At 45.4% G+C, this 115,343-nt stretch carries 84 protein-coding genes and 1 tRNA gene (2 of these 85 running past the window's edge); 28 read left to right on the top strand and 57 right to left on the bottom strand.

Features of this window, described 5'->3' with window-relative positions:
• The 8 genes from GO493_RS11155 to GO493_RS11190 form a co-directional block, all read right to left on the bottom strand.
• A protein-coding gene (locus GO493_RS11155; RefSeq protein WP_157306242.1) for a TolC family protein crosses the window boundary here: on the bottom strand, nt 1–459 show its beginning. The gene continues 843 nt to the left of window position 1, outside the view; 459 of the gene's 1,302 nt are visible here — the first part of the coding sequence; it begins with the start codon at nt 457–459; its stop codon lies off the left edge, out of view.
• A gap of 18 nt (nt 460–477) precedes the next feature.
• The gene (locus GO493_RS11160; protein WP_198315685.1) at nt 478–3,609 is read right to left on the bottom strand and encodes an efflux RND transporter permease subunit; all 3,132 of its coding nucleotides are present in this window, start codon (nt 3,607–3,609) and stop codon (nt 478–480) included.
• 22 nt (nt 3,610–3,631) lie between these two features.
• Nucleotides 3,632–4,672: an efflux RND transporter periplasmic adaptor subunit gene (locus GO493_RS11165; RefSeq protein WP_157306243.1), complete on the bottom strand. Its 1,041-nt coding sequence runs from the start codon at nt 4,670–4,672 to the stop codon at nt 3,632–3,634.
• A gap of 207 nt (nt 4,673–4,879) precedes the next feature.
• Complete coding sequence (locus GO493_RS11170; protein ID WP_157306244.1) at nt 4,880–5,788, bottom strand: helix-turn-helix domain-containing protein; 909 nt, start codon at nt 5,786–5,788, stop codon at nt 4,880–4,882.
• Nucleotides 5,789–5,842: 54 nt separating this feature from the next.
• Nucleotides 5,843–6,985, bottom strand: coding sequence for an L-dopachrome tautomerase-related protein (locus tag GO493_RS11175; RefSeq protein WP_157306245.1), 1,143 nt, complete (start codon nt 6,983–6,985; stop codon nt 5,843–5,845).
• Between the two features lie 24 nt (nt 6,986–7,009).
• Nucleotides 7,010–7,510 (bottom strand): hypothetical protein, encoded by a 501-nt coding sequence (locus GO493_RS11180; RefSeq protein WP_157306246.1) that lies wholly within the window; start codon nt 7,508–7,510, stop codon nt 7,010–7,012.
• Nucleotides 7,511–7,574: 64 nt separating this feature from the next.
• Complete coding sequence (locus tag GO493_RS11185) at nt 7,575–8,390, bottom strand: oxidoreductase (RefSeq protein WP_157306247.1); 816 nt, start codon at nt 8,388–8,390, stop codon at nt 7,575–7,577.
• Nucleotides 8,391–8,890: 500 nt separating this feature from the next.
• Nucleotides 8,891–8,961: transfer RNA gene (locus GO493_RS11190), tRNA-Cys, on the bottom strand.
• An 80-nt stretch (nt 8,962–9,041) separates the two neighbouring features.
• Between GO493_RS11190 and GO493_RS11195 the strand changes: the two genes are divergently transcribed.
• The 4 genes from GO493_RS11195 to GO493_RS11210 all read left to right on the top strand — a co-directional run bounded on the left by GO493_RS11195 (nt 9,042) and on the right by GO493_RS11210 (nt 12,325).
• Nucleotides 9,042–9,917: a nucleoside phosphorylase gene (locus GO493_RS11195; protein ID WP_157306248.1), complete on the top strand. Its 876-nt coding sequence runs from the start codon at nt 9,042–9,044 to the stop codon at nt 9,915–9,917.
• A 209-nt stretch (nt 9,918–10,126) separates the two neighbouring features.
• Nucleotides 10,127–10,912 carry a diaminopimelate epimerase gene (gene dapF, locus GO493_RS11200; RefSeq protein WP_157306249.1) on the top strand — a complete coding sequence of 262 codons (786 nt, stop codon included), beginning with the start codon at nt 10,127–10,129 and terminating at the stop codon, nt 10,910–10,912.
• Nucleotides 10,913–10,939: 27 nt separating this feature from the next.
• Nucleotides 10,940–11,878 (top strand): magnesium transporter CorA family protein, encoded by a 939-nt coding sequence (locus tag GO493_RS11205; protein ID WP_157306250.1) that lies wholly within the window; start codon nt 10,940–10,942, stop codon nt 11,876–11,878.
• A 3-nt stretch (nt 11,879–11,881) separates the two neighbouring features.
• Nucleotides 11,882–12,325, top strand: coding sequence for an NUDIX domain-containing protein (locus GO493_RS11210; RefSeq protein ID WP_157306251.1), 444 nt, complete (start codon nt 11,882–11,884; stop codon nt 12,323–12,325).
• Nucleotides 12,326–12,331: 6 nt separating this feature from the next.
• Here the strand turns inward: GO493_RS11210 and GO493_RS11215 are convergent, their stop codons facing one another.
• From GO493_RS11215 to GO493_RS11225, 3 genes are all read right to left on the bottom strand, one after another.
• Nucleotides 12,332–13,138, bottom strand: a complete 807-nt coding sequence (locus tag GO493_RS11215; protein ID WP_157306252.1) for an acetolactate decarboxylase — start codon at nt 13,136–13,138, stop codon at nt 12,332–12,334.
• Between the two features lie 128 nt (nt 13,139–13,266).
• Complete coding sequence (locus GO493_RS11220) at nt 13,267–14,037, bottom strand: queuosine precursor transporter (RefSeq protein WP_157306253.1); 771 nt, start codon at nt 14,035–14,037, stop codon at nt 13,267–13,269.
• The gene (locus GO493_RS11225) at nt 14,037–14,315 is read right to left on the bottom strand and encodes a hypothetical protein (RefSeq protein WP_157306254.1); all 279 of its coding nucleotides are present in this window, start codon (nt 14,313–14,315) and stop codon (nt 14,037–14,039) included. Before GO493_RS11225 ends, GO493_RS11220 begins: the two co-directional genes overlap by 1 nt.
• A gap of 319 nt (nt 14,316–14,634) precedes the next feature.
• Between GO493_RS11225 and GO493_RS11230 the strand changes: the two genes are divergently transcribed.
• On the top strand, nt 14,635–15,564 hold the full coding sequence (locus GO493_RS11230) for a glycosyltransferase (protein ID WP_157306255.1): 930 nt from the start codon (nt 14,635–14,637) through the stop codon (nt 15,562–15,564).
• Here GO493_RS11230 and GO493_RS11235 read toward each other — a convergent pair.
• Together GO493_RS11235 and GO493_RS11240 are read right to left on the bottom strand one after the other, a co-directional pair.
• On the bottom strand, nt 15,559–16,563 hold the full coding sequence (locus GO493_RS11235; RefSeq protein WP_157306256.1) for a glycosyltransferase family 2 protein: 1,005 nt from the start codon (nt 16,561–16,563) through the stop codon (nt 15,559–15,561). The genes GO493_RS11230 and GO493_RS11235 overlap by 6 nt on opposite strands.
• Before the next feature lie 6 nt (nt 16,564–16,569).
• A complete protein-coding gene (locus GO493_RS11240; RefSeq protein WP_157306257.1) occupies nt 16,570–17,517 on the bottom strand; it encodes a glycosyltransferase family 2 protein in 948 nt (315 codons plus the stop codon).
• Between the two features lie 87 nt (nt 17,518–17,604).
• On the opposite strand from GO493_RS11240, the gene GO493_RS11245 reads away from it, so the two are divergent.
• The gene (locus GO493_RS11245; RefSeq protein ID WP_157306258.1) at nt 17,605–19,101 is read left to right on the top strand and encodes a lipopolysaccharide biosynthesis protein; all 1,497 of its coding nucleotides are present in this window, start codon (nt 17,605–17,607) and stop codon (nt 19,099–19,101) included.
• Here the strand turns inward: GO493_RS11245 and GO493_RS11250 are convergent.
• From GO493_RS11250 to GO493_RS11295, 10 genes are all read right to left on the bottom strand, one after another.
• Entirely contained in the window at nt 19,098–19,991 is an 894-nt protein-coding gene (locus GO493_RS11250) for a glycosyltransferase (RefSeq protein WP_157306259.1), read from the bottom strand. The genes GO493_RS11245 and GO493_RS11250 overlap by 4 nt on opposite strands.
• Nucleotides 19,988–20,752 (bottom strand): FkbM family methyltransferase, encoded by a 765-nt coding sequence (locus GO493_RS11255; protein WP_157306260.1) that lies wholly within the window; start codon nt 20,750–20,752, stop codon nt 19,988–19,990. Before GO493_RS11255 ends, GO493_RS11250 begins: the two co-directional genes overlap by 4 nt.
• A gap of 136 nt (nt 20,753–20,888) precedes the next feature.
• Nucleotides 20,889–21,536: a C40 family peptidase gene (locus GO493_RS11260; RefSeq protein WP_157306261.1), complete on the bottom strand. Its 648-nt coding sequence runs from the start codon at nt 21,534–21,536 to the stop codon at nt 20,889–20,891.
• A 145-nt stretch (nt 21,537–21,681) separates the two neighbouring features.
• Nucleotides 21,682–22,545 carry a glycoside hydrolase family 16 protein gene (locus tag GO493_RS11265; RefSeq protein WP_157306262.1) on the bottom strand — a complete coding sequence of 288 codons (864 nt, stop codon included), beginning with the start codon at nt 22,543–22,545 and terminating at the stop codon, nt 21,682–21,684.
• Entirely contained in the window at nt 22,542–23,627 is a 1,086-nt protein-coding gene (locus GO493_RS11270; RefSeq protein WP_157306263.1) for a DUF5013 domain-containing protein, read from the bottom strand. The genes GO493_RS11265 and GO493_RS11270 overlap by 4 nt, the downstream gene beginning before the upstream one ends.
• A gap of 68 nt (nt 23,628–23,695) precedes the next feature.
• Nucleotides 23,696–25,375: a RagB/SusD family nutrient uptake outer membrane protein gene (locus tag GO493_RS11275; RefSeq protein WP_157306264.1), complete on the bottom strand. Its 1,680-nt coding sequence runs from the start codon at nt 25,373–25,375 to the stop codon at nt 23,696–23,698.
• Nucleotides 25,376–25,392: 17 nt separating this feature from the next.
• Nucleotides 25,393–28,251, bottom strand: coding sequence for a SusC/RagA family TonB-linked outer membrane protein (locus tag GO493_RS11280; protein ID WP_157306265.1), 2,859 nt, complete (start codon nt 28,249–28,251; stop codon nt 25,393–25,395).
• A gap of 12 nt (nt 28,252–28,263) precedes the next feature.
• Nucleotides 28,264–29,952 carry a RagB/SusD family nutrient uptake outer membrane protein gene (locus tag GO493_RS11285; protein WP_157306266.1) on the bottom strand — a complete coding sequence of 563 codons (1,689 nt, stop codon included), beginning with the start codon at nt 29,950–29,952 and terminating at the stop codon, nt 28,264–28,266.
• Between the two features lie 25 nt (nt 29,953–29,977).
• A complete protein-coding gene (locus GO493_RS11290) occupies nt 29,978–33,253 on the bottom strand; it encodes a SusC/RagA family TonB-linked outer membrane protein (RefSeq protein WP_157306267.1) in 3,276 nt (1,091 codons plus the stop codon).
• 452 nt (nt 33,254–33,705) lie between these two features.
• Nucleotides 33,706–34,560 carry a hypothetical protein gene (locus GO493_RS11295; protein WP_157306268.1) on the bottom strand — a complete coding sequence of 285 codons (855 nt, stop codon included), beginning with the start codon at nt 34,558–34,560 and terminating at the stop codon, nt 33,706–33,708.
• An 89-nt stretch (nt 34,561–34,649) separates the two neighbouring features.
• Here GO493_RS11295 and dnaE point away from each other — a divergent pair, with 89 nt between their 5' ends.
• From dnaE to GO493_RS11320, 5 genes are all read left to right on the top strand, one after another.
• Nucleotides 34,650–38,291, top strand: a complete 3,642-nt coding sequence (gene dnaE / locus GO493_RS11300; protein ID WP_157306269.1) for a DNA polymerase III subunit alpha — start codon at nt 34,650–34,652, stop codon at nt 38,289–38,291.
• Nucleotides 38,292–38,510: 219 nt separating this feature from the next.
• Entirely contained in the window at nt 38,511–38,828 is a 318-nt protein-coding gene (gene trxA / locus GO493_RS11305; protein ID WP_157306270.1) for a thioredoxin, read from the top strand.
• Nucleotides 38,829–39,027: 199 nt separating this feature from the next.
• Complete coding sequence (locus GO493_RS11310) at nt 39,028–41,163, top strand: M43 family zinc metalloprotease (protein ID WP_157306271.1); 2,136 nt, start codon at nt 39,028–39,030, stop codon at nt 41,161–41,163.
• A 5-nt stretch (nt 41,164–41,168) separates the two neighbouring features.
• The gene (gene mqnE / locus GO493_RS11315) at nt 41,169–42,350 is read left to right on the top strand and encodes an aminofutalosine synthase MqnE (protein ID WP_157306272.1); all 1,182 of its coding nucleotides are present in this window, start codon (nt 41,169–41,171) and stop codon (nt 42,348–42,350) included.
• Between the two features lie 13 nt (nt 42,351–42,363).
• Nucleotides 42,364–42,888 carry a DUF192 domain-containing protein gene (locus GO493_RS11320; RefSeq protein WP_232538816.1) on the top strand — a complete coding sequence of 175 codons (525 nt, stop codon included), beginning with the start codon at nt 42,364–42,366 and terminating at the stop codon, nt 42,886–42,888.
• A gap of 238 nt (nt 42,889–43,126) precedes the next feature.
• On the opposite strand, the gene GO493_RS11325 is transcribed toward GO493_RS11320, so the two are convergent.
• Entirely contained in the window at nt 43,127–45,406 is a 2,280-nt protein-coding gene (locus tag GO493_RS11325; protein ID WP_157306273.1) for a DUF7133 domain-containing protein, read from the bottom strand.
• 268 nt (nt 45,407–45,674) lie between these two features.
• On the opposite strand from GO493_RS11325, the gene GO493_RS11330 reads away from it, so the two are divergent.
• Nucleotides 45,675–46,937, top strand: a complete 1,263-nt coding sequence (locus GO493_RS11330) for a NupC/NupG family nucleoside CNT transporter (RefSeq protein WP_157306274.1) — start codon at nt 45,675–45,677, stop codon at nt 46,935–46,937.
• Between the two features lie 194 nt (nt 46,938–47,131).
• On the opposite strand, the gene GO493_RS11335 is transcribed toward GO493_RS11330, so the two are convergent.
• Together GO493_RS11335 and smc are read right to left on the bottom strand one after the other, a co-directional pair.
• On the bottom strand, nt 47,132–47,527 hold the full coding sequence (locus GO493_RS11335; RefSeq protein WP_157306275.1) for a DUF4259 domain-containing protein: 396 nt from the start codon (nt 47,525–47,527) through the stop codon (nt 47,132–47,134).
• Between the two features lie 37 nt (nt 47,528–47,564).
• A complete protein-coding gene (gene smc, locus GO493_RS11340; protein WP_317165418.1) occupies nt 47,565–51,095 on the bottom strand; it encodes a chromosome segregation protein SMC in 3,531 nt (1,176 codons plus the stop codon).
• Nucleotides 51,096–51,566: 471 nt separating this feature from the next.
• On the opposite strand from smc, the gene GO493_RS11345 reads away from it, so the two are divergent.
• The gene (locus GO493_RS11345) at nt 51,567–53,861 is read left to right on the top strand and encodes an FUSC family protein (protein ID WP_157306276.1); all 2,295 of its coding nucleotides are present in this window, start codon (nt 51,567–51,569) and stop codon (nt 53,859–53,861) included.
• Between the two features lie 147 nt (nt 53,862–54,008).
• Here GO493_RS11345 and bshC read toward each other — a convergent pair whose 3' ends face one another.
• The 3 genes from bshC to GO493_RS11360 all read right to left on the bottom strand — a co-directional run bounded on the left by bshC (nt 54,009) and on the right by GO493_RS11360 (nt 58,692).
• Nucleotides 54,009–55,604: a bacillithiol biosynthesis cysteine-adding enzyme BshC gene (bshC, locus tag GO493_RS11350; protein ID WP_157306277.1), complete on the bottom strand. Its 1,596-nt coding sequence runs from the start codon at nt 55,602–55,604 to the stop codon at nt 54,009–54,011.
• A 303-nt stretch (nt 55,605–55,907) separates the two neighbouring features.
• Nucleotides 55,908–57,179 carry a glucose-1-phosphate adenylyltransferase gene (locus GO493_RS11355; RefSeq protein WP_157306278.1) on the bottom strand — a complete coding sequence of 424 codons (1,272 nt, stop codon included), beginning with the start codon at nt 57,177–57,179 and terminating at the stop codon, nt 55,908–55,910.
• Between the two features lie 91 nt (nt 57,180–57,270).
• Nucleotides 57,271–58,692: a glycogen synthase gene (locus tag GO493_RS11360; RefSeq protein ID WP_157306279.1), complete on the bottom strand. Its 1,422-nt coding sequence runs from the start codon at nt 58,690–58,692 to the stop codon at nt 57,271–57,273.
• A gap of 274 nt (nt 58,693–58,966) precedes the next feature.
• On the opposite strand from GO493_RS11360, the gene GO493_RS11365 reads away from it, so the two are divergent.
• The 4 genes from GO493_RS11365 to GO493_RS11380 all read left to right on the top strand — a co-directional run bounded on the left by GO493_RS11365 (nt 58,967) and on the right by GO493_RS11380 (nt 64,373).
• Nucleotides 58,967–59,878 (top strand): DUF72 domain-containing protein, encoded by a 912-nt coding sequence (locus GO493_RS11365; protein WP_157306280.1) that lies wholly within the window; start codon nt 58,967–58,969, stop codon nt 59,876–59,878.
• A gap of 150 nt (nt 59,879–60,028) precedes the next feature.
• Nucleotides 60,029–62,959: an FAD-binding and (Fe-S)-binding domain-containing protein gene (locus GO493_RS11370; RefSeq protein ID WP_157306281.1), complete on the top strand. Its 2,931-nt coding sequence runs from the start codon at nt 60,029–60,031 to the stop codon at nt 62,957–62,959.
• A gap of 303 nt (nt 62,960–63,262) precedes the next feature.
• Entirely contained in the window at nt 63,263–63,775 is a 513-nt protein-coding gene (locus GO493_RS11375; RefSeq protein WP_157306282.1) for a hypothetical protein, read from the top strand.
• A gap of 91 nt (nt 63,776–63,866) precedes the next feature.
• Entirely contained in the window at nt 63,867–64,373 is a 507-nt protein-coding gene (locus GO493_RS11380) for a hypothetical protein (protein ID WP_157306283.1), read from the top strand.
• A 67-nt stretch (nt 64,374–64,440) separates the two neighbouring features.
• On the opposite strand, the gene GO493_RS11385 is transcribed toward GO493_RS11380, so the two are convergent.
• Both GO493_RS11385 and GO493_RS11390 read right to left on the bottom strand, forming a co-directional pair.
• A complete protein-coding gene (locus GO493_RS11385; protein WP_157306284.1) occupies nt 64,441–65,313 on the bottom strand; it encodes an inositol oxygenase family protein in 873 nt (290 codons plus the stop codon).
• Nucleotides 65,314–65,392: 79 nt separating this feature from the next.
• The gene (locus GO493_RS11390; RefSeq protein WP_157306285.1) at nt 65,393–67,027 is read right to left on the bottom strand and encodes a sodium/sugar symporter; all 1,635 of its coding nucleotides are present in this window, start codon (nt 67,025–67,027) and stop codon (nt 65,393–65,395) included.
• A gap of 314 nt (nt 67,028–67,341) precedes the next feature.
• Here GO493_RS11390 and GO493_RS11395 point away from each other — a divergent pair, with 314 nt between their 5' ends.
• Nucleotides 67,342–68,373, top strand: a complete 1,032-nt coding sequence (locus GO493_RS11395; RefSeq protein WP_157306286.1) for a hypothetical protein — start codon at nt 67,342–67,344, stop codon at nt 68,371–68,373.
• Nucleotides 68,374–68,429: 56 nt separating this feature from the next.
• On the opposite strand, the gene GO493_RS11400 is transcribed toward GO493_RS11395, so the two are convergent.
• Both GO493_RS11400 and idi read right to left on the bottom strand, forming a co-directional pair.
• On the bottom strand, nt 68,430–69,395 hold the full coding sequence (locus GO493_RS11400) for a (-)-gamma-cadinene synthase (protein WP_157306287.1): 966 nt from the start codon (nt 69,393–69,395) through the stop codon (nt 68,430–68,432).
• Nucleotides 69,396–69,429: 34 nt separating this feature from the next.
• On the bottom strand, nt 69,430–69,948 hold the full coding sequence (gene idi, locus GO493_RS11405; protein WP_157306288.1) for an isopentenyl-diphosphate Delta-isomerase: 519 nt from the start codon (nt 69,946–69,948) through the stop codon (nt 69,430–69,432).
• 490 nt (nt 69,949–70,438) lie between these two features.
• Here idi and GO493_RS11410 point away from each other — a divergent pair, with 490 nt between their 5' ends.
• The 5 genes from GO493_RS11410 (at nt 70,439) to GO493_RS11430 (ending at nt 74,966) form a co-directional block, all read left to right on the top strand.
• A complete protein-coding gene (locus tag GO493_RS11410) occupies nt 70,439–70,918 on the top strand; it encodes a GAF domain-containing protein (RefSeq protein WP_157306289.1) in 480 nt (159 codons plus the stop codon).
• 17 nt (nt 70,919–70,935) lie between these two features.
• The gene (locus GO493_RS11415) at nt 70,936–71,703 is read left to right on the top strand and encodes a tyrosine-protein phosphatase (RefSeq protein ID WP_157306290.1); all 768 of its coding nucleotides are present in this window, start codon (nt 70,936–70,938) and stop codon (nt 71,701–71,703) included.
• 14 nt (nt 71,704–71,717) lie between these two features.
• Nucleotides 71,718–73,016 (top strand): nucleotide sugar dehydrogenase, encoded by a 1,299-nt coding sequence (locus GO493_RS11420; protein ID WP_157306291.1) that lies wholly within the window; start codon nt 71,718–71,720, stop codon nt 73,014–73,016.
• Between the two features lie 272 nt (nt 73,017–73,288).
• Nucleotides 73,289–73,981: a response regulator transcription factor gene (locus GO493_RS11425; protein WP_157306292.1), complete on the top strand. Its 693-nt coding sequence runs from the start codon at nt 73,289–73,291 to the stop codon at nt 73,979–73,981.
• 682 nt (nt 73,982–74,663) lie between these two features.
• Nucleotides 74,664–74,966: an SWIB/MDM2 domain-containing protein gene (locus GO493_RS11430; RefSeq protein WP_157306293.1), complete on the top strand. Its 303-nt coding sequence runs from the start codon at nt 74,664–74,666 to the stop codon at nt 74,964–74,966.
• Between the two features lie 75 nt (nt 74,967–75,041).
• Here the strand turns inward: GO493_RS11430 and GO493_RS11435 are convergent, their stop codons facing one another.
• Nucleotides 75,042–77,150, bottom strand: coding sequence for an ATP-binding protein (locus GO493_RS11435; protein ID WP_157306294.1), 2,109 nt, complete (start codon nt 77,148–77,150; stop codon nt 75,042–75,044).
• Nucleotides 77,151–77,727: 577 nt separating this feature from the next.
• Here GO493_RS11435 and GO493_RS11440 point away from each other — a divergent pair.
• On the top strand, nt 77,728–84,699 hold the full coding sequence (locus tag GO493_RS11440) for a fibronectin type III domain-containing protein (protein ID WP_198315686.1): 6,972 nt from the start codon (nt 77,728–77,730) through the stop codon (nt 84,697–84,699).
• 125 nt (nt 84,700–84,824) lie between these two features.
• On the opposite strand, the gene GO493_RS11445 is transcribed toward GO493_RS11440, so the two are convergent.
• Both GO493_RS11445 and GO493_RS11450 read right to left on the bottom strand, forming a co-directional pair.
• A complete protein-coding gene (locus tag GO493_RS11445) occupies nt 84,825–85,478 on the bottom strand; it encodes an acetyltransferase (protein ID WP_157306296.1) in 654 nt (217 codons plus the stop codon).
• Nucleotides 85,479–85,574: 96 nt separating this feature from the next.
• Nucleotides 85,575–87,149, bottom strand: coding sequence for a T9SS type B sorting domain-containing protein (locus GO493_RS11450; protein WP_157306297.1), 1,575 nt, complete (start codon nt 87,147–87,149; stop codon nt 85,575–85,577).
• A gap of 280 nt (nt 87,150–87,429) precedes the next feature.
• On the opposite strand from GO493_RS11450, the gene GO493_RS11455 reads away from it, so the two are divergent.
• Nucleotides 87,430–88,077 carry a methyltransferase domain-containing protein gene (locus GO493_RS11455; protein ID WP_157306298.1) on the top strand — a complete coding sequence of 216 codons (648 nt, stop codon included), beginning with the start codon at nt 87,430–87,432 and terminating at the stop codon, nt 88,075–88,077.
• Nucleotides 88,078–88,180: 103 nt separating this feature from the next.
• On the opposite strand, the gene GO493_RS11460 is transcribed toward GO493_RS11455, so the two are convergent.
• The 19 genes from GO493_RS11460 to GO493_RS11550 all read right to left on the bottom strand — a co-directional run bounded on the left by GO493_RS11460 (nt 88,181) and on the right by GO493_RS11550 (nt 110,897).
• On the bottom strand, nt 88,181–89,518 hold the full coding sequence (locus tag GO493_RS11460; protein ID WP_157306299.1) for a glycosyl hydrolase family 28-related protein: 1,338 nt from the start codon (nt 89,516–89,518) through the stop codon (nt 88,181–88,183).
• Between the two features lie 99 nt (nt 89,519–89,617).
• On the bottom strand, nt 89,618–90,739 hold the full coding sequence (locus GO493_RS11465) for a DegT/DnrJ/EryC1/StrS family aminotransferase (RefSeq protein ID WP_157306300.1): 1,122 nt from the start codon (nt 90,737–90,739) through the stop codon (nt 89,618–89,620).
• A 28-nt stretch (nt 90,740–90,767) separates the two neighbouring features.
• Entirely contained in the window at nt 90,768–91,388 is a 621-nt protein-coding gene (locus GO493_RS11470) for an acetyltransferase (RefSeq protein WP_157306301.1), read from the bottom strand.
• Between the two features lie 10 nt (nt 91,389–91,398).
• Nucleotides 91,399–91,989 (bottom strand): sugar transferase, encoded by a 591-nt coding sequence (locus tag GO493_RS11475; RefSeq protein ID WP_317165419.1) that lies wholly within the window; start codon nt 91,987–91,989, stop codon nt 91,399–91,401.
• 33 nt (nt 91,990–92,022) lie between these two features.
• Entirely contained in the window at nt 92,023–93,186 is a 1,164-nt protein-coding gene (locus tag GO493_RS11480; protein WP_157306303.1) for a glycosyltransferase family 4 protein, read from the bottom strand.
• 4 nt (nt 93,187–93,190) lie between these two features.
• On the bottom strand, nt 93,191–95,032 hold the full coding sequence (gene asnB / locus GO493_RS11485; RefSeq protein WP_157306304.1) for an asparagine synthase (glutamine-hydrolyzing): 1,842 nt from the start codon (nt 95,030–95,032) through the stop codon (nt 93,191–93,193).
• Entirely contained in the window at nt 95,007–96,137 is a 1,131-nt protein-coding gene (locus GO493_RS31335) for an O-antigen ligase family protein (RefSeq protein ID WP_157306305.1), read from the bottom strand. Before GO493_RS31335 ends, asnB begins: the two co-directional genes overlap by 26 nt.
• Before the next feature lie 80 nt (nt 96,138–96,217).
• The gene (locus tag GO493_RS11495) at nt 96,218–97,540 is read right to left on the bottom strand and encodes a glycosyltransferase family protein (protein ID WP_157306306.1); all 1,323 of its coding nucleotides are present in this window, start codon (nt 97,538–97,540) and stop codon (nt 96,218–96,220) included.
• 6 nt (nt 97,541–97,546) lie between these two features.
• Nucleotides 97,547–98,140, bottom strand: coding sequence for an acyltransferase (locus tag GO493_RS11500; protein ID WP_157306307.1), 594 nt, complete (start codon nt 98,138–98,140; stop codon nt 97,547–97,549).
• 7 nt (nt 98,141–98,147) lie between these two features.
• Nucleotides 98,148–99,413, bottom strand: a complete 1,266-nt coding sequence (locus tag GO493_RS11505) for a lipopolysaccharide biosynthesis protein (protein WP_157306308.1) — start codon at nt 99,411–99,413, stop codon at nt 98,148–98,150.
• Between the two features lie 70 nt (nt 99,414–99,483).
• Nucleotides 99,484–100,539 (bottom strand): Gfo/Idh/MocA family protein, encoded by a 1,056-nt coding sequence (locus GO493_RS11510; RefSeq protein WP_157306309.1) that lies wholly within the window; start codon nt 100,537–100,539, stop codon nt 99,484–99,486.
• 3 nt (nt 100,540–100,542) lie between these two features.
• Nucleotides 100,543–101,121, bottom strand: a complete 579-nt coding sequence (locus tag GO493_RS11515) for an acyltransferase (RefSeq protein WP_157306310.1) — start codon at nt 101,119–101,121, stop codon at nt 100,543–100,545.
• Nucleotide 101,122: 1 nt separating this feature from the next.
• On the bottom strand, nt 101,123–102,250 hold the full coding sequence (locus tag GO493_RS11520; protein ID WP_198315687.1) for a DegT/DnrJ/EryC1/StrS family aminotransferase: 1,128 nt from the start codon (nt 102,248–102,250) through the stop codon (nt 101,123–101,125).
• Nucleotides 102,247–103,233, bottom strand: coding sequence for an SDR family oxidoreductase (locus tag GO493_RS11525; protein WP_157306311.1), 987 nt, complete (start codon nt 103,231–103,233; stop codon nt 102,247–102,249). The genes GO493_RS11520 and GO493_RS11525 overlap by 4 nt, the downstream gene beginning before the upstream one ends.
• 30 nt (nt 103,234–103,263) lie before the next feature.
• Nucleotides 103,264–104,553 (bottom strand): nucleotide sugar dehydrogenase, encoded by a 1,290-nt coding sequence (locus GO493_RS11530; RefSeq protein WP_157306312.1) that lies wholly within the window; start codon nt 104,551–104,553, stop codon nt 103,264–103,266.
• A gap of 33 nt (nt 104,554–104,586) precedes the next feature.
• Nucleotides 104,587–106,989, bottom strand: a complete 2,403-nt coding sequence (locus GO493_RS11535; protein WP_157306313.1) for a GumC family protein — start codon at nt 106,987–106,989, stop codon at nt 104,587–104,589.
• A 15-nt stretch (nt 106,990–107,004) separates the two neighbouring features.
• A complete protein-coding gene (locus tag GO493_RS11540) occupies nt 107,005–107,802 on the bottom strand; it encodes a polysaccharide biosynthesis/export family protein (protein WP_157306314.1) in 798 nt (265 codons plus the stop codon).
• Between the two features lie 107 nt (nt 107,803–107,909).
• Entirely contained in the window at nt 107,910–109,709 is a 1,800-nt protein-coding gene (locus GO493_RS11545; protein WP_232538817.1) for a polysaccharide biosynthesis protein, read from the bottom strand.
• Between the two features lie 915 nt (nt 109,710–110,624).
• Nucleotides 110,625–110,897: a hypothetical protein gene (locus GO493_RS11550; protein WP_157306316.1), complete on the bottom strand. Its 273-nt coding sequence runs from the start codon at nt 110,895–110,897 to the stop codon at nt 110,625–110,627.
• A 241-nt stretch (nt 110,898–111,138) separates the two neighbouring features.
• Here GO493_RS11550 and GO493_RS11555 point away from each other — a divergent pair, with 241 nt between their 5' ends.
• Both GO493_RS11555 and GO493_RS11560 read left to right on the top strand, forming a co-directional pair.
• Nucleotides 111,139–112,155: a GntR family transcriptional regulator gene (locus tag GO493_RS11555; RefSeq protein WP_157306317.1), complete on the top strand. Its 1,017-nt coding sequence runs from the start codon at nt 111,139–111,141 to the stop codon at nt 112,153–112,155.
• Nucleotides 112,156–112,169: 14 nt separating this feature from the next.
• Entirely contained in the window at nt 112,170–113,849 is a 1,680-nt protein-coding gene (locus GO493_RS11560) for an arylsulfatase (RefSeq protein WP_157306318.1), read from the top strand.
• Nucleotides 113,850–113,862: 13 nt separating this feature from the next.
• Here GO493_RS11560 and GO493_RS11565 read toward each other — a convergent pair whose 3' ends face one another.
• Nucleotides 113,863–114,072 carry a hypothetical protein gene (locus tag GO493_RS11565; protein ID WP_157306319.1) on the bottom strand — a complete coding sequence of 70 codons (210 nt, stop codon included), beginning with the start codon at nt 114,070–114,072 and terminating at the stop codon, nt 113,863–113,865.
• 74 nt (nt 114,073–114,146) lie between these two features.
• Here GO493_RS11565 and GO493_RS11570 point away from each other — a divergent pair, with 74 nt between their 5' ends.
• On the top strand, nt 114,147–115,031 hold the full coding sequence (locus GO493_RS11570; protein ID WP_317165420.1) for a right-handed parallel beta-helix repeat-containing protein: 885 nt from the start codon (nt 114,147–114,149) through the stop codon (nt 115,029–115,031).
• Between the two features lie 87 nt (nt 115,032–115,118).
• Here GO493_RS11570 and rhaM read toward each other — a convergent pair whose 3' ends face one another.
• Nucleotides 115,119–115,343: the 3' portion of an L-rhamnose mutarotase gene (rhaM, locus tag GO493_RS11575; RefSeq protein WP_157306320.1), read on the bottom strand. The gene runs 87 nt beyond the window's last position; the window shows 225 of its 312 coding nt (coding positions 88–312); the start codon falls outside the window, past its right edge — the gene reads right to left on this strand; its stop codon occupies nt 115,119–115,121.

A 115,343-nucleotide genomic window follows, 5' to 3' on the forward strand; every position in this document is an offset into this window, starting at 1 on the left:
CTGCTCACGTGCGGAAATCACCTGCCAATAAGCCCTCTCTGTATTGAACAAAACTTCACTGGTTGCCAGCTGCTTCCTCCCCTCCTGTATTTCCAGACCTTTTGCAGCGGCAACCCTTGAAAGTTTTGTTCTGCCACCGGAATAAACTGGTTGTGAAATCCTTAAACCAGGACTAACTCCATATTCCGGAAGAAGTGTATTAACAGGCCGGCCAAAATAGAATGCCATGACAGAACCATCAAGTGTTGGCTTACCACTATCGTCTCTTTGCTTTTTTACTTCCCTGGCAGCATTGACATTCTCCTGAGCCGCTTTTATGTTATTATTATTTTCTTTTGCAATTTTCAGGCACTCATCGAGCGTCAGTATTCTTTGTGATTTCACACTTTTCAGGCCCGTTATTCCGGCAACTGTCAACAAAAGCCACAACCGCATTGCCCGTTTTATTCTGAATTTCATTAGTATCTCTGTTTAATATTATCCTTGAGAAGGCTTATACTGAATATCGTCCTGGTAGTCCGGTTGCTCTGCCTCCTGTTTAATTGGAACAGGTTTAATGAACCGGTAATAAAGAACCGGAACAACAAATAAGGTCATTACCATAGATACAAGTAAGCCTACAGCCAAAACACTGCCCAATGGCGCCCAAAGAGGCGACTTTCCCACTATCATTGGAACAACGCCTATTGCAGCTGCAGATGAAGTGAGAAAGATGGGACGCATTCTTCTTTTCGCAGAAGCCAGCGCTGCTGCTTTGACCGTATATCCATGGTCCCGGATCAGCTCATCTGCATAATCTACCAGGATAATACCATTGCGCACTACAATTCCCATAAGGCTGATGATACCCATAAAAGCGGTAAATCCAAAAGGGTTACCTGTGATCATAAGTCCCAGTATAGCTCCCAGGATACTGAGCGGGAATGTGGACAATACAATCAATACTTTACCGATATTTTTAAATTGGAAAAGTAGTGTCAGAAATATAAGCACCAGGCTGATCATGAGCGATTTAGCCATATTGGGAGAGCTCTCCCCTGCAGACTCTTCTTCTCCCCCATATGAAATGGACATTCCCTCAGGTAATTTCAAGCGGGCTATTTCAGGTTTAATATGAGCCATGATAACCGATGCTTTAGTACCCAGCTGCGCTTCCGAGAGAACTGTCAGAGTGCGTAAACCATTCCGGTGAGCAATCACGCCGGTATGCCACGAAGGCTTCATCTCCGCTACCTGCTTTAAAGGCACTTTTGTATTGAACCTGCTTGTCAGGCAAATATTCTGCAGATCTCCAAAGTTCCTGCGGTTATTCGTGTCCAGACGTAGCAGGATATCAATCGGTCTGTTCCCTTCCCATAAAGTTGAAACAGGATTACCTTTAACTTCAGTGCCAAGTGCCTGAGTAATAGCAGTATTGCTGATCCCAAGACGGGCCGCTTCATCTTCTTTGACTACGGCTCTGACACCGAAGTAATCATCCTGGTAATCTGTCCTGATCCAGTTAGTTCCTTTGGTATGAAATAGTATATTTTCTACCTGCCGGGCAACATGTTTCTGATCTTTCAGATTATCTCCCGTAATCCGTACTTCAACAGGCGCAGGAGTCTGTTTAAGGGACAACTGGCGTATGCGGACATATCCATTGGGAAGAAAGTCATGGAACTTAACCAGGTATTCCTGTACCATTTCTTCTGTTGCCTCATTACTGATCGTATTGATAAAAATCTGGGCGTAATTTTCCCGCGGCGTCTCAGGTGCATAATTAGTATGAAATCTTGGCGAACTCGTGCCAATAAAACTTGCCACCTTTACAATCCGTTTGTCGGTCTGGATGGCTGCTTCTACTTTACGAACGGCTCTTTCTGTCTCCCTGATATCAGTGCCATTTTCCATCCATAACTCGATGTTAAACTGGCTACGTTCTGCCATAGGAAATAATTCCTGGTCCACCTTTGTTCCCAGAAACCCTCCCAGGAATACGGCAAATACACCTGTAGCAAGAGTCGTCTTTGGCCATCTGAAACAGAATTCAACAGCATAGTTATACCAATCCTGCAAACGATCAAGCATATTTCTGCGGAGCGGCCTGTCATTCGCTTTATGCTTTAGTCCCTTTTTCAGGAAGAGATAACAGAGGTAGGGAGTCAACAATACTGCTACAAGAAATGACGCAAATAGTGCCACGGAAACAGCTACTGGCAAAGCCTGGATAAATTCTTTGGTAAGTCCGGTAAGAACAAATGCCAGGGGCAGAAAGGCAAAGATGATAGCGGCGGTAGCAGTAAACACAGGTACCATTAGTTGTGTAGCGGCCTGCCATGCTGCAGTCCAGTTAGGGATTCCCTCATCCAGCTTCTCAATGTAATTGTCCACGATCACAATAGCATCATCTACTACCATTCCTAATACAATGATCATAGCCGCCAGCGTCACCTGGTGAATTTCTATACCAATAATATTGAGCACTGCAAAGGTAACAGCGATAGATACCGGCGCAGCAATAGCTGATATAGATGCGACCCTGAGCGGCAGCAGCAGCATTACTACTATAATGACGGATGCAATAGCTATGGCAAACTCGAACATAAAGTGACTGACACGTTCCCTAACCACTTCCGGCTGATCAACAATTACGTCAACAACAACATCAGCTGGAAGGCTCTTCTTCACTTCTTCAATCTTATGATCAAGTTCTTTGCCGAGTTCCACAATATTTCTTCCCGGCTGCATTTGCACTGTGAGCATCATAACATTCGATTTCCCCACCTTTATATAGCTGCTCAGTTCTTCATAACGACGTTCTATCCTGGCTACATCTTTCAATCTTACTACCCTACCATCAGGAGTACTGTAAACGATCTGTCCGGCGATAGCATTCTCATCTTTAAACCGGCTATCCGCGAAAATGGGAACATTATTGGCTGCCAGTGTAATACTTCCAGTAGGATTGGTAACATTCTGCACCTGCAGTACATTGGCTATCGTAGAAAAATCAAATCCGTACTGACGCATTCTTTCGTCATCAACTGTGATATAGATCTGCTGACGCTGCCCTCCATAACGATTAATCTTTGAAACAGCAGGAAGTGTTTTAATACCATCTTCCAGCTTATCAATATAATTCTCCAGTTCCGCATAGCTTCTTCCTGGTGCACTTACTGTGATCATCTGCGCGATCACATCTCCGAAATCACTATTAACCACCGGGCCTAAGACCCCTTGCGGCAAGGTAGGCCTAAGTGCAGTATTTAAACCATGCTGGAGAGTGCTCCAGAATTTTTTCGGGTCCTTTACATCCTCATTTAATTCCGCTGTAATAACTACCTGCCCATTCCTGGTCTCTGAATGCGTCTTCTCTTTCCTGATCTCTTCGTAACTAAACAGGTATTGCTCTATTTTATCTGTGACCTCCTTTTCTACCTGTAACTCGTCAGCACCAGGATATTGTGCATACACCAGGCCCTGCCTGATGGTGATCCGGGGATCTTCGCTTCGCGGCATGGTTAACAGGGCTATCACTCCAACAATAACCAGTATTACCGTAATGACCAATGTGATCTGGTGATACTTCATCGATGCTTCTACAATATTTATTCTTCTCCTTTCCATTAATATCAGATAGTTTAATTCATTAGGGAATTATTGGAGTAACCAACTGACCGTCGCGCAATTTGTTCTGCCCTTCTATGACCACATTATCATTTTCCCTTACACCATCGATCAATATAACTTCGTTTGATAATAATCCTCCCGTCCTAACTCTTTTACGGATTGCATGATTTGCAGTATCAACGACATATACATAAGGGATATCATTTGCATCCCGTATGATGGATTGGATTGGAACAGAAAGGATTTGCACCATCCCGGTAGTTACCATATCAATAGTACTGATCATACCCGGAAGCATTTTTCCATCAGCATTTGCCAGCCGCACTTTCACAACAAATGTTTTGCTGGCATTATCCGCTTGCGGATTAATGACGGCTATTTTGCCGCTGACACTTCGACCCAGTGCTGGTATTTTCACTTCCACACTATCACCTGTGCCAATTTTCGAAATATCGCCCTCCGGCACAGAGGCTTCCGCGTATACCTGATCAGTTTTAATAATGGAGAAAGCAGTTATTCCAGGGCCGGCTGTAGCACCTTTATCTATTTGTTTTGAAGAAATAATACCAGAGAAGGGAGCGAATAACCTCGTGTCGTTCAGATGCTTTAAAGCCAGGTTCCTGTTGATCTCCGCCTGAGCCTGTGCCACTTTTGCTGTTATATAATCCCGCTCCGGAAGACTTGCACTTTTATGAAGCAGTTCTAACCGGTTAAAATTGTCTTTTGCCTGCTCAAAGCTTGCCTCACTCAACATCAGGTTATTGCGGTATTCTGTTGGCTCAATTTCAGCCAGCATCTGACCAGCAACAACGTGTTGTCCTTCCTGTACATAAACCGCAGCTACCTGTCCGGACACCGGAAAATTGAGCCCTACATTGTTGTCAGCAACAATACTCCCGCTATAAGACAATACTTCAGAGGAGTTCCTTGTCCTGAGCCTCATAGTGCCAACCTTTACAGATTCTTCATTCAACGTTAGTTCCTTATTCCCATTACCACAACCGGGAAAAACCAGAATCATTAGTGCTGCAGACAGCATCCCGATAGGCTTCGTTATCATTTAAGTCTGTTTTATTTGCTTACAAAATTAGATAGGGTAACCTGGCTGGAATAACATAAAACAAGAATTGATAAACACTTTTCCCGGAACTGATGAAAGCATTAAATATGCCTTTGGGAAAACTGAGAAAATAAAAAAAGCAGATCAGGTTATTCCCAATCTACTTTTACTATTCTAATTATATACGGTCTGCCTGAATAAAGCTTCTTAGTTGGCGTTCCTGTATTCTACAGGTGTCATTCCTGTTTTGGACTTGAACAAACGCGAAAAGTATTGAGGGTATTCAAAACCAAGTGATAATGACAGCTCTCTAATTGACCTGGTTGTACTAAGCAGTAAGGTCTTTGCGTCCTCTATCAGGTGATAGTGTATCCTGTCCTGCGCATTCATTCCTGTTTCCTTCTTTAGCAAATCACTCAGATAACCTGGAGACAGGTGTACTTTTTCGGCTAAGTACTTTACCGTAGGTAGTCCTCTTTCTTTTAAAGTCTCTGATTGCAAATATTGTTGTATAAGCTGGTCAATTTGAGAGAGAGTATCTTTATTAGTATTCTTCCTCGTTATAAACTGCCGGCCATAATAACGGGAACAATAGTTTAACAGTAATTCAACGTTCGAGACTATTAATGTCTGGCTATGATTATCTATATTCTCTTCCAGCTCACTTTGTATTTTCAACACACAATCATGTAATACCTCCTTCTCCTTTTCGGATAAATGCAACGCTTCTGAAGTTTCGTAGGAAAAAAATGTGTACTCCTTCATTTTGGCGCCTAAAGAAGTACCCCTGATTAAATCAGGATGGAAAAACAATCCCCAGCCTATCATGTCATCTCTTTTTTCCACTTCATTATCCATTGTCATCACCTGTTTAGGAGCGATACAAACAAGACTGCCTTCCTGAAAATCGTACGTTTGCCTACCATAACGCAATTTGTTCGCACAATAGTTTTTAAACATTATACAATAAAAATCACAACAAATTCTTGTCTCGTCCGGAAGGGACTCGTCCACTTTACTAAAATCGATGACAGCAACCAAAGGATGTTTAACACCACCTTGTTTGACAAATTTATTAATCTCAGATATGCTATGTAGATTGATAATTGGTTTCATATTCACATTTTATTTATTATTTCCACCACTTAACGTTATGAAATTCTGTCCAAATTAATGCTTAAGGCGGTAAATAAAATACGGTCTATGTTTTAAAAGAACTGATCTGTCAGGAGGAGCTGCAAACTCTCCAACATAAGCAGGAATTGCACTATCAGTCAAATAAAGGGAGCTATCCGGGCCTGTGGCTACACCATCCGCCCATAGTATATCTTTCGAGCGAAAGAGGGTAGATGCGGTTCTACTTTTCATATCGAAAGCCATCAATCCCCCATGCTCAACATCTGTTATGATAACATTACCGGATTTGTCTACAGTTATACCATCACTCATTGGCTTTCGCCCCAGGTCCTCGATTTGGTTTGCAACGTCTGAAGCAGTAAGATCGCTATTTAATACAGCAGAAAGTGGAACACGATAAAGTCGTGAATGTGTCATTGAAGCTAGATACACCCAGTTCTGGTCTTCACTGATCTCAATTCCATCAATCCCTACAGCAAAATTTAGTAAGCCCCAGATCAGACGATATGGTTTACCATCAGTGGTTCGCATCAACCAATTCTCCGGCTGCACACTTGCGTCTCCATCTATGGCAACCCTTACATTATGGTTCTCTACTGAATAAACAAGAAGTTTTGAAGAAGTAAAGCGGAAGATACCAGGATTTGGCAGAAGAACATATTTCCCATCGCCTGTAACTCTTATTTCTTCTGCATACTGCGCCACGCCTTCAGGGAACTCATAGAAATGGACTTTCTTCCTGGTAGCCAGATCAAATGCCCATATTCTTGTATGCTTAAAATCGAAAGTTGCTGGCTCGATCAGCCAAAGCCGGTTCTGATTATCAACCGTCATACCAAAACTGCCTTGAAATTCCTTTTGTATTTCCATTGATGGAAATGGATTCACTTTACCATCGGCCCATTCAAAAACGGTAGCAGCAGAAAACCTGTTTGGCCGTATTAATGGATGGTAGTTGAAGTATACATGACCATTTTTTGCTACTGCAATATTACCGGGCGGGTAATCCAGTTTTATCAGTTTTTCGGGCTTTTTCATACCCTCCGCATTATAAGAGCCTACATCCGGGTAATTCCTCCCACCGCCATATCCAATTTTAATAACCACCAATCCTATTACAACAAGAATCAGCAATAAAGCGATTGCTCTGAACAAGTAACGATATACTTTCTTCATAAGTTCAATTTATAGAGTAATCTGTTACTGATTTAATTCCTCCAATATTTTCTGGTAATAAATATCAGCCCTTTCCTGCGAGAAATAATCAACTACTAAGCCTGATAAGGCAAACAAAGCAAGTCCTATTCCCAAACCCTGTAAATTAGGGTTCTTCGACAACCAGAAAAGCAACAGTGTCAGAGGGAAACATACTGAGGCTACAACTTTCGAAATAGTATATCCATATTGAAAAGCTTCTACCCGCTTTTTCTCAGATTGAATGAATGTAGTTTCATCCCGTTGATAATTCTGTTTGTAAATGGTTAATCGTTTCTGATTAGAAATAATCATAGAAATTCCTATCGCAGCATAGATCAGCCCTGTAAACACAAGAGGGAGTAACAACGCTTTAGAGTTTGGGGTAGATCCTGACTTCCAGAATAGAATTCCCCCTAAAATGGTCAATACACCGAAACTGGCAATAAAGTAGGCTTCAAATAGTTCACCTTTAAGCCATGCTGTTGTATGATTGAAAAAGTTCATGTTTAAATTTTTAAATTACTGGGTTGATCCTCTTATTGATACCAGGAAACGCTTTATTCAGGTATCAGGTTTGGCTCATAATGATCCTGTCAAACATTCTGTCACCTAAATAGAGTCTCATCCAGACCATTGGTTTTGCCCAGGCCCCTACTCTGTACCTTGTTTTAGGCTTTTTACCAGCAATAATTTTTGATATGGTATTCGCAATTACTGCAGGTTTTGATCCGCCGCCGCTTGCAGCCATTTTTTGCGTAGACTTCACCAGGCTATTAGTCAGTTTGGCATAGGCCCCCTTACCGGAATACCTCGTAATATTATTCAACATTACATCTGCAAATTCAGTTGCGATAATTCCCGGCTCCAGGATGACTACATTGATATTGAACTGCTTCAGTTCCAGCCGCAGACAATCGCTTAATCCTTCAACGGCATGCTTTGAAGCATGATACCACGCTCCCATAGTAGTATACAATTTGCCACCCATTGAAGAGGTATTTATAATAGTTCCTGAATTTGCACTTCGCATATAGGGAACCACTTTTTGAATTAAAGATGCCATGCCGAAAACATTCACTTCAAACTGGTTCCTGGCTGCATCTAAAGGAACATCCTCTATAGAACCGTATAAGCCAAATCCGGCGTTATTCCAAAGCACATCAATTTTACCTTCCTTTTTGATAATTATATCCAGTACATCCTGAATGTCAGCCTCGTCGGTTACATCCATTTGCATTGGGAAACCGCCCATCTCCTTCAAATCCTGCATTTGGTCAATTCTGCGTGAAACAGTATATACGGTATGCCCTTCCAGAATGAGCTTCTTTGCAGATTCTTTACCCATTCCTGAACTGGCGCCTGTAATTAGTATTACTTTTTTCATTTATATTGGGTATTATAATGTTTGATACAAATGTCGGTTAGATCTTGCGACAGTTGTTAAAACGAATTCGGGATAGTTGTATACTTATTCACTTTTTTATCCAAAAAGCAGTTGGTGCAGTTATCGGAGGGGCATTAAATGACGTCTATAGAATGGAGATATAAAAACCATCGGGAAGAATAGTCATCTTTGTGCCTTTTTCGTGACAAAGAAATAAAGTTTCAAAGCAGTGTTATAAAAGAAGAACTACTAACTTCTTGTTTACATTATTCTATCTCTCTTATTGCGAGTAAAGTTGTTAGCGAGCGAGTAGGATTCGATGATAATTATCACCAGGACTAAACTAACTGCAATCAACAAGTGACTTTTATTTCAACCCCAGGTAAGAAGGTAAATCAGGGTCTGGCGAAGTCAACGTTGCAGAATTGTGAAAATCAATCACTTAGAAGTAAAATGGGGTAAAAACAAATAAGGATTACATTGCTGTAATCCTTACTTTGAGGTCCCGAGCGGATTCGAACCGCTGTAAAAGGTTTTGCAGACCTCTGCCTAGCCACTCGGCCACGGAACCGTTTTTTGTTTCCCACCAATTTTGTGGGATTGCAAAAGTAGTAAATTTTAGATATTTGCCAAATATAATTTGAAATAATCATGAAACGAATAGCAGAATCTGAACTGATATTAAATAGCCGCGGAGCGGTTTACCACCTGGATGTTAGGCCTGAAGAGCTTGCTGATACTGTAATTACCGTAGGCGACCCTGACCGTGTTGGTGAAGTCAGCAAACATTTTGACAAGCTGGAAAGCAGTCATCAGCACCGGGAATTTGTAACCCATACCGGTTATATTGGTCAGAAAAGGCTTACCGTCGTTTCTACAGGGATAGGGACAGATAACATAGATATAGTGCTTAATGAACTGGATGCCCTCGTAAATATCGATTTTAACACCCGTACCGTGAAAGATTCCCTCACCCGGCTGAAGATCATCCGTCTTGGGACTTCCGGCGCGTTACAGGCGGAAGTAGGAGTAGATAGTTTTGTAGTATCTTCCCATGGCCTGGGACTGGATAACCTGCTTCCCTGGTATGAATTTGAAAATACCACACAGGAGAAAGATCTCCTGCAGGCTTTTCATAAACAGGTACAGCTGAAGAACGGCAGCGCCAGCCCTTATCTTATAGCAGCAGGAGAAAGCCTGTCCGCTAAATTCACTACAGGCTTTCATAAAGGTATTACCGTTACCTGCCCGGGGTTTTATGCTCCGCAGGGGCGTGCTTTGAGAGGACCACTCTCCCACCCGGCTTTGATAGATCAGCTGACTGCTTTCCGTGAAGGCAGTGATTATATATCCAATTTTGAAATGGAAACTGCGGGTATTTATGGGTTGAGCCGTGTGCTGGGACATGATGGCTTGTCTATCAGTACAATAGTGGCTAATCGTATACGGCAGGAGTTTTCGAAAGATAGTGGGAAGGCAGTGGATAGCATGATAAGGCAGTCCCTTGCTATAATTGAGAAGCTGTAATTAACGATATTGAAGGAGAATTGCTCAAAAGAAACGCTTTTGCCGAAGGCAAAAGCGTTTCTTTTGAGGGGAGTTTTTTTCAGAAAGAAAATGATACCTCCCGGAGGAAGAGTGCTTTCTTTGAGGGACCTGCGGCCGGCTTTTCCTGGGAGATAGAGGATAATCAGCGAACAGCTGAAAATTCCAATTAATACTTACTTTTGTACATTATGTCAGCATTTCATTTTTACAAATACCAGGGTACCGGGAATGACTTTGTTATCATGGACAACCGGAACGGCGAATACGATCAGCTTACGGAACAACAGGTAAATCGCCTCTGCGACCGCCGCTTTGGCATAGGAGCAGACGGATTAATGCTGCTGAATAAACGCGAAGGCTATGACTTTGCCATGAAATACTATAACGCGGACGGACGTGAAAGCAGTATGTGCGGTAACGGCGGCCGCTGCCTTGTAGCCTTTGCCCGAAAAATGGGGCTCAACCAGGAGAAACTTAACTTCATAGCTATAGATGGCCCCCACGAAGCTACCCTGAAAGGAGACGACTGGGTGAACCTTAAAATGCAGGACGTAGATGGTGTAGAAATGGGCTCCCTCTACTATTACCTCAATACCGGCTCCCCACACTTTGTTAAGTTTGTGGACAATGTACAATCCATGGACGTCTTCAACGAAGGAAGACAGATCCGCTATAATGACCGCTTCGCCAAAGAAGGTACCAACGTTAACTTTGTACAGCCTACCACAGAAGGCATCTTCGTCCGTACCTATGAAAGAGGCGTGGAAGACGAAACCTACTCCTGCGGTACCGGCGTTACCGCCGCTGCACTGATGAGCGCGGGCTCCGAAGAGAAAGAATATGTAGTACCTGTACAGACACTGGGGGGCGCCCTGGAAGTACGTTTCACTAAAACAGGCGAACGCTCCTATAAGAATATCTGGCTCTGCGGACCAGCAACCCTTGTTTTTGAAGGAAATATCACATTGCCATAACTTTAATTATTCTACCTTTGCGGCCGGATGATTCGATATTTCAAAAATATAGACGCTCGGACCGTAGAAGTAAGCACACCTGAAAACGGCGTCTGGGTAAATATTACCCCTCCTCTTAAACAGGAAGAGTTTGAGCTTCTGTCAGAAGAACTGGATATTCCCCTGGACTTCCTGACAGACTCCCTGGATATTGACGAGAAATCCCGCTACGAACTGGAAGACAATGTAAAGCTCATCGTTATCAAGACCCCGACGGAAAACAATTCCATCAATGAAAGCGATGCCTATTACATTACCATTCCTGTCGTAATCATCCTTACCCACAACCAGATACTGACAGTCAACTCTTTCGATAACGCGGCCATCAACCGCTTCCTGGATACTTTCCATAACCGTCACCCGGAGAAAAGGGCTATGATGGTACTTAAGATCTTCGAAAAGGTAACCATGAACTTCCTGAATTACCTGAAAGAGATCAACCAGCGCAGGAATATCCTTGAACAGAAACTGTATGACAGCAACCGGAATGAAGAACTGCTCTACCTCATGCGTATCCAGAAAAGCCTGGTGTATTTCGTGACTGCCCTTCGCAGTAACGAACTGCTGCTCATGAAAATAGAACGTACTAATTTCCTGGGGCTCAACGAAGATGAGAAAGAGTTCCTGCATGACCTGATAGTAGACACTTCACAGGCCCTTGAAATGGCCAATGTCTACACCAACATCCTCAGTGGCACCATGGATGCCTTTGCCAGCATCATCTCCAACAACCTGAACCTGGTGATGAAACGCCTGACATCTATCACCATCGTGCTCACTTTCCCGGTACTTGTTGCCAGTATCTATGGCATGAACGTGGAGATACCCTTTGCCCACTCCCCGCATGCGTTCTACATACCCGTGATATTGTCCATCGTTATCTCCGTGATAATGAGCTGGTATTTCATGAAAAAGAAATGGTTCTGATCAATGTTCAACGTTCGCGTATACGGTATCATGATAAATGAGCAGAAACAGGTGCTCGTAAGTGATGAATATATCCGTGGAGGATATTATACCAAATTTCCCGGCGGAGGCCTGGAATTTGGGGAAGGCACTATTGAATGCGTGATCCGTGAATGGCAGGAAGAACTGAACCAACAGGTGGAAGTAGTGGAACATATCTATACAACAGATTTCTTTCAGATATCGGCCTTCGATAATAAAACGCAGATCATTTCTATATACTATCTTGTAAACCCCCTCTCCCCTTTTACAGCTAAGCTGCTTGACAGACCCTTCAACTTTATTATTCCTGAAGGAGTAACAGAAGTGGAAGGCGCGCGCTGGATAAACTGGGAAGAGTTCTCTGCCGAAGCAGTAACCCTTCCCATAGATAAAGTTGTGGCTGATCTTGTAAAAGCCCGTTATTAAACAGCTTTACTCTTTCTTTCCACCTCTCTCTACACTCTTTATATCTTCTGCCCTGTTCTTTTTAAAGTCAAACTGCCCGTAATCTTTAGTAGCAGGTACCTGTACAGTATAACTGTCCAGTATATCTATTTCAACAGTGATATTTTCAGTTGCCAGGTCTATCATATGTCCGCCGGCATTTTTTTGTGCAGAGAGATAATGAAAATGATATCCTGAAATGTTGGTATTGTCCATAAATGCCGGCAGGCGGTATCCAATCAGATCACCACTACTCTCCTTGTATTCAAAGAATTGCTGCAGGTTCAGCATGTCTGCCAGGGGAGTATGCTGACCTTCCTTAACAGGTGGGAAAGCCCTTGTTTTAAGGTATTTGAACTTCCCGTGAACATGAATAGCATACATACCATTCACATTGGTTAATATACTGTCCAGGAATCGGAAGAATGATGCTTTGTCCATCTCCTTACCGGATGTGATAGTAATATCAGGATGGAAAAAGTTGACCATCGCAAAAGAGGTTAACTGAAGGTCGTTCACTACAGAGGTTTTCCCTGTGTGCTGGGTTTGGTAAGCTTTTCCCTGGAATACAACTAATTCTCCGTCTAATTTATCAGGAGCGCCAAGGCCAAAATCCCCATGCTTTTTGAGGGACCTGTAATTGTAAAAGCCGTCGTAAAGCCCGCCTATTAAGGCGCTGCCTACACCAACGGTGAAGAGGCGGTTGTGAAGCGTATCTGGAGGGGCTGCTTTTGTGGCGCCCGGCAGGATGGTTATCAGCAAGGCGATTATTGCTATGATGTTACGGGTATACATAGTGCTGTTGTTAGTTGTCTAAAGTAAATGATCGTTACAGCGTGGGAAAAATTGCTTAAAAAAATTGCTTTCGCCTTCGGCAAAAGCAATTTTTTTGAGTTCTTTTAAAACGGCCTCCGGCCGGTAGATTAAGCCATTGCAGCTGCTTTCATGCGGGCAGTGGTTTCAGCGCCCAGGTATTTTTCAATGCGTCCTTCTACAAAATAGATCAGTGGTGTCAGGGCTATCGCAACGATGAATTTGTAAGTATAGTTCATGATACAAACCGCCAGCACCAGCTGCCAGCTCCAGCCTGCTCCTACTTTAAAGGCTATAAACAGGACTATGAAACTATCTATCAGCTGTGAGATGATCGTAGAACCGGTTGCCCTCAGCCAGATGTGTTTCTCGCCCGTTGCACGTTTGATACGGTGAAACACGGTAACGTCAACGATCTGGCTGACAAGGAATGCTGTAATACTGGCTACAATGATCCACATGCCCTGGCCGAAGATACCTGAATAGGCGTTCTGCATGTCAGGTAAGCCCCTGTTGGCTCCTGTGCCTATCCAGAAATCGGCAGGAGGCACTTCTATGGATATGTAGAACATGATGAATGCGTAAGCGATCAGCGACACAGCGATGTAAGAGATACGCCTCACCGCTTTAGGGCCGTAATATTCATTCACAATATCCGTCATCACGAACTCTAACGGCCATAGTAATACCCCACAGGTAAGGTTGAAGGATAAGCCGCTCTGACCCAGTATGGTGAAGTTGTGCGGTGTTATGCCGAGTAGTTTTTCCAGCGAGAAGATCTTTCCGCCTATGCATTCGGCTATCAGGGCATTGGCTACAAAAAAGCTGCAGAAGAAGATAAACAGCTTGGTTGGCCTGTCTTTTAGTACATTATTTATCATCAGAGAAGAAAAAATTGACTGAGTAAGATAATAACATTTACAATAAATACATATGGCGGCAGTTCTTTCCAGGATATCTTCTTCTTCAGTAACATGAACAGCGCAACCAGTAAGGTGATGAGATTCAGTGGGAAAGCTACTATCAGGCCCATCAGCAACACATGTTCCAGCAGGCCGCTGAACTGGCCTTTGAAATCAATGTAGTATGATAATTGTGCCAGTAAGAAACAGATGTTACAGATAAATGCCAGTTTTAGAAAGAATCGTAGCCTACCCATTATTGAAATTTCGGATAAATTACAGTTATTTTGGGCTTTAAGTGATGCATTAGTTTATTTTTTTTGATGCATAACGAGAGAATTGCTCAAAAAAATTGCTTTCGCCTTCGGCAAAAGCAATTTTTTTGAGAGTGGGCCTGCGGCCGGCTAAAGTGATTTTTCGAAAAAATTCAGATGGTTTAAAGCCGGTTAAAGTGATTTGTGAAAGGGAGGTTTAGCAGCCGGCGGCCGACTAAGGAGATTTTTTGAGAAGAGGACCTGATAGCCCTGCGGCCGGTTAAAGTAATTTTTAAAGATTAAAACTGAATAAAACCAGAACATGGAGATAGCGATATCAGTAGTCATATGCTCATATAACAGAGAAGCCTATATCATAGAAGCTATAGATAGCCTCTATAAACAGAATATTGATAAACAACGTTTTGAGGTACTGGTAGTCGACAATAACAGTAAAGACAACACTGCCGAAAAAGTAAAGGCTTATATTGCCTCACATCCTGACATGCAGCTGTATTACTACCTGGAAACCCGCCAGGGCGCCTCCTATGCACGGAATACAGGAGCTGAGAAGTCTAAAGGGGCGCTGATATGCTGTATGGATGATGATGCTGTAGCTACTCCGGATTACCTGGGCAATATCATCACCTTCTTTGAACAACACCCGGATGCCACCGGCCTGGGAGGCCGTATCATCCCAAGATATATACCGGCAGAGCCTAAGTGGATGTCTCACTACGTATCTGCGCTGGTAGGTAATTTTGACTACAGCCCTGTAACCAAACCATTCGAGAACGGACGTTATCCGCTGGAATCGAATATGATAGTACGCCGGGACGATTTCTTTGCGGTAAAGGGATTCAATACCAGTCTGCCGGGAGTAAAGGGTACGCTTCGTATTGGCGGGGAAGGCAAAGAGTTCTTTTATAAACTGATAGAAAGAGGTGGTATCATCTATTATGATCCGTCAGTGATCGTACATCATGTGGTAGAAGTGAAAAAGCTTACTTCAGAATATATGTATCGTGTTGCTTCCGGCGTAGGCCGTGGTGAGAAGGTACGTATGACGGTGAAAGGAAAGAAGGCCGTTTTTAATAAATGGGTAGAATATATGTTCAAGCTGGGCGCATCAGTGGTGATAGGCGGATATTACCTTCTGCAAGGCAAGCCAGCCAAGTCCTGGCCTGTGATACAGTTCCGTATAGATGTATTGAAAGGGTTTATGGAGCCGGCTCATCTGCCGGAATCATAATACCTTATAGAAGTGAGGTTTGTTACTGATGATAGTGGGCGTCAGGCACCAGAGGCGGAACACGTTCTTTGTAAGTCCCCATATCTGTGGCATAAAACGGAAAGGGTTCTTTAAACGAAAAATGCCTTCCAGTATGCTGCATATAAAGAATACAGGGATGGCGAATGTGTAGTTCAGCAACAGGAAGAAGTACCAGAACACGCCAAACTGCTTACGCACACGTAAGTGATTGGACAACATCAGCTGTAACCCTTTCTTATCATATAGTCCGTAATACCCTTTTTCTTCAGAGCCAAAAGCATCTCCCGTAGTTTCTCCCTGGAGATGTATTACGTTAATATCTCCGTAGATAGCCAGCACGCCCTGCTTTTTAATACGGCTGCACCATTCCACTTCTTCTGCGTAAAGGAAGAAATCTTCATCCATATATCCTGCCTTTTCCAGCGTACTATGTTTCACCATGAGAAAAGCCCCGCTGATCCAATCTACTTCATGCACTGCCGATGCTACCTGCACATTAGGCACTTTTGTTTTCAGACGATAGCCTACCCAGCGTAAAACTGCGCCCCAGTATGGTAATGGCAGTAAATGATTGATACCGCCTTTCATGAAATAGTTGCCCGAGATCTGGGTAGTATGATCAAGGTTCAACAATTGCACACCACAGGCTACATGCTGGCTGTTCATGAAACGGGGCACGCATTTGTCCAGCGCCCTGTCCAGGATAATGGTATCGGGGTTGAGCAGCAGCAGGCAGTCACCCTGCGCTGCATGCAGCCCGGCGTTATTGGCACGGGAAAAGCCGCTGTTATAGCCCATTTCAATGGCTTTTACCATTGGATGGGCCTGCACTATTTTCTGCAGACTGCCAGCGGCAGACTGATTATCGACTACAATCACCTCATAGCTGATATCTTTCGTTTCCCTGATGATGGAATCGATACAATCAATGATGAGCCCGTGACTATTATAGTTGACAATGATAACAGATAATTGCATGCAGCTTTATTTTTTAGGAGCAAAAAGGAATGAGAAGGCCATCAGCAGCTTTGATAATGGGCCTATACGCAGCCAGCTTAAAGGAAACAGGCGTTGCCAGCTTAGTATGTAATGGGTTACCTGTGGCAAGTTGCCGGTATAACCTGCATCCCGGATATCTGCTTCACTACGGATACGCATGTTACGCAGTAGTCGCCAGAGGAAATCGTAAACGAGAATGCTTCTGAAGGGCCTATCCCCTAATTTCTGCAATACGTAAAAGTATTCGGGGATGACCACATTCCTTACATTATGCACTTCCTGTGTAATCTGCTCCTTCCCCATTCCTACATAGCAGAGCGGTTCTTCTATATAAACATAGCCGGGATGTTTGTGCAGGAGGCGGATGTAAAAATCCACGTCTACCGTCCACCGCACTTTTACATCGTAGCGGTATTCCGGTTTATTGCGATGTATCATCACGCTGGGCGGGCCTACCAGGTTATCGAACAGCACATTTACCGGCGCTTTGCTGAAGGCTTTCCGGAACCAGCCGGGAGAGGTCATCAGTTTTGTAGTGCCGGTATCTATATAGTAATTATAGTAAGCAGAATAGGCCATATCTACCTCCGGATGATGGTCCAGGGCTTCACACAGCTCCGCCAGGGAATGAGGCTGAGCAAACCAGTCATCGTCATGCATGATCTTGATATACTCGCCTTTAGCCAGGTCCAGCACCGTGTTCCAGTTAGCGGGCATGCCTTTGGCAGGGGTGTTACGGTAATAATGCAATGGCAGTTTATCTGTGTATTGCTGCGCCAGTTGCTCGACACTATTGTCCGGGCTATCGTCCGTAATGATCACCTCCATGCCTGTAACAGTCTGCGTAACCAGGGAGTCAAGCAGGCGACGCAGGTAGTCTACCTGCTTATAGGCAGGTATACATACAGAAACTTTAATCTTATCCGCGTTCATATAAGGCACTATATTTGATAGCAGAGCGCAAGATAAATAATCCGGATTTATGAATACCTTTAATCTTTAAACAGTGGCTTTTAAAATATGAGTACCATCAGGAAAAAGGGTATTATCACAACGATCTTTATTTATGTCGGATTTCTTTTAGGAGCGCTGAACACCTTTCTTTACTTCAAATTCAAACCGGAACAGGTAGGTTTAACCCGTGTTTTGCTGGATATTGCCGTGCTTTTCAGCAGTTTTACCTTATTGGGTAGCAATACAGTGGTAACAAAGTTCTATCCTTATTACCGCAGTCATCATAAAGAACAGAAAAGCGACCTGCTCACCATTGCATTCGCTATTTCAACTGTTGGTTTTTTAATATTAATGGCGCTCCACACTATACTGGAGCCTACAATCATACGTAAATTCTCGGGCAAATCGCCTTTGCTGGTCAACTACTTTTTCCTGGCCTATCCCCTGGCCTTCTTCCTGACCATGTTCCAGGTACTGGAGGCAGAGACATGGAACCTGCAGAAAGCGCCGTTATCCAACTTCCTGAAAGAAGTAGCTTTCAGATTCTTTAATACCATCCTGATATTCCTCTTTCTTGGTGGGATCATCAGTTTTCACATATACGCACATCTTTTCAGCTGGCAATATGCAGGGATATTTTTTATACTGCTGTTTTACCTGATGTATAAGAAGGAGCTGAACATGTCTTTCAGGATCAGCACATTGACCAAAAGATTGTGGAAGAAGATGCTGCCTTATTCCCTGTTCATACTGGGGGGTAATGTCATCACGATACTAAGTACAACGATAGATGCTATTGTTATTTCCAGTCTCAAGGGATTGGATTTTGCTGCTGTTTTTATGATATCGCAGTACATTACCTCTATTATTGTAGTGCCACAGCGAACAGCCACCAGTATAGCCAGTCCTGTCATTTCACAGGCATGGAAAGATAAGGATATGTTCAAACTGGCCAGTGTGTACCGTAAAACTTCATTGAACCTGCTGATAGCCTCCACTTTTATATTCACCATGATCTGGCTGAATTATGACGACCTCTTCAGAATGGTAAAGACAGATCCGATCTATTTATTGGGTAAACCGGTGGTGCTTATCCTGGGGTTGCAGCAGATCGTGGAAATGGGAACAGGGCTGAACAGTGCTATTATCATCACTTCAAGGAGATGGAAATTTGAGCTGTATTCAAATATTATACTGCTGGCATGTACTATTCCCCTCACCTATATACTGATAAAGGAATTTGGTATGATAGGGGCAGCCTGTGCTACATTGTTATCCCGCACTATCTTTAACGCGTTACGTTTCGGGTTCCTGCTGAAAGTATACAACCTGCAACCATTCTCGTATAAAACGTTAGTGGCTCTTGTTATCCCGGTGGTAGTATATGCGCTGGTGCATTTTACCATCAACTTCTCTAATCCTCTTCTGAATATGATAGTACGTTCTGCGCTGTTTGCAGGGATATATGGCTACCTGATCTTACAGCTCAGGGTGTCTGAGGATGTACAGCAGGTATTTGGTACTATCAAGAAGAGAATAAGAAACCTGGCGGGCAGGAATTAGCGGCTCAATAAAGCAATCAGCTTCATCTTCAATTGCGCAATATAGGGGAAGAAAAACCCGGCAATATAGCGTTTGCTGCCGGGAAAGTTCCGGGCGCCGGAGGCCTCTACCCAGCGTTCTCTATTAGCTTTTGAGATATGCTCCAGCCGCAGGCGCTGGAGCCATGAGAAACACACTTTTCTTTCCTGTTCATCAGATGTAATGCCATCTATACTACATGGCAAGGCAACTTCGCTCTCCTGTTCATGAAAGCGGATAGCGCCCTGTATCCATTCATCGCCAAAGCCGCCGGGGGAAAAATGTACCAGGTCAATGTTATACGCTACGGCAACGGTGTATTGTTGTGAAATACGGAGGCTGATATCCAGGTCGTAAAAATGAAACCCTTTCAGCTTAGTGTTGAATGGATATTGCTGCCAGACCTTTTTAGGCATACAGAGTAATACACCGTCTAATGTGCGGACAGGTATCCTTTTGCCTTCCATGCCCGGAGGACGTAATGTGATCCTGCGGTTATTGCCTTTGGGGGTACGCTGAAAGATGGAGCAGCAGTCGGCCTCCGGTAAGCCTGTCCACCAGCCGGACAATGTTTTGCTCTTGTAACGGCTGCCGGCAATGCCGATAAGGCCTAAACGGGTATCCTGGCTGAAACCTGCTATCAGTTCTTTCCCCCAGTCGTTTGTCAGGAATTCTACATCGTCATGGACAAAGCACAGGAAGTCGTAAGCAGCTTTCCCTGCACCGGTGTTATATCCGGCACACATACCTCCCAGTTCTTTTGCGTTGCTGATCACAATGATCTCATGCGCTACTCCGATGGTGGCAGCGATGTTTTCGCGGACTTGTATGGTACGGGCAGCGTTGGCAGAGCAGATTACAACAGATATCATTCAGAAGACTTATTGATGCAGAAAATATTCAACTGTACATCCCAGCCACCGTTTAGTTTCATATTCACGAAAGGCAGGGGGGCCCAGTCATTGGCCTGCTTGATATAATAGGATATATTGAGTTCCCGGAAGAGGGATAATAACGATTCCAGTCTCTGAGGCTCTTCTGCATTACCATGAAATTCCACGAACAGGTTCTTCACGTTATGCAGGCGGTCCTTGCAATCCCACAGGACATCCAGCTCTGCGCCTTCAATGTCTACTTTCAGCATATCTACCGGCTGGTCCAGGTAATCGTACAAACGGGCGCTGGGAATACCTCCTGTAGTGGCTTTTGCACTTGTATCAATATGGCTGGACATATCTCCTGTTTCCTCAAATACTACCCCGTCGTTATGGACCCAGACAGCTTTCTGCTGAAGGGTGATATCAGAGAACTGTTTTGCATTTTCAGACAGGAGGTAAAAATTTTCTTTGTCCGGTTCAAATGCAATGATCCTGGCAGCAGGGAATAACTGTTTAAAAAACACCACACTCATCCCGATGTGTGCACCACAATCGAGGATAAGGGGTTTATCTGATGTAGTTTTAAAAGTGTAAGAACCATCCCTGAAAATTTCCCTGTAGGCGTGCATCACTTCTTCACTTTTCCTGTAAGTTACAGTACTGTGGCCTATTTTCACGCGTTTCAACGATTGATGATCTCCCGACTTATTAACTAATTTTAACCTCCATAAGAGGATCCTGTGCTTCAGTAACATAATTGTTCACTTTTAATACTGTTAGTCCCAAGCAAAATTCCAGCCTGAAATTTTCATAGGATATAGTAATAAACGTGTTCAACCTTCAGGGTTGATTGTTACGCTGATCAGAGATCCGTTTCCTTTTATTTCCGGGCTATTCTATGCGTCCGGCACCGGCAAAATACTTTTTCCAGTAGGTTTCGTTCAGATCACTGATCATCACTCCCATGCTGGTGGAAGCGTGTACAAACTTATCATTATTCAGGTAAACTCCAACATGTGAAATACTTTTTCCGTTGGTCTTAAAGAAAACCAGGTCTCCTTCCCTCATCTGGTTATTGCTTATTTTCCGGGATTTGTCATACAGCTGGGCGGAGCTGCCGGCGCTGTTTATCCTGAATACGGATGCGAGGAGGTTGTTGGTAAAACCGGAGCAGTCTACTCCGTTCTTGTTCTTTCCGCCATATACATAGGGAGTGCCCCACCAATCTTCAATAAAGGCGAACAACGTTGTGTTCAGCACTGTTTCCACCCGCACGTCCAGCATCTGAGCGTATTTGAACTGCCATAAAGGAGCATTTTCCAGTTGGGAGCTGGAGGCAGTAAATTTCAGGGGGCTGCCGGTTGGCCGGCTGCTGCTGTTATAGTTGTTTCCATGGATAGTCAGCCCGTCCAGAAATTCTGTATTGTTCTTTGAGGAGCTATTCCTGCCCGCTGTTGTTTTTTTCAGTGAGGAACAGGAGCTAGCCAGCTGCACGCATAATATAGCTACCACCCATAAAAGCCATTTCCTATCAATCATAAGTGCCGTTGGTTAAAAACCGGGACAAGTTACTAAATAATAATTGTTTTTAAAGTGTTTATCCCAATCTACCAATAACAAAGGAGGTCTTTCGACTGGTTTACACCCTTCGGAAGACCTCCTGTTTTTCAATCTGTTAGCTTTGTTACTGCCGCTGGTACACCCTCACATAATCCACTTCAAAATGCCGGGGGAAAGTGGTATTGGCAGGGTCTCCGCCATTCATTCCTCCTATTGCGAAATTCAGCAGCATATAATGTGGTTGTTTAAAGGGATTGATACCTGTTCCGTCCTTGTTGGCCAGTTTTTCCATAGGCACCCTGTTGAGCAGCACATCGTCCACGTACAGTGCTATAGCGGTTTCGTCCCAATCCATCCGCCATACATGGAATTTATCCGCCCAGGTTTTCCCGCCGAGGGAATCCAGTTTGCTGATCTTACTGTACCATTCTGCATGATACCTTTTGGAAGTGCCACAGGCGATATTGGCCAGCAGGCCTCCTTTATAGTATTCCATGATGTCTATCTCACCGTTTGAAGGCCATTCCCCTTTCTCTCCCAGCGTCCACCAGGCAGGCCATAGACCCGCATCGGTGCTGATGCGGCCTCTCATTTCAAAACGGCCGTATTGCCAGCTGTGGAGACCGGGTGTTTTCAGGCAGGCGCCGGTGTATTCAATGTATTGTCTTTTCTTACGCCAATCTTTGCTGCCTTCTTCATAGAGAGGGTTGGGTTTCTTTTCCCTTTTGACGGTGATAACCAGCAGCCCTTTCTTACAACGGGCATTTTCCGGCTGATACCATTGCAGTTCCTCATTGCGGACAAATCCGTTCTCGTAGGTCCAGTTGGCAGGATCCGGCGCGCCGTCTTTATTGAACTCGTCTGCCCATACCAGTTTATATCCTTCGGGGGTGGCAGCCAGCGGCTTGCCTTTCGAAGGACTGCAACCATATAAAGCGCCACAGAGTAATAAAGCCAGGCAACCGTATGCTGTTTTCTCTCTTATCATAGATGTTTTGGATAGTTATAAAGCTTTATGGAAAGGATCTTGAATCCCTGTTCATCCTGTACGTAATTTACAACGAATCCGAAAGTGACCTGTGTAGGCTCGTCCAGCTCAAAAGTTATCTTCGGAGCAGTGAAGGGCGTAGCGTAAATGGCGGTATTTCCTGTTACATTGCTGTAGTCAGGTATAGTATCCATTTTCGGAGCTGCTATGATGTATGCCGGGTCTTTGGTACCCTGCCAGTCCATACTGGAGGCATCAAAGGTATAGGTACCGGCAGGCAGGGTAACGGACTGGTAGATCTTCCCGTTGTAGATACGGGGAGAGCCCCAGCCGGATTCCATGTTCATGGTACCGCCGGCATCGCTGGCAAAACCGCCAAACCCGCCGTGGCTTTTAGCTGCGGTGTTGGCAGTCCAATCGGCCAGGGTACCCCAGCGGCCGCCGGAGCTCATAGCTGCAGCTATGAAGGGCTGTCCGGTATTCTTCAGGTATGAGGATGTGACGTCTACCGCCGGGCCTATTACCAGGGCATCCACATCCACTGTTACAATAGTGGTGGCTGAAGCGGCAGCTACTGTATACTTGCCTGTGCTTTTTATAGATACGGCCAGCACCAGCTTTTTACCGGCGTATTCAGGTTTCTTCAACTCATTAATATCGAGGGAGAGGTCGAAGGTTTCTCCCCGCTGACCGGCAGCTACGTCTACGCTTGATGGCAGGGTGTACATTGAGGCAGGCATGAGCATACTGTTAGCGCCCATAACGCCACCGGTTACCAGGTAGTTCACCGTATCTGTGTTGGTTACGATATTTACGGTAAAGGCGCTGCCCGCCTGCATACCGGAACGGGCAACGCCCAGGATCACATTCACCTTATTTTTTTCCTTGTCAAGGATATAGTTGTAATTGGAAGAGTCCGTACCTGACGGAACGGGGTAATTTGCGTTGATACCGCCTGAAATATTTACTGCCTGTGGCATGTATATATTAGGGATGCCATATTCCTCATCCTGTTTGTTGCAGGATAATATGAAGACTGTACAGAGAAGGATGTACAGGAGGTTGATGGGTAATTTTTTCATATTCTCGCAATTTGAGCTTTTATAGTTTGTCCGCCTACGGCGGACAAACAGAAGAAATTTCCTGTTGATCACCAGCCGGGATTCTGTTTCAGTATACCGCCTGATTTGCTGATCTCTGACTGTGGGAATGGGTAGTAGTACATTTTCGTTGCATCAAATACCCTGTTCTCTACGTTGAATACCTCATACGTAAAGCTGCCGGTACCTGTTTTTGTAACCCTTACTCCTTTCAGTGGCGTATTTAATGCTGTGGCGGCATCTTTCCAGCGCAGGAGGTCCCAGTAGCGGTAATCTTCAAAAGCCAGTTCTATTCTGCGTTCATGTTTAACGGCGGCTCTGAAGTCTTCCTGACCTGCAGCAGTTACCGCCGGCATAGCTACGCCGGTACGGGCCCTTACCATATTGATGGCAGCGCGGGCGGTCATACCATAGCCGTTATCGTTATCAGGGCCATATGCTTCATTCATGGCTTCTGCATATTCCAGCAGCACTTCTGCATACCTGATCATCACCCAGTGATGTACTACTGTCTGGTTCTGTACCAGGTTCAGGTTACTGTTCAGGAATTTTTTGAGATAGTAACCGGTCCTGCTGCTGTTGAGATTGGCCATATCGTCTGTACCTCCGGCAGATTCGTCGATGGTACGGCCATTCCAGGTGCTGTTGTTTGTAACGATGGAATAAGCCAGTCGCGGGTCCCTGTTGGCATATGGGTTCTGCGGATCCGGAGTGCCGGTATATTCATAGGCCTCCACCAGGTTCTGTGAAGGCGTTACGCCGCTTTGTCCGCCGGAAGTACCTATCGGGTAATTAAAAACCTCCGGTGCATTTGAGGCCTGGGCCCTGATGGCGTAGATGGTCTCGTTGCTGGTCACCGAATTATTCTGAAGGAAGTAGTTAACGTAATCTGTAGCCAAGCTGTAATTGCCTGCGCCTTTTGCAAATACGACCAGGTTATTTACTGCTTCTGCCGCCTTCTGCCAGCGGGTAACGTCGGCCGTTGGGTTATGCAGCGGGCTGGCTGCAAATACGAGGGCCCTGGCTTTTAAGGCGAGTGCTACGCCTTTGGTAAAACGGCCGTCGTAGTTGGCAAAAGAAGAGGTTTTCCAGTTAGCCTGCAGGCTGTCAGCATACAGATCTACTTCTTTCACAATAAAACTGATGATGCTGTCATACGGTGAGGCGGGGATATCGGTATTATCTGATGTTGACAACACTTTTGTAACCAGCGGTACGCCGCCGTAACGCTTTGACAGCTCAAAATAATACCAGGCCCGGAGAATATGTGCTTCTCCCCTGAACCAGGCTATATTCTGCACATCATTCTTAAAGCTCACCTTTCCGGCAGCAGAGATAGTATCCCTGTTGGCGCCGAGGATGGTCTTGTAATTCACCGAATGTTCGATGAACTTACTGGCTGCCCTGATGCCTTCATAGTAAAGGCTGTAAAAGTTATCCGGGTTGCTGGAGGCATTCCAGCTACCCTGGTTGAACAGTATTGCTGATGACAAAGGAGAAGTCTGTTCTGCTTCATCTGTAGCCGCAGCAAACAGGTTCATATCAAGCGTATAAAACCCGTTCCTGAGATGTGCATAAGGTGCATTAGCCAGTGAGAATAATGTGTTGTAATTGGAATTGATTGTACTGTCAGTCTGTGACGTATCGATCTTTGTGTTGAGGAAGTCCTTTGAACAGGCTCCTGCCAGCACGGATATAATGATAATGATGATACCGGATCTTAAATTCATAACTGGTATTTTATTGATCAGAAAGCCAGTGTCATGCCACCGGTGTATGTTTTCAGTCCCGGATAACCAGCAGGTGTTTCAGGGTCTATGTTATAATCTCTCAGGAGGCTGCTCCATGTAACCGGGTTGGTTGCGTTCAGGAAGATCCTTAAAGCTGTCAGGTGCATACGTTTTAATGTAGCTGGCGGCAATGAATATCCCAACTCGATATTCCTTATTCTCAGGAAGTTGTTCTTCTTTAACCAGAAGCTGGAATTGCGGAAGTTGTTGATGTTGGCCTGTGTTGTAAGCCTGGGATATGTAGCTGTTTTCCGGGTATCTATTCCCTGGTCAGGATAGTAAGCCCATGCACCGTTTGCGATAGCATATGCGTTGCTGTTGTTTGTGAAAGCCATTACCTGCTGGGTAGCGGAGCCCAGGTTATAGTCGCCTCCTGCTGCCCCCTGGAAGAACACCTGGCAGTCAAAGCCCTGGTAGTTGATACCGGCGTTGAAGGAGTAGTAAAGTGATGGTAAAGCTGGATTACCGATCTTAGTTACATCGTTCTGATCGATGAACCCGCTGTTATCGAGGTCACGGTATTTCAGATCGCCTGGTTGTACTGCACCGAAGGTTGGTACGGGCTGTCCGGCTACCAGAGAACCGTCGGGGTTGAAGTCTTCCAGCTGATAGAAGCCGTCTGCTACCAGGCCTATCGGCGTTCCTATAGCATGACCGGTTGTTTTGCTGAAGGCATTTACAGGAGCAATTTCACCCCACTCGTTCACTTTATTCTTTACATACGTGGCCATACCGCCTATGGTGTAGCCTATTTTCCCGGCCTGGCCATTATAGTTTACAGCCAGTTCTGCTCCTTTATTGGTTACTTTACCCATGTTGCGGAACATAAAATCTGAGCCCAGTGTAGCCATATAGGAACGGCTGTCGTAGGTAACGATGTTGCTGCGTTTGTCTATAAACACTTCTGCTGTTACGCTGAGGTTATGGAAAAGTACGGCGTCTGCTCCCACGTTATATTTCATGCTCTGTTCAGCGAAGATGTCAGGGTTGGCTACGTAGGCGGGCGCTATGCCAGGATTGCTGGTAAGGCCGTTGTTGCCGGTGTAGAATGTACCGTTGGTGCTATAGTACTGCTGATAGAGATATCTGCCGTAGTTAGAGTTTTCATTACCTGTTTTTCCTACGGATGCACGCAGCTTCAGGTAGCTGGCCACTCCATTATCTTTAAGGAAGTTTTCATTTGAGATGATCCATCCGGCGGAAACAGCAGGATAAAATCCGTGGCGGTTGTTTGGTGCATAGTTATCGGAACCGCTGTAGCTGAATCCGAATTCTGCTATGTAGCGGTCGTCATACGCGTAATGCAGTCTGCCGCTGGTATTGGTATAGTGGTGGAAGATATTATTACCTGTATTCTCACCTATACCGTTGAATACGCCGTTCCAGTCTTCCACGAAGTTGCTGGCAAAGTAGTTCACAGCAGCGGAGAACGCGTGTTTACCAAAAGTACGGTCATACCCGATTGTGAGATCTGCCTGTTTCCAGTCGTTCTGGTTGGAGGGCGAGCTGCCATTAGCTACCAGGTCTGTCGTTACATCTGTAGTAGTTCTGACACCGTTGTAGAACCTGGCAAAAGTGGCTGTTTTGCTGGAGGTGTTCCGTGTCCATGTGTTGAAAGAAACTGCTTCATTCAGGTAGAGGCCTGGTGTGATGAAGTCCAGTTTTTCTTTCAGGTTGAAATTGGCCTGGAGGGTCCTGTCGTGCGTTGACATCCAGCCCAGGGCTTTCAGCATGGCAACGGGGTTGTTAGGGTAAACAGTGGTACCTGACCAGTTGCCTGTTTTATCTTTAACGGGATAGATGTTGGATGGATAGGAAGCCAGAATGTTCCATAAGGCAGACCCGTTAATATTGGGATATCTCCTGTCTTCAATCCTTCCGCCCAGGTCTACCTTTGCTTCGAAGACCTTAAAGAAGCTGAAGTCCAGGTTAGCACGCAGGTTGAAACGCTGTATCTGAGCGTTGGAAGCAGATGCGTTGGAGGCAACGTCATACAATCCCCTGTTCTTCATGTAGTCCAGTACCAGCATGTACCTGGTAGCGGTATCGCCGCCGTTAAAGATAACATTGGCGTCTGTATATGGTGTGCTTCCTTTCAGCGCTTCATCGTACCAGTCAACGTCTGTATCAGTACCGTTCTTGTATGCCTGCAGCTGATCATTTGAATATTTGGGCGACCATACATAGCTGTTGCCATTGCGGGAATAGGCGTCATTGCTGATAGCCTGGTTGTACAGGCGGGCATAGTCATAAGACCTTAACGGCTTGTTGATGTGTGTAGCCTGTTGTATGCCCTGCCTTACCTGGAACTGTACGGAGGGTTTGCTTACAGGGCCTCTTTTTGTCACTACCCAGAGTACGCCATTGGCGCCTCTCATGCCGAAGGTGGCCAGTGCAGCGGCATCTTTGAGGATGCTCACAGAGGCTATTTCTGAGGGCGACAGGTACTGGAAATAAGACTGTGTTACCTGGAAGCCGTCTACGTAGATGGTGAGGTCTGTATTATCGTAAGTGCCCATGCCTCTCATGTACATATTTGCCACGTCATAGCCAGGCTCGCCGGAGCCTTGTTCTACGATCAGGCCTGGCAGCTTTCCATATAGTGTATTGGTGATGTTGGCTGAAGGGGTGCTATAAAGCCTGCTGCCTGTTACGGTAGATACTGCCGCCGTAGAGGATGCCGCTTTCACCTGCAGCAATGCACCGGGTTCATACACGCTTGTATTGCCTGTATCAGCACGGTGTTGTGCGGTGGCGCTGTTAAAGAATAAACATAGCAGCGCCGGTATTTTTAAGGTGAGAATTCTGAAATTCATGTTACAGTTTTTTTAATAACCCGGATTCTGGATAAGGGTGCCTTTGTTGATCTCTGTTTGCGGGAAGGGGTTCAGATACTGGCGGGGCGCCCAGAAGCCCTGGTATAATGTCGCCTCTTCATAATCTGTATTGCCGCTCAGTTTTCCGCCTGCCTTGCTGTTGAAGTGCAGGGCGCGGATAGGTCCGCCAATCAGGCCGTTACCAATGTCACTCCGTTTCCAGTGTTTGATATCGTGCAGCCAGTAGTTCTCATCGAAGAACTCGACCGCCCATTCCCGCTGAATGATGCTTCTCAGTTTGTCCTTATCTGTTTCTGTTATAGCGGGAAGGCCGGCCCTTAAGTGGATCACGTTGAGGCGCTGCAGCGCTTCTGTGGTTTGTCCCACTTCGTTATATGCTTCGGCGGCGCTCAGGTAAGCAGCTGCCAGGCGGAAGATGGGGAATTCGAACCAGGAGCGGGTACCTGCTTTATAATAGAATTTCACCGGGAAGGCACAGTAGTTGGCCTGCCACTGGAAGAGTTTCTGTGTGCTCCAGTTGTTATCATTCGGGTTGTTCCAGGCATTTATTTCCCAGGCCTGGAAACAGGCTTTGAAGCGTGGCTCCATTGCCTGCATGCGGGTCAGGTAATCTGAAAACGCGGTGGATGTGGAAGGCCATGCCTGGTCTGTGCCATCTGCTTTATAATAGAAGCGCAGGTAGTTGCTGGTAAGGCCATTACCATATGCCTGCCAGTTGTGCATGTTATAGAAGGTGTTCATACCGCCTGCCTGGTGTTTATAGGCCAGCAGCACTTCCGGGTTTGAAGGTGTGGAAGTGGCGGTTCCATAGTCGTCCAGCGGGTTGCCGGTATTGATGATCACTGCTCCGCTGTTGGTCTCTGCTTCGCGGATCACGTCTTCTGCCGCTGTGGCTGCGCGTTGCCAGAGGCTGGCATCGGTGCTTCCCAGGCAGATCAGGTTATTATTGGCGCCAAAGTCCAGGTAAGGAGTGCCGGTATTGAACAGGGGCCTGGCCGCATACAGCAGCGCTTTGGCTTTAATGGCCTGGGCAGCGGCTTTTGTCATCCGGCCTGTCCAGGTAGCCGGCCATTGTGAAGGCAACACCGGTATAGCTGCATCGCACCAGGCTATGATAGAGTCCAGCACTTCTTTGAGCGGTGCGCGGGGAATGCTAAGATCGTCGGTGACATTCAGGCTTTTGCTGAGAATGGGAACGCCGCCGTACATGATGAACATCTGTTCATACCTGTAGGCCACCAGTGCCTGCATTTCTGCCTTTACCACGGCTTTATCGGCCGCTGACATATCAGTCACCTTATCTATATTTTCCTTCACCAGGTATGCCTGCCTGATGGCGGTAAAGTTGTAGCCAAAGCCGTCCATATCCTCAATGTTGCCGCTGGCGGTAAGGCCGGTAGAAGTGGCAATGCCATAGCCCCAGGTCCAGGAAAAGCCGTAGGTCAGCGCCCCGGAAATATTGTCCTGTATGAGCGAGTTCCAGTTGCCCTGGTAAGGCAGGCCCTGGTTCAATGCTTTCTGGTAGGCATTGGCTATAGCGTTCTGGGCTTTTATGGAAGTAGAGAATACAGAATCTGTAGTAGTTGTATTGGATACAGGCATCTGCAGGAAATCATCCTGGCAGGACACCCCTCCCCATATCATTGAAAGTAGCAGTAAAAAGTAAATGTTGTTCTTCATCCGTGCATAATTTTTGGGTGCATGGTTAAAACTGGACGTTCAGGCCCATGTTAAAGGTTTTTGTAAGCGGATAGATATATCCCATGCTGGCTTTTGCTTCGTCAGACATTTCAGGGTCTATACCTTTCATGACCTGGGTATCCCAGGTGAGCAGGTTGTTGCCATTTGCGTAGATCCTGATGCTGTTGATATGCGCTCTTGCAAGCAAACGCCTGTTCTGTACGGAATAACCTATTTCCAGGTTCTTAAGCCTTTTGAAGTCGTTCGGTTTCAGCCAGAAATTGCTAAAAAGGTTGTTGGGACCGGAACCTGCAAAAGAGAACTGCGGATAGGTGATCTTCTCCCCTTTCTCATACTTTTCTGGTGTCCAGTGCCCGTCGTAGTAAGGCTGGAATACAGCGCCTACGTTCTTGGCGAACGGTGTGCTGAGCACATAGCTGGATTGCGGGAAGGAACCCTGTGCAGTACCGATGAAGAGCGCAGAGAAGTCAAATCCTTTAAAGGAGAACCCTACAGAGATGTTATAGGCTATGCGAGGCAGGTTAGAATAGCCAATGGGCACCATGTCCTGGTTGTTGATAATACCATCTCCGTTTATGTCCCTGTACCTGACATCGCCCAGTCTTGCGTTGTTGCCATTGGTATTGTAGGGACGGTTATTCAGCTCTTTCTGTGTATTATAGAATCCGTCAGTTATATAGCCTTTATACTGGCCGATGGAATAACCGGTCTGGTTCATCCATTTATAGGCGTAAGGCGGTTCAGCCATTTCTTCTATTGTATTCTTAGCATAGGAGAAATTGCCTTTCAGGAAGTAAGTTACCTTACCTATTTCATCATTCCAGCCCAGTTCTATTTCGTATCCTTTGTTGCTCACTTTACCTGCGTTGGCCGGAGGTACGTTGCCGGAAGGCACGCCATAGGTAGCGGGTATGGTCCCTAATGTTACAAGTATGTTGTTACGGTTTTCCTTAAACAGGGTACCGGTAACAGCTAAGCGGTCGCTAAGGAATTTCAGGTCTGCCGAGAGGTTGAGCTTTTTGGCTCTTTCCCAGGTAACCATGGGGTTGCCCAATGCTGTTTCTGTAGAGCCGCTGTAGGAAGGATTGGAGCTGGAGCCATTGCTGTTACCAAAGTAGTAACCCGTTCCGGAGCCCCAGGAGTTAGGCAGGTAGAGGTAGCGGCGGTTGCCCATCTGGTCGTTACCTACTTCGCCATAGGAGCCTCTGAGTTTTACCCAGGTTACCCATTTATTTTCCGGGAAGAAGGATTCGCGGGATACTATCCATCCGCCGGAAACGGCAGGGAAATAGCCGAAGCGCCTGCCGGGGGCGAAGTTCTCTGTACCGTTCAGGCCCATGCTGAATTCAAGGAGGTAGCGCTCGTCAAAGTTGTAGGTAGCGCGGCCAACCAAACCCATCAGACCAGATGGCGTGTTGAATGCCATACTGTTGGCGGTATATTTCTGTGCGTTGCCTAATGCCAGCATTGTTACGTTATGCTTGCCAAAACTCCGCTGGTAGTCGATAGACGCTTCGAGGTATACTTTACGCCAGGAGCCGTTGCCCCAGTTGTCTGATGTGGATGAAGGGCTTAGCTGTCCGCCTACCATTATAATATTGTTCGGATCAGCGGGATCTCTCATGGCGCTGTACAGCGGTATACTGTTCTGGCGGTAGAAGCCTTTCGTATAGCTATCGTCGTAAGCAACTTTACCGCTTACTGTCAATCCCTGGGTGAGGTAATCCATCTGGTGACGGAGGTTCACTGTGCTGGTGAGGGTGGTTACGTACTGGGTAACAACACTGGATGCCAGCAGGGATGTGAGCGGCGCTACTCCGCTGCCGCCTTTGGATACAAGCGGATTGATACCATCGCCGGAAGTGCCAATGAAGCCATTCACCAGTTTACCGTTCACTATACCGGGGCCGATAAACGGAGCGCCTTCCAGGATGTTCTGGATGAGCAGCTGGTACCTGTCGCCCAGGTTGGAAGGGGAATACCCTCCTGTCGGGAAGCGGGATACAGATGATTGTCCTGCCAGGTTCACGCTGATCTGGAAGTTGCGGAATACGTCTATATCGAAATTGGAGCGGAAGTTATAGCGGCGGTAGTCTGAGTTGGTATTGGAGCCCCCGTAGCTGGTATTGGCCAGGATACCTTCCTGGTGGAAATGCCCCAGGGATGTAAAGTATTTTACTTTATCGGAGCCACCGGAAACGTTCAGGTTATATTGCTGCTGCTTGCCTGTGCCGCCGAACATTTCCTTGTAATAGTTGTGTGAGGTATAGTATAGCGCAGGGCTGTTCAGCAATGACTGTTTCTCTGATTCAGACAGGCTCATTGCATTTACTTCCTCCGGAGTATAATCCCTGTTGTTCTTAAATTTCCAGATCTCATCATCTGTGAACAGGAGGTTATCGAAGCTGTTATTGCCTACTGTCTGTGCGTTCCTTACGCCTTCATTCCTGAACAGTGCGTATTCATAGGAGCCCAGGATAGGCAGAACGGAAGTGGCTTTGGTGTAACCGCTGTTGGCAGTGAAGCCGAAAACAGGTTTATTCAGCTTTCCTCTTTTTGTAGTTACGATGATAACGCCGTTGGCGCCACGAATACCATATACTGCTGTAGCGGAGGCATCTTTCAGTACGCTGATGTTCTCGATCTCGTTAGCGTCCATGGCGTTCAGTACTACGTAAGGCTGTTCAGCCGGTTGTTGTACACCATCTATTACAATGAGCGGGTCTTTACCGTTCAGCGTTGCTATACCGCGTATTCTTATACGCGTAGCATTCTGTCCGGGCTCTCCGCTGGCCTGTACGCCGCTGATACCGGATGCGCGGCCTATCAGCATATTGGAGATGTTGGAGACGGGTGTGGCTACAAGGTCTCCCCCGCTGACAGTAGATATAGCGCCGGTTACGGTAGGGGCTTTCTGCTTTCCGTAGCCTACTATCACTACTTCTCCCAATGCTTTGTCTTCCGTTTCCAGGTTCATGTTGATCAGTTCACGTCCGATTACGCTGACTTCCCTGCTTTTGTAACCAATGAAAGAGAAGATAAGTGTGCCATCAGGAGGGACTGTCAGTGAGAATTTCCCGTTCTCATCTGTCTTTGCGGCCACTTTGGTGTTGTTCTTCAGGTAAACGCTAACGCCAATCAGCACTTCCGATCCGGAAGTGACGGTACCCTTTACCGTAACAGGCGGGGGTGCCTGGGCGTAGATGCTCCCGACAGGGAGAAAGATCAACAGAACGACGACTACGCAATTGATCCAATCACGTAAGATGCGGTGTTTCATAAATGGAATTGGCTTTTGTGTTGGTTGAACAAAATGTTTTCACAAATACAGGAGAGAAAAAATCATGGGTATACAGTACTATCCGGGGCAGTACCATCCCCGGCATGTCTTGTAACGTAATCGTTTACGTAATATAGTTATAGAGTTCCCTCACCCGTAACGGTGGCAAATTATTACTAAAATGCAGGTGGGGGTTTACCCTTTTTCGCTAATATTAACCGGATTTTAGCTAATGTCATCTTGACAATTATAAGAGGGGGAATTGGGAAAAAATCGCTTTGGCCTTCGGCCAAAGCGATTTTTTTGCGGGAGGCTTTATTTGGCCTGCGGCCGGCTGAAAGAATTTGTATAACGTGATTTTTTGCAAAGAAATGTTAGCCTGCGGCCCGCTAAGTAATGTAATGATTTGGACAATGCGAATTTCTGTAAAGAGATGTTGGCCGGCCTGCAAACTATTCAGTCGGATCTATCAGAACCATTTCCCCATACGTATCATTATCTGCCCGGTGCCATTCCAGGCGGGTATCATTCAGTAATTTAATACTCAGTGTATAGCTGGTCTGTCCGGTAGGTTTGAGTGTGATCTGATCTTCACCACTACCAAATTCCCAAAGACCGCTTACAATAGCCCCTGTTTCGGTAGTTGCCTGGTAGGAACCATCTGTTTTGAGTGTAAGCCTGCTGCTCATCATATTTACGGCAGGATTGGTTTTACCTGCGCGCCACAGCAGATCTGCTGTTTCTTTCGTATAGTTCTTAATGTAAGTATCGTATTTCCAGGTATTGAAAGTGAGCATCTGTTCCCAGCTTTTCATTCTCTCTGTTTCAGGAAATCTTTTCAGCAGTAAACCATAGGTTTTGTTATTGGTATCTTCCCATTCGAACTGGTTAGTACCCAGTAATTTTACAGTATATACGTAGGAACCTTTATTATGTTTGATACTGATCTTCGTTTCACTATCTGTAAAAGCCCATGTGCCCTTAACAGAATCTACTGAACCGGTTACTTCCCAGTAGGTATGATCTGTATTGAATTTTACTTTGTATGAAAGCAGGTTGAGGGTATTGTAATCACGTCCTTTCTTCCATACCATTTTAGAAGCGGCATCACTGTAAGACTGGTAATATTCATAATATCTCCAGATACTATCTGTCAGTAAACGGGTCATTGAGCTTGTTGTATCTCCACCACCCGGGCCGGTAGGTGTAACATCATCATCGCTGTTGCTGCAGGAAACAATACCGGTACTTAAAACCGCAAACAATGCGATAACACAGGATAGATTAACAGGATAGGGCTTTTTCATTTAACAAATATATTATATATAACTGATACTGTGGATAAATTAGTAAGCTATCAGTTTTTATTCTGCCCGAAGTATCGGAATTTTGCTAAATGATTTTTTCGCACTTACACGTTCACACACAATACTCGCTGCTGGATGGGGCAGCAGACATAAAATCGCTGTACAAGAAAGCGATGGCCAGCAACCAGCCGGCCCTGGCAATCACTGACCACGGTAATATGTTCGGGGTATTCCAGTTTGTGGCAGAGGCATATAATCATAGACTCAACCCGGAGGACCCAAAAGACAAACGACTGAAAGTAAAGCCTATAGTTGGTTGCGAATTTTACGTGGTGGAGAACCGCTTCAAACGCGCCTTCACCCGTGATGAAAAAGACATCCGTAATCACCAGGTGCTGCTGGCAAAAGATGACGAGGGTTACCGCAATCTCATCAAGCTGTGTTCCCTGGGTTATATGGAGGGATTGTACGGTAAATATCCGCGTATTGATAAGGAACTTATCGTTCAATACCATAAAGGGCTTATAGCCACTACCTGCTGCCTGGGCGCTTCTGTGCCCAGAGCCATCCTGAAAAAGGGAGAAGAGGCCGGTGAAGAAGAATTCAAATGGTGGCTGAACATTTTCGGGGAGGACTACTACGTGGAATTACAGCGTCATGGTATCCCTGAGCAGGAGAAAGTGAATGAATCACTGATCAAGTTCGCTACCAAGCATAATGTGAAGATCATTGCTTCCAATGATTCCCATTATGTGGACAGGGAAGATGCCAATGCGCATGATATCCTTCTCTGTATCAATACGGGCGAAAAGAAGAGCACGCCCAGCATGAAGGATTTTTCTGACGATGATGTGGCTGTGAAGAATAAGCGCTTCGCCTTTTATAACGACCAGTTCTATTTCAAGACCACGGAAGAAATGAGCGCTCTGTTCCATGATCTTCCGCAGGCTATAGACAATACCAATGAGATAGTGGACAAGGTGCAGCTGCTGGACCTGAAAAGGGATATCCTGCTGCCTAACTTCCCTATCCCCCCTCCTTTCCTCACACAGGACCAGTACCTGCGCCATCTTACCATGGAGGGCGCCCACGCCAAATACTCGGAGATAACGCCGGAGGTGGAAGAACGCCTGAATTTTGAGCTGCAGGTGATCGAGAACATGGGATTTGCCGGTTACTTCCTGATCGTATCTGACTTTATCAAGGCAGGGCGTGACCTGGGTGTATTCATAGGCCCGGGACGTGGATCGGCAGCTGGTTCTGCCGTAGCTTATGCTATTGGTATCACAAACATTGACCCGATCAAGTATAATCTCCTGTTCGAACGTTTCCTGAACCCGGAACGTAAGAGCATGCCCGATATTGATACGGACTTCGATGATGAGGGCCGTCAGAAGGTGATAGACTACGTTGTTCAGAAATACGGTAAGAACCAGGTGGCCCAGATCATTACCTATGGTACCATGGCCGCCAAAATGAGTATCAAGGACGTGGCCCGCGTAATGGACCTTCCCCTGGCAGAGTCCAATGCACTGGCCAAGATGGTGCCTGATAAACCGGGCATACAGCTGGACCGTATTTTCAATGCCCCTATAGATGAAGGTGAGAAAAGCCTGGCAGAGAAAGAAGGCCTGGGACCGGAAGACCTGGAGAACGTTAAGCGCCTGCGTGAGCTGATCAAGGGACAGGACCTGCAGGGTGAGGTATTGAGGGAAGCATGTGTACTGGAAGGGTCTGTGCGTAACACGGGTATCCATGCGGCGGGTATCATCATTGCTCCGAAGGACCTGTATGACCTGATCCCGGTGTCTACCGCCAAAGATTCCGACCTGCTGGTCACCCAGTTTGAAGGAAGTATTATAGAAAGCGCCGGCGTAATCAAGATGGACTTCCTGGGCCTGAAGACCCTTACCATCATTAAAGGAGCGCTGGAGCTGATAAAACGGAACCATGGCATTGACATCAGCATAGACGACATTCCGCTGGACGATGCTAAAACATATGAGCTTTACCAGAAAGGCGAGACCAATGCAACGTTCCAGTTCGAGTCTCCCGGTATGCAGAAATACCTTCGAGAACTGAAGCCTGACCGTTTCGATGACCTTATTGCCATGAACGCCCTGTACCGTCCGGGCCCGCTGGAGTATATCCCTACCTTTATACGCCGTAAGCATGGGCAGGAGGAGACTGTGTACGATCTGGCAGAAATGGAGGAATACCTGAACGATACCTATGGTATTACGGTATACCAGGAACAGGTAATGTTGCTTAGTCAGAAACTGGCCAACTTCTCCAAAGGTGATGCGGACGTACTCCGTAAGGCGATGGGTAAGAAACAGAAGGCGGTACTGGATAAAATGAAGAAACAGTTCATGGATGGCTGTGCCGCCAATGGCCATGATCTTAAAATATGTGATAAAGTATGGACGGACTGGGAGGCATTTGCATCTTATGCGTTCAACAAATCCCACTCTACCTGTTATGCCTTTGTGGCTTACCAGACAGCTTATCTCAAGGCACACTACCCGGCAGAATATATGGCGGCGGTACTGAACTGCGCCAGCAACATTGAGAAGATCACCTTCTTCATGGAGGAGGCGAAGCGCATGGGCATAGACGTATTACCGCCTGATGTGAACGAGTCTTTCAAGGGTTTTGCGGTGAACAAACAGGGGCAGATCCGTTTTGGCCTGGCTGGTCTGAAAGGTGTGGGTGAAGCTGCGGTAGAAAACATCCTGGAGGAGAGGCAGAAAGAAGGTAGCTACAAGAATATCTTCGAGATGATAAAAAGGGTGAACCAGCGTGCAGTGAACAAGAAATCTCTGGAGGCCCTGGCCATGTCCGGTGCATTTGACTGTTTCCCGGAGCTGCACAGAGCCCAGTACTTCCATAAACCTGAGAATGATACTACCAGTGGCCTGGATAAGATAGTGAGGTTTGGTCAACAGGTATCTGCCGGTGCATCCAACGCTATGAGCAGTCTTTTTGGCGCGGAAGATATGCCTGATGTGGAGCCACCCAAGATCCCGAACTGCGATCCCTGGCCGCTTATCCTGAAGCTCAACAATGAAAGGGAGGTTACCGGTATTTATATATCCGGTCATCCGCTGGATGATTACCGCTTTGAAAGCAGGTATTACAACATGAACACCGTACAGGAACTTGTTGAATACCAGGCAGATCTGACCACTCCGGGTAATGCCCGGTCCGGCAGGGAGCGTAACTTCCGCCTGGCTGTCTATGTAACAGGCGCGCAGGAAAGAATATCCAGGAATAACCGTCAGTTTGGCATTATGACTATAGAGGACTATAGTGGTAAGTTTGAATTTGCGTTGTGGAGTGAGGACTTTATACGTTTTGCCCCTTATCTTAAAACGGGTCTTTGCCTGTTCATTAATGGCGGGTTCAAGGCAAAACGTTTCAATGATGCTGAGTATGAATTTAAGGTGGGCAGTATACAGCTGCTGCAGGAAGTCAAGAAGACCCATACGAAGAAAGTGGGCCTGGTCACTATGCCGAAGTTCATTACCCGGGAGCTGGTTGATTTCCTTGTAGATAATATTTCCAAATATCCTGGTGCGAGCGAGCTGGTATTGCAGCTTATAGACAGGGATGCGGAGATGACGGTGAAAATGCACACGTTCAATAAGCATATAGAGATGAATGATGAGCTGGCGCATTTCCTTTCAAAACAGCCTGATATTGATATATGGATAGAGACGGCCAAATAGATCGGCTTTTATCGATATACCTATAGAAACTATCAATAACTATGCTTTTAAAAATGCTCTAATTTGCATGGTCAAAGAGGCTTTTATAATTAAAAAATACCGGCTGTCAAAAAAGCAGTAATTTGCACCCGGTTTGATTATTGAGAGTATATCTTTGCGGACGCAAATAAATACTGATAAGGAAACAAGCTAAACTATAATTCATAAATTTTAAATATTATGGCATTAGAATTCACAGACTCAAACTTCCAGACAGAAGTGCTGAGTTCAGACAAATTGAGCGTGATAGATTTCTGGGCAGAATGGTGTGGTCCTTGCCGCGCTATAGGTCCGGTAATTGAGGAACTGTCTAAAGATTACGCCGGTAAAGTGAATATCGGTAAAGTAAATGTGGATCATAACCCTCAGCTGTCTGTAACATATGGTATCACCAGCATTCCTGCTATCCTTTTCATTAAAGATGGCCAGGTTGTTGACAAACAGGTGGGTGCTGCTCCAAGGTCTGTCCTGGAGAAAAAGATCCAGTCTAACCTTTAATAAATTAAGGCACTATATAGGAAGCCGGTTTGCTTATGCAGACCGGCTTTGTTTTTATACGAAAATGAATAAGAATGCGTTATTGGGATTGGCTTTACATCTGTGATCAGTAAAAATTAATGACAGAAAACTGCCATTCGCAGATTGATATTGAATCTTATGACTATAGATTGTAACTTTAACTAATAAACCAGAACGTTTGCGCAATTTTACCCTTTTTATCCTGGCCCTCCTCTATGTCTTACCTACCTGGGCACAACGCCAATGTGGAACTGAAGTTGCCATGCAAGAGCTGATAGCTTCCAACCCGGCATTCCAGAAGATCCGTGAAAGGAAGGAGGCTCACCTTCAGGAAATGACCCGGTTAGCCAAACAGAACAAGGCATTATCGAAGACCACCTATTCTACCGTAACCATTCCTGTGGTGGTGCATATTGTGCTTCGCAATCCGGCACAGGTAACAGATGCACAGGTGATGTCACAGATAGCGGCCCTGAATGCAGATTATGCCGCAGCCAATTCAGATCTCAGTAGTTTACCTAACGCCTGGAAAGGTGTTATGGGAAATCCCGCTATACAATTCTGTCTTGCACAACGTACTCCGGACGGCAATCCGACCACCGGTATTGACCGTGTAACGACTACCCGTACATCTTTCAGTATCAGCAGTGCTGCTTCCGCTGTAAAGCATACCACTACCGGGGGTATTGAGGCGTGGGACAGTGAGAACTATCTTAATATCTGGGTATGTACGCTGGCAGACAACTACCTGGGCATAGCCACCTTCCCGGATACTTACAGTGCAGCAGAACAGGGTGTAGTAGTACATTACACCGCTTTTGGCACTTCCGGTACCGCGAGATCGCCTTACAACAAGGGGCGCACCACTGTGCATGAAATAGGACATTACTTCTCCCTGCGTCATATATGGGGCGATGAGAACAACTGTGCTGCCGATGATGGTATTGACGATACTCCCCTGCAGGCAACGGCTACTTATGATTGTCCCAGCTTTCCGCTGAAGGATAAATGTACGGTAGACTCGCCCGGCGTGATGTTCAACAACTACATGGACTATACAGACGATGCCTGTATGCTGCTCTTCACTTCCGACCAGGCAGACCGTATGAGAACGACACTGAACGAAGACAGGGCCAGCCTGCTGAATTCCAGTGGCTGTATTCCGCTTAACCTGCTGAATAATGATGCGCTGATAATGGAAGTGCTTTATCCTGCCGGACAGATCTGCGAAAGCAGCTTCTCTCCTTCCGTGGTGATCAAAAACCAGGGGCTGAACACGCTGACTTCAGCACAGATCAACTATCAATCAGATAATGGGGAAGTAAAGACCTACAGCTGGACCGGCAGCCTGACGGCACTCAGAACTGATACGGTACAACTGACAAGCAGCAGCACTACAGAAGGCGCACATCTGTTGAGAGCATATACCAGTCTGCCGAATGGCGTTACAGATGCAGATGTCACTAACGATACTGCCTGGGCTGCCTTTACGTACTATGCTGACGGCTCCCTGCCCTATGAAGAAGGCTTTGAAGGTAACATCTTCCCTCCAAACGGCTGGGAAATAAAGAATTATGACGGAAGCTATACCTGGGAAGTGACAGAAAGCGCTGCAAAATCGGGCACGAGATCTATCGTAATGCGTAACCTGGTTTACAATGCGAACGACGCTATAGATGATATACTGACACCTACTTTTGACCCTACCGGTAAAGATTCCGTATTCCTGTTCTTTGATGTTGCCGCAGCAGCTTATTCCAGCCTGGATGGCAACAACACTATATGGGACAGCCTGCAGGTATTTACAACGTCTGACTGTGGTGTTACGCTGGACAGCCTCTACAAGAAAGGCGGAGCTGACCTGCTGACCCGTAAAACCGCTGTGCTGACGGAATATGTGCCGACAGCAACAGAATGGAGAAGGGATTCCGTTAACCTGACACCTATTATCAAAAAAGGCCGGTTCAGGGTGGTATTCAGGAACATCAGCAATGCAGAGAACAACATCTACCTGGATAATATCAATCTCGTTACCCGTTCTACCCTGCCTTACCTGAAGGAAAAAGGGTTGGTAATAGGGCCTGTTCCGGTAACCAGCCAGCTGTTCATCACCTTCCTGGAGCCACCGGCCAATTTGCAGTATATAGCTATATATAATACACTGGGGCAGATGGTGACCAAACAACGTGGCTCGTCTATCAACAGCAGTAACCGTTTTATCTTTGATTTGGTAAATGAACCAAATGGTATTTATTTTGTAAAGCTGATTTACAGCAACAAGGTCAAGACTATTAAGATAACTAAAGTGAATTAAGCGAGATGACGACTAGAAATGATTATCCTGCCGTAGAGATATTACTGCAAGATGGAAGTTTGGATAAAGCGTTGAAGACCATAGGTGAAAAGGTATTGTCGCAGGAGCGGCTTACGCCTGATGAAGGTATCCTTTTATTTGAAAAGGGAGATCTGTCCTACCTGGGCGCACTGGCCAATTTTGTGAGGGTGCGTATGCATGGTGATAAAACCTATTTCAACCGTAATTTTCACATAGAACCCACTAACGTCTGCATCTTTACCTGCAAATTCTGTTCTTACTCCCGTTCCTATAAACACCGTGAGGAAGGCTGGGAACTAAGCATAGACCAGATGCTGGATATTGTGAAAAAGTATGACGGTCAACCTGTTACAGAAGTACATATAGTAGGCGGCGTACATCCCAAAATGAACCTGGAATTCTTTTGTGAGCTGCTGAGCAAAATAAAGGCCCATCGTCCGGACCTGCACCTGAAAGGGTTTACGGCTGTGGAACTGGATTATATGTTCCGCAAAGCAAAGCTTTCTGTTGAAGAAGGCATGAAAATGCTGCGTGATGCAGGCTTACAATCACTTCCCGGCGGCGGCGCCGAGATCTTCCACCCGGATATCCGTGCACAGATCTGCCATGATAAGGTAGATGCCGATGGATGGCTGAACATTCATAAAACTGCCCATCAGCTGGGAATGCATACCAATGCCACCATGCTGTATGGTCACCTGGAACAATACTGGCACCGTGTAGATCATATGGAACGCCTGCGTCAGCTCCAGGATGAGACCAAAGGCTTCAATACTTTTATACCTCTCAAATTCCGTAATGGCGACAATGAGATGTCTCACGTTCCGGAATCTTCAGTAATAGAAGATCTCAGGCTTTATGCCATTGCCAGGTTGTATATGGATAACTTCCCTCACCTCAAGGCTTACTGGCCTATGCTGGGAAGGAACAGTGCACAGCTTACCCTGTCTTTCGGCGTAAATGACCTGGACGGTACTATTGATGATACCACCAAGATCTATTCTATGGCTGGTTCAGAAGAGCAGAACCCGTCTATGAACACTGCACAGCTGGCAATGCTGATAAAACAGGCGGGTAGAAGACCTGTAGAAAGGGATACAGTTTATAACGAGATCAAAGATTATACAGATGTAGTGTTCTCTGAAGAAGAACTTATGGCCCGTTAAAACCATCTTCCATATGTCCATGTATGCTACCAAATGGTTATTCAACGCATTACTGAGTGTGTACCTTGCCGGCTGTCACAATAATGGCAGTAACCAGGTGATCAGGTCAGAAAAAGCGATTGTAACTGCAAGCAATGATGGGCCGGTATTCAGGAAGGAAGGTGAGCTGTATTTTCTGAGCAAAATAAATAATGATACCCTCCGGAAAATAGATGTGGAATTTGCTACGACCGATGAGGAAAGAGCACAGGGGTTAATGGATAGGAAATCTATGACGGATGATCAGGGGATGTTGTTCATCTTTGCCAAAGCTGAGGAGCAGTCTTTCTGGATGAAGAACACCTATATTTCCCTGGATATCATTTACCTGGATGAGAAAAAGGAAATTGTGTCTGTGCAGAAATATACTACTCCCCTTTCTGAGGAGAGTCTGCCTTCGTTTAAGAAAGCGCAGTATGCGCTGGAGGTGAATGCCGGGTTTTGTGATAAGTATCATATAGCTTATGGTGATAAGATAGTTTATAGGGCTGTTAAATAATTAAGCGGGGAACTGCACAAAAAAAACGCTTTTGCCTTCGGCAAAAGCGTTTTTTTTGTGGGAGAGGCCTGCGGCCGGCTAAAAAGTTTTTTTTTAGAAGGTTTTGACCTGCTTACGGCCGGTTAAATGATTTTTTTGTGAGAGGCCTGCGGCCGGCTAAAAAGATCTTTTTAGAAGGTTCTGACCTGCTTACGGCCGGTTAATGATTTTTTTTGTGAGAGGCCTTCGGCCGGTTGTATTATTTAAGTTCTTCCATTGTAAAAGATTTTTGCCTTCCTTTATATTGCTTCCTCACATCCTGTATATCCTTCTCCGTTACCTTTGCTGCATGATTGTTCCAGGCCCCCCTGATAAAGCTCAGCACTTCTGCGATATCTGCATCAGAGAATTCGTCATTGCTGCCTATTCCCGGCATATCTCCGCTTATTTCAGGTGCTTTGTAGACTTTCCCGTTCACTTCTACGGGACCGGTCAGACCATATAAAACAATAGCCGTTAACCGCCGTTTATCTCCTGTCACTACACCAGATTGATTCAATGGCGGAGCCAGGGATTGTATTCCCTCACCATCTGCCCCATGGCAGGTCTGACAAACTGTTTTGAAGAGGATAGCGCCCCTGGGGTAAGTCTTCTCCAGGCTTGCGTTCATACTGGCCATCCGGCGATGCTTTATATCTTCTCTTACCTTCTCCAGGTGTTTATACAATACCTGGGTAGTATCTGTCTTCCATTCCTTCAGCTGTTTCAGCAGCTCATCTTCCTTACCTGCGGCATGGCTGATAATAGCATCCGCCACAAAAGGATCGTTGGCATACCGGCCTGCCAGCTCCATTTCAAGGGTATTCACTTCTTTGCCCAGGAAAGGCGGGAAGGTATGCAGGAGCCTTGCAACATAAGGCGCCAGGAAAACATTTTCCCGCAACGCTGCTACCGCCGCCAGTACTTCTTTTGCATTGACCGGTGTGATGACAGATGGCAATGCGGCAAATGCTTCTGCCTGCAGGTATGGGTTATTCTGCTGCAGAAGCAACTGTATATCTGCATATTGTAAAGTACCTAATCCCTCCAGCGTCCACAGTGCATGAATGGCACCTTTTACACTGTCAGTATGACGAAGACGCTCTTTCAGCGCCGGCGTTAACGAGGTATAATGATTATCTACGATCAGCTGCTGTGCTTTATCTCTCACCCATCCGTTGGAATGGTCCAGCAGGGCAAGTAATTGCTGTGGATGGTTCTCTATCACAACAGGTTTCAGCTTACTACCTGCAGGCGCTATACGGTAAATACGGCCACAGTTGATAGGATTGGTGAGATTCCTGCTTCTGATCTCTTTTTTCAGATACGGGGTGAGATATGTTTTATGCTGGATAATGCCCCTGTACATATCCAGTACATACATGGCTCCGTCAGGGCCGTCATAAAGGCTTACCGGCCTGAAACGCTCATCCGTGCTGGCCAGGAATTCCTTATGGGCGTAGGCCTGCTTTCCTTTAACGATGTACCCGCTATCCTGCAGGATGTTACGTTTGACCAGGTTGGCGGAAGGTTCTGCTACAAATACATTGTTATCATATTCTTTGCCGAGCTGCGCACCACGATATACGAGCGGGCCGCAGGCGGCGGTCATATTCCGGAGGCGGAGGCTGTCATCCAGCGTATTTTTCATATATCCCCTGTTCACACCGGTGTTGGCCCTGGCGGAATATACGCGGGTATCGGGCACTATTTTCTCGTCGTAACCGGCTACACGTTTCTGGTCAGGATTATGTACGCCCAGGCCGGGCAGGAAATAATCGCCCAGCACATTTTCAGAGTTGTTGTTGTAGTAAAGCCTGCCGTAATTATCCTGCGTAATGCCCCATTGTCCGCGGAAATGCGTGTCTTCCTTCAACCATTTATTCCCTGACTTACGGTAACGTTTATCGGATTTGGCGTTATAGATCCAGTTGTCCATAGCACGAAGGAGGCCGTTGGGCTGATGTTCTACGTTACCGCCTTCTGTATATTTATTGTCTACCAGGGTACGTTTACCTGCTTTATCACCTTGTCTTTCAATGAACCATAGCTTTGGCGGCTCTGCCAGCAGCACGCCGTTCTCTACCAGGCAGACTGCCCTGGGAAGCACGAGGGAATCGAGGAATACAGTACGTTTATCAGCTACGCCGTCCTGGTTGGTATCTTCCAGTATCACTACCTTGCCGTTAGGAGCATCTTCCCCGGTACCGCTTGTGTCAGGCATATAGCCTGTCATCTCCACCACCCACATACGCCCTTTTTCGTCGAAGGTCATGGCTACGGGCACGACTACCAGTGGTTCCGACGCTACCAGCTGCACTTCCAGTCCTTTTTCCACTTCCATATGGGTAATGGCCGTCTTTGCGTCCAATACAGGGGATGTGGCATATTTCTCCCGTATAGCCAAGGAATCAGGACGATTGCCTGCCGGATCTTTTTTTTCATCGTGGCATGCTGTCAGCCAGAGGGCCGCTGCCAGCAGATAAAACCTGTAACTCATCGTTGTAATCGATTGTAAAGCCCAAAATATGAATTAAATTAGGAAATAGAAATTAACTTCGCTGATTGTAGCGCATCGGTTTAAAATTTTTTGTGATGCGGTACACGAGGAAATTGCTTTCGCCTCCGGCAAAAGCAATTTTTTTGAGGAAGTTCCTTGTGCTGTGCGTGGCATAAGGCCTGAAAAGAGATTTTTGGGACAGGCTTTAACGTGCGGCTAAAAAATCAAATAAAGAATCTGCTTTCATTCACAACCATCTAAATAGCTTATGGGACGTTTTCAGGGCATTTTTGGAATAATTTTGATCCTTGGCCTGGCTTATTTATTCTCTAACAACAAAAGAAAGATCAACTTCCGCTTAGTGTTCAGCGGTATTGCGTTACAGGTACTGATAGCTCTGTCTATCCTGAAAGTAGGTCCTGTATTCCGCTTCTTCCAGGGAGTGGGTAAGGCAATGGGAAAGCTGGAGGACTTTGCCCGTCAGGGCGCCGCTTTCGTATATGGTGGCATTGCGGTAGAGCAGAAACCCGGCACTATCGGCAATTACCTGGGTGGCGGCTTTGTATTTGCGTTTAATATCACTGCCGCCATTATCCTGGTATGCTCTCTTGTAGCTATCCTTTATCACTTTGGTATTATGCAGCGTATCGTTGCCGTAATAGCCCGCGCCATGAACGTGATCATGCGGGTGAGCGGCGCTGAGGCATTAAGTAATGTGGCGAGCGCTTTCGTGGGGCAGATAGAGGCGCAGGTGATGATACGCCCTTACCTTCCGTACATGACAAAAAGTGAGCTGCTGGCTTCTATGAGCGGTAGTCTGGCCTGTATAGCTGGCGGGATACTGGTAGTATATTCCAATATGGGGGCTCAGGCAGGTATGGATATTGCCCCTATGCTGATCACTGCCAGCCTGATGGCTGCGCCGGGAGCACTGGTCATTTCCAAGATCGTTTTCCCGGAAACGGAGGAATCTCAGACAATGGGGAAAGTGAAAATGGAAGTGAAGAGTCATTATGTGAATGTGATAGATGCCATTACCCATGGGGCGGGAGATGGTTTTAAAATTGCTATGAACGTAATAGCTATGATCATCGGGTTTATTGCGCTGATAGCTTTCCTGGATTGGGGATTGCTGAAGGTAGGACAGCTTTTTCATCTGAGCTTTCCATTGAGCCTGAACTGGATATTCGGGAAGCTCTTCTATCCTATTGCGTGGGCTATGGGAGTACCTGGTGAAGATGTGAACAGTGTGGCTACCTTGCTGGGGCAGAAGCTGACCATTAATGAGTTTATTGCGTTTAAGAATCTGACGGATAAGGCTGTGCCGGTGTTGTCGCAGAAAGGGTTGATGATAGTGAGTATTGCTATTTGCGGGTTTGCTAATTTTAGTAGTGTGGGGATGCAGATAGGGGGTATTGGGGTGTTGGCGCCGGAGCGTAGGGCTGATCTTGCGGCGCTGGGGATGAAGGCGTTGTTTTGTGGTACGTTGGCTTCGTATTTGTCGGCTACGATTGCGGGGATATTGTTTTGAGTAATATTTGTGTTGGATAAATTGTTTTGAGTAGGATTTATGTTGGATAAACTGCACAAAAAAATCGCTTTTGCCTTCGGCAAAAGCGATTTTTTTGTGAGAGATTTTTCTAACCGGCCTTCGGCCGGTTAGAATGATTTTTTGTGAGAGGCCTTTGGCCGGTTAAATTATTTTATCGACCTGCGGCCGGTTAATTAGTCAAGTCTTTTAATCAGATCTGCCATTACAGCTTCCCATTCGGTCAGTTCACCGCTTTCAGACCAGTTCTCCCTCATTTCAGAAGATTCTTTGATCTTCTCAGCAACGGAACGTGCCAGTTTGCGGAGTGCCGGAGTAGCCAGCAGGTTGAGGGAATCAAGATGATCCAGCGGATCTTCAGGGAAATCTTCACTTGCTTTTCCGGCCAGTGCAGCTACAACTTCTGCAGCAGCCAGTGCGTCTTCGCATTCAGATGTATCCAGTGCACCTTCTTTGTTTAACGTGAACTGCAGGGTATCGGCAACCATGCCGCCGTCCTTGTTGTCCATCATTTCAAATATCCAGTCTTGAGAGCCATCATTTTCGAAGTTTCTGGTACCCCATGTGCCCATGATATATAGTTTTTTTGGTTTTTATGTGATGATTAACTTAGTTCAGACTTCTGAAGTCCACCGGTACCAGCTTGCTTACGCCTGGTTCCTGCATGGTAACACCGTAAATAACATCCACAGCGGCCATTGTTTGCTTGTTGTGCGTTACAATGATGAACTGTGAGTTGTCAGAGAACTTACGGATCATGTTGGTGAACTTACCAACGTTGGCATCATCCAGCGGAGCGTCCACCTCATCGAGGATACAGAACGGCGCCGGTTTGATCAGGTAAATGGCAAATAACAATGCCGTAGCTGTCAGTGTCTTTTCTCCCCCGCTCAGCTGTGTAATAGCTGCCGGGCGCTTACCCTTCGGTTTGGCAATGATCTCAATACCTGTATCTGCCAGGTTCTCGGGATCGTTCAATATCATATCACACTGGTCTTCTTCAGTGAATAGTGCCTTAAATACACGTACGAAGTTTTCCTTCACCTGGTTGAAGGTATCCAGAAATTTCTGGTTAGCTGTAGCTTCCACTTCCTGGATAGTAGCCATCAGAGACTCTTTTGCACTTACCAGGTCATTTTTCTGTTCCAGGATAAATTCATAGCGCTTCTTCATTTCCTGGTAGGCTTCTATGGCCGTAGGGTTGATCTCGCCCATATTCTCCAGGCGCTTTTTCAACCTTTCAGCACTGCCCTGCAACTCATCTACCGGGAGTGTGGAAGAACGCTGTTCATCCAGTATTTCGTCAAGGTTCACTTTAAACTCAACGCTGAGACGCTCTTTCATGGAGGCCAGCTGTAATTTGAGCTCGTTCACCTTGTCTTTTATGACTGTCAGGGATTGTTCCAGCTGCTGACTGGCCCTTTGTTTTGCACGCAGGCCGCTTTCCTTTTCAGTCAACTGGTTACGGAAGTTGTAGTATTCCTGGTCTTTCTCATTCAGTTCTTTCTCTTCTTCTTCTTTCTTCCTGAACAGGTCTACCAGTCCTTCTTCTGCGTCCTGCAATTTATCTTCTGCCGCTGCAATATTAGCTACAGCATCTTCCAGCTGTGATTTGTTGCTGGTGATCTGTGCATGCAGGTCAGTCAGCTGTTTGCGTTTAAAGTCCAGCTCCTGCTTCAGGGCCTGTACTTTACTCTGCTGACGTGTATGCTGCAGGTTCTGGTTGTTGAACTGTACGTTGGCCTGGTTGAATTGCTGCTCTGCCTCTGTTGCCGCTCTTTCTGCCGCAACAATGTTGTCATGCAGGGCATGTACTTTTTCATTCAGGTCTTCCAGTTCTTCCCTTACACCTGAGATGCTGTCCTGGTTAGCCTGCAGGGAGTCCTGCATTTCTGCCAGGCGCTTATCGCCGGATTCTATCAGGTGGCGGAAGTTCTCAATACGGTTCTGTAATCCGAACACCTGGTTATTCAACTGGTTGATCTTCTCGCGTGCGGTATTGATATTATTTTCGTTGAGCTGGCTGTTGTAGCCCAGTACCTGGTTGTGTTTCTCCTGTATCTGCTGACGCAGGGAAGCGACTGTTGTTTCCAGCGCCCGGATCTCTTCGTCCAGTTTTTCCAGGTTCTTGGCACGGCCCAGTTTCTTTCCTTCAAACAGTCCTACGGAACCACCGCTGAAGCTGTATTTGCCACGGTGCATTCTGCCGCTCTTTTCTATAACGAGTACGTCCTGGTCTGCCAGCTGTTCAAAGTCCAGGTTACTGATATCTTCACTGATAAATACTTTGCCCAGGAGATAGTTGCCCAGTCCTTTGTATTTCTCTTCCAGCTCTACTACTTCCAGTGCGGGAATTGCACCGGGAGGCGTGAACAGGCTGCCACTCTGGTGGTTGAACTGGTCCAGGATGAAGAAGTTGGCCTTTCCTTTTTTATTTTCGTCCAGCAGGCGGATGGCTTGTATAGCTTCCGCTGCATTATTAACAACATAATAGTTCAGGTAAGGTTCAAGCAGGTTTTCCACGCAGGTCCTGTAATCCTCTTTACAGAAGAAAATATCGCTGAGGATGGGCGCACTGTTATTCCAGTCGTTGTTCTTTTTCAGGAACTTGATACTTTCGGGATAGCCTTCCAGGCTGTCTACCAGGGATTTTAACAGGTCGTATTCATTCTTCTTCTGGTCGAGCGTTCTGTTCTCGTCCACCAGTTTATCGCGCAGTCCTTCTATTTCTCCCTGTGTGGCCAGGATCTTTCCTTTGGTCTCTTCCTGGAAAGCGATCATATCTTCCAGGTCTGCTTTCTGGTCCTGGAGGGTGTCCTGCAGTCCGGTCCTTTCTTCTTCCAGTTGAGTGATCTGGAGCTGGCGACTGGCTTTTTCTTCCTGCAGCTGCTGTATGCTGCGTTGCAGGTTCTGTACCGAGGTATCTGCCACGGCTACTTTCTTCTCTGCCTCGAACTGCTGGCGTTGCCATTGCTGCTGATCGCGGCGCAGGTTTTCCAGCGAGAGTTTTTTCTGGTTGAAGCTTTCCTTTTTCTCGTCCATCATGTCCTGCAGGCCTTCCAGCTGGTCCTGCAAGGATTCGAAGACTTCCTGTTCTTCTTCTACCTGCGTTTCGGTGAAAGCGATAGAGTCTGTCAGTCCCTGGAGCTGTCCTTCTGCGTTATTGAGGAAGTTGCTGATGCTTCTTTCCCTTTCTTTCAGGTAGGTGAGCTGCTGAGTGGCCAGGTTCTTATCGTTCTCTTTGGTACGGATGGTAGATACGAGCTCATTGAAGGATTTCTGCAATACCTGCAGTTCTCTTTCTTTGGCCACGAAGTGCAGTTTATCTTCTTCCACGCTGGCTTCTTCTGTGGCTATTTCTGCTTCAAGCGCCAATTTCTTATCGCTTTCTGCCTGTTGTTCATCCGTCAGCTCTTTGAAGGTAACATTAAAGCCTTCCAGCGCTGCTTTTGCCAGCTCTATACTGATCTCGCGGTATTCTTTTTTGACTTCGTAAAAACGTTCTGCCTTACGGGCCTGGGCTTCCAGTGTTTTGAGGTTGTTATTGATCTCAAAGAGGAGGTCCTCTATGCGGTTCAGGTCACCTTCTGTAGCGTCCAGCTTGGATTTGGCTTCTTTTTTACGTGTCTTATAAATGGAAATGCCGGCGGCCTGCTCCAGCATGCGGCGACGGCTGTTCTCTTTATCCTTGATGATATCGTCTACCATGCCCAGTTCTATAATGGCGTAGGAGTCTGTGCTGACACCGGTATCCATAAACAGGTTATGGATATCTTTCAGACGGCAGGCTACGTCATTGAGGCGGTATTCGCTATCGCCGTTCTTATAAAACTTACGGGTAATGGTTACAGTTGTAAATTCTGTAGGCAGTACATTGCGGGTGTTTTCAAAGGTCAGGCTTACCTCGGCCATGCCGCTGGCAGACCGGGTTTTGGATCCATTGAATACCAGGCCGGATTGGTTCTCGGAACGCAAGTTACTGATCTTGTGCTCTCCGATCACCCAACGGATGGAATCAATGATATTACTTTTGCCACAGCCGTTGGGACCAATTACCCCTGTTACCCCCTCATCGAAGTGTAATACGGTTTTGTCTGCAAAACTTTTGAAGCCTTTGATTTCTAATGTTTTTAAACGCACAATTAGCTCCGCTTTGTTTTTTTAAGCCGTCAAAGATAACTATGATTTCTCTGATTTAGGACCAGGATTTGCCTCTTCCTTTCAGAAGAATCATTTTTTTTAGCATATTTCATACCTAAGTTATGAATATCAGCAGGTTAGTGCAATGTGACATCCATAATTTGTCCAAAGAAAACGGTAATTTATCAGACAGGGGGGAATTAATTATACACAGTTGTGTAAAAAATATGTTCCTGAGGGTGTTAAATGAGATGGGGATGCTCAAAAATGGGTTTCGCCTTCGGCAAAACCCATTTTTGAGAGGTTTTTGTTGCGCTGCGCGCGGCTGAATTTTTGAATGAAGAGAAGAAGAGATTTTGGGCGATGTATGTGCCGCTGAGATTTTTATGAGGAGGGAGAGATATTCTTTGCGTTGCGCGCGGCTGAATTACTGAATGAATTAAATAACTTTGCATATACTAAAATATCCAGATGCGGCATTGGATCCAGGAAGTCAGGAATTTTATCTATAGCTATCATTTCAGCACAGGCCTCCGTACTACCATCAGCGTAGTAGTGCCATCAGTAGTCTGCTCCATGATGGGCCAGCTTTCCATGGGTATCATCATTTCCCTCGGAGCTTTAGCTACAGCACTTTCAGACGTTCCCGGCACTGCCCTTCACAAACGAAACGGTATCCTTACTGCTATTGGCTTTATCACCGTTACCGCCCTGGGCACTTCTCTTATAACTCCCTATCCCCTGCTTATGACGGGATGGATACTGGCCTGTTGTTTTGCCAATTCCATGCTGCTGGTGTATGGGAACAGAGGAGGTAATATAGGTATTGCCTGTATGCTGGTGATGATCTCTATACTGGGTGAAAACCCTGTAGGCCCTGCAGAAGCGCTCTCTCACTGCCTGCTTATCTTTATAGGATGCGTCTGGTACGGGTTCCTGGCGCTGCTGCTCTGGCAGATCCGTCCATACATGAGCGTTCAGCAGATGCTGTCGGAATGTATTGCGGAAACCGCCCGTTATATGGAAGAACGGGCAGGCTTCTATGAGAAGGATGCGGCAGAGGAATTTGACAATATCTTCAGGTCCGTTCTGGCACAACAGGTGGTGGTGAGTGAAAAGCAGGAAGCTGTACGTGAGCTGTTACTGAAGCGCCGATCGGCACAGCAGGGCTCTACCAGCATCAATAAAAGCATGGTGCTGATCTTCCTGGACATTACTGACCTGCAGGAGCAGATCATGGCCAGCCAGACAGACTATATTGCTCTTCATAAAGCATTTGACAATACAGGCATCCTTGACAAATTTCACGCGCTGATCATGGATTTTGCGGGCGAGCTGCATATCATTGCTGCAGCAGTGGCCGCAGGGCAACGCTCCCTGCCCAAAGCCAACCTTCGCCATGAGATAGAGAAAGTGCAGCATGCCATTGACGAGATCAGGAAAACACTGCCTACCTTCCAGGAACGTACCCGTCTCATTACGCTGAACAATATCCTGCATAACCTGCAGGACATGACACAACGTATTTACAACCTGCACCGCCTTACCCGCCTGGAAAGGGTGAAAGATGAGATCATAGATCCGCGCTTACAGCTGTCCCGCTTTACCACACGTAACCGCTACGACCTGGAAACGCTGCTCAACAACCTCTCTTTCCAGTCGCACATTTTCAGGCATGCGCTAAGGGTCAGCATTGCAGCGGTAACCGGTTACCTGCTTGGACAGATATTACACCTGGAAAGAGTATACTGGGTGCTACTCACCATAGTAGTAATACTGAAGCCGGGATTCGGGATCAGTAAAACCAGGAGTTACCAGCGATTGCTGGGCACCGTACTGGGAGCTCTTTTTGCTACAGGTGTTCTATTCCTGACCACCAATAATACCGTTATCTTCATCCTTATGCTGATCTGTATACTGGGCGCATACAGCTTTATGACGCATCAATATACACTCAGCGTGTTTTTTGTTACTCCTTTTATCATCTTCCTTCTGCATATTATTCACCCGGCGCACCTTCAGCATGTGGCGTTCCGGGTGCTGGATACCTTCATAGGAGGTATTATTGCCCTGATGGCCAACCTGTTATTGTGGCCTACCTGGGAGAAAGATTACCTGCCCAGTCATATGATCAAAATGGTGAAGGACAATGCCCGGTATTTTGAGCAGGTAATGCGTATATACACGGGGCAGGAGGTGCAGATGGTTGATTATAAGCTGGCAAGGAAAGAAACGAATGTAAGCGCGGCCAACCTTATGTCTGCTTTCCAGCGTATGTTGTCAGAGCCTAAAAGCAAGCAGCAGCATGGTTCGGAGATCTATCATTTTGTGGTGCTGAACCATTCGCTGATGTCTCATATAGCAGCACTGGCTAACTATGGATTGTTGCACAGTATCCAGTATCCAAAGCCGGAATATAAGCTGCTGAGTAACCATCTGCGACAGCATTTTGATTGTATCATACGCCGGCTGGAACATCCGGAAGAGCCGCCGTTACAGTTGCCTGCCAGCCCGGAGGCTTTTGAGACACTGGATGTGCAGCTGGAAAATCTTTACCTGCGCAGGCAGGAGGAGGTGAACCTGGGACATGGGGATTCGGCTATCAGGCAGGAGATGCTGGAGACGAAGCAGGTGAGGGATCAGCTGCATGCGATGTTGTCTTTGTTGAAGGATATGAAAAAGACAGTGGATAAGGCGTTGGAGCCGGAAGAGCGGCAGGGTCCGGGGTTGTTGAGAGATTTGAAAAAAGTTATTTCGAATAAGTAACAGAATATAAAAACACTCAAAAAATCGCTTTTGCCTTCGGCAAAAGCGATTTTTTGAGTGTTTTTTTTTGGCCTGCGGCCCGCTGAAAAAGGCGAACGAAATTTTTTTGCGGGGGAATTTTTTGCGCTGCGCGCGGGCTAAAGCGGATTATTTAAGGTAAATAATTTTAAACTGGTCTGACAGTGGTTCAATATTCTCCAATAAGAGATCAAAGAATGCAGGGCCACGCTGTACATACCAGGGCATAAAGTTCTCTTTACGCTCCTGTAATGAATTAGCCGGGAAAAGCCGCTTTTTCAACTGCCTGATCTGCTCCGTCTGCCATGCAAATTTCTTCTTCTCTGCCCGCAGGAATTTATGTTCCAGTTTACCGACAGATTTTACTGCCTTGATCCTTTCTGAAGCTACTGTAGCTTCCAGGGTTACATCGATATCCCTTGCCTTCAGCAGGAGATCATCGAACAGCTTTTCAACAGCAGCATATTCATCCTTCAGTACGAGAGCAGCGTTAGTATGTTTCAATACAAAGCTGTTCACCAGGCTTTCTGTTTCTTCAAAGAGGTCTGTAACAGATAGTCCCAGTTTATCCAGGCGCTGACGGGAAGCATCATCTGCCAGCAGGAACGAGTTACGGAGGATCAATACAGGGTAAGGCACCTGGTAATGGTTGAACAGGTCCTGCAGCTCCAGCCAGTAGGCTATTTCCCCACCGCCACCTATGAAGGCAATATTAGGCAGGATGGTTTCCTGCAGCATACCGCGCAATATTACATTGGGGCTGAAACGTTCCGGATGCCGGTTCAGTTCCTGCTCCAGGGTATCTGCGGTAAACTCTACCGGCATATGGAGCACCTTCCAGGTGTCACCTATCCTTACAATGCGCTCACGCGCTGTTGGTGTAAGGTAAAAGAGGTTGATCTCCCTTGGATTGGCCTGTACTTTATAATGCCTGGAGAGTTCTTCTATGGTGTTGTTAACTATGCGGTGGGAGTGCTGGTTGAACAGCTCATCCCGCATAACGGGAATAAAGAGTTGCTTCAGCAGGGGGTTGTCGGGTACCAGTACTATCAGCCCATAGCGGCCAAACAATTCATTTACAAGGTACAGGGTACCTTCCTGTATATTCTCATGTTCCAGGTAGGAACGTTTGAGCAGCTGTACCAGTTCTTCTGTGTGTTCTCCATATCCCAGGGCGTTCTTTACCTGTTCTATCAGTTCTTCGAAGCCTTCCGGCGCCATCCTGCCAACGGCTCCCTGCTGGGAAGTAGGCCAGTTAATGGTTTTGCCATCAATATATACATGTCCCAGTTCGTCCAGGTCAGCATCTTCGCTACCCATATAGTAAACAGGAACAAAGTTATACCGGGGATATTCCGTCTTCAGGTTGCCAGATAACTTAATGGTTTGCAATATTTTATAAGCGAAGTATAAATATCCGGTGAAGATATTGGGCTGGTGGGCGGTGGTGATGGTAAAGGTGTTCTGGTCCAGCAGGCTATCAATGTTCTCCTGTACAGCCGGTGCTATCTGCAGCCCTTCGTACTGACCGCGAAGGGCGTTGACGAGTTCCTCACGATGTTGCGGAAAAGCTTTTTTAGCTTTTATAACTGCTTCAAAATCAGGTTTTACGGGAGAATATTTATAAAATGGTCGGAGGTGTGGATGCTCGGCCAGGAAATCTGCTACCAATTGATTAAAATACCCGGTTTTACTATACGGGATATTGCTTACAGGTTGTTCCATACGCTACTTCGCTGAATCTTTAGATGCACGAAGGTATGGAACTAAAAATTAATGTTCAATCAGGAATTATGAATGGTAATATTTAAGGGTAAAAGCCGGGATAGAGAGAATTTAATTACCAGGGGCAGATGGGAAATACCGTGGGGCACTTTAGCTACCGCAATACATACACTAAACATGCTTAAGACGTGCTTTAAACATGCTTGAAAGATACCTGAAAGTGGGAGTTAAGGAGAAGGAAAAGGGGTTTGGCCAAAAGGCCACCCCCCTTTTTATGAATTTAGCGGGCGTATGGGCCCACAATTATATTATGTACCCGTCAGGGAGTACCACGCCATTCTTGATCACCACAATACCATCCTTGACAGCATAGTTATCATAATCCCCATCAGGCAGCTTCTCTCCTACATTGATCTGTACCCCGTTACCGATGCTGCAGTTTTTATCGATGATAGCATTATTGATCCGGCAGTTATCTCCTATACCCATTGGCGGATGACCTTTCTGTATGGCTTTACCCAGGTCTTCCAGGGTCTGGTAATAATCGGCACCCATTACATAGCTGTTGGTGATCACAGATCCTTTTCCTATGCGGCTGCGGATGCCCACTACACATCGTTCGAGGTGGCTGTCGGAAATAATACATCCGTCGGCGATAATTGTACTTTTCATAGTACCGGATATCTTGGCCGGCGGCAGCATACGTGCACGGGAGTAGATGATATGGGATTCATCAAAGAGATTGAATTTGGGGATATCGTCTGTCAGCTCCAGGTTAGCTTCCCAGAAAGAGCTGATGTTACCGATATCTGTCCAGTAGCCGGTGTACTGGTAGCTTACTACTTTGATGTCTGCATTGATGGCGTAGGGGATCACTTCTTTACCAAAGTCTGTCGCTGCTTCCTGTCCGTTCAGCAGTTCGAACAATGTTTTCCTGTTAAAGATATAGATACCCATACTGGCCAGGTAGATGCGGCCTGCGGCCTGCATTTCATCGCTTACCGGCGATGCCCAGGGCGCCAGTACGTCCTGCTTGGGTTTCTCGGTAAAGGAAGTGATGAGGCCTTTATTGTCAGTTTTAAGGATACCGAAGTCTGAGGCATCTTTCGCATTTACGGGGATAGTGCCTATCGAGACTTCTGCTCCTGATTCAATATGGTGCTGGAGCATTTCACGGAAGTCCATCTGATAGAGCTGATCGCCGGAGAGAATGAGTACGTATTCGTATTCGAAGTTCTCTATATGATGCAGGCACTGGCGTACGGCATCGGCAGTACCCTGGTACCAGGCGGGGTTATCGGGCGTTTGTTCTGCCGCCAGTATATCCACGAATGCTTTACTGAAATGGCTGAAATGATAGGTGTTCTTAATGTGCTTGTTGAGTGAAGCAGAGTTGAACTGCGTCAGCACAAAGATGCGGTTCATATCGGCATTCAGGCAGTTGGAGATAGGGATATCGACGAGGCGATATTTACCTGCCACCGGTACGGCCGGTTTTGAACGGCGACGTGTTAACGGATAAAGACGGGTGCCGGATCCGCCACCTAAGATAAGGGAGATAACTGCGTTAGACATATATTACTGTTCTTTGTTTCAGTTTTTGGATAGTGATTGGCCCTGCGGGCCAAATCGAAAGCTATCAGTTTTTGGGTTGCGCTATGTTTGCCTAGCGGACAATGATCGAGCTGTATAATTGCAGATATGCTGCTGCCGAATTGTCCCATGAATTATCCAGTTGCATACCGTGTTCCCGTATGTCCTGGAACCGGGCAGTATCGTGATAGAGCTGTACTGCGCGTCCCACAGCAAGACAGGCATCCCACGTGGCTGCATGTATGAAACGTATACCGGAACCTCCGGGGTCTCCAAAGTCTGTTACAGTATCTTTCAATCCGCCAACACTACGAACAATGGGCACTGTCCCGTAACGCAGGGCGTACATCTGGTTCAGTCCGCAGGGCTCTACCCTGCTTGGCATCAGCAGAAAGTCACTTCCTGCATAGATACGATGGGATAATGCCTCGTTATAACCGAACTGCAGATTGAAGTTCTTTCCGGTATATAACTTTGTTTGTTGCAATGACCATTCCACATGTGGATCGCCACTGCCAAGAAGTATAAAATTCAGCTGTTGTTTCTGCTCATAAATGGACCTGCCTATTATTTCCGGCAGCAGGTCGGCACCTTTATCTGCTACGAGCCGGCCAATAAATGAGATCAATGGTAATTCGGGGTCGAGATCAAACTCTTCGCAAAGTTGTTCTTTATTTTCGCGTTTACCTTTTACAAAAGTATGTTCATCGTATGCTGCCGGCAACATGGGGTCTGTTGCGGGGTTCCATACATTGGTATCTATACCGTTCAGGATGCCGGCGGCTTTTCCTTTTTCGTAGTTCATCAGCGCTTCCAGTCCGTTGGCGCTTGTGAACAGCTCCTGCATATAATTGGGGGATACCGTGGTGAACCGCCATGCGCATTTGATAGCGGCGGCCATGGGGTTGATGGCCCCGTCCCAGCCCAGCAGGCCTGCTTTCCAGAGGTCAAAGCCCGGCAGGAGGTAGAGCTGGTCCCAGCCAAACTGCCCCTGGTACTGGGCATTATGAATAGTAAAAACCGTTGCTATATTCCGTAACCGCTCATACTTGTAGGAATGTGACATCATAAAAGGGACCAGTCCTGTATGATGATCATGGCAATGCACTACATCCGGCTGATGCTGCCATTCGTTGAGCCAGTCAAGTACTGCTACCTGGAAAGCCAGGAAACGCTGCATATCATTGTGATGGCCGTATACGCCGTCTTTGTCCAGGAGGCCGGGAATATCCAGCAGGTAAAGATCAAACCCCAGTACATTGGTGGTTTCCCTCCAGATATTGACATGATACCAGTCATGGCCCAGCCAGGTACCGCCCTGGTGTACCAGCTCAAATTCGTGTGTGTGAAAGAAACGGGTATTGTAGGCAGGCATTACTACCTTGGCCATATGACCAGCCAGACACTGGTATTTGGGTAATGCCCCGACTACATCTGCCAGGCCTCCCACCTTTGCTACAGGATAACATTCCGCGCTTACGTGTAAAATCTCCATGCTTTTGATTTATGTCTTATTCAAATTACCGTGGAAAAAGCATATTACAAAGGAATGTCCAAATTATATTTTAGAGCCTGCTGTCCCCGTTGATTGCAGCTATAGCATATCTATTTTTTTTTCTATTTACGGTTGATTGCCTTTCATGTTTCTGTATAATTTTTTTGCTGTGCAATTATGCCAACAACTGGGGCATAGGAACCACGGAACGGGAACAGCAGGCAATAAAAGAGAATAACTTACCTTCGGAAAAAGATTCAATTCGTATATAACTATGGAGTTTGGACGCGTTGATCCGGCCCAGCTGGATGAAATTGATTTTACGTTGCCGGCAGATCCGGCCTTCAATAAAACGGTGCTGAAAGGAAAGCCTGTAAAGAACCCCCATATCTACATGGGATGCGCCAAGTGGGGCAGAAAGGAGTGGGTAGGTAAGATCTATCCCAAAGGCACCAAGGAAGCCAATTTCCTGGACCAGTACGTACATCATTACAACTGTATAGAGCTGAATGCCACCCATTACAAGATCTATGACGCTGAAGCCATCTCCAAATGGGATGCGCGGGTGAGTGATAAAAAAGACTTTAAGTTTTGTCCGAAAGTACCTCAGTCTATCAGCCACTACAGTAATCTAATAGATGCCTCACAGCAAACTACGGCCTTCCTGGAAGGGGTGCTGGCCTTTGGAAAACACCTGGGGCCTATCTTCCTGCAGCTGAGTGATAAGTTTTCTCCTAAGAGAAAGGATAACCTTTACCGTTATCTCCAGAGCCTGCCGCAGGACCTGCAGTTCTTCCTGGAGGTAAGGCATCCGGAATGGTTCAGTGATACAGGCGCCAGGGAAGAGCTTTTCGGTATGCTCCATAAACTGAATATAGGGGCGGTGATCACGGATACCTCCTCCCGCAGGGATTGTGCGCATATGTATATGCCGGTACCTAAAGCGTTTATCCGTTTTGTAGGGAACAGCCTGCATCCTACAGATTATACGCGGATAGATGACTGGGTCAACCGTATTAAATACTGGCTGGAAAATGGGGTGAAGGAGCTTTATTTCTTTATGCATATGCATGATGAGGCCCATTCTCCGGAACTGACCGTTTATACAGTGGATAAGATCAGGGAGGTTTGTGGTATAGAATTGCAGAAGCCGGTATTCCTGCCACAGCAGAATTCGCTGTTTTAGGCTAAGGTATAAGGGTTTACCTTCGGCAAACCCGTTTTTTTGAGGGAGGTGATGGTTTGCGGCCGTCTGAAAGGGGATCTGGATGGATAACCCTTGTATCCCACCATTCAATATATTACTTTTGAAGCCTGAAAAGGGAAGTTTTATAATATGCGAGACAAGCTTAGGGGATTAGCCCGTGACCTGACGGGTACGCTATACGATGATGAAACAATGCGGACATTGTACGCCACAGACGCATCCGCTTACAGGGAAATGCCGCTGGCAGTAGCTATACCGGCAGATGAAAAAGACATCAAAACACTGATAGCCTTTGCCCGCGCCAATAAAACTTCGCTGATTCCCCGTACTGCCGGTACCTCTCTTGCCGGGCAGGTGGTTGGTAACGGTATTATAGTGGATGTGTCAAGAGCCTTCACTAAAATACTGGAAATCAACAAAGAAGAACATTGGGTAAGAGTACAGCCCGGGGTAATCCGTGATGAGCTGAACATGTTCCTCAAACCTCATGGCTTCTATTTTGGTCCTGAGACCTCTACCGCCAACCGTGCCATGATAGGCGGCATGGTAGGTAATAACTCCTGCGGTTCCAATTCTGTTGTATACGGCAGCACCCGCGAGCACCTGCTGGAAGTTAAAGCTATTCTCAGCGATGGCAGCGATGTGGTATTCAACACTATCAGCACGGAAGAATTCCATGAACGCTGTGAAAGGAATGACGGATCCCTGGAAACTGCCATTTACAAGCAGGTGCGTACCCTGCTGAGCAATCATACCAACCAGGAAGAGATCCGGAGAGAGTTCCCTAAACCCAGCATTACCCGCCGTAACACAGGCTATGCTGTGGACCTTCTCCTGGAAACCGCTCCCTTTACTGCGGGTAAAGAAGATTTCAACTTCTGTAAGCTCATAGCCGGTTCTGAAGGCACCCTGGCTTTTATTACCGAGATAAAAGTGAATGTATCTCCGCTTCCGCCCAAAGAAACCGGGCTGTTGTGTATACATTTCAATAATATAGACGAATCGCTGCGGGCCAATATTATTGCCATGCAATATAAGCCCAGCGCCAGCGAACTGATTGACCACTACATACTTGAATGTACCAAGGATAATATCCAGCAGCGCAAGAACCGCTTCTTTGTGCAGGGCGATCCCGGGGCTATCCTGGTAGTGGAATTCTGCCGGGATAACCGCGAAGCCATCACTGAAATTGCCAACAGGCTGATAGCTGACCTGCAGGCTGCGGGACTGGGTTACCACTTCCCTCTCCTCTTTGGCGAGGATACCAAAAAGATATGGACACTGCGTAAAGCTGGGCTGGGCCTGCTCAGTAACCTGCCCGGCGATGAAAAGGCAGTACCGGTGATAGAGGATACTGCTGTAGATATTGAAGACCTGCCGGCTTTTATCCGTGACTTCAACGAGATACTGAAAGGCTATGGTCTTTATTCCGTACACTATGCCCATGCCGGCAGCGGAGAGATACATCTCCGTCCTATCATCAACCTGAAAACAGAAGAGGGCAACCAGCTTTTCCGCAAAATAGCGGAGGAAATAGCTACGCTTGTTAAAAAATATAAAGGTTCCCTCAGTGGTGAGCATGGAGATGGAAGGCTGCGCGGGGAGTTTATCCGCCAGATGATAGGAGAAAAGAACTATGAACTGCTACGCGAGTTAAAATATACCTGGGACCCGGAGAATATCTTCAATCCGCACAAGATCGTGGATACTCCCAGCATGAACAGTATGCTGCGTTATAAACCCGGTCAGAAAGTACCTCCTATCCAGACCATCTTCCATTTCCCTGAACAGACCATGCTGCAGCATGCGGAGCAGTGTAATGGGTCTGGCGACTGCAGGAAGACACACCTGAGCGGAGGCACCATGTGTCCCAGCTATATGGCGACCCGTAATGAGAAAGATACTACCCGCGCCAGGGCTAACATTCTGCGTGAGTTCCTGACCAATTCCAATAAAGAGAACCGTTTTGATCATAAGGAGATCTACGAGGTACTGGACCTTTGCCTGGCCTGTAAGGGCTGTAAGTCAGAGTGCCCGTCAAACGTAGATATGGCAAAGCTGAAAATGGAATTTCTCCAGCATTATTATGATGCGAACGGAGTGCCTTTCAGGTCGAAGCTGATCAGCAACTTCAACCGTCTGAACGGACTGGCTAAGCTGACGCCGGGAATTTACAACTGGATGATCAAAACTCCGGCTGTAAGTAACCTGATCAAAAAGACAGCTGGATTTGCTACTAAACGGTCACTGCCCGGTTTGTATTCAACTACGCTGAAAAGCTGGTTCCGCAAGCAATGGCCGGCGCAGAAAGCTGCAATGGCGCCGGCAAAAAGGCAGGTATACCTGTTCTGTGATGAATTTACCAATTATAATGATACTGAGATAGGTATTAAAGCTGTGCAGCTGTTACAGCGGCTTGGGTATGAGGTATTGCTGACCAATCATCCGGAGAGCGCCCGTGCATGGATGTCTAAAGGATTGTTACGTAAAGCGCGCACGTTTGCGGAAGAAAATGTAAGGATCTTCAGTGAGGTGATCAGTGATACTGTTCCGTTGCTGGGTGTAGAGCCTTCTGCTATCCTGAGTTTCCGTGATGAATATCCTGACCTGGTAAGGGAGGAATTGCGGGAGAAGGCTAAACAATTGTCTAAGAACGTATTTCTTATAGATGAGTTCCTGAGTATGGAAGCGGAGCAGGGAAGGATATCTTCAGACCTGTTCACTAAAGAGAAAAAGCAGATCAAGTTGCATGGGCATTGTCAGCAGAAAGCGTTGTCAACTCCCCTGCACAGTAAAAATATGCTTTCACTGCCGGCTAATTATTCTGTAGAGGTTATTCCTTCCGGATGTTGTGGCATGGCGGGGTCTTTCGGGTACGAGAAGGAGCATTATGATCTTTCTATGCAGATCGGGGAAATGGTTCTTTTTCCTGCGGTGCGTAACGCTGATGATGCAACGTTAATTGCTGCTCCGGGCACGAGTTGCAGGCACCAGGTGAAGGATGGTACGGGGAGGAAGGCGCAGCATCCTGTAGAGATATTGTATGAGGCGTTGGTTTAATGATAATGATATTGCTTAACAAAAAGGGTTCGCCAAAGCGAACCCTTTTTGTTGTTTGAGAAAAGCGGTAGCGCGCGAAGAGATTGCTCAAAAACGGGTTTCGCCTTTGGCAAAACCCCGTTTTTGAGGGAGATTTTTTTGTGCTGCGCACGGCTGATTTTTTTGAATAAAGCGAGGCAGTTTGATATAAAATAAATAAATCATATATTTACACCGGACAATTCACACTTTTAAAAACCTATGACTGAGCCCTCCGTTTACCCATACGGAGTATTGACCTATACTTTAAATGCGAAAAACAAAATGAAAAAACTTCTTTTCAGCGCAATGGCCGCTGTAGTGTTACTGAATGCCTGTAGCAAAGATGATGATGCTTCTTCCTCCGGTTCATTTACTTTCAATGGTACTACTGCAAACACCAATTACGGTACCTATGAAAAAAGCGGTGACGGGCATGTTGAGCTGACTTTCTCCAGCTATGACCGTATCAATACCAGTCTTGGCGATCTTTCCAAAAAGATACATGTGGTATCTATAGAGCTGGATACTTTTGCTGCCGGCACTTATACATTTTATGTAGCCGGTAACGATAATCCGTATGATGCCACCAAGCATTTCCGGTATGCTGATGTAACGTACAATTACAGCCTGAGTTCCCAAACAGAGGGTTATTCCAGTGATAATCTCAGAGGAGGTACTGTAACGCTGACCGGCACTGCACCTAACTTTGGTGTCAGCTATACGCTGGATTTCGATACCGATACTAAAGTAGCTGGTGTATTCAACGGCAAACTGGTTGAATATAAAGAACAATAAGGATTGAATTTTAAACTATAACAAAAGGCAGTGCCTTATGGTGCTGCCTTTATTATGACTTCCATTACAACTATACCTTTAAAACCAGAAAATGAAAAAATTACTTTTCGGTGCAGTGGCAATTGCAGCCCTGATGACTTCCTGCAGCAAAGACGATGCTAAGAATGCAGGTTCCTTTACCTACGATGGAAAATCTTATGTCACTAACTATGGTGTATTCTCAGTTTATGGTACAGAAGAAACAGAGATCCTGCTTACGGATAAGGAAATAACTGCAACAAGCCTTGCAGATACCACTATGAGGATTAACGGAGTGGATATAGCCTTGCAGCTGCCGGCAATTACACCAGGCACTTATACATTTTATAACAGGGATGTTGATACTGTTGAATTTGATGCTACCAAACATTTCAATTATGCAGCGGTGGCTATCAACTATAAATTAAGCTCTGATGAGGAGGCTCCTGAGGCAACCAAAGGCACTGTGACGATTAGTAAGTCAGGTGATAACTATGCTGTCAGCTACTCGCTCGAAGTGGGCGCCAGGAAATTAGTGGGTTCGTATAATGGTCCGCTGAAGAGAGCGCCCAACCAATAAAACTTACTTTATAAACAAGAGGCAGTACCGCAGGGTACTGCCTTTCTTTTTTCCTGTTTCGCCTGCATTACAGCCTGATGGTATCAGGCAGATATTTGGCTATCAGGTCTTCATAGTATGGTTTTAATTCGGATATGACCGGAGGTTTTGGACTTTTTGAATACAGATCATAAGGATTGAATTTCCTGACCCAGTCAAACATTTCCTTGTCATGGTCATTCATCAGGTGAGCGTATGCTTCTTCCCTGTGCTGTGCATAAAAGGAGTGATAACGGATCATATATAATGCCGGTTCCGGCATATGGTCTTTTACCATCTGGTACAGGTATTCGTCGTGGCCCCATGACATGGACACCTGATCCAGTCCGCAGTTGGGACTGTAAACTCCGAATTTGGTATTATAACGTTCATCCTGGTTATCAGGATTATCTGCAAAGAATTCAGGATAAACGATCTTATCTGAGAAGCGGCAGCCTACGGGGAAGGTATCTCCTACCACAGCCCATTGCGGTTCGCCGAAAAGACAGAGCACTTTACCCATGTCGTGAATGAACCCGGTCAATACGAACCAGTCGGGATGGCCGTCTGCGCGTATAGCCTCTGCCGTTTGCAGCAGGTGTTGCAGCTGGTCCAGCTCAATATCGGGATCAGAATCATCCACAAGGGTGTTCAGAAATTCCATTGCACCCCATACCGGCATTTCTTTCCGGCTAAACTGCAGGAACTCTTTCCTTTTCTCCTGGACGAAGTCATACGTCTGGTATTTATGATTGAGACGGTAAAATTCTCTTACCGTATCCCTGCCGGGGTTCTCATAATTCCTGTAATCTTCTTTCGCTTTTTTCTCCTCTTCAGGATAACGTAGTAGCAGATCGTCTTCCCATTGTTCGATACTCTGTAGCGGGCGCAGTTCCTCTCCAGAAAAGTTATTTGCGTTCATATTGCGTGGATTTAAGTCACATCGACGAACTGAATTTACAAATTTCAATCGATTTCAACAAGCAATTTGCTGCTTTTTTTTACCAAAAAACGGTATAAAGGGCTGAAAGTATCCCAACGATGATGACGCTGCCGGCAATGAAAGCCGGGGAAGTGCGGAAGAGTGCGGTATCGACAATGATGACCCGCTCATGGTATTTGCTTCTCAGGTCTGCCAGTGTAACGAGGACCATGAGGGCTATGATGACTACGAATACGATACTCATGCGGTCCAGGAAGGCATAATCCGGGAACAGGCCGTTACTCCATACGGGGAGGAACTTCAGCAGTGTAGAGAGAGGTATTGTAATGAGGGCCCCCAGGAGGGCAGCCTTACTGGTAGTTCGTTTCCAGAAAAAGCCCAGCAGGAAGATGGCGAGTACGCCGGGCGCAATGAAGCCAACGTATTCCTGGATGAACTGGTAGGCCTGGTCCAGTGTTTTCAGGGCCGGAGCTACGAGGCAGGCGATCACCATCGCCACTATTACAGTGATACGGCCTACTATGACCAGCTTTTTCTCGGACGCATTTTTATTAAAATAACGGTGGTAGATATCCAGCGAAAAGATGGTGGAGATACTGTTGGCCTTTCCTGCCAGGGAAGCTACTATAGCTGCGGTCAGGGCGGCAAAGGACAGGCCTTTGAGACCGGGAGGCAGCAGGTTGAGCAAGGTAGGGTAAGCCTGGTCGGGGCGTTCACGGCCTATTGCATCCAGCAGTTCTGAATGGAAAACGCCCTCACGATAAAGCACGTATACTGCGATACCCGGGAGTACGGCAATAACGGGGATGAGCAGTTTGAGGAAGGCCGCAAACAGGATACCGTTACGGGCAGTGGGCAGATCGGCGCCCAGGGCTCGCTGGATGATATACTGGTTACATCCCCAGTAATTCAGGTTATTGATCCACATCCCTCCTATCAGCACGGAAAGGCCCGGCAGGTCTTTATAATAGGGATGCCCTTCCGGGAAGATCATATGAAAATGCGTATCGGCCTTACTTCTTATGAGTGTCAGCCCTTTCAGGATGTCCTTACCATAGCCGAAATGTTCGGATACCATGGTGATGGCCAGGTAGGCGGTGACCAGTCCTCCTATTATCAATACCAATACCTGGATAACGTCTGTATAACCGATCACTTTCATTCCGCCCAGTGTTACTATAATGGCGAAGATGGCGAGGCCGGTTACGCACCAGCCAAAGTCGATCCCGGAGATCACGGAAATGGCGAGTGCACCGAGGTAGATGATGGAGGTAAGGTTCACGAATACGTATACCAGCAGCCAGAAAACAGCCATAATGGTACTTACAGTAGTATTATAGCGTTGTTGCAGGAACTGGGGCATGGTATAGATCCTGTTCTTCAGGTATACCGGGATAAAGAAAACCGCTACAATGATAAGTGTAGCGGCAGACATCCACTCGTATGTGGAAATGGCGAGTCCCAGGGCAAAGCCCGAGCCGGACATCCCGATAAAGTGTTCTGCCGAGATATTTGAAGCGATGAGTGAGGCGCCGATAGCCCACCAGGTAAGGGAGCCTTCTGCGAGGAAAAAGTCTTTTGTACTGGTTGACGCAGCTTTCTTACGGTAGTAGATGAAGATGCCATAGGCGCAAACGATAATAAAGTAGATGAAAAAGACAAGGTAGTCAAGTTTGGACAGGCCAGCGAGCATAGAACAACGTGATTAGGGGTGTTAAGGTAATTAAATATTCCTATTTGAGTAATCTTTATATTTAAGTAGTTTTTCAGTTTAGGTTTGTTTTTGATGTGCAATGCGAGGAATTGCTCAAAAACTGGTTTTCGCCTTCGGCAAAACCCAGTTTTTGAGGGGGATTTTTTTTGCGCTGCGCGCGGCTGATTTTTTGAAAAAGTTTTTGATGAGGTTTTAACCGGCCTACGGCCGGTTAAAGGATCTTTTGAGGGAGCTGTGCGCGGCTGAATGTTTAAGAAGTTTTGGAAATCAAATTCAGACATTATATTTATCATATGTTAGAAGTTGATAAAAAAGAGGCAAGTCTGTTGCAGAGAGCTATCCATAAGTGGGAAACAGAAACCCTTATTACCCCGGAGCAGGCGGAGCGGCTGAGGAAAACCTGGCATGTCCGTGAAGCGGACTGGCAAGCTGTAACCCTGTATATTTTCATAGCCGCCATATCCTGCGCCCTGATGGCTTTCGGCTCTCTTGTGCTGGATGAGAAATGGATAGAGGTGCTGCGGGTGAAGTTTTCCCTGACAGACGGCATTATTGCCACTCTTTTTGCGGGGCTTTCCATCTTCCTTTGTTTTCATGGATACCGCCGGCGGCAGAAGCATCCGGAGCAGTCATTGAACAGTGAAGTGTTCTGGTTGCTGCCTATACTCAGCATTGGGGTCAGCGTGGTATATCTTGGAAAGACATTGTCTTACCTGAATGGTAACTATGGCGTATTCTGGCTGCTGGCCACTATCAGCTACGGTATACTGGCATTGCTGCTCTCTTCACAGCTGTTATGGAGTACTATGCTGATCTGCCTGATCCCTGCATATGTAAAGCTTACTTATTTCCTGACGGGAGAACAACCTTATTTCCTGGGGATGAACCTCCCCTGCCGTATGTTGCTGCTGGGTGTGATCATGTTGCTTTGCCACCAGTTATTCAAACATAACCGGTATTATAAACCGCTGAAGCATATCAGCTGGACGGGGACCTGGGTGTTACTTTTCCTTTCAGGATGGATGATCTCTATATTTGGTAACAGCGGCAACTGGGATGAATGGCAGCATGTGAGGCAGGTACAGTTATTATGGTGGGTAGCTGCTTATACGTTGCTTTGTATTGCGGCGCTGATATGGGGGATTAAGAAAAATGACCTGATGGTGAGGGATATGGCGGTGTTATTCCTGTTGCTGGACATGTACACACGTTATTTTGAATACCTGTGGGACCGTACGCATAAAGGGTTGTTCTTTGCGATACTGGCATTGTCTTTCTGGTGGCTGGGGAAATTGCTGGAGAAGCGGCTTAAAGAAAAAAGATAATCTTTACAGAACACTATTGGAACGGGGTAGTTACTGCAGTAACTACCCCGTTATTTTTATTTTTCTGCAAACACTTCTACTTCCCTTACCTGGTACCTTCCGGTGTCATGGAAGCTCCAGTCATAATTAGCGGTGATCCATGAGCGTAGTACGGCGATGAAGCGTTCCAGCTCCCGGTCTGTTTCCTCACCAAAGGAGGGCAGCAGCTTTTCAAGCGCAGTGAAGAGTTTTACTTCTTCGTTGTGCATGCGTGCTGTTTCATTTACAGCTTCCTGGATGGGGAGGTTACGTTCATGCTGTAATACCAGTACGAGGTTGTGCACATCTCCCTGTTTTGCTTCTTTGGCGCAGGAGAAGATGTCGTTGCTCCAGCAGACAATATTGTTACAGGCCAGTACAAGGCGTTGTACAATAAAGTGCTGAAGTATGTGTGCAGGCAGGTATACCTTTTCGATGATCTCTATTGCTTCTACGTCGGCAAAAAGGGCGCCGGTGTAGGGACGCATTGTTACGTATTCGGCCACAGTGGGGGTGATGCCAGCGGCGCGGTTGCCGGCTTCCCAGTGGCAGGAAGTGAAATATTCGTCCATACTGCGTATAAAGCGTGTTTGCCATGCGCTGTCCCCGATGGCCTGCATCCTTTCCCAGATGCTTGTGAAGCTTCTTCCCAGGACGCTGTCTATGGGTTTATTATGCCGTAATATATCCATGAAACCGTCTGTTACATGCTCCAGGTAAACTGCTTTCTTTCCCAGTTGTGCTTCGTCGCACTGATCGTCCAGCATGAACAGCCATGTGTTAAAGTTGGCAATGATACACAGTTCGTGATAGCTGGCATGTGGGAAAGCCCGGGCGGCAAGCCATGCAAAACGTGATCTGTCAAAACGGGTAAGGGCTTCCGGGTTATTGATCAATCCAAATGATTGTACCCATTGACGGTTTTGCTCATGGGCGGCGTTTACGTGTTCGTTAATGAGTGAGGGGAACGGATACTCTATCCGTGGCAAGGTTATCGTTGGCATAGTAAAGGTTTGTGTTTGGGTTACCGGCCGGGGCCTACCCGGCCTTTAAATGTTTGACTACCTGTGGAAAAGCCAGTATGAACCAGCTTGTAAACTGTTGGGGTTGTTCCTGCAACAGCCGGGAAATACTGTCTGTAGAGAGGAAGCGGTAAGCATTCACTTCCGCCGGGTCTGGGTTAATGTTCCCGTTATAGGTACCGGTGAATACATGATCGTATTCATGCTCAATGAGGCCGTTATCGAATTCTGTGCGATAAGTAAACTGGAACAGGGCATGGAGGTCACAATTGAACCCCATTTCTTCATACAGGCGCCGGTGGGCTGCAGCGTCTACCGCTTCACCAGGCATGGGATGGCTACAACAGCTATTGGTCCACAGGCCACCGGAATGATACTTATCAAGTGCCCGTTGCTGCAGCAGCATTTCACCTTTATCATTAAAAATAAATACTGAAAAAGCTCTGTGCAAAAGTCCTTTTTTATGTGCTTCCAGCTTCTCCATAGTTCCCGTCTGCTGATCGTTGTCATTTACCAGTATAACCTGTGCTTCCATACTATTTTAAACGATTAAATTTTGATGTAAATATATTTCCCGGCAGGCAAAAATAACCTACAATAGCAACTGTTTGTTGCCGGGGGGCGAGTGGGTTGTGTTCATAAATGTGTCTTTTAATGTAATGATAGTTCGCTAAACAGAAGGATTTTCAATGCTGCTTTTTCAGAATGCTGTACAGCTGCGTATCACTGTAAATACAACCCGGGCAGGGATCCTGCTGCCGGCAGCGATAGGGTTAAAATGTACCGGAGGTAAATTACGAATTTATTTGTTCATTTTATCTTTTTGGGGGATGGCTGGTGGGGGGTTAGGTTTGGGTTTGATGAATAGTGCGGGTAAATTGCTCAAAACCCGGGTTTCGAGGAGGAGGTCGGGGTCTTTTTTTGCGCTGCACACGGCTGGATCTTTTAATGATGAGATCTGGCCTGCGGCCGGCTAAGAGGGAGGATTGGCTTGCGGCGGCTAAATTGGCTTATATTTGCACCTTATGGCAGAAGATCTTAGTATCATTAAAGGAGATAAAACATCGGAATATCAGTCAATTATTCCGCAGATAAAGGCTTTGACAGAAGGAGAACCGGACCTTACAGCCAACCTTGCCAATACTGTAGCTGCGCTGAAGGAGCAGTTTGGCTGGTTCTGGGTAGGGTTTTACCTTGTAAAGAATGATGAGCTGGTATTAGGTCCTTTTCAGGGGCCGGTAGCCTGCACCCGGATCAGAAAAGGCCGGGGTGTATGCGGTTCCAGCTGGGCTGAAGCCAAAACCCTCATCGTACCTGATGTAGAGGCATTTCCAGGCCATATTGCCTGCAGCAGCCTCTCAAAGTCTGAGATAGTAGTACCTGTGATCAGGAATAATGAAGTGATAGCAGTACTTGATGCAGACAGTGAATATCTGAACCATTTTGATGAAACAGACCGGCAGTATCTTGAAGAAATTGTAGCTGCCCTGAATTTTGAAGATTAAACCTACGATTCCTGTGTATGTTCTTTTTTCGCAAGAAAGCCGATAGTTCCAGTACCCACGTTCCTTTTCTGGCAGGCATAGCAACTGATATACATTCTCACCTGGTACCGGGTGTGGACGATGGTGTGCAGGATTTAGAAACATCCCTGCACTTTATTGATACTCTTCATGAACTGGGTATACAGCAGGTCATCACGACTCCGCATATCATGATGGACCGTTATCCTAACTCTGCAGAAACGCTTACGGCGCCTTTCCGGCAGGTAAAGGAAGCGTTGCGGGAGAAAAACAGCCCGGTCAACTTTCATCATGCAGCAGAATATTATATGGATGAATATTTTGAGGAGCTGATGAAAACACCTCCTTCCCTCTTTACACTGAACGGGGAGTTGCTGCTGGTTGAGATGTCTTTCATGTGTGCTCCTCCCCAGCTGCACCAATGGTTGTTTGACCTGTCTGCGCAAGGCTACCGTCCTGTGCTGGCTCATCCTGAGAGATATAATCATTATCATAACCAACTGGAAGAATATAAGCTGTTCAGGCAATGGGGTTGCCTGATGCAGGTTAACCTGCTGTCACTTACCGGCTACTATGGCAAGCATATACAGAAAACGGCCGAGTGGCTTATTGATAATAAACTTATAGATTTTGTGGGCACTGATCTGCATCATGAAAAACACCTGAGTGCAATCAAGGCTATCGCAAAAGATAAAAAACTGGTAAAGCTGCTGGAAACTTATCCATTCCAGAATAAGAACATTACCACTGTTACTGCCAACTATTAAACAGCACAACAACGATGAATGCAGCTGCTCAGCAGAGAATAGCCATTATAGGACTGGGTTATGTAGGATTGCCGCTGGCTATTGAATTTGCAGGGAAATACCCTGTTCTTGGGTTTGATATTAACGAAACAAGGGTACAGGAACTGAGCAGGGGATATGATAAAACCCGCGAAGCAGATATTGATGCGCTGAAAGCAGCTATAGCTGCATATACACCGGAAGCTACCACCGGATTGCTGTTCTCTTCAGATCAGAATGACCTTAAGCGTTATAACATTTTTATTGTTACCGTACCCACTCCTATTGATGTCTTCAAAGCTCCTGATCTGAAGCCGTTGTTGCGAGCATCAGCTATGCTGGGAAGTATTCTGAAGAGGGGCGATATCGTTATTTATGAATCTACTGTGTACCCGGGATGTACGGAAGACGATTGTGTTCCTGTACTGGAACAGGCGTCGGGCCTTGTATTTAACAGGGATTTCTTTGTGGGATATTCTCCCGAGCGTATCAATCCCGGTGATAAGGTAAACAGGCTTACCACTATAAAAAAAGTGACCAGCGGGTCTACACCGGAAATAGCCACACAGATAGATGAGCTGTATTCTTCCGTTATCACGGCGGGAACACATAAAGCGCCTTCCATCAAAGTAGCGGAAGCATCCAAAGCGATAGAGAATGCGCAGAGGGACATCAACATTTCCTTTGTGAATGAGCTGGCGCTTATCTTTGACCGTATAGGTATTGACACCAATGATGTGCTGGAAGCGGCTTCAACCAAGTGGAACTTTCTCCGGTATAAACCAGGACTGGTGGGTGGGCACTGTATAGGTGTTGACCCTTATTACCTGTCTCATAAGGCGCAATCGCTCGGTTACCATCCGCAGGTGATATTGTCTGGCAGGCGGGTAAATGACCAGATGGGATACTTTGTGGCCAACAAGCTGATAAAGCTGATGATTGAAAAGGAGCAGAAGATCAAGGGCGCTCATATACTGATCATGGGTATTACTTTCAAGGAAAATTGTCCTGATGTGCGTAACACTAAGGTGGTAGATATTTATCATGAGCTGAAGCAGTTTGGTGTACATGTAACAATTTATGACCCGTGGGCTGATGCTCATGAAGTAGCGGAAGAATATGGCATGCAGATAGTTCCGTCAGTCCCGGAAACTGCCTGCTATGACGGCATTGTAATAGCTGTAGCACACAGGGAATTCCTGCAGTTCGATTTTGGTAAACACAAACACAGCAATACTGTGATCTTTGATACCAAGGCGTGTATTGACAGAGATATTGTTGATTGCCGTTTATAATTACTGTAATACGTGACTAAAAATTCAAACCCGGCCACTAACTAATCCACAATAATTTTCATAACTTTACGGAGAGTGCAAGACTGCTTTTTTAAGCATACTTAAAAACCCCATATCTTTTTGCCGAAGCCTTTTATAAGATTGTTATTATTCTATCTGCCTTATAACAAAAAGGGCTAAGGCCTGGTAATCCATTTTAAAAGAACACAACAACCAGTTAAAGCATTCCTGTATGTCCGCATCAGGCGGTTTTACGGGAAAAACCATGTACCATGAATACACCTCATCCGGCCCCGGTATTGCAGGAGGCGCCCCTACCCAAGATTTTGTTACTGACGGGTGACGCATCCGTCATGAGAAAGTTCCGTCAACTGTTAACGCCAGCTTACACAGTTATTACAGCCAACTCTGGTACTGATGGCCTGGAACTGGCATACAGTGACAGCCCTGACCTGGTGCTGTGCGATTCTATTGTACAGGATAGTTCCGGTTACCAGTTCCTCATCACATTACGGGACGATCCTGCGTTGAAACATATTCCTGTGATCATGTTCAGCCGTCCTCATGTACAGCCTAATATGCGCAAGGGAATGAACCTTGGCGCTGATGATTACCTGGTATATCCTTTCAGTGGGGAAGAATTGCTGAAAAGTGTACAGTCAAGGCTTAACAGGTTTCATCATATCAGGGAGACCTTCAGTTATCCGCGTGAAAATCCGGGGTTGTCTGCATCTGTTAATGACACGAACTCTATGGCCATTCATGAGCGGCTCAGTAAAACTGAATCAAAGATCCTGGGGATGATTGCCCGGGGTATGAGCAGCAGGGACATTGCGTCTTTTAAATGCATCAGTGTGAGAACGGTGGATAATCACCGGCACAATATCACGAAGAAACTACAGTTATCAGGCCCTAACGCACTTGTTAAATTCGCCATTGGCTATGCCGGCGCTATTGCAAAGTAAACAGGTCACTTTACCACATGCTCTTTTACGATTCCTTTTTGAGATTCTGGTTTCCGGTGTAGCAGGTTTGATATCCGGCTCAAGGCTGGCAGCTGCAATGATCCTAACGTTTACACGTATACTCCGGTTATTTTCGGGGGGATCCCATTATATTCCAGGTGTTGAAGCAGGTTGTCCGGGACATTGTAACAAATACTATGGGATGTGTCTTTACGCATTCTGTTGAACGGGGATGTCATGTTGGGGAAAAACCGGGGATGCGTTACCTCTACCTGGCGAGGGTACGGGATGTTTTAAAGCGGTTAGTCCGGAGGCCTATCCTGTTTCCGGGATGTGTTTGCCTGCCGGACCCAATAACGGTGTAAGACAGACTTTATTAATAGCTGTATAACCCGGAGCTCATATATATGGGTAAGTTATGGGCAAAAAAAAACGGCCAACCATGAATGGAAAGCCGGTCTTTCATCCATTGTTTGTTAACCCCAGTTGTCGAATCTTGTTAGGCAACTGGGGCTAGCCTCGCAATGTTTCTTATGCAATATTAAGGCTTTGTTATTTATAATTTTGTTAACCCTTGGTTAACGGAAAATTATTCCTGCAATATAAAAGTTCTACCAACCCCAGCCATATAAACTGAATAGGGCATGGAATTTGCACAGCAACCTTAAAATACTGATACACTATGGCAAAAACTACCACATCCTCCCAACCGAAAAAGGCGGCTGAAACCAAGAAATCGACCGGCGCCGGTTTAAAAGCACCTCTTACCCCAAGTGCTGACCTGGCAGCTGTAATTGGTAATGAAGCTGCTCCCAGAACGGAGATCACGAAGAAGATATGGGATTACATTAAAGCGCATGGTTTGCAGGACGCCACTAATAAAAGGATGATCAATGCAGATGAAAAGCTGAAAAAAGTTTTTGGTGGGAAAGAACAGATCTCAATGTTTGAGCTGGCCAAAGTGGTGAGCGCACACGTGAAATAGCTGTAAATTATTTTCCGATAATAAAAAGCCACAGATGATCTGTGGCTTTTTTGGTAATATATTATCCTGAGTTTTTTACCGGGAATAGTTTGTTATTATCCTTGACAGGTCATCTATCCTGTAAGGCTTTAAAATATACCCGGCCATACCTGCCGCATTGTAAGCTTCCAATTGTTCTTCCAGTACGTTTCCTGTAATAGCTATTACCGGTATGGACGCCTTATGTTTATCGGGAAGTGCTTTTATCTGCATATTCAATTCCAGCCCGTTCATGAAAGGCATCTCTATATCTGTCCACACCATATCATAATCCTGTTTTTTCAGATGGGCCAATGCTTCTTCGCCGCTGCTTACGATAGTAGGCTGTACGGTATCCAGTCTTTTCAGTAGTATTTCCAGCAGGCTTCTGTTTACGATACTATCATCTACCACCAGTAAGGATACTTTCTTCTCTATGTTCCTGCGTTCGGCTTTAGGGTTGTTCATTTCATTATCCGCTATTTCTGTTTTTTCCTTGATCACGGGCTCTGCGTGATAGGGAATACGGAAAGTGAACGTACTTCCTTTGCCAGGTATACTTTGTACTTTTATATTTCCCTGCTGTTTTGAAATGATCCTGCTGATAATAGTAAGTCCGAGGCCGCTGCTGTCGGCTCTCTGGCCGGTCTGCATAGCCTGGTGGAACGGTTCAAAGATTTTCTTCTGTTCTTCTTCACTGATGCCAATACCTGTATCAGCAACTTTCACCTGTAACCATACCTTATCTGCTTCCCGGCTAACATCTGCGGTAACAGTGATCCCGCCTTTATCTGTAAATTTAATTGCGTTGCTGACCAGGTTTGTAATTACCTGGCTTAACCTGAATGGATCGCCAGTTATTTTCAGATTGTCTGTGAAAGATATTTTTGTGAGCAGGTTCAGCTGTTTCTTTTCCACCTGTACCAGTAAACTGTTCACTACATTCCGGATGATGCCTGCCGGTGCAAAGCTTTCCATGGTCAGCGTCATTTTCCCCATTTCCAGGCTGGTATGGTCCAGGATATTATTCACGACAGACAACAGCATCTCTCCGGACAAGGTCAGTCCTTCAGCCAGTTTTTGCTGTTCACTATTCAGCGGCGTTCTTTCCAGCAAAGAGGCAAAACCAAGAACGCTGTTTAACGGAGACCGTATTTCATGGCTCATGGTAGCAACAAACTCGCTTTTCAACGTGGCGAAATTTTCTGCTTCCTTCTTCGCTTTGATCATTTGCAGATCATTCCTGTAAAGCTTCACTATGCTGTACAGGATCATGAAGGTAAGTACCACTATCAATGCTACGCTCCAGATAATAGACCTGTCCAGGTCTGCCAGGTTCATACTAAATCTCTGATGCAGCTGTTCCTGTCTTGTATCTGTCTCTATTGTCTCGTATGTTTTCAATGCAGACAGGAGGTCTCTCAGCTTCCCGAAAAGACGCATATTCACCGCTATCATCTCATGTTCTTTCTGACGCAGTTCGTTAAAATGACTCTGCAATTTCCGCAGACCGTTATTCACTACAGCTGCATTGGCAGCAACCGTATTCCTGTCCTTTTCCTGTTTCAGGATAGTGACCTGCCGTTGGGACTGCCCTTTATTGGCAATTGCATCTTTCAACCGCCCGAAAAGACGTTTCTTATTTTCTTCTTTCTTTTCGGTGATAATGGTATCGTTCTTTTCCAGGTGTATGGGACGTGTAGCGGGAAGGGAAATAACGGGCGCCTCCTGAATGTTGGTATCTATGCCGGAAACGAGGCTTAGCAAAGAATCTGTATAATACTTGAGGTGTATGTACAATAACTCTTTCGCTTTCTTTTCGGAGAGAAGCCCTCTCAGGTTGGTCCCTTCATTCTTTTTTTCCTGTATGGAATCCAGTGATGATGAGATCAGTTTCAGCTGACGTACATATTGCAGATAATCTTCCGTTTTATAATTAAGGGTGTATAAACGGAAATAATTTTCGGTAGTGTAAAGGCGCTGCAATACATGATCGATTACACCTATTGACTGCTGACCAGAGATAAGTTCTTCAACATTTCCCGCCATCTGCCGGGAATTCTTCTGTTGCAGAAACGCGATCATGAATACAGCTACCAGGAGGATAACTAACAAAGCTGTAAATCCAAAACGGGTAAAAGTAGCCCTATTATTATTCTTTGACATGTTTAATAAGTAGGTTATTTTGCTCTTTCATACATAATACAATTTCATTAATTATTTATTTTCATACTGGCATGTCTTAATAAAAATCCCTCCGGTTTATAACCGAAGGGATAGAATTTTTCGTTGGCTTTGCTTTTTGAGAGGGCGAATTTAATAAAAAAAATAATCATTATTCATCCGGGCTCAACAAGGAGTGGATGCTGACACTACATTTTGCGTAATAAAGGTGATTTCATTTACTTACAAGCTGATTTCTAGCATTCACCAATTAAAAAGTGATGTTGGCTAAAAAGGTGACCGATTATAAAAAGATACACCTACTTTTGAATTCTGAATTATATATAGCTAGTTAGCTGAAGTCAAAACTGACAGCTATTGTTTCAAGAGAACTACAATAGGATATTCCTACCTAACCTCATCCTGAGATAAAGCCAACAAAGTAGCACGCCGAACCGGCGCCACTCCACTTAATTTTTTACCATCTCCTCTGATCTGCCAGACAGAAGCAGCCCGGGTTGTTATGCATGTTTATATATGGCGAAGACCGGGCCTACGTGATATTCATAACTTATCTGCTATGAAAAAAACGGTACACCTTATCATCAGTTTTATTCTATTGTTTGCTGGTCATGCTACTGCTCAGAGAGCGTTGAATCCCGCTGATACGCTTGTTACGTACAAGCCTTCTTCTCCTCCGGCACAGCCTCCATACGGCCGTATTGGCAAGTGGGTAAGGACTGTAAGGATGACGTGGGATACGAAGGTATTTAAAGCATATGTATATAAAGGTCTTCAATTCCGTTTGAAGTTCCCTAAAACCTACGTGGATGGTGTAGCTGATGGGAAGAAATATCCCATTTTTGTATTCCTGCATGGCCGTGGTGAAGCCGGTTCAATTTATGATAACGAGGCCCAGCTTGCAACGGGCGCTATCACTTTCAATAAATATTCAACCACCGGGCCGTTTGACGGGTACCTGGTGTACGGACAAACTGCAGATGGTACCTGGGGAAATGGTCAGTTTGATGTTTTAAAGGAATTACTGGATTCGCTGGCCGTACAGGTAAAGGGGGATCTTAACCGGGTTATTGTTAATGGACTTTCTGCCGGTGGATATGGTTGCTGGGAGTTCACCATCCGTTATCCTCAATATATTGGTGGTACAATGCCTATGAGCGGCATTACTTCCGGTGATGGGGACGCTTCTGTGGTAAATGCACTGAAATATAAGCCTATCTGGTATTTCCAGGGAGGATTGGACAGGGCCCCGGCCCCTTATACTGCCAATACGGTCATAGACGCTTTTAATGCTGCAGGGGGTAATCTTACTTATAGTCTTTACGAAGACCTGGGCCATAATACATGGTCCCGTGCATGGCTGGAACCGGATTTTGTTCCCTATATGAACAGGGTAAATATTCTAACACCCTGGCCATTGAATGGCAGATCTGAATTCTGTCCTAATGAGGCGATCAATATCAACGTTGGTATTGCGCCGGGATTTGCTGCATATGAGTGGCAGAAAGATGGTGTGACCATACCGGGGGCTACTACCAACAGTATTAACGTTACAAGCCTGGGTACATATGCGGTAAGGGTAAAGAGAGGTACTGTGTGGTCTGAGTTCTCTCCTACTCCACTTGTCATTAAGACCAAAGCGCCAACGGTAACACCACCTATTACAATAGACAGCCTGGACACCAATGTATTGCCGGCTCCGGACGGCAGTACTACTGTGACACTGAAGTTACCCGCAGGATATGCTTCTTATGAATGGCGTAATGTGGGGAGCTCTGCTACCATTAGCACTGATCTCTCTATTAATGTGGGGATAGGCCAGTATATTGCACGTGTTACTGAACAATATGGCTGTTCCAGCAGCTTCTCTGCACCATTCCCGGTGATCAATGCCAATGGAACAGAAGCACCTGATAAGGTGAATGGGGTATTGGTCACTCCTACTTCACAGACACAACTTACATTGAACTGGACGGACAAACCCAATCCACAGCATAATGAAACCGGTTTTGAGATCTACCGTTCCACAGTTTCAGGCAGCAACTATAAACTTGTGGGGAAAACAGATGCAGACGTACTGACATTTACCGATAACGGTTTATCGGCCAACACTGTCTATTATTACATTATTCGTCCTGTAAACGGAAATGGCGCTGCTCCTGTTTCTGACGAAGCCAGTGGTACTACGCAGGTAGATGCACAGAAGCCCTCTGCTCCGCTCAACCTGACGGTTGTAACTACTACCACCAGTGCCGTTTCACTTAGCTGGAGCGCTTCTACAGACAATGTAGGTGTGACAGCTTATGATGTGTATGTGAATGATGCTAAAACCTACACGGTAGATGGTACAACGTTAAAAGCTGTGGCATACGGGCTTACCCCGAAGACCGTTTATAACTTCTATGTAGTAGCCAGGGATGCGGCAAACAATTCTTCCGTTCCCAGCAGCCAGTTAACTGCTGCGACGGTTAATAAGGGACTAAACTATAAATATTACCAGGGAACCTGGTTTACTATACCTAACTTCGCCACTCTTACACCGGTAGCTACAGGCAGAACACTTTTCCCGGATATATCAGCCCGGCTGAGGGAAGCAGCTTACGGATTTTTATGGGAGGGTTATCTCACTATCCCGGTTACAGGTACTTATACATTTGCTACCACTTCTGACGATGGCAGTAAATTCTATTTCAACCAGCCTTACAATCACTTTGCAACTGCTACTGTCAATAATGATGGGAACCACGGCGCTGTTACTGTAAGCAGTTCTGCCATGCTTTTACAGAAGGGTGTGTACCCGATAGCTGTGACCTATACACAGGTTGGCAGTAATCAGCTTATGACGCTGAGCTGGAAATGTAATGAGCTGGGTGTAACAAGCCTGACCAGGATACCTGATCAGTATTTTGGCGATACGCTCGCTTATCCGGGTACTGCCCCTGCAGCACCGCTCATACTGGGAGCTACAGCTGCCAGCTTTAAGCAGGTGAATCTTTCGTGGACTGACAACAGTAATAACGAAACGGGCTTTGAAATATACAGCAGCCCGACCTATAACGGAGCATATACTGTAATAGGGAAAACCGGCGCCAATACAACCTCTTTCGAGGATAATACTGTAAGTCCTGCAACCCGTTATTACTATAAGATACGAGCTGTAGGTCAGATGGGTGAGTCTCCGCTTACCGAGGGTTATCCATATCTGGCAGTATGGCCTTTCAATAACAACTACCTGGACCTGAGTGTGAATAATAATGTTGCCAGTGGTAGTGGTACTATCTTCGGCAGTTCCAGTGCGAATAAAGTTGAAGGTACACATTCTGCATTTTTCAATGGTACCAGCGCCTATATGAATATAGGTGGCAGTGGCAGCGGTTTCCTGCATGATGCATTTTCTGCCCGTACGGTATCTCTCTGGATCAAAGCCAGTGCGCTTGACAATAATCGTATCATCTTTGATATTGGTGGCGCTGACAACGGTCTGGCGCTGCGTATCAATGCCAATAAACTGGAAGCCGGCGTAGCCAGTGGTAATTCAACTGCTCTTGCTTCTGCGGCATTCACCAGCACAGCATGGACACATGTGGCTGTTGTATACGGTGGCAATACCCTGCGCCTGTACATCAACGGCGCCCTGGCAGCTTCGGCTACTACCAGTTTCAGTTCTGTCAATGCTACTGCAGACAACTCCAGGCTGGGGCTCAGCAATGGCTCTAATGCTTTTAATACCAACGGTACTTATTTCAGTGGCTTCATAGACTATATGACCATCATGGGACAGGCATTGGGACAGGCAGAGGTTACCCAGGCGTATAATCAGACATTGCCGTTCTATAGTGTTGTTACTCCTGGCCTGCCGGCTCCGCCTGCAGCGCCGGTCAATGTTATAGCAACAGGTACATCAGCATCTTCTGTACTTCTTACGTGGACCAACAATGCTGCAAATGCTACCGGCTTTGAGATACAGCGAGCATTAGGTAACAGCACCTTATTTGCTACCATCAAAACCATTACTACAGGTGGTACTAACCTGTCTTACCAGGACACTGCCCTTTATGCTAATCAGCAGTATTCTTATAAAGTACGGGCTACAGGTGATGGCGGCGCTTCTGCGTACTCTGCTGCAGATACGGCAATGACAGGAAATACGCGTCCGGTGATAGATGCTATCAGCAACAGGTCTGCCCGTTATGATGTGGTGACTACCATCCCGGTGGTGGCTACAGATGCGGATGAAGATGCGCTGACTTATACCACCTTTAATCTGCCTGACTTTGTAACACTGGTTACAAATGCCAATGGTACTTATCTGAATGTGGCACCCAACATCAGCAAACAGGGTGTTTATAATAACCTGTCTGTGATAGCCGCCGATCCTTTCGGAGGTAAAGATACTGTCAGCTTTAAACTGACCATCAACGATAATTACAGCCCTGTCATAACCTCTATTGCCAACGCTTCCCTGAATGAGGGCGATGTTCAGCAGCTATCGCTTTCCGCTGCTGACCAGAACGCCACCGATAACCTTTCATGGTCCGGTGTGTCTCTGCCCTCATTCATTACTCTTACCGGTAGCAACCGTACTGCCACTCTGAATATCAAGCCAGGTTATGCAGATGCGGGTGTGTATACTGTGAAGGTGCAGATTGTAGATGGTAATGGTGGTACAGATGAAAAGACTTTCACGGTAACAGTGACAGATAAGAATCCGAACTACAAGCTGTTTGTTCGCTTCAAATACCAGACAGACGCTCCTGCTCCATGGAACAATATCACTTCTGTATCTACTACGGGGCTGAAGAATGACAGGGGTGAAGCTACGGCTATAGGCATGCAGATGCAGACGTCTAACTGGTTTACCTGGAATGACGGTACCAGCACAGGTAATAACAGTGGTGTGTACCCGGATGTAGTGATGAGTGAATACTATTTCTTCGGTTCTTATCCTGGTATCTTCACTTCTGCAAATTCTATAGATGTGAAGCTGACCGGTCTTGAAGCTACCCGCAAATATTCCTTTAAGTTCTTTGCCGGCAGTAACTGGTCGGTACAGGCCAATAACGGTACTACTGTCTTCAGCATTAATGGTGTAAGTAAACCGCTGAATGTACAGGGTAATACCAGTCAGACGGTGAATTTCGACAATATTGCTCCGAATGCCTCCGGCGAGATCACCTTTAACATGTCTGTTGCAGATGGTACACAGGTAGGCTACCTGGGCGCATTTGAAGTGAATGCTATCCTGGATGACGGTACTTTGCCGGCCGCTCCGAAGAACCTGGCAGCGACAGAAGCGAATGGTATTGTATCCCTTAACTGGAACAATGTAGCTTATAACGCCACTGGTTACAGGATACACCGCGGAACAGACAGCCTGGGATCTTACAGCCTGCTGGGCAGTCTGAACAGCAGTACTGCTACATCTTATGCAGACAGCACTGTACATGGCAGCACGCATTACTATTATAAAGTGGCTGCCAGTAACTCAACCGGTAACTCAGCATTCAGCAATATTGCAGGCGTGCTGGTACCGGTGAAACCTCCGCAGATCGGTGCCATTGCTGATGTTAAGCTGAAGGCAAATGCCTCTGCACAGTTTAATGTACAGGCTGTGGGCGACCAGGGCAACAGTGTTTCTATGACCACGAGTGGTCTGCCATCTTTCGGCGGCTTCACTGACAATGGTAATGGTACAGGTTCTTTCAGCTTCAACCCGACGGCAGACAACCTGGGTAGCTATAAAGTGATACTGACGGCTACTGATAACCAGGGCGCCAGCGCATCAGATACCTTTAATGTAGTTGTTACCGATAAGAACACGACATCTGTATACTTCAACTTTGCTTCCAGTAACCCGGTTGCTGCGCCATGGAATAATATAACAGGCTTCCCGTATGCAGGGGTGAAAGTAGCTAACGCCCTGGATGAATCAGGCAACGGCACCGGCATGAGCATGACGTTTAACGAGTTCTGGGAAAATGATAATGCTACAACAGGTATGAGCACCTATGACAATAGTGGTGTGTTCCCGGATGGCGTAATGCAATCCTATGTATATGACAGCAGGGACATGACTCACACCATCAAACTGTCAGGACTGAACACCAGCAAGCGTTATAACGTTGTATTCTTCAGCAGTATCAACTTTGGTATCAATGCCAGGGCCAGGTTCACTATAGGTACAGACAGCGTGGTGATAGATCCTGCTTACAATAGCAGCCTGACAAAGCAGATAAATGGTGTTATACCTAATGCAAGCGGTGAGATAAATATCCTTGTCAACAAGACCAGCAATGGTTACTACAAATATCTCAATGCGATGGTAGTTGAATCTTATGATGCTACCCTGGCAGTTGTGAATCCGCTGAACCTCGTAGCCACTGCTACCAGTCATAAATCGATAGCGCTGAGATGGTCAGACAGGGCTAATAACGAAACGGGATACCAGGTATGGCGTGCATTGCCGGGTGGCAGTTATTCCCAGATAGCTACGCTGGGGGCCAATGCGGTTGCTTATAACGATACTACCCTGAGCCCGAACCAGACATACTATTACAAGGTACGCGCGGTGAAATCAGGTGTGTTCTCAGACTATAGCAACAACAGCTCTGCTACCACTCCAGGATTTAAGATACTGCTGAATTTCAATGAGCTGAAGATTGCTCCGTCTCCATGGAATAATACCAGTATGCGTCCTACAGTAGGCGTAGTAGTCAGTAACATGAAAGATGTCCAGAACAATATGACTGGTGTGGGCATTAACCTTATAGAGAATTTTGATGGTGTATATGGTGCAGGTATGAATACCGGCAACAACAGCGGTATATATCCTGACAATGTGATGATCGAAAACTACGGCCTGTTCCCTGGCAATCATGCCTCATTCAAGGTAACAGGTCTTAGCCAGACATTGAAATACGATCTTACTTTCTTTGGCAGTTCAGTAGAATGGCAGGATGTAACAGGTAAGTATACGGTTAACAACACGAGGGTAGCTTATCTGAATGCCTCTATGAACAAGAGTGGTGTTGTGACTATCCGTGATATATCTCCTGACGAGTATGGAAATATCCTGGTAGCTGTGGATCCGGCATCCAATTCATCTATTTTTGGTTTGATTGCTGCGCTGACCATTACGGGACATGTTGATCCGGTTGCGCAGGAAAACAGCAATAATGCGGTTACCAATCAAAACCTGGTAACAGTACTGACAGAGCCTCTGATAAATGGGCTGAATACTTTGCTGAATACAGCACCTCCTCCTGATTTCGGAGATGCCAAGGCCTATCCGAATCCATTCCAGGAGCAGATCAATGTTGACATACAATTGAAAACCGAAACAGTTGTGCGGGTTGAAATATTTGACGTGAGCGGCAGACTGTTATATTCAGATTACAAGGGTAGTATACCGGCAGGACCGACCACCCTCCGTGTCAACCCTGGTTCGAGGATCAGTGTTCCTGGTATCTACATCATGCGCCTCAGTGGCAAAAATGGAGAGTCCAGGACCTTCAAACTGGTAAAGCGTTAAGCTTTACCAGTTTGTTACCCTGAAGTATTGCTGATTTATCTGAATGATAATATCTGCAGGACTGTATAGTAAAATAGAACGGGATACTTTAAGAGAAGATCATCTGTTTGTTGTTCACAGCTATTTTAGTCATGAAACTTTACTGGTTTGGCAGGTATGCCTACGGCAGTACATTTTGGGGGCAGGCTTTTGGCCACGATAGCTCCCATGCCAATTGTAGTTTCTTCACCGATATCTGACCTGTTAATTATTTTAGCGCCTGTTCCGCCATAAACACATTCGGCAATATTGACTTCGCCGGATATATTTACAGAAGGCATAAATGAGGAATAATCTCCTATTACGGTATCATGGCCAACAGTGCATCCGAGGTTGAGTATGACATGCCGGCCGATGCGGATATTAACCGTTATGAGACATCCTGCGCAGATGATAGAACCTTCCCCGATCGTGACATCGTCTCTGCCAATGAAAACGCTGGGGTGAATTAATACGGGGTACCAGATATGTTTGTTCGTTAAATTCCCAATAATATTTTTCTTTGCTTTGGGATTACCTACTGCTACTACTATTCCTAAATCTTCAGAAATGCTGTTGAGCTCTATCGTCCCTCCCAGTACGGGATAACCGTTTACCATGTGTCCCTTCTCCATTCCGTCGTCGTAGAATCCGACAAATTCGAGTTGGGAGTGTTTACTGTTAACGTCATTGATCTGGTCTATCAGCATTTTGACCTCCCGGCCAAAACCGCCAGCACCATAAATTGCAATTTGCTTCATAGGGGAAAACGTATAAAGTGTGGAATTAATAATTAAGCCGCCGCAAAATAGAGAAACTGAAGTGAATATATGTTAATCTCAGGTTAATAACAAAAATTATCTTATCAGCGTAAGATTTCCTTGTTGCTGCATGAGTTGTTGTTTGCCGTTGGTATAAGTCACTACCCACAAATAGCTGCCTGAGGGCATGTTTCCGCCGTCCCAGCCCCTGTCGGGATTACGTGTTTCAAATACCAGTTGTCCCCACCTGCCATAAACGGCCAGCCGGAAACCGGTTACCGCATCATGCACTTTTGCTTTAAAAACATCATTGATACCATCTCCATTCGGGCTGAAAGCGTTAGGCATAAAAACGTTACAGCTCATTGTATTTTTGAATACTTCTACAGCACCATCCACAATACAATTAAGGCTATCCATGACATAATACCTGTAAGCTCCTGCTTTCAGGTGTGTGAATTTTCCTTCTGCCAGATAAGAAGATCCATCCAGGGAATACTTATAAGGCGGTGTTCCGTTTTGGCCTTTCAGTGTTATCTGTCCATCTTCAGCGTAATTACAACTGGTTGCCTTGCTTTCAGCCAATGCTGTGGGTATGGGAACAGCTTCCGGAGCTATCATTTGCAGACCATCAACTGTAACTGTGCATTGGTTCTCATCTTTAATGATCAGGCTATATTTTCCGGCTGATAAATGAGTGAAAACGGGAGAAGCCTGATAACTGGCACCGTTATCAATGCTGTAACGATAGGGCTCTATTCCGCCATTTACATTTGCCGAGATGTTCCCTGAATTCGGGTCATGGCAATCCGGTTGGGTAACAACTGCTGATGCTGCTACTTCATATTCTCCAATTACAACATTTGCTACAGCTTCTTCTCCTTTCCTGTCGGTGATCTTTACTTCATATCTGCCAGCGGGCACATCTGAAATTTCCTGTCCGGTGTAGCCACCGGGAGTCCATGAATATGAATAAGGCGCTTCCCCGTTAAATACCTTTAATGCTGCCCCGCCGGTTGTTGTGCCTTTACATGCTTTACGGACAGATACTTCAACATTGAGCACCTCGCTTATTTCAGAAGAAAAATTATCTATTAAAATACCAGCGGCATATTTTTTTCCTGCGCAGGAACCTTTGAAATATGGTCCGCAGAGTATATACTCCACATCCTCTTCCGGTACGAACCTGATAGTATATCTTTTCCATTCACGATGTGAAATAATACCGGACTTCCATAACACCTGACGGGCTTCACAGGAAGCACTGCTACCGAACACAGCAAAGCTGCCATAGCATAATTCATTACAATAGAAACCGGGAAAAGCCAGGTCAACTGAAAGTGTGTAGGTCTTTCCCTTTTTTAAACGGGCGCTGAGACGCTGACCAATTCCTTCATAAAAATTGCTGTCACACAGGGCACCGACATAGGTAGTGCCGTTAGATGCAGTCTGCTCTATCTGACAATATTTGTTAGCAATGGGCAGCAGGTCTGGTGTAGCTCCGCATGTGAACCAGCCAGCAGGCGAAGCGCCAACACCCGGGCGTCCTTCCAATGATGGGTTGGTAAGCTGTACAGCCTGGGCAACTACTAATTCATTGGCAAAAAAAATAAGTACTACCAAAAGGCAGATAACTGCACCTGAAAATGGGTTCTTCCATAGGATCTTCATAGGTAATATTCAGGCAGAACAAATATACATATTTTACATTAACATATATAAAAAATTAATGTTATGCTTAAAAGTTCAGGGAGGGTTCATTTCAGAGTGCAGGTGTATTTCTATTGTTGTGTTACTTTTTATTCCTGACGGTTACTTCTAATCAAAAAAGGAGAAGCACCGAACACTTACAGCAATTTGCCGAATGCAAGACATGATAAAACCGAAGTCTGTTAAGTTATTGTTTACCGGATCCTTGTTGTAACTCTTTAATATTAATTAATATACGTCTATGGAAATTAAAATTGAACAACTTTACAGATTTCAAGCTTCCTGCAAAGTAGTCAGAGCACATACCACTGCACGAAATTTTGTTGAAATTGGTGGTGTTGACGCCACATTTAAAAAGTATGTTCCACATGACTCATGGCTTATCCTTGACAAATATGGGAATCCCGATGTAGTAGCTGATCTGGACGGCAGAACGTCTAAATTACCATTTGAAGATAACTCTGTTGAATATGTAATATGTACAGAAGTACTGGAGCATTTACGAATGGGCACTCCACTATTGCAGGAAATATTTCGTTGCCTGCGGCCCAACGGTGAATTTTTTGTTACTGTTCCTAATGCCGTTTCATTGGGGAACCGATTAAAATGGTTATTAGGTAAAGTTCCCTATATGGCAGCATCTGGTGATTGCGGGGCGCCTTTGGGAGGAACGGGTATATTAATAGATGGGCATTGGGAAGCATCTCATGTTATTGATTTTAATAAGCACAGATTAAGCAAATATTTAAACAGAGTAGGATTCCAGATAGATAAATGGTATTCATTCGGTGCAAATACGGGCTTAGGGTTTAAGCTCCCATCATCATTAACTCCTATTTCTTTAAATGATTTTTTAGCAGTAAAAGTAAGAAAGCCTCAAAAAAATTAACTTCTATATAGAAGTTTAAAGGAATCTTTTAAAATCAGGTAAGGCAACCTGATGATTTAGCGGCGTGCCAAAGGAATCTTTCTTATGGCACGTGCTTTTTTAATTAAAAATTCTTGTATCCTCCGCGTAAGATCTTATTTCCTGAAACGTCTGTTGATGATCTGTATTTAGCAGAAGGCGGCATTGATACGCAGGCTTTGGGAGAATTAGGATTCACTCCAAGCTGACAGTTCCGGATAACATACTTTCCATTTCTGTAGTTCTCAATGTTGCAATCTGCACGGTTATCAAAAACACATCCATCAAACACCGTCATCACATCCAGTGTTTTCTGGGCAGAGAAAGATTCTATCATTGTACCTCTTATCTCCGGTTTCCTGGAGTCAATTATAAAAGAGCAATTAATAAAGCTGTTCTTCTTATAGATCGGAGCAGGGTCTCTCTCCATATTATAATCTATCTGGATGGGCATCACGGTATCGCTGTTTTCTTTTAAAGGCAATACAATTTTGCAATTCCGGAATTCCAGGTTATTGCGGACCATTCTTCCGATTCCACGCAGTTCACAATCCGTAAAAGTTCCCACCAGGTTACCAAGAAATGTTTCACCCTTAACTGTTACATTCTGAATATCTACAGTAACGGGCTCAACATTATATATACCACTCAGATCAAGTTTCTGTGAAAGGGTTACATTCTGTACGATGAAGCTGCAGGCAAATTTTTTCTTCACCTGTTGTACAGGCTCGCTTTCGAGGTTATTCATCCGGGAATTGGTGATCCTGATCTGCTGGGGCATCATAGAGAAGTCTATGTCAGAACGTGTTCTTGTTCTCCCTGTAGCGGTAACATTATCTGCCAGGAACTGTTTACCCAGGTTATTGACCCATATATGATCGGCAATAGGATTATAGAAATATACATTCTGTACTTTAAACGAGTTATATACAAAGTCTTCGTTCTTTCCTCCAAAGCGTATTGTAGCTGCATGTTCCAGGTCATAAGGATGCAAAGGCTTCATCTGTTTATCTGCATTATCGTCAAATGCAATATCCTTTATGGTAATATTGACATTACCGGAAGCATTATTAATATTGAATATTACAATTGACAGGTTTGCATTGACTGATCCATCCTTCCGTTTCAGAATTGTATTCTTCCCCTCCCCCATCAGCACTACTTCAGAATTTGCCTGTAAGGCGGGCACTATAATATTGCTGGACACTATATATGTACCTGCAGGAATGAATAAGGGTAAATTGGCTTTAATAGCCTTATCCCAGGCTTTATTGATGGCAATGGCATCATCTGTCAGTCCATCGCCCTTTGCGCCAAAATCCCTGGCATTGATCACTTTTTGCGCCATTACAGGCACCGCATTCAGAACATTAATGATCAAACATACACTGACCGCTACAATAAAAGTAAAACGCCATTTCATATAGAAATATTTAAATTTCATTCCTTCTGCCGCGTTCCACGAAGCAAAAACGGGGTCTCAATAACTCCTGACAATCTGATTCAAAAACAACTCACAGGTTTAAAGTGTTTTTATGATTTTAACAATTCTCTGCAGGTCATCCTGGCTCAGGTTCGATCCACTGGGCAGGCATAATCCCTGTTTAAACAACGCTTCAGATACTCCGTTTACATAAGCGGGCGCACCGGAAAACACGGGTTGCAGGTGCATGGGTTTCCACAGCGGTCTTGATTCAATATTCTGTTTTTCCAGGGCTATCCTGACGGTTTCCCGGTCTATCGCTCCGTTAGCTGTCTCATCTATTATTACGGTTGTTAGCCACCGGTTACTGAAATAACCATCGGGCTCGTCTACAAACCTGATATTACCATTGTCAGACAAACGTTCTTTATAAAAGGAATAATTAGCTCTCCTTCTCCGGATACGTTCCTCAAGCACCAGCATCTGTCCTCTTCCTATCCCGGCGCAGACATTGCTCATACGATAATTATAACCTATCTGCGAGTGTTCATAGTGAGGTGCAGCATCCCGTGCCTGTGTAGCCAGGAAGCGGGCCTTTCTGATAATATCTTCCTCATCGGCAATCAAGGCACCGCCTCCACTGGTTGTAATGATCTTATTCCCGTTAAAGCTGAGCACTCCCAATGTTCCCAATGTACCGCAGGCCTTGCCGTTCCATTGTGACCCCAGTGCTTCTGCAGCATCTTCCAGGATGGGTATACCATAGTTATTCGCAATTTCAGTTATCCTGTCCATTTGCGCAGGCATGCCATATAAGTGAACAAGGATAATGGCCTTAAGTTTTTTGCCCCTGGCAAGCCTTTCTTTGATGGCCTGTTCCAGCAATGAAGGGTCCATATTCCAGGTGGTATGCTCACTATCCACAAAAACGGGGGTAGCGCCTACATAGGTGATAGGATTAGCAGAGGCAGAGAAGGTCATACTCTGGCAGATCACTTCATCTCCGGGCTGCACGCCTAATAAGATCAGGCCCAGGTGTAATGCTGCTGTGCCGGAAGATAAAGCTGCTACGTGTTTAGCCCCGGTATAGGCAGACAGGTCCTGTTCAAATCCATCCACATTAGGTCCTAATGGCGCAATCCAGTTTGTTGTAAAGGCTTCTGTTACAAAATCAACCTCATTCCCTCCCATATGAGGTGAGGATAACCATATTTTTTGCATACTTTAATTTATCTTGATACCAGTTATATTAATGATTATGTCTGATCACTTTTGCGGGGTTGCCTACAACGATGGCATGGTCTTCAACATCTTTCAGTACTACTGCCCCGGCGCCTATAGTGGCCCATCTTCCAACATTCACTCCCTGTATTATCACCGCTCCTGCGCCAATATGTGTTCCTTCTCCTACCGTGACATTGCCCGCCAGGCAGGCATTGGGGGAGATATGCACGAAGTCTTCAATAATACAATCATGATCAACAGAACAATTTGTATTAAGAATAACATGCTTCCCGATAGATGAATCACTGTTCACACTAACGCCGGCCATGATAACTGTGCCTTCTCCGACATCACATCTCCTGGAAATAGCAGCTTTAGGATGGACAGCTGTTGTATACAGCAGATCAAACCTCTCTGTATGGTCTTTCCTCGTTTTATTATTCCCGATAGAGATGATAAAACGGGCATTCTGCGGATATTCTCCCTGTTGCAGGTTGCCTATAACAGGATAGCCCGACAGTTCTTTCTTCTCAGGATTGCTGTCAAAAAGGCCTGCCACTGTTCTGTTCTCTTCTTCAATTATCTCCAGGATAACTTTTCCGTGACCGCTTGCGCCTATCAGGTACACAGGTTCTTTATTTTCCATTATGCAGATTTTAGTTTTCAATCGGAGATTTCCCCTGGAATTTTTCGGCAGTAGCCTGTCCTTCCTGGTTTATTCCTTCTGATTTAATTACTTTAAAAACAGTTGCTGCCAGAATTTCCAGGTCCAGTTTAAAGCTCAGATTATTCACATACCAGACATCATATTCAAACTTCTGCTGCCATGTAATGGCGTTCCTTCCCTTTACCTGCGCCCAGCCGGTGATGCCGGGCTTCACGTCGTGCCTGCGTTTCTGGTGCTCATCATACAAGGGCAGATATTCAACCAGCAGAGGACGGGGGCCTACCAGGCTCATATCTCCTTTGATAACATTTAACAGCTGGGGAATTTCGTCCAGCGAGGTTTTCCTGATAAACTTTCCCACAGGGGTCAATCGCTGCCTGTCCGGAAGCAGCACTCCGTTACTATCTTTCCGGTCTGTCATTGTTTTGAACTTTATAACGCTAAAGATCCTCTCATCTTTTCCCGGCCTTCTTTGCAGGAAAAAAGGCGTACCGCTGTTCACAATGAACAGAAGAACCGTACAAACCAGGAATACAGGCAAAAGCAGGGAAAAGGCAACAAGCGCTATAATAAAATCCATTACTGGCTTTATACAACTCTTATACATAGTAACTCACTTTAAGTATTTATTTTCCAGGACCCTGTACTCTGCTAATAAAGTACTCCACAGTAAATGCTGATCATACCTGTCTATGATCATTTTCCGGCTTACAGACGCCATGTCCTTTCTTCTCTTTTCGTCCCGGATAAGCAGCTCTATGGCTTCTCTTAACTTACTTTCGTCTTTGGGTGGAATGATCATACCATTCTTCCCTTCCTCAATGATCTCATTACACCCGTTGATATCGGTAACGATGGATGGCAGTCCCATGGCCCCTGCCTGCATAACAACATTAGGAAAGCCTTCCCTGTAACTGGGAAAAACAAATATGTTGCTCATGGCAAGGAAAGGTCTGACATCTTCCTGGTAATCTACCCAGACAATGTTCCTATCATTCCGGATGGCATTTTCCACTTCGGGCTGAACCGGGCTCAGGTCGGGCTCAAAAGGCCCTGTCAGTAATAATTTAAGGGCGGGGTACTGAGGCGCAAGCTTTAAAAAAGCCTGGATGAGCTCATGTATCCCCTTATCCTTCACCATCCTTCCTACAAAACATAAGACAATATCATTTTCACTCAGTCCGTATTTTTCCCGGAGGCTTCTGAGCTGCTCTGCCGAAAAATGTTCCGGGCTGAAATATGCGGTGTCTATTCCGTTGGAACTGCCATTTCCGATCACTTTAAGCTTGAATTCCGGGCAATAACGGTTCTTCACCATTATATCCTTCATACGGTAGGAATTGGGATAAACATGCATGGCACATGAGTATGTGAGCTTCTCTGTCCATTCCAGCAGGCGTCTTTTAGGGCCCTGGGCCTCCAGTAAAGGCAAACCGGCAACTGTATGTAACCTGATAGGTACACCGGCTATCCTGGCAGCGATCATACCGAGCAAGCCGGCTTTAGGAGTATGTGTATGTACTATCAGTGGTTTCTCTGCTTTCAGGAACCTGCATAACGATATCAAAGCCGCCAGGTCTTTAAAGGGAGTGATCTTACGTGTCATGTCAACCGCCTTTGTTCTGACGCCCTGGTCCTTCCCTACCAGATCCAGGTATTTGCCGCCGGAAGAAACTGCAACCACTTCATAATGGGAAGAGATATACTTCAACTGGTTACTTAACAGTTTATGCAGTGAAAGAGGTACAGTGGTGATTCGAATCAATTTACCTGGCATTCTCTTAATTTTTTATAGTTCTATACCAAATTTCAAGGCACAATATGGCATACAGGATCTTGGCCCGTTTTTCATCAGAGATGGTAATCTTACGGTCAAGCAGTCTTTTTACAAACCGAGGCTCTATGAATTGAGTATAAAGCGTGTCTGATGAGGATAACATATCATTGAGTATTCCTTTCAGATCATTATCCATCCAGTTCTTAAGGGGAATTTCAAAACCCCGTTTCGGTTGACTGATCAGCTGTTCCGGGAGATATCTTTTAGCAAGGTTCCGGAGTAAGTATTTAGTTGTAGACCCATTTATCTTTAAATTATCGGAGAGCATGGGCGCAAACTCTACAATCTCTTTTGAAAGAAAAGGGCTTCTTCCTTCAAGTGAGTGAGACATAGTGGCGATATCCATTTTAGGCAGAAGGTCGCTGAACAGGATAGCGTTGAAGTCTGCCTGCAATATTTTCTTAAGCGGGGATACTCCTGAATGTTCTATCCCATTTAACATTTCCCTGATGGAAAGCAACTGGGGCTTTATGATAAAGGCATCTTCAAAACCAACCAGCAGATCTGTCGTTGCCGCGTTGTAAACCTTCGCAATATCTCTGTATGAGGCAAGCTTTAGCAGCCTGTAAACAAAATTGTATTTATTCTTCTTCTCGTGCGCTACCGGCAATATACTGGAAAGCGCTCCGGCAAGATTTTTAACCAATGCCCCGGAGGAGAAGAAATTGAAATAAGTGAAAGGAACATAGCGTCTGTAACCGCCAAACAACTCGTCGGCACCATCTCCATTGAGCACTACTGTAATATGTTTCTTTGCTTCTCTTGACACATAATAACTGGGAATAGCTGAGCTGTCAAAAAAAGGCTCTCCGTAATTTGAAATAATGCCTTCAAAATCTTTAGCCAGCTCATCAAAGGAAATACTGATCTCGGTGTGGTTGGTCTGGTATTTCTTTGCTACCTGCAAGGCGAGGGCAGATTCATCATAAGCTCCCGGCATGCTCACGGTGAATGTCTTTAAGGCGGAAGTATATTCTGTTGCAATAGATGTGACCAGGCCGCTATCAATACCCCCGCTGAGAAATGTTCCTACTTCCAGGTCGGAACTTTCTATGCGCCGTCTGATGCTTTGCCTTAATTTATGATCTAACTGGTCCAGCGCTTCGGGAAGGGAAAGCGTACTGCTTTCCTTGTAAACGGTACTGATGTCAAACCACTTTGTGGCCCTGGAATCGTAGCTGGTCAGGTCTATTTCCATGAAGGTACCGTTATCAAGCTCTCTTACCATCCTGTAGGGAGTATCTTTCCGGTAAAAGTATCCCAGGTACAGATAATCGGATATGGCTTCTATATTAGTTTCCGGATGTACTACCTGGTATAAGGCTCCCAGTTCTGAAGAAAAAACAAACTGTTTTCCACTGTTCCATATATATAATGGTTTCTTTCCTACCCTGTCCCTGGCCAGGAAAAGTTTTCTTTTATTGGAATCATATATTGCAAAAGCGAACATCCCGTCAAATTCTTCGAGCATGTCCATTCCCCTGAGCTGGTACAGCATAAGAATGGTCATCGTATCAGAAGCGATGGTGGAATGCAGCCCATATTTCTCTCTTAGCTCCAGGTGATTATACAACTCGCCGTTATAGGTAATATACACTCCATCCAGGTGCATAGGCTGTCTTCCGCCGGGAGTCAGGTCCTGTATAGCTAATCTTGTATGTATAAACTCGATCTCATTCTCAGTAAAATAGTTTTGTTCGTCCGGGCCTCTGTGCCCCAGCTTTTTAAAGATCAGGTGCTTATTTTCACCGATCCTGTAATTAATTGATCCAAATATTCCGCACATGCTTTATTTTTTTTTGATAGAACATCAGTAAATAAAAAAAGGAGAACAAAACCCAGGTCCATCTCTGCCTCAATAAGAGGTGAGGAATATTCATCATCAGGAACAAAGCAAAAGCTATATATAGAAATATCTTGAATTTTATGGGGATGTCCACCCTTACAATACATACCAGGATCACTGCAAGCAGCAGCAAATAGGAAGAGAACCCAATAATACCTGTTTCGGCGAGAATGGATACGAAAGTATTATGCACCTCATATACAAAATAATTCCCTACAAAATTACCGAGGCCTACACCTATAAAGGGGTTATCTTCAAATGCTTCCAAACCGAGTTTAATAGACTCTCCTGTTGCTCCTGCCTGTGTTATATCTCCTTTGGATGTTTCAAAGAACGAGAAAATAGACAGGCCCCTGTTCAGGAAAAAGTTATTATTCAGATTGGGTTTGGACAGGTTGGCGAAAGCAAGCACGATCAAACCAAGCGCTCCTCCTGCTATAAAGACTACACCGGTTTTCCTGAAATTGATCAGGAAGAAGAAGCTGAGGAAGATCATAAAGGAGAAAAGCCCTGTCCTTGATCCTGTAGCCAGCATGGGTATTATGGAGAAAAGGATCAGGTAAAAAAATAAAGACGAGAATTTTTTCAGGTGTATCAGTTCCAGTATACCTACGCAGACAATACCGCAGAAAATGTATGCCATACATTGATTAGGATTCTCCATAACATAGGCATACCTGTAGCCTTTAATGAAAAAGTCGATCTTTATTCCAAGGAAAACAGGATATGCGGGGAGAAAGCATATTACAAGCGCCAGCATAAAGGCCAGCTTTGTATAATAAAGAAAATTCTCTTTATACAGGTAATAATAGTTGAATGTAAGGAATACGATGAGCACTCCGTTCAACAGGGGCAGCAGCCCCATGAAATAACGGCTGATATCGCTCACCTTATACACTGAAAGTGATACCGCAAACAGGAAGAACAGGATGATGTTTGCAACTCTTTTGAATTGTGTCGTTATTAAGACTTCTCCTTTTTCGAATGCAGACAGGAATGACAATAATATCAGGAAGTCAGGAATGGAGAATTTGAATTTCCCCACTGGCAGACCCAATGATATGAATGGCAAGCAAAAGATAAATGCCAGATAAAGTTTATATCCTATTGTGAATTTCTGCTTCATCATTTAATCTCTGTCTCTATCTTTTTAAGTAATGGCTGTATGGTGGAAGTCCAGCTATAAGATTTGATAATATCTATATCAGGGTTAAAGCCATCAAGTTTATTAACGTGCTTATTGTATAATTCAAAAATATAGTCTTCCAGCTTCGAGGTCTGATCAGTATAAAAAACCTTCCCACAGTTCGTTTCCCTGAATATGCCTTCCAGTTCGGGATCACTTTCTCCGTTAACGATAGTTATTACCGGCCTTAAAGCGCAAAGATAATCGAACATCTTCGCTGTCAGAATTCCTTTCACACCGGGGTAAGACCAGCTCATCAGCAGGTTCACGTTAGATTCTCTCTGCAGGGCTACCGCTTCGCTTAAAGGAACGGTGGTTTTACTTTCGTTGCAATCTTCAAGTCCACGTTTATTCACTTCCCCGTCCCAATAGTCCTTTGACCGTCCAACGTATTTTAAGGCTACGATATTCCTGTCCAGAAGGCCTTTTTTAATCAGTGAGGATACGGCTTCCAGGAAAACGTCAAGCCGCTGATGTTCCGGGTATATTGACCCGGTATAAGAAATAATGAACTTCTGACCGCTTACCTTATTATTATAATTAATCGTATTCAGATCAAACCCGTTCTTTATAGTTAAAGAAGATGCCGGGCCATACTTTTCCAGGTTGGCCAGTAAACCGTTAGACACGGTAACCAGCAGATCTGATTTCCTGATGAGTTTCTTTAAGATATATTCATGAAACCCGTTGAAGATCTTTTTACGATCGTCTGCTATAAACAGGTCCCTGAAATCCAGTATCCAATACGCCTTCTTTCCATATAGAGACTTTGTGATATAGCCTAACAACACATCCGCCATAGGTGAAAAGGAGGTATAGATGACCTGCGGGCCGGGGGACCTGAGCCTGTAGAGAACAATCTGCGCCACTCCATGAAGGAGATAGAGGAACCCGCCATCATAAATGGTCACTACACCTAAAAAAGATGATAACAATTTACCTATCATGCCAGGCCCTGACTTCTTCTCAACAACGGGGGCATTTCTGTTCTCTTTCTTTTTTTTCTTTTCTGACGGCCCCATCATACACCTGATCGTGTTATGATCGAACGTTATTAATTGCCTGGCTGTAAGCGGGAAGCCGGGGTCTGCTTCCTTTGCCATATATCTTGAATTCGAAGTAGAAAAAACAGTTGTTCTCTTAAAGGGGAAATGCCGGAATATTGACGAAATAATAACATTATTTCGCCTGCTACCTACCGCTTTGACGGGGTTCAGGTAATATACGAATGCTATTAACGAATGATCTGACTGTTTCTTCATCGAATTTTAATTAACACATTCCTTGCAATGAGTCATTTCGCCTGGAATCTTTTCCAGGCATTTCTGGCACCGTTTCCCGATAATTTCTGCCGGGTTTCCGGCAATGATCGAATATCCAGGAAAAGATTTTGTTACAATAGATCCTGCCCCGACCACAGAATGATCTCCGATACTGACACCGGGAAGTATTACACAGCCGGTGGCAATCCAGACATTCCTGCCTATCCTGATGGGCGGCCCCGGCAGGTTCTTCTTAAGGTCCCGGTATGAGTGGTTGGAACTGATAAAATGGCAACCATGCGCCCATATAGTACCTTCTCCGATCTCTATGCCGTTTATAGCCTGGTAATAGCTGCCTCCTGAGGTGACGAAGCTGACATATACTGAATGTTTCAGGTCATTGCCTATGATCTTTATATTGCCTGGCGTATGGGCTTTGGCGGTAAAGTTGAACAGTATATCTCCATTACTGTTGATCCGGAGAATATGTTTAAAAAAAAGGTTGACCATTAAAATACCGAAACCTGAAGCATAATAATGTCTCTCATAAATCTTTCTGAAGAAAGGCAGAAATGTAAGAAAACGTAATACCTTTTTCATTATACTATCAGATAAAATAAAAAATCAGGATCAGGATCACTAATATGAGCACTGTCCTGTTCAGAATGATTGTTCTGAACCAACCGCCCAGCAGCCTCTCATGGGCTAACTGCAACGTGGCGACTATAACAGTGGCCATCAGCGCTCCGTATGCAATTCCGTAAATGCCCATCACCTTGTACATCAGAAACGAAAAAGTAATATTGCTGATCAGCGAGATGGCGCTATACAATGTGATCCATTTGGTCTTTCCCGAGGCTGATATAAGTCCGCCATAGTAACCATTTCTCCATAAGCCGATCAGCAGGAAGGTCTTGAAAATAAATACCCCATCTACATACTTATCAGTAAAGATTAATACGATAAGCGGTTTGGCAAAGATCATCAGGAAAAGTATGATGGGATAGGTGATGTATGTAACGCGTAAAGTTGTTTTAAGCCATAGTGCCTTCGCTTCTTTTACGGATTTGTCATTATACAGCTGCACCAACTGAGGAAATATGGACTGTGATACAGAGGCGCTGATCATGCTAAAAAAAGGAATTTCAAATGCGCCTACTGAATATACTGCAAACTGTTTTACATCAGTAAGAGAGCTGACCAATGCCTTGTCCAGATTGGCGCCGATCACACCAATGAAGGTGGCCACAAAAATGGGGAAGCCAATTTTAAAGTAGTTCCTGTAGCTCCCTGTCAAGTCGGTGGCTTTGATGTCCCGGAGTATATTCTTTTCCTTTACCAGGTACATGATTGACGGAATGGAGAACAGCACAACGAACATGAGCGCCAGCAATATCCACAGCACATTTTCGGGAAAGAAATGGTAGCTGTAAACATTCAGGAAAATGAGGAATACACCGGCGATGAGGATAACAACAGCGCTGTTAAGCAAGATTCCTGTTTGCTGGTTGTTGATCATCAGGTTCCTGAAGATCTGGTTAATTGAAATAACCAGGAACAGGACCGGGACCATATACTTAAAGTGTATGATTCCGGCATTATTCAATAACCGGGCAATAAGATTTACTGCCCCAAAAGAGAACAGGAAAAACACGATAGTGAACACTAATGCCGTCAAAGCAAGCACTCTGCCCAGGTGGGCAGTTATGTTGGTCCTGTCTAAAGCTGCATAGTATTTAAAGCCTTCCGGGATCCCTAAAGACATAAGAGGGATAACCAGGTTAATAAGTAATGCCAGCTGCTTCCAGGTACCGAACATTTCTGTAGAAAACATCCTGGCATAGACCACATCAGCTATTATTAAAATAACCATGACAGCACTCTGAGAAAACAATATATTGAAGGAGGGTAATTTAACCGCCCTCCTTAACAAGGTTCCAGAATTAACAAATTGCTTTCTTGCGAATGAAATCATTATTTACAACATTTGAACTCTTATACACGCGATCTATTATATCTACGACTTTTAACCCTTCAAGTGCGTTGGTCGTTATTGTAGTATTCTCTTTAATAACATCTATGACGTTCTGTATTACATAATGATGGTTCTGTGCAGACCCTTTATATGCGCCGTAGTCGTTCCCGGGGTTGGTGGGAGCAAGCTCCGGCATTACATAGTCCCTGATATGGCAGTATTCCACTTTATCCATATATTGCCCGCCAATTTTCAAGCTGCCATGCTCCGCAATAATGGTCATACTGCTTTCCATGTTCTTATTCCAGATAGAGGTGGAATAGTTGATCGACCCCATTCCTCCGTTCACGAAATCGAAGCTGATAATACCTGAATCTTCAAATTCAGTCAACTCTTCATGATTAAAATCTGCTAATCTTGAGTTGATGTTTTCAATATCACCGAACAACCAGTATAAGATGTCAATGAAGTGGGAGAATTGTGTAAACAGTGTTCCTCCGTCCAGTGACTTTTTTCCGTGCCAGCTATCGGGCACATAGTATCTCTCGTCCCTGTTCCAGTAGCAGTTAAGCTGTACCATGAAAATTCTGCCTAATCGGCCTGACTCTACTAATTCCTTTACCCAGACAGATGGTGGTGAGTAGCGGTTCTGCATAACGGCAAATACGTACCGGTGAACATGTAACGCTTTAAATATTACTCTTTCGGCATCCTGTTTTGTCAGTGCCATAGGTTTCTCGATCACAACGTGCTTCTTTGCGTCCAGGCATGCCAGGGCCTGTTCTGCGTGGAAGCCGTTTGGTGTGGCGATATTGACCACGTCTATTGGCAGATCTGATCTTAAGAGTTCATCTAATGAGTGAAAGAAAGGTACATCAAAAGTCACGTTCGATTTTTCCTTTCCTTTTATATCAACCAGGCCAACCAACTCTGCTTCCGGGTTCCTTAAGATCATTTCGGCATGTCTTTTCCCTATATGTCCACAGCCCACTACTGCAAATCGTATTTTATCAGCTTTGTTCATGGTCTAATTAAGTTTTTTTACTCTGTTATTCTCAAGGGTATACCGATGTCCGCTTTCGGGGCAAACGGCTTCTTTATTGGCGTCAAAAACCAGTTTGTGCCCAAATTCGCTCATCCAGCCAACCTGCCTGGCCGGGTTTCCGACCAGCAGTGCATAGGAAGGTACGTCTCTGGTTACTACTGCGCCGGCGCCTATAAAAGCGTATTCTCCTATATCATGTCCGCACACTATTGTGGCATTTGCGCCTATTGTAACGCCATTGCCCAGGTGTGTTCTTGCATATTCGGCTTTCCTGTTTACGGCGCTTCGTGGGTTGATGACGTTTGTAAATACACATGAAGGCCCGAGGAACACATCGTCCCCGCAGGTAACACCGGTATAGATCGATACGTTGTTCTGTATTTTGACATTCCTTCCCAGAATCACATCAGGAGATATCACTACATTCTGTCCGATGTTACAATTTTCACCGATCTTACATCCCGGCATGATATGGCTGAAATGCCATATTTTAGTTCCGTCTCCTATTTCGGCCCCGGAATCAATTACTGCAGTAGGATGTGCAAAAAATTTGTTCTCCATATTATTTATCAAAGAATTGTTTAACGCTCTCAGCTATATATTCCAGTTGCTCTTCTGACATTTCGGTATGAATTGGCAAAGACAATACTTCTTTGCACAAAGTTTCGGCAACGGGGAAGCTACCCGGGCTCAGCTCTGCTGTGGCATAAGCTTTCTGCTCATTCAGCGGCAGCGGGTAGTATATCATTGACGGAATATTCCTTGAAGCGAGGAAGTCTTTTAATTCATTGCGTTTCCCGTTCTTTACTTTGATGGTATACTGATGAAAAACATGGGAGGAGCTGGCCGATCTGACGGGTGTGACCAATTCCCGGATATTGCTGAATGAACTATCGTAGAAGCCGGCTACTTTATTCCTGGCTTCGGCATATTCATCCAGCCGCTGTAACTTGATCCGGAGAATGGCAGCCTGTATTGTATCGAGCCGGCTGTTTACGCCAACCACATCGTGGTAATATTTTTTCTTCTGCCCGTGATTTGCAATCATCCTCATCTTCTCTGCCAGCGTATCATCTTCAGTAAAAATGGCGCCGCCGTCTCCGAAGCAACCCAGGTTCTTTGAAGGGAAGAAAGAGGTGCAGCCAACATGCCCTATGGTGCCTGCGGCTTTGACGCTACCGTCAGAAAAAGTGTAGCGGGAGCCTATTGCCTGTGCCGTATCTTCTATGACGAATAAATTGTGCTGCCGGGCAATATCCATCAGTTCTTCCATTCCGGCGCATTGTCCGTACAGATGCACCGGAACGACAGCTTTGGTGCGAGGCCCTATTTTCGATACTACCTGCTGTAAGTTGAGCATAAATGTATCGGGGTCTACATCGACCATAACGGGTTTGAGTCCCAGCAAAGCGATAACTTCAGCCGTGGCCACATATGTAAAGGTTGGAACAATCACTTCATCCCCTCTTTTCAATCCTAATGCCATCATTGCTATCTGTAAGGCATCCGTTCCATTGGCGCAGGGGATAACATGTTTTGTATCCAGGTATTCTGCCAGTTCTCCCGCAAATTTATCTACCGCAGGTCCGTTGATATGTGAGGACAGTTCAAAACAATCTAAAACAGCTTTGTCAACCTCTTCTTTAATTTTAAGATACTGAGCCTTCAGGTCAACCATCTGTATTGTCATCTCTTTGTTGTTTTATACCATGAATAAGTAAAGGAAAGTCCTTCTTTTACCTTTACAGAAGGGATGTACCCGATAAGGTCCTTCCCTTTTGTAACATCTGCCAGGCTATGTTTTATATCTCCTTTTCTTTCCTGCCGGTAGATAGGCTTAATCTCCTTACTTTCTATAGCGGTTATTGAAGTCCACAGGTCATTCAATGAAATGCTTTCTCCGCAGGCTACATTTATGACCTCATGCCGGTTCAAATTCTCTTTAAATAAGGCTCTGATATTTGCCTGAACGGCATTCTCCACGAATGTGAAATCGCGGCTTATTGTACCGTCGCCATTTATATAAGGGGCGTCATTATCCAGGGCGGCCTTTATAAATAGCGGAATGACTGCGGCATAAGGCCCGAAAGGGTCCTGTCTGGGGCCAAAGACATTAAAGTATCTCAGGCCCAGTGCGTGGAAGCCGTATACTTCGGAGAAGATGCCGGCATATAATTCGTTTACATACTTAGTGATTGCGTATGGAGATAATGGTTTACCTATGGCATCTTCAACTTTTGGTAAACCGATATGATCTCCGTAGGTGCTTGAGCTAGCGGCATAAATCAAACGTTTGACCTTCTGATCTCTTGCAGCCACAAGCATATTAAGGAACCCGGAAATGTTCACTTCATTTGTTGTAATGGGATCATTTATAGATCTGGGCACAGAACCAAGCGCTGCCTGGTGGGAAACAAAGTCCACTCCATCTACAGCGGCCCTGCACATCTCCAGGTCTCTGATATCTCCCTCCATTAATTCAAAAGCGGGGTTATCAATAAACTCCTGGACATTTTCCCTTGATCCTGTTGAAAAATTATCTAATACTCTAACTTTTCCGGCATTATGTTTTATGAGATACTGGACAATGTTAGACCCTATGAATCCTGCACCTCCTGTTATCAAAAAACTATAATTACTTAAATCTGTTCTATGAAATGGTGATTCGTACATGTATGTATAACTACTGATTAGATACTATGATTATAACCTGGCGTCTACCAATTGTCTGGGCAATGCTCCTTTCACGTCATAAACAACGCACTTCTTATTACAGAAAGAATGCAGGTCCAGTTCTTCAAATTTCTTATGTGATACTGCCAGGATAACTGCATCATAGTGCTCTTTCGCGGGAAGCTCGTTGGTAGCTTTCCATCCGTATTCACGTTCTACTTCTTCCGGTCCGGCCATGGGGTCATAGATGGTGATGTTTGTTTCATATTCAGCTAATGTGCTTAGTATGTCTACCACTTTTGTATTGCGCACATCGGGGCAGTTCTCCTTGAAGGTGATACCCAGCACAAGGATCCTGGCATTTTTGATAGGAATCTCTTTCTTTGCCATCAGCTTGATAACCTCATGTGCTACGTAGGCTCCCATTCCGTCGTTCAGTCTTCTTCCTGCCAGGATTATTTCCGGGTGGTATCCGACCTCCTGTGCTTTCTGGGCCAGGTAGTACGGATCAACACCAATGCAGTGGCCGCCAACCAGGCCGGGTCTGAACTTCAGGAAGTTCCATTTGGTACCGGCGGCTTCGAGGACTTCGCTGGTATCAATACCCAGCCGGCTGAATATCTTGGCTAATTCATTGACGAAAGCGATATTGATATCTCTTTGAGCGTTCTCTATCACTTTGGCAGCTTCAGCTACTTTGATAGATGTTGCTTTGTGCGTACCTGCCGTAATGATGGACCTGTACAGGTTATCTATCTCTGCGGCAGCTTCAGGGGTTGAGCCGGAAGTGATCTTCAATATTTTTGATACGGTATGTTCTTTATCTCCCGGGTTTATACGTTCCGGAGAATACCCGGCATAGAAATCCCGGTTAAACTTCAGTCCTGATACTCTTTCCAGGACGGGCACGCATTCTTCTTCTGTTACACCCGGATAGACGGTAGATTCGTAGACAACGATGTCACCTTTTTTGAGGACTTTCCCTACTGTTTCACTGGCTTTGTATAAGGGAGTAAGATCAGGTCTGTTATGTTTATCTACCGGGGTAGGTACGGTCACAATGAAATAACTGCATCCCCTGATGCGCTCCAGTTCGTTAGTACAATACAGGCCTGTTTTTGTTTCACAGTTGTCGACCACTACCTCTTTCAGCGTATCATCATCTATTTCCAATGTATGATCATGCCCCTGGCTCAGCTCTTCGACCCTTGATACATTGATATCAAATCCGATCACTTTAAACTTCCGGGCAAATTCAACGGCCAATGGCAATCCCACGTATCCTAATCCAATAACAGCGATTTTTTTTTCCTGATTCATAGTAATTACTATTATTAAATATTTTTGTGTCCTTTAAGATTTTTTCAAGATCCTGGTGGCTCTTTTCAGAATACCTTTTGAAGAGTGGTTGCTGTTGACGCTATATCCGTAACCGTAACCATAACCGTAGCCATATCCGTAACCATAATTATTGCTTCGGCTCATTTTGACATCGTTTATTACAATATTGAGCTTAGGCATTTTTTTCTGGGAATAAAGCTCCCTGGTTAACTGTAATTGTTGTTTGTAGGTGTACCCATGACGTACCACGTACAGTGTGATGTCTGCCAGGTAAGCCAGCAGCTGTGCATCGGTAACCATTCCAATTGGTGCGGTATCAATAATAATGTAGTCAAAACGTTCCCTCAATTCGGCGAAAAGTTGTTTCACCTTAGGTTGTAATAACAGCTCTGCCGGGTTAGGTGGAATGGGGCCGGAAGTTATCACAAAGCAATTCTCGTGGATCGAAGAAGGCCTGATCAAAGATTCCAGCGGTGTTTTGCCAATTACATATGTACTGAATCCTGTCTGGTTCTCCAAGCCCAGATTCTCTGATATTTTAGGTTTGCGGAGGTCCATTTCCATCAGCACTACTTTCTTTCCGGAAAGGGCTAATACAGATGCCAGGTTAACAGAGATGAACGATTTTCCCTCGCCACTCATACTGGAAGTAAGCAGGATCACCTTTTCATCCTGCTGAGTGAATATGAACTGCAGGTTGGTCCTCAGTGCCCTGAACTGTTCGGAAAGAGGGGTTACTGAATCTTTTTTAACAGCAACAATATCATTATTAGGGTTATGACCAATCTCTGCTAAAACAGATACGGGGGTTTGGGAAGTAATATCTTCTTTTCCCAGCACCTTGGTGTTCAGCATACTTAAGAGATAGATGATAGCCGCGGGAATGGCGAGCCCTGCCAGCAGTCCGATCATAAATATGATAGGTCTTTTGGGAGTGAAAGGCGAGGAATCGCTTTTAGCGGTATCTATTATTCTGGCGGCAGCCAGGTTTGATGATTTTGAAATAGCTGACTCTTCCCGTTTCTTCAGAAGAAACAGGTACAATTCCTGTTTTATTGCCTGCTGTCTTGAATAGTCCAGGAATACGCGCTCTTTGGCCGGCACCTGCCTGATCTTATCGTTCAACAGATTTGAGTTCCGTTGCAGCTCGGTTATGCTGGCTTCTATGCCTTGTCTGAAAGAGGCCATATTATTGCGTATATCCTCACGCAGACCGGAGATCTGTTTATCAATACTCTGAACAACCGGGTTGGATTCGGTATTTGCTATCATCAGGCGTTCTCTTTCCAGCTGCAGGGTATTGTATTTTTCTACCAGGCCTACGAAAGTCGGGTCCTGAACCACAAGAGCAGAAGGAACTATGCGTTTGTTGTTCTTGTAATCCTCAATGTATTTCTGGAGAGATTCGACTACACTTAATTTCACCTGCAGTTCAGTCAGCTGACGAACAAAATCGCCGCTTCCGGAAACGAGCAGCTTGGCCTGCTCACTCAGGTCTGCAAGAGAATTACTCTGTTTAAAGTCCTGTATTTCCTTTTCGACACCGGACAGTTCTTTGGTAACTAAGACCAGCCGGTTATCAATAAAACCGATAGTGCTGTCTGCTATCCTGTTCTTATCGTCCACGCTGGCCTGAAGATATTCCTGGATGAGCGTATTCAGTATTTTCTCTCCTTTACGGGGTACATTCTCTACCAGGGAAAGGTCGATAATGCTTACCTGTTTATTCGGAGCGCTGATGTCAATTAATTTCTGGTATCTTGCCACAGTGGCGTCTACCGAATTGATATTGATCAGGTATTCTTTCTTATTGAGGCTATACCCTTCTTCTCTTTTCAGTTTCACTATACCTTCCGGTAAGTGCAGGGTATCTCCCCAGCGGGCCTGTTTGACGATATCATGGCCTGTCAGCCTGATGCCGTTATCTTTTTCGATTGTTAAAGTGTAACTGGCCTTCTGTAAGGAGTCATTCAGTACCAGCCAATCGAGTGTGAACGGTAAATAGTCAAACTGTTCTATTTTTTTTACATGTCCTTCAACATAATATGTTATGTTCAGCTGGAGCTCCCTGACCACTTTTTCCATCAGGGAACGGGATTTCAGCACTTCTATTTCATTATCAACATTTCCTTTCCCGGTAAATAGCTCTAATTGCTGCAATACGCCCTCTCCGTTATCAGATCCTTTGCTGTCATCCTGCACCAGTATTTTAGCATTTACTTTATAGCTGGGGGTGGCATACCGTAAGTAGAGCCAGGCAGCTGCCAGGCAGATAGCAAGACAAATACTTAATAACCACCAATAAGAAATTACCTTATCAAGGGCTTTCCTTAAATTAAAAATCTCGGCTTCCTGATGTTGATGATCAGAAGAAAATCCGTTACCATTTAAATTATTCACTGAATGATCCCTCATAAAAACTAATAAAAATTAGAAGCTAATCCTTGTAGCGAGAATAACAATGACTGACAATATCGAAGCTATGATTGTAAAATTCCTGGCCTTTGCCATATCTGTTGAGGCGACCTTCGATTTATTCGGTTCCACATAAACGACATCTCCCTGGTGTAAGTAGAAGTAAGGAGAAGAAAAAATCTTACTGTCATTCAGATTGAATCTCACGAACTCTTTCTTATTACCATTTGCTCTTATTAGTAACACGTTTTCCCGTCTTCCATAAATAGTAAGATCGCCGGCCATTCCCAGAGCATCCAGGATTGTCACCTTTTCATTAGGCATAACATATGAAGATGGACGGACCACTTCTCCCAAAACCGTTATCTTAAAATTTGAAAATCTTACGTTAACAACCGGATCTTTATAGTATACAGCGGCTTTAGCGCTGATCTCGTCTCTCACCTGGTCTGTTGTTTTTCCGAGAACGGATACTTTACCTAACAAGGGTAAGATCACGTAGCCTTCTTTATCTACCAGGTATCCATTGCCTGATAAATTTCCCATTCCGTTGGCTGTGCCTGGGCTTGTATTTCCTCCCCCTGCCTGATCAAACAAACCTGAACTGCCCGGGTCCAATGTCTGTATTGTTACCTGCAAAATATCGTCCGGTTGGATCTTTGGAGTGTTATAAGCAGCCTGCTCTATAAGTCTGAGTTTTGCAGTATCAGGAACATCTTTAAAATATGCAATGTTTTTAGGGCTTGCACATGAACCAAAATAAATAGTAAAACCGCTCAGGATTAAAAGAATAAAAATTGAGTTAAGACGCATAAAACTATTTTCCAGCTTATTGATATTTATTGATTTTATTAGTATTAATAAATCAGCCCACCGTCATAACATCTGTTATGCCGGCATGCAGAAGGGGCTTATCATTACTATAGCTTGATTTTATCCTTATCCAGTTGCTCATATGCCGAGTTCTTACTGATAAACTCCGGCACCAGTTGTTTCATTAACGTCACTGTAGGTGTGATATAGTGCTTGCGTGCGGCAGCTATAAGCTTGTCAATATTGTTATTCACCTCTACAAAATCATATTCGCGTACGCGCGCAATCATTATTTTCTCGTGGTATGTACTTACAGTGTTTTCTGCGTTATTCAATAGTTCTTCATACAGTTTTTCTCCCGGGCGTAAACCGGTATATACTACCTGGATATCTTTTCCCGGTTCTTTTCCGCTCATCCTTATCATCTTGTGTGCCAGTTCAGCTATCCGGACAGGTTTGCCCATGTCAAACACGAATATTTCACCACCTTGCCCCATAGCTCCGGCTTCAAGTACCAGCTGGCAGGCTTCGGGGATGGTCATAAAATAGCGGGTGATTTCCGGATGTGTTACTGTAAGCGGTCCTCCTTTTTCAAGTTGCTGTTTAAACCGTGGAATAACAGAACCGTTTGATCCGAGTACATTTCCGAATCTTGTGGTAATAAACCGGGTAGGCGGATTGCCAAATACCGGGCCTGTTTTTTTAAACTGCCTGTTAACGTGATGATTGTAAGACTGGGTAAAGATCTCAGCGATCCTTTTAGAGGCGCCCATTACATTTGTAGGATTCACTGCTTTGTCTGTCGATACCATTACAAATTTCTCGACATTGAATTCAACAGCCAGCTCAGCAAGGATCTTTGTACCCAAGACGTTGTTCAATACTGCGACAGAGGGATTTTTCTCCATCATCGGTACATGTTTGTATGCAGCTGCATGATATACTACAGTAGGTTCATATACTTCAAACAGTTGCTGCATACGTGTTCTGTCGCAGATATCAGCAATATAAGGAACGATGGGCACTGTTGGGCTTAGTTCCATTATATCCACTTCCAGTTCGTGCAATGGTGATTCTGCTTTATCGCACAGGATGATCACTGAAGGGCTGAGTTTTATCAGCTGTCTTACCAGTTCACTGCCTATGGAGCCGGCGGCGCCTGTTACCAGTATGGCTTTCCCTTTGGCTTCACGGCTTACCTGTTCATTATTGATGCTGATAACAGAGCGGTCCAGCAAGTCTTCTATCTTTATGTCCTGCAGCTGGGAAGAACTCCAGCCGGCATTGATCCATTTGTTGACAGGCAGTACTTTCTGAACTCTTATGTTCAGGCTGATACATGTATCTACCAGGTTATTGAGTTGCCAGGATTCAAGCGCTTCTTCAGCTACGATAAGTAGCTTTATCTTTTCCTGTTTAACGAGTCTTTCAAGAGATGATTTGCTTGTGCTGCAGATAGGTAATCCTTCCAGGCGTTTACCGGTCCTTGTCAGTTTATCATCCAGGAAAGCGCATACTTTGATATTCCCTTCAATGTCGTTATTGATAGCTTCGCGCACCATTAAGCCTGAGTGTCCTGCATTATATATTACAGCTTTTGTTTTGTTCATGGTACCATAACGAGCATAGTACCTGAACGCCCATTTAACAAATAGCCTGTAAGACAGCAGGAAGAAGGTGCTGATAAAGAAGTTAATGGCAATGACGGACAAGGGGAACATGTTCTCTTTACTGTAGTAAAGAGCAGCTACGTTAACATAGTAATAGATAACTGCGCTGATCAGGCTGAGGCAGGAAATACGCCCAATATCTGCCATACTGGTATATCTTACTATACCAGTGTACGTGCGGAAAATCAGCGATACCAACAGATTTACGCTCACCACTACCACAACAATATCCTGCATGGGGTAATGGCTAAAATCTTCGAGGTTAAAATTAAGTCTGAGCAAAAAAGCCAGGCTCATTGCAATAATCGAACACCCGAGGTCCAACAATAGAATCAGCCAGGACGGGGTAATCCATGATCTCTTAGTCATCGGTTTAATTAGATAAGGTTAAAACTTGTATCAGTTCATTCATTCTCAAATTAGCTTGCCATCGCTTTTCACATTTTACGTTTTAACCTGAGTGCAAAATAAATACATAATGTTTACTTTTAGATAAAGAATAGATAAGCTTATCCACATGTTTTTTGCTCTAATATCTATCCTTCATAATATGAAAAAAACATCTCCTGTATAGATTCAATTCAACCTCAGCTGTATCGCACATCACAATAAAATTAAGATTATCGGTTCCGAAAGGAAAGTAAAACTGCGTTATCAGAATTTCGCGTATAACTACGTATAGCCAGTTTTCAAATTAATATGATTCAGCACAGCACTACCTACGCAGTTACACTCTGAACATAACACGTGGTTTCTAAACAAAGACGTGGTTGTAATAATTCTACTATGCATGACCTGGTTAGTTGACTTTAAGGCTTACTCTAAAGCTTGATCACATATAACCTGCAAAAAATAGTTCCATTCGGTGTTGTCTGAACAAACAAACACTATACCAAATACAATTTTCCTTTTTTGGGGGTAAGAGCCTGTTCTTGATAACAATAAATAAGGACGGTTTGTTTTAATTTTTTTAAAACATAAACTCATCTGTTAGCTGATCAGCTAAAGCAAGTAACAAATGCTGAATAAAACAAATTCAACTATATCCTATTATGAGATGGTTGACAAATAAAAAAAAATACCCGATACCGTCATACGGTACCGGGTATATTGATAGTTTTATTTAATTGCTGCTTTGGTAAATTTCCACACTTAGTGTGCCTGCAACGCCACACGTTCGTGACGGACTGTATGTTGTTGCGGAAGCGCTTCGTGAACATGGGCCGGCTTTTCTTTATGCCAGATATATGTTTTTTTGAAACAGGCATAACAGATATACCTGCGAAGCGGCAGAAAGCCTAATACGTACTTTACAAAAAAGCCGCGGGGTACCCGGTCGTCCAGTGTTCCATGTTTACATTTGGGACAATCAAGCAGCTCTATACGCTCAACTTTATCAGAGCCCTGCATCAGGATATAACTCATAGGTATAAATATGAATAATTGTTTACATTAATAAAATAAGGGTACTCAACCCTTTGGGAAAGGTTCTTCAAAAAGATTGGATAAATACTATTTACTGTCGGCGTACTTAACACCAGGCATAGGAATTATATAGTAAAAATACAAATATTATTTTAATTACATTAAATAATTTTAAACTTTATTTTCTATGGTTAAAAATGCCTTCTCTTTCAATGTCCTTTTTGTTTGCTATTTTGCTTAGATGAAAGGATTGCATATTGATACAAACAGTAAAACACCGGTTTACCTGCAGATCACAGATGCTATCATGACAGCAGTCCGTGATGGCGTATTGAAACGTGATCAGCAGATCCCTTCTATCAATGAACTGAGTGAACAATACCTTTTGTCGAGAGGTACAGTAGAAAAGGCGTATAAAGAGCTCCGGGATAAAAAGATCATTATTTCTGTAAAGGGTAAGGGATATTTTATTAACCGTACCGATGTGGTGATACCACTGCGTATACTGCTGCTGTTCAACAAGATCAGCAACTATAAAAAGCAGGTGTATAATTCCTTTGTAAAAACACTGGGAGAAAATGTGTTTGTGGACCTGCATATTCACCATCATAGTGTACAGTTGTTTGAAAACCTGATCACCAATCACCTGGGAGATTACGATTATTACGTGATCATGCCTCACTTTTATGATCAGCCGGAAAAAGTGCTGAAAATCATGCAGCAGATACCTTCTGAACAGCTGATATTGCTGGATAAGGAACTTCCCGGGCTGTCAGGTAATTATGCAGCTGTATACCAGAATTTTGAAAAGGATATCTATGAAGCATTGCATGATGCTCTGCCTTCCCTGAAAAAATATTCCAGCCTGGTGTTTGCCGATCCGGGTTTCACACCATATCCGAAGGAGATCCAGAAGGGGTTCCAGTATTTCAGCCGTATGCAGGATTTTGATTATTCGGTTATAGATGGCGTGGAATTGAATACACCAGTACAGAAGGGGCAGGTATATATCGTGATCGAGGAAACAGACCTGGTGAACCTGGTGAAAATATGCAGGAATAAAGGGCTTACTATTGGTAAAGATGTGGGCATTGTTTCCTATAATGAAACATTGCTGAAAGAAATATTGCTGGACGGGATCACAGTGATCTCTACAGATCATGAACAGATGGGAGCTTCTGCTGCCAGGATGATCATGGAGAAAAGGCATGAACGTGTAAAGAACCCATTCAGACTTATATTAAGACATTCACTATAGTTCTTATTATTTTTATGAAAAGGTACAAGGTCCTATTGTCAACCCTGCTGGCAGGCGCCGGCATTGTAACATTACTTTCCCTGAGTGACAGGAAAGCTCCACGTCCAAATATTATCGTCATTCTTGCAGACGATCTGGGTTATTCTGACATCGGTTGTTATGGAGGAGAAGTGCATACTCCCAACATCGATTATCTTGCTCATAACGGTATCCGTTATACACAATTTTATAATACTTCCAGATGCTGTCCTACGCGTGCTTCATTGTTGACCGGTCTGTACAATCAACAGGCTGGTATTGGCAGGATGACCGATGCAGAAGATGAGCCGGGTTACCGCGGGCACCTGACGGATAATACCGTAACGCTGGCGGAAGTTCTGCAAAGCGCCGGTTATCATACTGCCATGTGCGGCAAATGGCATGTTTCCAATACCAATGGCCAGCCAACAAAGCAGGAGCAACTGGACTGGCTTAACCATCGGAAAGCAGGAGGTCCCTTCTCTCCTATTGCACAATATCCAACTCACCGTGGTTTTGAGAAGTTCTTTGGAACTATCTGGGGCGTAGTGGACTTTTATGATCCGTTCAGTCTTGTAAGCGGGGACCAGCCCATACGGGAGGTCCCGAAGGACTATTACCATACAGACGCCATCAATGATACTGCTGTTGCCTACATCCGCGGGTATGCGGGCTCTAAACAACCCTTCTTCCTGTATGTTGCTCATAATGCGCCACACTGGCCACTGCACGCGTTACCCGAAGATATTGCCAGGTACAGGCAGACCTACAAAGCCGGCTGGGAGGCTATCCGCCAGGCCCGTTACAGGAGAATGGCTGAAATGGGCCTGATAGATACTACCACTACTAAACTCTCTGCCCGCTGGAAGAATGACCTGGAATGGGAAAACAATCCTGACAGCGTCTGGGATGCAGAAGCCATGGCTGTCCATGCTGCTATGACAGACCGTATGGACCAGGGTATTGGCCGTATCATTGCTGCGCTGAAGGAAACAGGCCAGCTGGATAATACGCTGATCCTTTTCCTGTCTGATAACGGCGCCAGTCCTGAGAACTGCGCTGCCTACGGACCAGGTTTTGACAGGCCCAGCCAGACGAGGGACGGCCGGGAAATCGTATATGCTACCAGGAAACAGGCCCTTCCGGGCCCGGAAACGGTTTATGCCTCTATAGGGACCCGCTGGGCCAATGTAGCAAATACTCCATACCAGTACTGGAAAGCTGAGTCGTACGAAGGAGGTATACATACCCCGTTGATAGCGTTCTGGCCTGAAGGTATTTCTGTGCCTAAGGGCGGTTTCAGTTCATGGACAGGGCATGTTATGGATTTCATGGCTACATTCACTGAGCTGGCCGGGGCCAGGTATCCTGCTGTATATAAGGGGAGGAAGATCACGCCTACGACGGGGATCAGTCTTACATCTTCATTCAGGGATAAGCCAGGAGGCCATGAGTTGCTGTTTAATGAGCATTTTGGGGCCAGATATGCCAGGAAAGGTAACTGGAAGCTGGTTTCCATGAGTAATGATACTACGTGGCGGCTATACGATCTTTCTGTGGATAAAACGGAGATGAGAGATATGGCTGGTAGTCAGCCGGGGGTAGTGGAAGAGCTGGATAGTTTATGGCGGAAGTGGGCGTATAGCCATGATGTATACCCCAAGCCGGGTAACTAAATCCACAGTGGGGTTATTGCAAAAGGTTTGCCTGAGTTATATGGGATTGTTCAAAAAACGGGGTTTCGCCTTCGGCAAACCCCCGTTTTTTGAGAGTTTTTTTTTGCGCTGCGCGCGGCTGATTTTTTTGAGAGGGTTTAGCCTGCGGTTGCTGGATTTTTTTTATGCGCGGCTGATTTTTGAATGCCCGTGGCTGCCTAAAGAATTTAAAGTTATTTTCCATATCTTTAACAAGATAAGTTAACCAACCTCCCGTCAACCAGATCAAACTATCCGTTAACCAAAAATCCAGAGCACGTGCAAAATTTAAAGAAAATCACACTTTCCATCGTTATGACCGCTGCAATAAGTTGTCAAAAAGACAATAATAACCCCCTGTTACAGCGGGAAATACCTACAGAAGCTGCCGTAAGCGCAGCGGCTACAAGCGTAACCGTAACTACTGAAGCTGCACTTAAAACGGCTATAGCCAATGCCGCCCCCGGCGATATCATCACTATCAGCGGTACTATCCGCCTTACCAGTACACTGCAATGCCTGAAAAGCGGCACTTCCAGCGCCAAGATCAACTTCACCGGCGGTACACTGGATTGTTCCGGTATTTCCTCCGGATGGGGGGTAAAGGTAAATGGCAGTTACTGGAATATTACCAATATGGTTATTAAAAATGCGCCGGATTGTGGCCTGGTGTTCCAGTATGGCGGTTATAACTACGTTTATAACGTCACTACTTCAGGCAATGGCGATTCCGGTCTGCAGATCTATAATGAATCGCACGACAATAACATCAGCTACTGTAAATCCAACGATAACTATGATGCTGCTAACAATGGCGAAAATGCTGATGGATTTGCCTGTAAACTGTCTGCAGGAAAAAACAACAAGTTCGATCACTGTACTGCCAATCACAATTCTGACGATGGCTGGGACCTTTACGGGCAGCCATACACTGTAACAATCACTAACTGTACTGCCACCAACAACGGCTTTGGCGGTAATGGAGATGGCAACGGCTTTAAGCTGGGCAGTTCAGGGCAGAATGTGCCACATACCGTGACTAACTGTACTTCCAGCTATAACCTGGCATCCGGTTATGATGGTAATGGCAATACAGGCCATATTACTACTACCGGCAGCACCGGGACTGGTAATGGGAAAACCCTGTTTTACAGGATCTATTAATTAAGGAGGAGGTTGGTTAACTTTCGTAGTTTATCCGTATGAATTTTGTGTAAAAACTGTGCTCAAAAAAAATTCATGCACTACTTTTCAATCCATATGAAAGACTTTCTCCAGAGGAACAGTAACGGGAGAATTATCGGGATTCGTTTCCATGATATCTGCCATAAACTTCCACCAGCGCTGAACCATGGGTAAAGTTCCCAGGTCCTGTGAGGATTGATTGCCCCTCTGTTGCTGTACGGCAAATAGTGTATCTGTTTCTTCATCGAGAAAGATAGTATAATCACTGACACCGCTTTCTTTCAGCAATTG

Source organism: Chitinophaga tropicalis (assembly GCF_009758205.1).
GTDB classification, from domain to species: domain Bacteria; phylum Bacteroidota; class Bacteroidia; order Chitinophagales; family Chitinophagaceae; genus Chitinophaga; species Chitinophaga tropicalis.

Excerpts from the sequence above, each read along its gene's own strand:
- GO493_RS11160 (WP_198315685.1), bottom strand. The coding sequence starts at position 3,609 with ATGGAAAGGAGAAGAATAAATATTGTAGAAGCATCGATGAAGTATCAC.
- GO493_RS11165 (WP_157306243.1), bottom strand. The coding sequence starts at position 4,672 with ATGATAACGAAGCCTATCGGGATGCTGTCTGCAGCACTAATGATTCTG.
- GO493_RS11170 (WP_157306244.1), bottom strand. The coding sequence starts at position 5,788 with ATGAAACCAATTATCAATCTACATAGCATATCTGAGATTAATAAATTT.
- GO493_RS11175 (WP_157306245.1), bottom strand. The coding sequence starts at position 6,985 with ATGAAGAAAGTATATCGTTACTTGTTCAGAGCAATCGCTTTATTGCTG.
- GO493_RS11180 (WP_157306246.1), bottom strand. The coding sequence starts at position 7,510 with ATGAACTTTTTCAATCATACAACAGCATGGCTTAAAGGTGAACTATTT.
- GO493_RS11185 (WP_157306247.1), bottom strand. The coding sequence starts at position 8,390 with ATGAAAAAAGTAATACTAATTACAGGCGCCAGTTCAGGAATGGGTAAA.
- GO493_RS11195 (WP_157306248.1), top strand. The coding sequence starts at position 9,042 with ATGAAACGAATAGCAGAATCTGAACTGATATTAAATAGCCGCGGAGCG.
- dapF (WP_157306249.1), top strand. The coding sequence starts at position 10,127 with ATGTCAGCATTTCATTTTTACAAATACCAGGGTACCGGGAATGACTTT.
- GO493_RS11205 (WP_157306250.1), top strand. The coding sequence starts at position 10,940 with ATGATTCGATATTTCAAAAATATAGACGCTCGGACCGTAGAAGTAAGC.
- GO493_RS11210 (WP_157306251.1), top strand. The coding sequence starts at position 11,882 with ATGTTCAACGTTCGCGTATACGGTATCATGATAAATGAGCAGAAACAG.
- GO493_RS11215 (WP_157306252.1), bottom strand. The coding sequence starts at position 13,138 with ATGTATACCCGTAACATCATAGCAATAATCGCCTTGCTGATAACCATC.
- GO493_RS11220 (WP_157306253.1), bottom strand. The coding sequence starts at position 14,037 with ATGATAAATAATGTACTAAAAGACAGGCCAACCAAGCTGTTTATCTTC.
- GO493_RS11225 (WP_157306254.1), bottom strand. The coding sequence starts at position 14,315 with ATGGGTAGGCTACGATTCTTTCTAAAACTGGCATTTATCTGTAACATC.
- GO493_RS11230 (WP_157306255.1), top strand. The coding sequence starts at position 14,635 with ATGGAGATAGCGATATCAGTAGTCATATGCTCATATAACAGAGAAGCC.
- GO493_RS11235 (WP_157306256.1), bottom strand. The coding sequence starts at position 16,563 with ATGCAATTATCTGTTATCATTGTCAACTATAATAGTCACGGGCTCATC.
- GO493_RS11240 (WP_157306257.1), bottom strand. The coding sequence starts at position 17,517 with ATGAACGCGGATAAGATTAAAGTTTCTGTATGTATACCTGCCTATAAG.
- GO493_RS11245 (WP_157306258.1), top strand. The coding sequence starts at position 17,605 with ATGAGTACCATCAGGAAAAAGGGTATTATCACAACGATCTTTATTTAT.
- GO493_RS11250 (WP_157306259.1), bottom strand. The coding sequence starts at position 19,991 with ATGATATCTGTTGTAATCTGCTCTGCCAACGCTGCCCGTACCATACAA.
- GO493_RS11255 (WP_157306260.1), bottom strand. The coding sequence starts at position 20,752 with ATGTTACTGAAGCACAGGATCCTCTTATGGAGGTTAAAATTAGTTAAT.
- GO493_RS11260 (WP_157306261.1), bottom strand. The coding sequence starts at position 21,536 with ATGATTGATAGGAAATGGCTTTTATGGGTGGTAGCTATATTATGCGTG.
- GO493_RS11265 (WP_157306262.1), bottom strand. The coding sequence starts at position 22,545 with ATGATAAGAGAGAAAACAGCATACGGTTGCCTGGCTTTATTACTCTGT.
- GO493_RS11270 (WP_157306263.1), bottom strand. The coding sequence starts at position 23,627 with ATGAAAAAATTACCCATCAACCTCCTGTACATCCTTCTCTGTACAGTC.
- GO493_RS11275 (WP_157306264.1), bottom strand. The coding sequence starts at position 25,375 with ATGAATTTAAGATCCGGTATCATCATTATCATTATATCCGTGCTGGCA.
- GO493_RS11280 (WP_157306265.1), bottom strand. The coding sequence starts at position 28,251 with ATGAATTTCAGAATTCTCACCTTAAAAATACCGGCGCTGCTATGTTTA.
- GO493_RS11285 (WP_157306266.1), bottom strand. The coding sequence starts at position 29,952 with ATGAAGAACAACATTTACTTTTTACTGCTACTTTCAATGATATGGGGA.
- GO493_RS11290 (WP_157306267.1), bottom strand. The coding sequence starts at position 33,253 with ATGAAACACCGCATCTTACGTGATTGGATCAATTGCGTAGTCGTCGTT.
- GO493_RS11295 (WP_157306268.1), bottom strand. The coding sequence starts at position 34,560 with ATGAAAAAGCCCTATCCTGTTAATCTATCCTGTGTTATCGCATTGTTT.
- dnaE (WP_157306269.1), top strand. The coding sequence starts at position 34,650 with ATGATTTTTTCGCACTTACACGTTCACACACAATACTCGCTGCTGGAT.
- trxA (WP_157306270.1), top strand. The coding sequence starts at position 38,511 with ATGGCATTAGAATTCACAGACTCAAACTTCCAGACAGAAGTGCTGAGT.
- mqnE (WP_157306272.1), top strand. The coding sequence starts at position 41,169 with ATGACGACTAGAAATGATTATCCTGCCGTAGAGATATTACTGCAAGAT.
- GO493_RS11320 (WP_232538816.1), top strand. The coding sequence starts at position 42,364 with ATGTCCATGTATGCTACCAAATGGTTATTCAACGCATTACTGAGTGTG.
- GO493_RS11325 (WP_157306273.1), bottom strand. The coding sequence starts at position 45,406 with ATGAGTTACAGGTTTTATCTGCTGGCAGCGGCCCTCTGGCTGACAGCA.
- GO493_RS11330 (WP_157306274.1), top strand. The coding sequence starts at position 45,675 with ATGGGACGTTTTCAGGGCATTTTTGGAATAATTTTGATCCTTGGCCTG.
- GO493_RS11335 (WP_157306275.1), bottom strand. The coding sequence starts at position 47,527 with ATGGGCACATGGGGTACCAGAAACTTCGAAAATGATGGCTCTCAAGAC.
- GO493_RS11345 (WP_157306276.1), top strand. The coding sequence starts at position 51,567 with ATGCGGCATTGGATCCAGGAAGTCAGGAATTTTATCTATAGCTATCAT.
- bshC (WP_157306277.1), bottom strand. The coding sequence starts at position 55,604 with ATGGAACAACCTGTAAGCAATATCCCGTATAGTAAAACCGGGTATTTT.
- GO493_RS11355 (WP_157306278.1), bottom strand. The coding sequence starts at position 57,179 with ATGTCTAACGCAGTTATCTCCCTTATCTTAGGTGGCGGATCCGGCACC.
- GO493_RS11360 (WP_157306279.1), bottom strand. The coding sequence starts at position 58,692 with ATGGAGATTTTACACGTAAGCGCGGAATGTTATCCTGTAGCAAAGGTG.
- GO493_RS11365 (WP_157306280.1), top strand. The coding sequence starts at position 58,967 with ATGGAGTTTGGACGCGTTGATCCGGCCCAGCTGGATGAAATTGATTTT.
- GO493_RS11370 (WP_157306281.1), top strand. The coding sequence starts at position 60,029 with ATGCGAGACAAGCTTAGGGGATTAGCCCGTGACCTGACGGGTACGCTA.
- GO493_RS11375 (WP_157306282.1), top strand. The coding sequence starts at position 63,263 with ATGAAAAAACTTCTTTTCAGCGCAATGGCCGCTGTAGTGTTACTGAAT.
- GO493_RS11380 (WP_157306283.1), top strand. The coding sequence starts at position 63,867 with ATGAAAAAATTACTTTTCGGTGCAGTGGCAATTGCAGCCCTGATGACT.
- GO493_RS11385 (WP_157306284.1), bottom strand. The coding sequence starts at position 65,313 with ATGAACGCAAATAACTTTTCTGGAGAGGAACTGCGCCCGCTACAGAGT.
- GO493_RS11390 (WP_157306285.1), bottom strand. The coding sequence starts at position 67,027 with ATGCTCGCTGGCCTGTCCAAACTTGACTACCTTGTCTTTTTCATCTAC.
- GO493_RS11395 (WP_157306286.1), top strand. The coding sequence starts at position 67,342 with ATGTTAGAAGTTGATAAAAAAGAGGCAAGTCTGTTGCAGAGAGCTATC.
- GO493_RS11400 (WP_157306287.1), bottom strand. The coding sequence starts at position 69,395 with ATGCCAACGATAACCTTGCCACGGATAGAGTATCCGTTCCCCTCACTC.
- idi (WP_157306288.1), bottom strand. The coding sequence starts at position 69,948 with ATGGAAGCACAGGTTATACTGGTAAATGACAACGATCAGCAGACGGGA.
- GO493_RS11410 (WP_157306289.1), top strand. The coding sequence starts at position 70,439 with ATGGCAGAAGATCTTAGTATCATTAAAGGAGATAAAACATCGGAATAT.
- GO493_RS11415 (WP_157306290.1), top strand. The coding sequence starts at position 70,936 with ATGTTCTTTTTTCGCAAGAAAGCCGATAGTTCCAGTACCCACGTTCCT.
- GO493_RS11420 (WP_157306291.1), top strand. The coding sequence starts at position 71,718 with ATGAATGCAGCTGCTCAGCAGAGAATAGCCATTATAGGACTGGGTTAT.
- GO493_RS11425 (WP_157306292.1), top strand. The coding sequence starts at position 73,289 with ATGAATACACCTCATCCGGCCCCGGTATTGCAGGAGGCGCCCCTACCC.
- GO493_RS11430 (WP_157306293.1), top strand. The coding sequence starts at position 74,664 with ATGGCAAAAACTACCACATCCTCCCAACCGAAAAAGGCGGCTGAAACC.
- GO493_RS11435 (WP_157306294.1), bottom strand. The coding sequence starts at position 77,150 with ATGTCAAAGAATAATAATAGGGCTACTTTTACCCGTTTTGGATTTACA.
- GO493_RS11440 (WP_198315686.1), top strand. The coding sequence starts at position 77,728 with ATGAAAAAAACGGTACACCTTATCATCAGTTTTATTCTATTGTTTGCT.
- GO493_RS11445 (WP_157306296.1), bottom strand. The coding sequence starts at position 85,478 with ATGAAGCAAATTGCAATTTATGGTGCTGGCGGTTTTGGCCGGGAGGTC.
- GO493_RS11450 (WP_157306297.1), bottom strand. The coding sequence starts at position 87,149 with ATGAAGATCCTATGGAAGAACCCATTTTCAGGTGCAGTTATCTGCCTT.
- GO493_RS11455 (WP_157306298.1), top strand. The coding sequence starts at position 87,430 with ATGGAAATTAAAATTGAACAACTTTACAGATTTCAAGCTTCCTGCAAA.
- GO493_RS11460 (WP_157306299.1), bottom strand. The coding sequence starts at position 89,518 with ATGAAATGGCGTTTTACTTTTATTGTAGCGGTCAGTGTATGTTTGATC.
- GO493_RS11465 (WP_157306300.1), bottom strand. The coding sequence starts at position 90,739 with ATGCAAAAAATATGGTTATCCTCACCTCATATGGGAGGGAATGAGGTT.
- GO493_RS11470 (WP_157306301.1), bottom strand. The coding sequence starts at position 91,388 with ATGGAAAATAAAGAACCTGTGTACCTGATAGGCGCAAGCGGTCACGGA.
- GO493_RS11475 (WP_317165419.1), bottom strand. The coding sequence starts at position 91,989 with ATGGATTTTATTATAGCGCTTGTTGCCTTTTCCCTGCTTTTGCCTGTA.
- GO493_RS11480 (WP_157306303.1), bottom strand. The coding sequence starts at position 93,186 with ATGCCAGGTAAATTGATTCGAATCACCACTGTACCTCTTTCACTGCAT.
- asnB (WP_157306304.1), bottom strand. The coding sequence starts at position 95,032 with ATGTGCGGAATATTTGGATCAATTAATTACAGGATCGGTGAAAATAAG.
- GO493_RS11495 (WP_157306306.1), bottom strand. The coding sequence starts at position 97,540 with ATGAAGAAACAGTCAGATCATTCGTTAATAGCATTCGTATATTACCTG.
- GO493_RS11500 (WP_157306307.1), bottom strand. The coding sequence starts at position 98,140 with ATGAAAAAGGTATTACGTTTTCTTACATTTCTGCCTTTCTTCAGAAAG.
- GO493_RS11505 (WP_157306308.1), bottom strand. The coding sequence starts at position 99,413 with ATGGTTATTTTAATAATAGCTGATGTGGTCTATGCCAGGATGTTTTCT.
- GO493_RS11510 (WP_157306309.1), bottom strand. The coding sequence starts at position 100,539 with ATGAACAAAGCTGATAAAATACGATTTGCAGTAGTGGGCTGTGGACAT.
- GO493_RS11515 (WP_157306310.1), bottom strand. The coding sequence starts at position 101,121 with ATGGAGAACAAATTTTTTGCACATCCTACTGCAGTAATTGATTCCGGG.
- GO493_RS11520 (WP_198315687.1), bottom strand. The coding sequence starts at position 102,250 with ATGACAATACAGATGGTTGACCTGAAGGCTCAGTATCTTAAAATTAAA.
- GO493_RS11525 (WP_157306311.1), bottom strand. The coding sequence starts at position 103,233 with ATGTACGAATCACCATTTCATAGAACAGATTTAAGTAATTATAGTTTT.
- GO493_RS11530 (WP_157306312.1), bottom strand. The coding sequence starts at position 104,553 with ATGAATCAGGAAAAAAAAATCGCTGTTATTGGATTAGGATACGTGGGA.
- GO493_RS11535 (WP_157306313.1), bottom strand. The coding sequence starts at position 106,989 with ATGAGGGATCATTCAGTGAATAATTTAAATGGTAACGGATTTTCTTCT.
- GO493_RS11540 (WP_157306314.1), bottom strand. The coding sequence starts at position 107,802 with ATGCGTCTTAACTCAATTTTTATTCTTTTAATCCTGAGCGGTTTTACT.
- GO493_RS11545 (WP_232538817.1), bottom strand. The coding sequence starts at position 109,709 with ATGCAGGATATTGTTGTGGTAGTGGTGAGCGTAAATCTGTTGGTATCG.
- GO493_RS11550 (WP_157306316.1), bottom strand. The coding sequence starts at position 110,897 with ATGAGTTATATCCTGATGCAGGGCTCTGATAAAGTTGAGCGTATAGAG.
- GO493_RS11555 (WP_157306317.1), top strand. The coding sequence starts at position 111,139 with ATGAAAGGATTGCATATTGATACAAACAGTAAAACACCGGTTTACCTG.
- GO493_RS11560 (WP_157306318.1), top strand. The coding sequence starts at position 112,170 with ATGAAAAGGTACAAGGTCCTATTGTCAACCCTGCTGGCAGGCGCCGGC.
- GO493_RS11565 (WP_157306319.1), bottom strand. The coding sequence starts at position 114,072 with ATGGAAAATAACTTTAAATTCTTTAGGCAGCCACGGGCATTCAAAAAT.